Source organism: Acinetobacter lwoffii (genome assembly GCF_024129355.1).
GTDB classification, from domain to species: Bacteria; Pseudomonadota; Gammaproteobacteria; order Pseudomonadales; family Moraxellaceae; genus Acinetobacter; species Acinetobacter lwoffii_I.
Genome location: NZ_JAMXXP010000003.1, coordinates 1 through 115,343, shown reverse-complemented (window position 1 = coordinate 115,343; position 115,343 = coordinate 1). Strand labels below are relative to the sequence as shown.

Sequence of the window (115,343 nt, the reverse complement as noted above, 5' to 3'; positions counted from 1 at the left end):
CAAAGTTCTGCTCGATTGCAGAAGCTACTACACGCGTTACACCAATACCATAACACCCCATTGTTACAGTGAATGGTTTGCCATCTTCACCCAAGACTTTACAACCTAAAGCTTCAGAGTATTTTTGACCCAACTGGAAGATATGCCCCACTTCGATACCACGTTTGATTTGAAGCGTACCTTTACCATCTGGAGATGGATCGCCTTCAACCACGTTACGTAGGTCATAAACTTCAGTGAACTGCGCATCACGTTCCCAGTTTACACCTGTTGCGTGTTGATCTGCTGCATTTGCACCCGCAACAAAATCAGACAATACCGATGCTGCACGATCAACAATGACGGTGATACCTTTTTCGACCAGACCTTGAGGACCGACAAAGCCAGCAGTTAAGCCAAGGGCTTGAAGTTGTTCTTCAGTAGCAAATGTCAAAGGTGCAGCAATTAAAGGATGTTTTTCAGCTTTAATTTCATTTAGTTCATGATCACCACGAAGGAATAATGCAACGACTGGTGCTTCTTGACCTTCTTCCGCTACAACACCTTGAACCAATAACGCTTTCACTGAATGGGCAGGATTGGTGCCCAAGAATGCTGATACATCCGCAATGGTTTTTTGATTTGGCGTGTCTATCAGTTTAAGTTCTTGTGTTGGTGCCGCACGTTCACCGACAAGCACCGCCTCAGCCATTTCAATATTGGCTGCATAGTCAGATTCAGTGGAGAAAGCGATATCATCTTCACCGCTTGAAGCCAAAACGTGGAATTCATGAGAACCTGAACCACCAATTGAGCCGGTATCTGCTTGAACCGGACGGAAATCTAAACCAAGACGGGTGAAGATTTTGCAGTAGGCTGCATACATGTCGTCGTAGGTTTGTTGCAGTGATTCCTGGTTGGCATGGAAAGAGTAGGCATCTTTCATGATGAATTCACGTGAACGCATTACGCCAAAACGTGGCCGAATTTCGTCACGGAATTTGGTTTGTACTTGGTAAAAGTTTGCAGGCAATTGCTTGTAGCTTTTTAATTCGTTACGTGCAAGGTCAGTGATCACTTCTTCATGCGTCGGACCGAGAACAAATGGGTTGCCATGGCGGTCGTTGAAGCGTAAAAGCTCAGGACCGTATTGTACATAACGACCTGATTCTTCCCATAAAGATGCAGGTTGAGTCACCGGCATATAGACTTGAAGTGAACCGACCTTGTCCATTTCTTCGCGAACGATCGCTTCAACTTTATTTAATACGCGAACGCCCATCGGCAACCAGGTGTATAGACCTGAAGCCAACTTACGAATCATACCGGCACGAAGCATGAGCTGATGTGAAATAACCTCAGCATCGTTCGGGGTTTCTCTTAACGTTGCAAATAAAAAGCGACTCGCGCGCATGGAAACTGTCCTAAAAAATTAAGCGTTAAAGCAGGGATTATACAATAAAAAATGAGGTGAGCTTTTGGGAATGTCACCTCATTGTGTTGCATTAAATTATGCCATGATTTTACGTGCCTGACGCAGCATAAAATTCTTAAAGTCATCCAGGTAAGTAAAGATCACCGGCACCACCACCAGGGTCAGCAGGGTAGAGGTAATTACCCCACCAATCACCGCATGCGCCATCGGTGCACTTTGTTCACCACCTTCACCTAGCCCTAGGGAAAGTGGCACCATGCCCATGACCATCGCGCTGGTAGTCATCAGAATAGGACGCAAACGGGTTTTACCAGCGGCAATAATCGCATCATAACGGTCTTCGCCGCGGTCCATGGCCTTCTTGATGAAGTCGATCAGCAGAATCGCATTCTTGGTCACCAGTCCCATCAGCATGATAATGCCGATAATCGAGAACAGGTTCATGGTTGAGTTAAACAGGAACAAGGCTAGAAATACGCCAATCAGCGACAATGGTAGTGAGGCCATAATTGCCGCAGGATGGATAAAACTGTTGAACTGCGAACCGAGCACAATATAGATAAAGACAATCGACAGGATAATCGCAGTCAGGGCATAACCTGCGGATTCTGCCATGTCGGCATTGGAGCCTTGAGTATCGAAACTATAACCCGGTGGCATATCAAAATTTTCTTGCAAGCGGCTGATATCCGTACCAATGTCGCCTGCAGGACGTCCTGAGGTATTGGCCTCGACTAGCACTTCACGTGCCAGATCACGTCGATTAATCTGCGAGGCACCGAGTTTTTCTTCAAATTTGGCCACGCTCGAAAGCGGAACCAGAATTGGTTGATTATTGGCATCGGTTTTATTTGAGGTGATATACATATTCTGTAAATCGCTAGGCAAGCTGCGCTGGTCTTCGGTCAGGCGCAGATTCACATCATAGGTTTCACCTTTTTCATCCTGCCAGGTCGTGACATCATCACCGGCAATCAGCGGACGCACTACATTGGCAATCTGATTGACCGATAAACCTAAATCACTGGCCAAGACGCGATTGATCTGTACATCAAGAGTCGGCTTGGGTTCTTTTAATGAAGTTTCCAGATCGACAATGCCATTAATCTTCGCCATTTCCGTCATAAAGCGATCGGAAATTTTTTGCAGTTCATCTAGATCCGGACCTTTAATCGAAATCATGATCGGCTTCTGGCCACCTGAAACGGTTTCATCGGCGGATGCCACCGAGGTAATGCTGATTCCTGCAACCGATTGTAGACGCTGGCGGAATTCATTATTCAGGTCATTCAGGGTCTTTTCACGTTCGGTACGCGGCGTTACAGTCACCCGTAAACTGACATGGTTTTTACCGCGGTCAGTTGCGCCATTAATCACCCCATAAGTGGCTTTGACATCCGGATGCTGACGAATAATCTGATCCACCTGCTGCAGTTTGGCTTGTGAATATTCAAGCGATGAATCGACCGGTGTTTCAAACTTGATCCGGATTTCGCCTTTATCCGGGACCGGTACAAATTCGGTGCCGATCAGTTTGGATAAACCCAAAGCACCAAATAATGAAGCGACCGCAATCAGCAGGGTAATAAGTCTAAAACGTAAGGCCAGTTTTAATAATTTTTCATAGACATGGCTTAAGTTATCCAGCTTGCCGGAGATCCAGCTAAAGAAACGTTTCACCCGACCTGGTTTTTTGTTTGGATCTTTTTTCTTTTCTGCCCAGTGTGCAGAGAGCATAGGATCCAGGGTAAAGCTGACAAACATCGAGATCAGAACGGCCATACTTACCGTGACCCCGAACTGGTAGAAGAAACGGCCAATAATTCCGCCCATAAAGGCCACAGGCAGGAATACGGCAACAATGGTCAGTGTCGTGGCCAGCACGGCTAAGCCAATTTCTTTTGTGCCATCGAGCGCGGCAGTGACATGGTCTTTGCCCATGTCGGCATGCCGGACAATGTTTTCACGTACTACAATTGCATCATCGATCAGCAGACCAATACTCAAGGACAGTGCCAGCAAAGTCATCATGTTGATGCTAAAACCAAAGGCCCAGATAAAGGTCAGCGTACCCAAAAGTGCAATAGGTAGGGTTAAGCCAGTAATCACCGTTGAACGGAAAGAACCTAAAAATAATAGGACAATCAGCACAGCCAGTACCGCCCCTTCAATAATGGTACGGGCTACATCGCGAATGGTGCCGCGGATACTTTTCGAGGAATCTACCACTACTTGTAAAGTAGTACCTTGGGGAAGCTGCGCCTCAATACTTTCTAAAGTTGCGTAGCTCTTGTCGACTACTTCGATGACGTTTGCATCTGAACTACGCAAAATATCAATCGCAACTGCAGTTTTGCCATTCAGAAAAGCTGCGGATTCCAGCTCTGCCTGACTGTCTTGAATATTGGCAACTTGTCTGAGGAAAATCGGTACGCCGTTTTTATTGGCAATGACCAGATCGCCGAAGGCGAGGGGATGCAGCACTTTGGAATTGATTTCAATGACCAGTTCCGAATTACCCGATTTAAGCGTCCCCCCCGGGACTTCAATATTCTCGGCCTTTAAGGTGTTAATCACACTGTCCACACCGATGCCAAAAGCTTGTAGTTTTTGCGGTTCCACCTGAATCCGGATCTGGCGCTGCGCATCACCCAGCAGGTTGACCGTTCCGACTCCCGGGACTGTGCGCAATTGTGGCACAATCCGCTGGTCCAGATAGGAACTGAGCGCTTTCACATCCATATTGTCGGATTCAAATACGATCGACATTACCGCATTCGCCGTCGGGTCATAACGTTCAACAATCGGCTCCTGAATTTCATCCCGGAATTCAGCAGTCACAGAGGCGATTTTATCCCGCACGTCCTGAGCTGCTGTAGTAGAGGTCACATCCAGATTAAATTCGGTGGTGATGATGGACAGGCCTTCACTAGACTGGGAAATTACCTGTTTCAAACCGGAAATGGTATTGATCTGATCTTCGAGTTTCTTGGTGATTTCCGATTCAACCGTTTCCGGAGAAGCGCCTGGATAATTGGTATAGATCACCACAAATGGGAAATCGACATCAGGAAATTCTTCAACGCCCATCCGCTGCCATGAAGCCAGCCCCAGCACCATCAGGCAGAACATCATCATGATGGTAAAAACCGGATACTTCACACTAATTCGGGTAAACCACATATCAATGATCCTGTATGAATGGTTTTAGTTGGCGCGAAGGGTGACAGTTTTTTGCAGATCGGCTTCGCTAAACTTAACCCGGCTGACCTGATCACTATTTTCCAGTCCTTGAACCACGGCAATGTTGTCGCTATAACGCTGTTCTAGTACCTGAACATTGACCTTGATAATTTTATTCTGGCGAATCACCCAGACATAGGGTTTGTTCTGGATATCCTGAATGGTATCCAATGGAATCATCTGTCCGGAAATCTGTTGTGAACTCAGAATGTTGCCTTCAATGAAGGAGCCGATACTTAGCGAGGGAATGGTTTCATTTGGCGTGGCAAAGAATTCGATCTGGCGACTGGCCTGATCTGCGATCGGGGAAATCCGGCTAATTACGGCAGTGAGCCGGTTTGGATTGCCTTGAATAGTGTATTCGATTTTACTGCCCAGTCTTAAACCTGATTGCAGATCACTGGGTACGCGTGCCTGAATTTCCAGCCGTTTCGGATCGACGATTTCAAACAGGGTTTGTCCAATTGCCACGGTTTGGCCGGGTTCGACCTGGCGCTGGGTAATCACGCCACTGATCGGGCTAGTCATGGTGCCATCACGATCTGCTTTCTGGGCAATATCGACATTGGCTTGCTGGGCGCGGACATTTTCAAGCTGGGCCTGATAATCGACCTGACTTTGTTCATATTCTACTTTTGAAATAAAACCCTGATCGAGCAGGCGCTTTTTCCGCTGCATCATGTTGCGAGCCTGATTGGCTTGTGCTTGAGTGGAGGCCAGATTCGCACGTGCCTGTGCCAAACGGGCTGCATTGTCCTGATTATTTAGACGTACCAGCACTTGTCCCTTGGAAACTGATTGACCTACCTGTGCGTTTACGCTGGTGGCAGTAGCAGAAACCTGTGCCTGTATGCTGCTTTGATTGACTGCACGAATGGTGCCGGTGAATGAAGTTTTTTGAACTGAATTGCCAGATTGAACTGCAACTAGATCTTGAGGAATGACTTCAATGGATTTGGGTGTTTCTGCTTGCTGTACGGGTTCATTTTTATCACAAGCCACTAAAAATATATTTAAGCAAAGTGCACTCATGATCAGGATAGAGCGCGGGGAAGGCATATTTAAATCATGAGAATGCGGTGCAGTTTGCATATGAGTCCTTTTAGCGTGCTATGGATCAAAACCTCAACACGCTATTTGTATTTATTCAAGTGCTTTTAAACGGGCGATAATTTTGTCGTATTCTGCTTCCAGATTTCGATAGCGACTTTGTAAAGATTGAATATTTTCTTTTTGGGAAATGAGATTTTTCTGGTTATTGTCTAATGTTGTTTTCAGGTGTGCCGGTGGTGTTTTACCTTTACGTAAATATTCACGTTCCTGACGTACAAACATGACCCGATCTTTTTGCAGTTGCTTCATTTGCTCTTGCTGGAAATCAATCTGTTTTTTTAACTGGATCAAGCTGTCATTCTTTTTCTGTAAAGCGGTCTGGCTATTGTTATAAGCACGCTTGAGTCTGTGATCTTCGGCAATTCGCTGCGCCTGTTGGGCACGTTGTGGCGCTTGCCTGATATCCGCTTCGGCATTATAAGGACGGGCACGCTTAATCACCTGCATATTCTGGTCAAGTGCTTCATAGCCATAACGGATATGATTTGGCGTGACATTAGTACTGATATTGGCCACACCCTTGCTGTCATAATAACGATACCAGGTGGCTTTTTGCGGGACTTGGTTACTACTCGCACACGTTAAGCTCACCTGTAACAGTAGCAGCACAACAACAATGAATTGACCAGTCATTTTATTTTTATCAATGACAGCAAGTTTTCTTAAAAACTGACTCATCATTGGCTCCCCGAATTTAAAGTTGACTAAATTACTTATTTTAAAGTAATAATCTTGTTATATTAGACTTAAATTTATCAATAAAAAACTACCGTTAGTCAAAAAAAAACCAATAACGATAAGAAAATGTGAAGCTGTTATTAAAAATAAATGATTTTGTCTACTTGTGTAGAAAATGTTCATTGATAATACAAGTGACTTTATGTTAAAAATGTTTATCGATCGTAATAAAATAATCCTATGAGCCTTATGGCATATAGTTTCTAAAATGGGAAGGGTTAAACAAATGGACGATAAATTCCAAAATCTAAAAATTATGGTTATTGATGACTCAAAGACCATTCGTCGTACTGCGGAAACTCTTCTTCAACGCGAAGGTTATGAGGTCATTACTGCAGTAGACGGTTTTGAGGCTTTGTCAAAAATTGCCGAAGCAAATCCAGATATCGTTTTTGTAGATATTATGATGCCGCGCCTAGATGGTTACCAAACCTGCGCCTTAATCAAAAACTCTCAGAATTACCAGAATATTCCTGTGATTATGCTATCAAGTAAAGATGGCTTATTTGATCAGGCCAAAGGTCGTGTCGTGGGTTCAGATGAATACCTGACCAAACCTTTTAGTAAAGATGAATTGCTCAATGCAATCCGTAACCATATTAGTGCTTAATATTTGATTTTTTTGGGGAATTGGCATGGCACGTATCCTAATTGTGGATGACTCACCGACAGAAACTTTTCGCTTTAGAGAGATTCTTTCTAAACACGGCTTTGAGGTGATTGAAGCAGCCAATGGCGCAGATGGCGTCACCATGGCACAGGCAGAATTGCCGGACCTAGTCCTGATGGATGTGGTTATGCCGGGCGTGAATGGTTTTCAGGCGACCCGCCAGATTGCACGTGGTGCAACGACCAAACATATTCCAATCGTGATTGTGAGTACTAAGGATCAGGCCACTGACCGTGTATGGGGCAAGCGTCAAGGCGCAGCGGATTATCTAACAAAACCAGTCGATGAAAAACAATTAATAGATGTAATTAAGCAGCACCTCAATGCAGGATAAGCTCTATGGCAGCAAATGGATTTATCGAATTGCTTCGCATTGCGAAACGGGGGAATAAAAACTACGTTTCCAATGGCAATGAAGTTAACCGATGGTCGGGCATTGCTTTTGAGATGATGGGGCAATATTTTGTTGCCCCGCTGGGGGAAGTATCAGAAGTGATTTATCCCCCAGAATATACGCCGGTACCCAAGACACAAGCATGGGTGTTGGGTCTGGCGAATATCCGGGGAAGACTGTTATCGGTTTCTGATCTGACGCAGTATGTATCAGGGCAGAGCAGTCAATTTTCACCGACTCAAAAAGTATTATGCATCAACCATAATGACCAGTATGTGGGTTTGGTCGTAGATCAAGTTTTGGGTATACAACATTTCAATAAGAAAAGTTTCTTTTCGAAGAAATCTGAATTGGATAAAAACTTACAAGAATATTGTCAGGGGTTTTTCCATCAGCACAACCAGCAGTGGCATGTGTTTTTATTCAGTCGTCTGTTGCAAAATCCAAAATTTATGAACGCATCTATAAAATTTATAAATTAAATGTCGCGCTCGAAACTAAGCAAGGCGTCAACCGGGGAGAGGCTGCATGGGCTTTAAACTTAAAAAGAAAAATACAGGTGAGAGCACTGGCCGCAAAGGCGGTAATGCTTTTTTAGCTAAGATTCAAACGCAAGTAGATCAGTTATCACGTGTCTTCGGTGATAGTGAGAAATCAAAACCGCTGATCTATGGAGCAGCAGGCTGTCTTTTAGCCGCACTGATCACTTTATTGTATCTTTTTTATAGTGTTCCACGTACCAATGAACTCACTCAAAGTCTGGGTGATTTGCGTCTCCTCTCGCAAACGATTTCGCGCCAAGCGACTGAAGCGACAGCTTCGGGTACGCCTGAGGCCATGAAGAACCTGACTGATTCGCAAAAAGCTTTTGCTGAAAACCTTGAGACAGTTAAAAGTATTCACTCTAACAATGATGCGTTGCAAGCTGTTGATAAACAGTGGACAGAAGTATCCAGCAGTATTGATCTGATTACCTCGCAACAAAAAATTATTAACCAGTTATACGACACCAACATCGCGATTGGTGAAGCGATTCCAGGGATTCAGGCGGAATATAACTTGATGGTCGACCAGATGGCACGTCAAGATATGCCATCGAACCAGGTGGTTATTGCCAAAAACCAGGTATTCATTGCAGAACGTATCTTACGTTCAATCAGTTTGGTACTGACAGGTAATGATGGTTCACGTGAATCTGCGGATGACTTCAGTGCCGATACCGAAACTTTTGGTTCTTATCTGAATGCACAGTTAAATGGTTCTGCTGAACTGGGTGTACAGCGTATTGATGATCCAACTCTGCGTGAATCTCTGGAAGGTATCAAGGCTGAATATGATGACGTACTCGAGTCTGCATCAGCGATTATTCTGAAAAACTCTACACAGATCGTAAAAGTTCGTCAGGCAGCCGCATCTATTTTTTCTCAATCTGATGTGCTTTTGGATAACCTGAATAAATTATCGGGTAACTCAGGTCTTAAAACGGTTGTTCCGGCAGTCCTGCTAATCGCATTATTAGTCGGTTTCTTGCTGTGTGTATTCAAGTTGCTTTCTCTGCGTGGTTTGTCGGATAAGCAGCGTGTAGGCCGTTTACAAGAAGAATATGACCGTAACCAGAATGCGATTTTACGTTTACTGGATGAGATCGCCGATCTTGCAGATGGTGACTTGCGTTCATATGCAACAGTATCTGAAGACTTTACCGGTGCGATTGCCGACTCGATTAACTTTGCGATTGACCAGTTACGTGACCTGGTATCGCGTATTACTGAAACTTCACAAGAAGTTGCGCAATATACTGCAACTACACAAAGCATTACCAACCAGTTAGCTGAAGCATCTGAGCATCAGGCACAAGAAATTGCTGGTGCTTCTGCAGCGATTAACGAAATGGCACTGTCGATTGACCAGGTATCTGCCAACGCCGATGAATCAGCGGTGGTAGCAGAGCGTTCAGTACAAATTGCTGCAAACGGTGCGGATGTCGTACATCGCTCGATTGAGGGTATGGACACGATTCGTGAACAGATTCAGGAAACTTCAAAACGTATTAAACGTTTGGGTGAATCTTCTCAGGAAATTGGTAACATCGTAGCCTTGATTAACGATATTGCTGACCAGACGAACATCCTGGCATTAAACGCAGCAATTCAGGCATCGATGGCCGGTGAAGCAGGTCGTGGTTTCGCGGTCGTAGCCGATGAAGTACAGCGTCTTGCGGAACGTTCAGCTTCTGCAACCAAGCAGATTGAAGGCCTGGTAAAAACCATTCAAACGGATACGAACGAAGCCGTTATTTCGATGGAACAAACTACATCGGAAGTTGTACGTGGTGCGAACTTGTCTAAAGATGCCGGTGTAGCACTAGATGAGATTCAAACAGTATCGAACAACCTTGCGAAACTGATTGCGAACATTTCTGATGCTGCGAAACTGCAGTCAGCATCTGCAGGTCATATTGCGACCACGATGAATGTCGTACAGGAAATTACCTCGCAAACCACCAGTGCAACCTTCGATACAGCACGTTCAGTATCTGAACTGGCAAACATGGCCGATGCATTACGTGAATCTGTATCTGACTTTAAACTACCAGAATAAAGTCAGACATGATGGGGAAATGTGTCTTGACCGCGGTTGAGACACATTCAGAAATACAGATAAAGCCTCGACAAGATGTACTTAACTTCATACGTTAGGTATCGCGTGACGGTCACAATTAAGTTTGAGCGCCCTTCTTGGCGGCATAACGTAAGAAGCATGAGCTATGAAAGAAATATTAAAAAATTTAGTTGAAACGACAACGCTTCCTGAAGATAGTTATCTTGACCAAGATGCAGAAATTCTTGAAATTTTTGTTGAGGAAATCGAAGAGATCTTCGTTGAGTTAAATGCTTTATTTCCAGAATGGTTGACTAATCCAGATCATCAAGAAAATCTGAAAACCATTCGCCGCCATTTTCATACCCTGAAAGGTTCAGGCCGCATGGTCGGGGCAAAATCGGCCGGGGAAATGGCCTGGGCGGTTGAAGATACCTTAAACCGGGTCTTGTCTGGTTCGATTCAGTTGACACCGACGGTACAGAAATTTGCCCAAGCAGTACTGAATGTCTATCAATATGCTTTATATCCAAAATTCAAACATGTACAGCAATTAGATCTCGATCTGCGTCCAATGGTGCACTTGGGACAACAATTACAACAACAAATTTCGCCTGAACCTGCATTGGAAGAATTACTGGCATTGGCAGATCATTTGACCGCTGAAGGTCAGATGACAGGTCTTGAGCTTACAGAGAATGAGCCAAGTGAAGTTGAGCTAACAATAGCGCCAGTAGAAGTACCGGTTCGCAGTGATATCGAAGAAACTGTGGCGATCTTTATTGAAGAAGCAGAAGAGCATCTGGAAACGATTGCCACCTTCCTTCGCACTGAAGATGAAAAATCACAAGATTATAATGCGCTGATTCGTGCGATTCATACTTTGCGCGGCAGTTCATCCATGGCGCAGATTGACCAGATTTTTGAGGCCAGCTCTAAAGTGGAGCATCTGTTCAAAACCTTGCTACAAGATGAAATTGTCTCAACCTCAAAAGAAACCGCTTTACTGATTCAGTATGCTGAGTTTGTCAGTGACTATCTGCATTTGCTACGTCAGGGCAATACTGCAAAACTGGATGCGGTATATGCCACCTTTGAGCGTGTCTGGAATAATTATGGCTTTGCAGTTATTGAAACCAATAGCATTCAGACGCAAGGCTTGGTGTCCAAACTGGTTGAGTTGGATATTGATCTGTTATTGGATGCCGAGTTTGAATTTGATAAACGTGCCCAAGTCGATTATCCGGAATATATTCAGGCACTCAGCCAGCAGGCTGCAGAATTGCTGGCACATACAGAAAGCCGGGCAGCCCAAGGAATTCATGAATTCACTGCCGATCTGAAATCGGCTTATGATGCGCTACTTGAAAAGCCAGTGCTGCTAAACAGTGATTATGCTTATGAGCTGTTCGCACAGGCACACCAGGAATTTATTCATTTATTTGATACCCTGGCCGCAGGACAGCGCGTCATTCTGAATGATGAGATTCAAAAAATACTCAGTGAACTGTCTGCATTTGTGCAGCAGGATCTCGAGATATTTGCTGAAGATACTAGTAATCAGAATATTGAGCTAAGCTCAGAGGCCACACAAGTGGCTGAAACTGTCGCGCCTGGCAGTGTCGATTTTGCTGGTTTGAGTCAACGCATCGCTGCAGATCGTCAGCAGCAGCAAAGTACTGAAACCAACCGTGATTTTGATGAAGAATTATTAAGTATCTTCCTGGAAGAAGCGGATGAATTGCTCGCAGGCATTGATGAAGATCTGAATACCTGGAGCAAAAAACAGGATGATACGACCTCACTGAACAATCTGATGCGTCATTTGCATACCTTAAAAGGTGGTGCAAACATGATCGCAGCATCGCATATCGGTTTGATTGCGCATGAACTAGAAAGTATTTATGAGCGGGTGATCCGTCAGCAAATTGCCGTAACACCTGCTTTAATCCAGATTATTCGTCTGGTTCAGGATAACGTTTCCGATCGTATTCAATCCATTCGGGAAGACGGTATTGATTATCCTGCACCAGAAGCGATTGCGATTCTGCAAAATATTCAGGCATTGGTTTCTGGACAAGCTGTTGCTGCTGTGGAGAGCGCGAACACTGGAGTTAAAGTTGCAGAGGTCGAAGCGACATCAATTCCTGAACCGCAACTTGAAGAGTCAGCAACGACTGAACAGCCTGCAACTGATCTGGCTGAAGCTGAAGAATTACTGGAAATCTCTGAGTCTTCTGAGGCTATTGAAGACACACCAGTAGAACGTTCTGAAGAAGACGAACTGAAATCCATTGTTGAAGAGTCTTTCCTGGAAGAATCCGAAGAGATTCTGGCGAATGCCGAGAAGCTCCTCAATCAATGGTTTGATCAGCGTAGTGACCGTAGTTTATTGCTGCAATTACAGCGTGCCGCCCATAGTATCAAGGGTGGCGCACGTATGATTGATGTTGAAGAAGTGGCCAGTATTGCCTATGAGCTGGAAACGACTTTCGAACAGTTTGCGGTCTATCAATTTAACTCGAATGCCTATGACGGCTTATTGCAGAAAACGCTGGTCTGGTTAAGACAGGCGATTTTCCAGCGCGACTATAGCGGCTTTGAGCCGCTTCACAGCAGTCTGAAAAAGATTGCTTATGTGGACGTTACTGCGCAATTGCCTGAGCGTCTGGCGAAAACAGATAATCTTGTAGTCAGCACCGACTTCGGCTTTGTTGAAGGTGATGGTACTGAACCGCCACAGATGATGGGTGAATGGGCGAATAGCGGTACCAGCGATAGTAATAACGAGATGATCCGTATCTCTGCTGATCTGGTCGAGAAGATGATTGACCTGTCCGGTGAGAACTCGATTAACCGTTCGCGTATCGAGATGGACCTGGGTCAGCTAGGCAATACCCTGAACGAGATGGAATTGGCGATCAAACGTCTTGCTGATCAGTTACGTCGAATGGAAGGCGAGCTGGAATCACAGATTATTGCCAAACATGGTTCAGAGAACTCGCGCTATGCCGACTTTGACCCGCTGGAAATGGACCAGTATTCGTCGCTCAACCAGCTGTCTAAATCACTGGCAGAATCTGCATCAGATTTGGTCGACTTCAAGAGTACACTGGCCGACAAGATTCGCGAAACTGAAGGTCTGTTATTGCAACAATCCCGTATTCAGGCCGAGATTCAGGAAAGCCTGATGCGTACCCGTCTGGTTCCGTTTGACCGGATGTTGCCGCGTTTACAGCGTATTGTGCGTCAAACCTCGACCACCTTGAACCGTCCTGCAGAACTGATCGTACAGAATACCGAAGGTGAACTGGATCGTAATATTCTCGAGCGTCTGGTCACCCCATTTGAGCATATGCTGCGTAATGCGATTGACCATGGCCTGGAAGATACGGCAGATCGTATCGCACTGAACAAGCCGGAAGTGGGTTCGATTGTCTTGAACATCAGCCGCCAGGGAACCGATGTAATTGTATCCTTTAGTGATGATGGTAAGGGGATTGATGCAGAGAAGATTCGTGAAAAAGCGCTGAGTCTGGATCTAATCAAAGCGGATCAAGTCATTGATCAGGAAGAAATCCTGCAATTTATCTTCCATCCTGGTTTCAGTACCGCGAAAGCAGTGACCCAGATTTCTGGTCGTGGTGTCGGTCTGGATGTGGTACAAAGCGAGATCAAATCACTGGGCGGCCATGTGTCAGTGAGCTCGGAACTGGGCAAGGGTACGGTCTTTACGATTCGCGTACCGACGACCGTAGCGGTCAGCGATGCCTTGATGGTGAAAGTGGGCGATCAGCAATATGCGATTTCTCTGGCGCAGATTGACAGAATCGTACGTATTGCACCGACCACATTGGAAAGCTATTTCAACAGTAAAGATGACTATTTCAAGATCGATGGCGCAAACTATAAGCTGCGTTATCTGTCTGAGTTTGTGGGCAACCAGCCGATTCCACGTCTGAATAATGTTGGTCATTCATTGCCGGTGCTGTTGATTAAAGGTAATAGTGGTCAAACCATTGCCTTGCTGGTCGATCAGCTGGTCGGTTCACGAGCGCAAATTGTGGTGAAACCGATTGGACAGCAGTTTGCCAATGTCGGAGTGGTGGCCGGTGCTACGATTCTAGGTGATGGTCAGGTCTGTCTGATTCTCGATGGACAGAATGTTGCCCGCCAGATTCAGGCGACACAGCGTATCAAACAACTGAATGATCAGCGTGATGGTTCGCGTAATTCCAATGCACGTCGTCTGGTGATGATTGTCGATGACTCGGTGACTGTACGTAAAGTGACGTCGCGTCTGCTGGAACGTCAAGGCTATGATATTGTCACTGCCAAAGATGGTGTGGATGCGATCGAGCAGCTTGAAAACGTCAGACCGGATCTGATGTTGCTGGATATCGAAATGCCACGTATGGACGGTTTCGAAGTGACCAATCTGGTTCGTCACCATGATATTCACCGTGACTTGCCGATTATCATGATTACCTCACGTACCGGTGAGAAGCATCGTGAACGTGCATTCAGCCTAGGTGTAACACATTATATGGGTAAACCGTTCCAGGAAGCGGAACTGTTGGCCAATATCCAACAACTGATTGCTGAAAAACAGGGGTAATATATGAGTCAGACCAATTCAAGCAATAAAATGGCTGATCAGATTAGCCAGCAGGAACTTCAGCATCTGATTACGGTATCGACCGGATTTATTGATGCCTATATTATTGATTGTCATGGCAAAGATCCGATGTTATTGCCACAAAACATTGTCCTGTCAGCACTGGATAGTAATACCCAGGTTAAGATAGTGGAGTGGCATGAAGCCCAATTGCCGGTCTATGCAGTGAATGATCCTTCACGTCAAAATGGGGTGGCATTGGTGATTGAGGGTGATGAAATCACTCAGCGCTTTGCCTTGATGTGCAATGAAATGCCGAAAACCATCCGGATCCGTATTTCTGAAGTGGTCGATGTCGATCAGCCGGTGAATGATCCTGCCATCTTTCAATATGTGCGCATGAACGAACAGCTGTTCCATATTCCGAATATGACGAATATTCAGGCTGCAATCGGGCCGTAATTCAAACTATAAAATATAAAAAAGGAACTTCATGGAGTTCCTTTTTTATTACGTCATCTATTTATTTAATTCCCAAGTAAGTTGACCAAGATCTGCTCATAAATTTCAGCCAGTGGCTCTAGGTCTGCAATATCGACATGTTCATTGATCTGATGAATCGTGGCATTTAATACGCCAAGTTCCAGAACTTGTGCACCTGTAGGCGCAATAAAGCGGCCATCTGAGGTGCCACCCGAAGTCGAGAGTTCGGTTTCAGTCCCTGTCACATTCAGAATGGCGGTTTTAGCTGCATTTACCAGGTCACCGACCGGGGTCAGGAAAGGCAGGCCAGATAAAGTCCAGGAAACATCATAGTCCACACCATGACGATCCAGAATTTCCAGTGTACGGGATTTAAGTTCTTCGGCAGTCACTTCAGTTGAATAACGCCAGTTGCACAATAGGTTCATGGTGCCGGGAACAACATTGGTTGCGCCTGTACCTGCATTGATATTGGAAATCTGGAAGGTCGTCGCCGGGAAATATTCGTTGCCATGATCCCAGACTGTGTCGCACAGTTCAGCAATCGCTTTAGAGGCGGTATGAATCGGATTCACGGCCAGATGCGGATAAGCCACATGACCCTGTTTGCCTTTGACTGTGAGATTGGCATTCAAAGACCCACGACGGCCATTTTTAACAATATCACCTAGTTTGTTAGTGCTTGAAGGTTCACCAACCAGACACCAAGTGATTTTCTCATTACGTGCTTCCAGTGTTTCAATCACTTTCACCGTGCCATTAATCGACGGGCCTTCTTCATCTGAAGTAATAAGATAGGCAATTGAACCTTTATGATTCGGATATTTTTCAACAAAACGTTCTGTTGCGACTACCATGGCTGCCAAAGCCGTCTTCATATCGGCACTGCCACGACCATAAAGTTTGCCTTCACGGATTTCAGGTAAGAAAGGATCTGAGTTCCAGGCATCCAGATTCCCCGTTGGCACGACATCGGTATGGCCAGCAAAACAGAAGACCGGACCTTCTGTGCCTTTGCGTGCCCAGATATTATCTACATCTTCAAAGCGCATGGATTCAATATTGAAGCCAATCTTCTTTAAACGTTCAGCCATGATGTTCTGGCAGTCATGATCAATCGGTGTGACAGAAGGCTGACGTAATAGTTGCAGGCTTAAATCGAGGGTAGCGGAAGAGCTCATACGGTATTCAACAGTCGATAGTTTTTTCGGTTCTATAATAGGCGAATATAGGCTTGAATGTGAACGACTGATATAAAAAAACCCTATCTGAGATAGGGTTCTGTGAGCATTTAGGAAAAAACTAGTTTTGACGGATTTCGTCAGAAGTTTTTTCAGCAGTATTGGTTACCGCATCGCCAGCCTTAGACACATCTTTGCCCATGCCTTTTACAGTGTTACAGCCAGTCAATACAAAAGCCATCATTAATGAAGCAGCAAGAATTTTTTTCATCATCATCTCCGTATAATCAATAATAAAATTATTATGATGTGGGACTTAGAGTAGAAAATATACGCGCTAAAAAATATGTGGTTTTCATAGTGCTTCGGTTAATAAATGTAATGCATTATAGGGGTTTATGCGATGGATGCTGGATCAGCACCGGATTGCGATACATATAAAAGTCATTGCTATCGACCATCTTATAGAGGCCATCTGTCCACCAGATCGCAGCTGAACTGCTCGGCCGGGCTTGCGGATAAATCCATTCATGCCGTTGCAGACGATAGAAACCGTGCTGTGCAGCAGGAATATGCTGTCCCCATACGCCCAGACGACGCTCGGTATTGATCCATGAGGGAATTGGCTGATCGGCATGATGTGTAGGCAAATATAGCTGTCCCTTGAGGACGCAATACCGTTTTTGAATGGGATGCTGCAAAGCCTCATCAAACTGGAATTGTTTTTGTGTGAAATGTTTCATTTTTCTGATTAAAGTATCGGTGCGGTTCAGGCCATACCAATGCGGCAGACTAAAATCGGCTTCGGCCAGATAATACTTCAATGCCACTTCCCAATGTTCAATTTGTCCTGTAGCAGTATTCAATAGCAGAAAATCCAGCTCACCCAAGGTCTTGGCACCCTCAATTTTTTGCAGACTATGGCCAAGCAGTCGATAGGGGTGATAAGCATCATCGAGTAACCAGAACCAGACCAGCATTTCAAAACGCAGCCCTAAACGCGTGCTTTTTAGTTGCTGCACAAATTCGATTAATTCTTTTGGATGCTGATCAAGAAATTCCAAGCGTGGATGGTAACGGCTCAGATAGTGCTGCCAGGTCTGGCTGTCATGCAGTTCAAAGTGATGTATAAGCTCAAGTTCATCCGGAATGCCGGACAGGATATTCGGACTGCCGACAGCGAATGCCAGTTGACGCACCAGAGGATGTTGATAACGTTGCCATGCCTCTACAAGATTTTGGTTTAAACTGGAAAAGGGCATAGTACAACCTGTGAAAAGTGCAGAAATACAACGGACAGTATCGGAAAACGCTTTATACTACCTGAATTCTGCGGTTAGGGTTGATGTATGAAAGTGTTGTTTTGGCGAAGTCTGGTGGTGCTGTTTGTGATCCTGGGCTTTATCGGTGCAATCCTGCCGGGTATGCCAACAACGGTCTTTTTGATTCTGGCCGCCTGGGCCTCATCCAAAGGCTGGCCACAAATGGATGACTGGTTATTGAATCATCCCAAATATGGTCCGACCTTAAGAGATTGGCGTGCCCACGGTACTGTACCGCGTAAGGCCAAATGGCTGGCCAGTATCATGATGCTGATCAGCGGGATCATCATGCTGTTTACTACTGCACCCTTGGCCGTAAAAGCCTTTACCAATATTACGATGCTGATCGTCGCGATCTGGTTATGGCGACGCCCTGAACCGAATCAGATCATTATTCAGCAAAATACAGTTGACCCAGAAAAGACAGATCTACCAACAGCGCCATCTGAAGATAATCAGTTAAACCCTATAAAGCCAAATAAAATAGAGTCTGAGAATAACAAGTCATGAATACCTTGCATCTGGATCAAGCCGATATCCTGATTGATCTTGCCCAACAAAAACTGTATCTGCCCCGTCTAAACAAGCAATATCTGATTTCCAGTGGCAAAAATGGCATTGGTGAAACTGAAAATAGTGGCAAGACTCCTCGTGGCTGGCACAAGATTGCTGAAAAGTTTGGTCAGAATGCTCCCTTAAATAGTGTATTTGTCGCACGTCAGGCGACGGGTGAAATTTATAATCCCCAATTGGCGGCAGAATTCCCGCAGCGGGACTGGATCCTGACGCGCATTTTATGGCTGAGTGGCCTTGAAGCGGGTTTTAATCAAGGCGAGGGCTGCGATACCTATCAGCGTTATATCTATATTCATGGCACCCCAGAAACCGAAAAGATGGGAGAGCCGCTGTCGCACGGCTGTATCCGTATGCGTAATCCGGAGGTCGCTGAATTATTTGACCTGATCAGTGAAGATGCACTGGTCTATATTTCAGAACAGGCATTAGATCTGGGCAGGCTGAATGTTTCGAAAAGCGAATAAAAGTTAGATTTTAAGATTATGTGAAAATGGTTTTGTTTTTATGGACTGAATCTGCTTGGTGGAGACAGCAGAAAAGATTGATTAATCTGATCCAGATGGTATTTTTATCGCATGGAATGGGTTAAATGATTATTTGAAGTTTAGATTTACTGGCATTTTCTGAATAAAAATAAATGACAGTTGAAAGATTACATGAACACAACGTCGAGTATTTTAAAGCTTTGTATAATCCTTAATCAGAATTGGAATATGTCGTGTGGTTAGACTGAAACTTCGCAGGGTAAAACACAAAATTTCGCTTCAATTTTCATTTTGAAAATTAAAAAATTTCGGTAGAGACTTAAAAAATAAACAAAAAGTGTTGTTTTTTTTAACAAACAACCTATTTTTTAATCACTCACACCTAAAAAGTGGAAAACATTCCGAAAAGCGTTTGACAGGCTGTGCAGATTCTCTATAATGCACCCATCAAACGATGATAGACGTTTAGAAAGGGCGCTTAGCTCAGTTGGTAGAGCGTCTGCCTTACAAGCAGAATGTCGGCGGTTCGATCCCGTCAGCGCCCACCAAGCTCTTTCATGTTGAGACCTTATAGTTGCAGCGGTAGTTCAGTTGGTTAGAATACCGGCCTGTCACGCCGGGGGTCGCGGGTTCGAGCCCCGTCCGCTGCGCCACTTTAAGATCTTGATTTTCGTTTGCCACAATAGCGACATTGTGTAAATGCAGCGGTAGTTCAGTTGGTTAGAATATCGGCCTGTCACGCCGAGGGTCGCGGGTTCGAGCCCCGTCCGCTGCGCCATTTATACGATAGACCTTTTGAGGGCGCTTAGCTCAGTTGGTAGAGCGTCTGCCTTACAAGCAGAATGTCGGCGGTTCGATCCCGTCAGCGCCCACCAGATTCTTTTGCGATGCAGCGGTAGTTCAGTTGGTTAGAATACCGGCCTGTCACGCCGGGGGTCGCGGGTTCGAGCCCCGTCCGCTGCGCCATTTCAAAAGAAATTAAATTGAGGTCCCTGACCTGAATTTAATAAACTAAAGATTGACACTCTTTATCAGGGCGCTTAGCTCAGTTGGTAGAGCGTCTGCCTTACAAGCAGAATGTCGGCGGTTCGATCCCGTCAGCGCCCACCAGATTCTTACGATGCAGCGGTAGTTCAGTTGGTTAGAATACCGGCCTGTCACGCCGGGGGTCGCGGGTTCGAGCCCCGTCCGCTGCGCCATCTTAAGATGAAAAGCTTGGATTCCTGAGATCTGAGTTTTCAAGATACCAAGACTACATTCCTTGTTGGTCTTGCGTCATTTAAAACAACGTTGTTGTTTTCTCAGGGCGCTTAGCTCAGTTGGTAGAGCGTCTGCCTTACAAGCAGAATGTCGGCGGTTCGATCCCGTCAGCGCCCACCATATCTTCTTGCTTCAACTCTATTTATTCCTTAGAATCTGATTGTATTATAATAATATTAAGATTTCACGACCATGAGAAATCCCTATCAGCGCAAAGCCGCGACCAAATCCCAAAAAACTGCTTTCGATCCTCAACAGCTTTATAAGCAATATATTGAAGCCATTGTTGCTAATGCTGGCATTTTTGCACTCTATCAGGATGGGTGGGCCTTATGTGCCACGCCGACCGGACAACGCGCATTTGCCTGTTGGCAAAGTAAAGGTCTGGCTCGACTGTTGATTAAAGACAATTGGGAAAATTACGAGATTCAGGAAATTGGTCTCAAGGATTTTGTAGAGAAAGTCATTCCCTTTTTACGTCAGGAAAGTACCATTGTTTCGCTTGACCTGACCCCGGAAGGGCAGAATATTCTGGTGGCACCGGAAAAATTATTACTTGATATTAAAAATTATCTGTATCAGATCTATGTACAAAAGCCGGAACTGTTTAAAAATCCGGATATGCCTTTGCCTAGGCAGATCCGTTTAAATTAAATTTATTGTTTTTAAAACAGCTTGTTTATTGGAACAATGAATATTCATTCAGTAGCCAGCCACTTATCAAAGCAAAATATTCGCGTAACCAGGAATTATAGCGAACATTCTGGGGTGTGCTGGCACTCAGGCTGATGACTTGTTGATAACCCTGATGTCTGGCAATGGCACGGGCACGAGGGCTATGAAAATCGCTAGTGACAATCGCAATGGGCTCATTTCGATCAATATGTTGCTGTTTTAGGATTGCCTGAGAATATTGCAGGTTCTGTTGGGTACTTCTGCTTTGATCTTCTAAGCTAATGGGGTTTTTGAGCTGCGGATAGTTCGTGTAGATATAACTTTGCATGACTTCAGCTTCGCTCTGTCTCTCCCGGAAATTTCGTCCACCGGTCATAATGATTAAAGTATTTGGATATCGTTCTGCATATTTTGCTGCGGTATCCAGACGATTTTTTAAGATGGGTGAGGGCTGACCCTGATTAATGCCACTGCCTAATACTAAAATCGCTGCAGCAGGTCGTGCCGGAATATTCGGGTTGATTGACATCTGGATATAAACAAAGAAAGCCGCGACACTGATTATCCAGAATAAAAATCCGCCCCAGAGACTGTTCCAGAACAAGGTTCTGAATCGGGAATTCTGTTTCCAGCGCTGAATAGATGAAAAAAATAAGGCGTACAGGATGAGTGCCACCCCAATGAAGATCGACAGGGCAATAGCAAAATGCCTCTGACCTTGGCTCAGTAACCAGACGCTATTGATACATAGGATCAAGCCAGAGATCAGGCTAAGACTTCGTTTAAGTTGATTGAGCATCCAGGGTTCCTTTTTTCTTATTCATATTCTTATTATTGCTTTTGCATCTTCAATAAAAACCGGGCCATTGAGCCCGGTTTTTAGCATATCAGGTTATCTTAATATACATCACGGCGATAACGTCCATCCAGACGTAATTGATCTAACATCGTTTCACCGAGAATCTCAATCAGGGCCTGATCCACATCGCTGGCCATGCCATTGATGCTACCACAGACATAAATCACTGCACCTTGAGCAATCCAAGCTTTTAGTTCTTCAGCCTGTTCACGCAGTTTATGGTGTACATAAACTTTTTCCTGCTGGTCGCGCGAGAATGCAAGATCGAGAAGTTTCAGGGTTCCCATTTGCAGCCAGGCCTGAATGGTTTCTTCAAAGAAGAAGTCGTGTTCACGCTGACGTTCACCGAAGATCAGCCAGTTCTGGCTATAGTCCTGACGGTTACGCGCACTGAGCAGACTTAATAGTCCGGCAATGCCGGTACCATTACCAATACAGATAATCGGGCGGTTGTCATCAATCAGGTGGAAAGATTCATTGCTGCGAATACGCAGTGCAATGGGCGCATTGAGAGCCGCATGCTGGGTCAGCCAGCCTGAACCCAATCCCAGATTACCACTAGCATCGGTTTGCTGACGTACCACCAGACGTAAAACCTGCTGGCTTGGAATACTGGCAATGGAGTATTCACGTGTTGCCAAAACCGGTAATTGCGTGAGGAGCTGATCCAGAGAATCAAAAGGTTCAGCCTGAGTCAGATCACGATCCCAGAGTGCCTGTTCAATATTCTGTTGCATAGAAGGTACTTGTGTACCCGCTGCTATCTGGTGCTTTTGCATAAATGCATGAATACGTTCTGGGCTATTTCCTGGCTGAATCTCGGCAATATCACCTGCTTGCCAGACGGCTTCATGCTCAGGGGTCAGTTCGATATTGAAGGCAGGCGCACCCAGACTACCCGGATTGAGGACTTCACGTTTACTCAAACTCCAGTGATCAAAGGTCTTATCGATACTCATCGCTTGTAGCTCAAGTCGAGTGACTTGTGCCAGTGCAGTATTCCATTGCTGGATATGCTCGTTATTGGCATTGTCGACTTCAATTGTATTGAATAGCTGCTGGGCACCATTCTGTTTTAACCACTGATCAATACGGTGACCAAAACTGCAATAGCTGTCTGGATATTCCTGAGAACCTAAGGCCAATACAGCATAACTTAAATGACTGAGATCAGCTTGAGCAGACAGGATTTTTTTCTCAAAAGAAGAAGCCAGATCCGGTGCTTCGCCCGTGCCATAGGTACTGGCAACAAATAATACCTGTTCAGTTTGCTGTAAATCGGCAAGCGTCAGCTGTTGTACCGGCTTGACGGTTACCGGTTGACGCGCTTCCTGCAGGGCAGTTGCTGTACGCCAAGCCAGCTGCTCAGAAACCCCTGTTTGTGACGCATACGCGATGAGCCACGGTTTGGAATTTTCATCTAGGTTTACTAAAGTCGCACCCTGACGTGCTGCCAGCGTTAAGCGTTTCTGTTTGCGACGTTTCAGATAGAGCATCCAGCCGGTCACAAAGAACAACGGCATCAACAAGGCTGCGACCATGGCAAAGAACTGGTAGATCGGGCCGAAGAAGCTGCCACGATGCACCGGTAACATGCTGCTCATGATCTTTTCATTGAGCTTTTTATCTTCATACAGCTCAACTTTGGTAAATTCAGCTGTCTGGTAATTATAAGTGGCACTGTTTCGTGCACGTTCATGCTGAACGATTGGATCGACAAAGCTCAGTTGCATTTCACCATCCGGTTTTTTCGGAAGGTTAAACGTTACAGTAGAATACTTATCTGAAAATTCAGTGTTAAAGCCAATCCAGCTATGGTCCAATGCACGGACAGTGGCTTCAGGGCTGAGACCTTCGCGGCCTTCACCACGAGCACCGCGTTCGCCACCTTGGCGGCCTTCGCCTCGTGCTTCACCTTCGGCACGTAGACCTCGTTCACCGCTTGGACGTCCTTCACCACGGTTATTGCCGGCATTGGCCTGCATTTCCGGTTGCGGACGCTCTACACCCAGCACCTTAAACATGCCGTTGCGCCACCAGTCATAAGACCAGTACAGACCGGTACAGGCCAGAATCAGGTAGAAAATCACCACCCAGGTTCCCACAACAGCGTGCAGATCCCAGATAAAATTACGGCCTTTCAGTTGAGGTTTTACAAAGAACCATTGCTTGATCGAATGACGTTTTGGCCAGCGCAGGTACAGACCTGACAAGACAAAAAAGATCAGCATCAGGGTACAGGCACCGGTAATCTGCTTACCCACCGGACCAACCGTCAAATTACGATGCAGTTGCTGAACAAACTGGAAAAATTCCCGACCCTTAATCTCTGGCAAGACTTCCGCAGTATACGGGTTGATCATGATGTTCTGACCACGCCGTGCGCCTTCTTTGGCAACATTCACAGTACTCGAAGCACTCGGATCTTGTGCCACGGTAATACTGTTGATCTTCATGTCAGGCGCAGTACGGTTAAAGTGCTGATACAACTCGGCAGGCGTGAGTTTGTCACGTTGCTGAACCTGAACCGTATAACTGTCGCTATTCATCCATTTTAATATTTGTTGTTCATAGGAATAGATTGCGCCAGTGACCCCCATTATCGAGAGGATTAAACCTGCTGTAATCCCCAGAAACCAGTGGATTTGGAAAAATGTCTTTTTAAACATGGTCGTCAGATTAAGGGTGAGATCTATAAAAGTGGCAAAATTATAACTGAAGTTTGAGCCCGAATTATAGGTGTTGAGGATAATATTTATTCTCATTATCATTTATTATTTTGAGATTAAAAAAACCTCCATGCCGGGGCAGGAGGTTTTTCACTGAAGAAAGAACAGTTTAGATTTGTTTTGCTGCGCCGACTTCTGCTTCCAGATGCTTGCGAATCGTAGCGAAAGAGAAGTTTTTGCTGTCCAGACGTTTCGGCAGGATATAGGCGCCTTGCTGGCCTTTTACTTTGAAATTGACCAACATGAATTCTGGTGTGTTGTACCATTCATAGATGTCTTTCCAGCTAATCGCGCCAACACCTTCCTGCATGCCCATTTTCTGGCGCATCACGATACCATGCGGTTGCACGCCCAGGCGAACACCTTTGATTTCCTGTACCGGAAATTCATTCATCTTGCGTTTAACATACCATTCCAGACCAAAGGTACGGATCAGGTAATACAACACCACACAGACAATGGCCACCCAGCAGAACACGGTAGAATAGTTCTTCAGGAGCAGAATGCCCAGAATAGAAAGTGCAACAACAGCACCCATGATCAGCCATGCTTTCATGCCAATTTTATTGGTACTACGCCAGATCACCAGCTGAGCATGACGCTGCTCGGCTTCTGAAATTTCATAGTTCACAGGCTGTAGGGTATAAGCGTATAAATTTTTCGCGGTCATAATGAAATTAGCAGATTTTAAACTGTAAAAAGTTTAGCACTAATTGTACCAATTCAGTGAGTATATTGTTCCAAAATCAGCCAAATTATAATGAACCTAATTCAGTTGCCTGTTCATCACGCTCATGACTCAAACTTTGTTTCAGTTGGCTCAACTGCTTTAAAATGCTGAACATTAAAGACAGTTGCTGCAAAATGATCAGGGATTTCTGATCTTGCTCCTGATCTTGAGCCAGGCGCTGTCGAATATGAGCAATCATATTTTGCGCACTTAAATCGGGCATTTCATCTCTTAGCAATGCACCACGAATGTTCTCGAGTGCTTTGTCCAGTAAATTCAGAATGTCCTGATCTTCAATTTTTTCCCGGTGTGCACCCAGTGCGGCAATATAACTGATAAAAGTATGGTTCAGACAAAGGAACTCAAAGGCTAGTGATTTTTGTACCGGATCAATATCCGGTTCAGTGGCCAGTGTCGAAATCAGTGAAGCCACCTCGGCATCGGTATTATGGGCAGCACGGCGCACAATCCGATATTTCAGGCCATTATTACGTCCTGATTTATACTGCTCGATCACTTCACTCAAATAATCTGCTTCTGCCTGCAAGCTGCGTTTGATACTGCGCGGCAAACGTCGGAACTTCCAGTCTGGAAAAATAAAGCTGACACCGAACCAGGCAATGGCACAGCCAATCAAGGTGTCAATCATACGCGGGATGGCCGCAGCATAGCCCATACCGTCCAGATTGAAGTTGATCAAGGCTAAAATCGTGATAAAGGCGGTGGCCTGTGCATACTGTTTACTGCGCAATTCAAAGAACAGAATTCCGCTGAATACCAGAAGCAATAATTGTCCTTCGATGGAAGGCACAAAATACAAAATGGCATAACCTAGAATAATACCGACCAACGTACCGACAATACGCAGACGTAAACGGCGTTTGGTGGCGTTAAAGTTGGGCTGGCTGACAAAGAGTGCCGTTAATAAAATCCAGTAACCATATTCAATATTGCTGACCTGTACGAAGATATAGCTGATCAGCAGCACAATCGACAGGCGAATGGCATGCCGGAACAGTACCGACTCGGGTGTCAAATGCTGCTTAATCCGAATCTTGATATCATCCCAGCCTTTCAGGTCATCATCTCTGAGCTGGTTTTCGATATGTTTGAAACGCTCGGATTTGATACTTTGCTCGGTTTCCAGGTTGCGTAACTGGGCATCAATCGATTTCAGGTTTTGAAACAGCGCAAACAGGGCACTGATCCAGACCTGATCATACTGCTGCTCCTGACGTAACTTATCCAGAGACTGTCTCAGGTTATCAAAGGCATGCTTGAAGCGCTGGTTATGTACATAAGGTTTGCGCATCAGCAAACTTTCACTCAGGTCCTTACAGGCTTTGCCCTGAATTGACATGATGCGCTGGAAGCGGAACAGGATATCGCTATGCTGGAAAATCTTGGCCAGTTTCTGATAATCAATATGCGCTGAATCGGCACGTTCATGAATATCCTGCGCGACAAAATAATATTGCAGGCTGCGACGGGTGTCTTTTTGCCCCCGGTCACCTTTCAGGCGAGTCAAAAGGGCAGTTTTCATCTCATTAAAAATCGCAATCAGTTTCCCATTTTCAAGCGAGAGTTCAATCATGCTTTGCTGATAGCTTTTCGGGGTCATGTCCACATCAAACAGATTGGACTTGGCATATAAAAAGTCACCGAGAGCAGAATAGGAAATGGCAAGCTTGTCTTGCGCCAGTCGGGCAGGGAAAATCAGGAAACTGATGGTCGACAGCAGACCGTACCACATCGCGCCGATGACCAATAAACCAGCCTGTTTATACCATTCATCAAACAGCTCCACCCCGAGCATGGAATAAACGGAAATCACCAGACAGCCGTAGGAAATCGTGGCATAGCGTCGCCCTAGTGAACCCAGCAAAATCAGGGCAATACAGGACACAATTAAGGCCAAGGCAAACAGCAAGGGATAAGGAAAAAGCAGATATACGCCTACTGCCGTAATAAAGAAGCCAATGTAGGTGTAGAGCAGATTTAAAATCCGCACCGAAAAGCGGTCATCAATATCGCTTAAACCAGCTGCGACCACCCCTAAAGTCAATGGGATCGTCATCAATTGTTGTCCCATAAAATAGGGAACAAAGGCGGTACCTGCAAATGCCGTCATCATGCGCAGGTTATACATCAAGGTCGTGTTATAGGTGGTTTGCTTGAGACGAGTGAGCCAAGATTTCAAAGGTCGTCCTTTATACTGCAGTCTTAGAGCTGAATCTGAATAGGCTAATGAAAATAGTATATTTATAAATCTTCATTTCAGGCTAAATCATACTATGCACTGTGTTAATTTGTCTGCATATTAGCGCTTTAAATCTTCATGCTTATGACATCGAATAAAATAGTACAACAACCTTATGCCATGTCCTGGATTGTTTTGCTGGCGACCTTAAGTGCACTCGGGCCTTTATCCATTGATATGTATCTTTCGGCCTTACCGGCTATGGCAGCAGATTTTGGTGTCAGTACCCAAATGGTTTCCAATAGCTTGCCGGCTTATTTCTTCGGTCTGGCGATTGGGCAACTGATTTATGGTCCGATCAGTGACCGGATTGGACGTAAACCGCCACTGTATTTTGGGCTGTGTTTATACATTGTGGCAAGTTTGCTGTGTGTCTTTGCGCAGGATGAATGGAGCCTGATCGCTGCACGAATTCTGCAAGCTCTCGGTGGCTGTGTCGGGGTGGTCATGGCACGCGCTGCAATTCGCGATCGTCTGGATATGCATTCAGCAGCTCAGGCCTTTGCCAGCATGATGATTGTGACTGCGATTGCGCCAATCATCGCCCCGAGTCTGGGGGCCTGGGTGTTGATGTTTTATGAATGGAACATGATCTTTTTGGTGCTGATGGGCTGTGGTCTGTTGAGTCTGGCCTGTGTACATTTTCTATTTAAAGAAACCCTGGAGCCAGAACGCCGTCTCAAGCTGAACTTTCAACAGGTTATAAGTTTGTACCGGTGCATTTTTCAAGATCCCAGCTTTCGACGCCCGCTCTATGCCGGCTGTTTTTCCGGTGCGGTGATGTTCTGTTATATCAGTGCTTCTTCGACTATTCTGATGGATCGTTATCAACTGACCGAGCAGCAGTTTGCTTATGCCTTTGGTGCCAATGCTTTCGGCATCATGCTGTTTTCGACCTTGAATAAACGTCTGGCTGGACGATTCTCGATATTGCAGCGCCTGAAAATCGGCACCTGCCTGCAGTTTGCCGGTGTATTAGGGTTAATCTTGCTGGGCTGTCTGGACGTCGATTCTGTGCTCTGGGTGTTGTTAGGCATGTTTATTGTGGTGGCATCTATCGGGTTTACTGGTCCGAATGCCATGGCTTTGGCAATGGCTGAACAGGGCGAGCGGGCAGGAACTGCCAGTGCGATTATGGGCAGTATGCAATTTGTCTGTGATTTATTGGGCGGTGTATTACTGAATTTTCTGATCTGGCATGCTTTGTTGAATATGGCCTTGATCATGCTGGTTTTTGTCGGTATTTCCGCTTGGGTGATTTTTAAAATAAAGATGCCAATCTTGCAAAATGCATAGATGCTGGGCGTTCTCTAATATATTAAAAATGCTGGATTGAGCAGAGGGCTAAGCAAGTTGGCTTAGCCCTGCTTGCATCACTCATCGATAAACACGGCAAATTCCTCTACGGGAACACGCGGGGTAATAAAGCTGTTAATAATTTGCTCTGGGTCGGCATAACCCAGTGCCATACCGCAGACCAGCTCTTCATCATCGGGTGCGCCGACCAGATCAAGCACGATCGGGTGAAAGTGATTCCAGGCTGCCTGCGGGCAAGTGTCCAGACCGCGGGCTTTTGCTGCCAGCATAACATTCTGGATCATCATGGAAACATCCATTTTGGACCCAATCGCCAAAGACCGATGTACAGTAAAAAATAAGCCGACAGGGGCATCAAATAATTCAAAATTACGCAGCTGCTGACGCGCCATTTTTTCCTTTTCGCCTTTTTGAATATTCAGCAAGCCATATAAACCCCAGCCATTTTCACGACGACGTTCAATAAATGGCGAGATCCATTGTTCAGGATAGTAGGCGAAAGTTTCCTGATACTGCTGTGACAATGCAGGATTTGCATAGATTTGCATTTGTGCCTGACAGACACGTTGCACGAGTTCATCGCGCTTTTTGCCTGTTACCACATACACCTTCCAGGGTTGGGTATTGGTTCCTGAGGGCGCGCGGCTGGCCACCGTCAAAATCTCTTTTAAGGTGTCTGTACTAACGGGGGTATTTAAAAAAGCACGCACTGAATGGCGAGAGGTGATAGTGTGATCTACAGCATGAACAAGATTTTGATCCATTATGAGGTCCAGTCAAATATCCTTATTGAGTTTGCAATGACTATAAACTAAACAAACAGAACGGGGGATAGGAAAATTTCATTCTCCGCCAGCTGAAAAAAACAATTTGTCAGTAAAATGACTTGAGTAATGAAATTTCGCATGCTTTTAGCTGGGCTTAAATCGCCTCAGTGATAGCAATCGATTTACCCATAATGTTGGTCTTTGATTTAAAAAATGGCTTAAAACCCAAGTGCTTGAACCATTCAACAATAACAATTTCAAACAGAGAACTGGTTTATTTTGACTGAAAATCAAGATAATTTAATTTCAAGATCCCTGTTTCATTCCGTGTCGAGTAAAAGATTAATATTTTTTTTGAATTAAAATATAGATTAATCTTCATATAAAAATGAGAATTTATAATTATTTTTTATAGGTAAATTAACTATTGCTAATAAAAAGAAATAAAACTTGATACAAAGAAACAGCATAATGTACGACTTTTCATCTTAATTCATGCATTTTGTGATTAAGATCTGTTTTAAATAACGCGATTCCAGATGGCTTGAATGAAGTCTTTAGGTTGAAAGCACTCATCAAGCACTGAATGTTTTTTTGAGCTTAAAACACAGTTTTTTTACCAGCATGCGCGTCTGTTAGAAAAATGTCTGCAATTTTCCAACAGACTGAGTATCTGAATAGAAAAGGTGTTGCTTTTATAAATCTCTCATTTGTTGAATATGATCGTGATGATGATATTCATAAGTTTAAAAGAGATGATAAATCGGTTTGTTTTTCTAAAGGTAATAGATCAAATCAGGATATTTCCAGATGAACATCTAATGAGCGAGCTAGGGATCTAGCGCACTCCATGACTTTTAGAAAAATAAAAAATTCAAAATCATCTTGGGCAAAAAATTATGGATTTTACTTTTAACGCATTTTATACCTTGATTGCCGCAGTCATTGTTTTGTTACTCGGCCGATTCCTGGTTAATAAAATCGATTTTTTAAAGCGCTACAATATTCCTGAGCCGGTTGCAGGCGGTTTGGTTGCTGCGATTATCTCATTACTGGTGCATTCACTGTGGGGATACAGCATCACCACCAGTTCAGAGCTACAAACCAGTTTTATGCTGATCTTCTTTGCCTCGATCGGTCTGAGTGCCAACTTTTCCAAGTTGCGTGAAGGCGGTGTCGGTCTGGTAATTTTCCTGTTTGCTATATCGATTTTTATTGTTTTGCAAAATGCAGTCGGTATGAGTCTGGCAACACTGCTTGGTATTGACCCACTGATTGGCCTGATTGCAGGTTCAGTTACCTTAACCGGCGGTCATGGTACTGCGGGTGCATGGGGGGAAATTTTTGAAGTTGAACATGGTATTCAAGGTGCTTTGGCACTAGGTATGGCCAGTGCGACTTTTGGATTGATTATCGGCGGTATTATTGGCGGACCTTTAGCCAAGTTGCTGATCAACCGTTATAACCTGGCGACTGCGCGTACCGATCAGCAAATTGAAACGCGTGACAATACGCCAATGGACAGCACCACCAGCGAATATGTACCGTTTGAATATCCGCATCAGGTGCGTTTAATTACCGCTGATAATGCAATCACGACCTTGGGTCTATTTGCAGGCTGTTTGGCTTTTGCAGAGTTTATGACGGGTTTCAGTAAAGGTACTGCATTTGAACTGCCAACATTTGTCTGGGCATTGGCGGGTGGTGTCATCCTGCGTAATGTACTGGAAGGTGTTTTCAAAGTTCAGATTTTCGATCGCGCGATTGATGTGTTCGGTAATGCTTCATTGTCGCTGTACTTGGCGATGGCACTGTTATCATTGAAATTATGGCAATTGGCTGACCTTGCAGGACCACTGATGGTAATTCTGGGTGCACAGACCATCACCATGGCTTTGTATGCCGGTTTTGTAACTTTCCGCATCATGGGTAAAAACTACGATGCTGCGGTACTTGCAGCAGGGCATTGTGGTTTCGGTATGGGCGCAACGCCAACAGCGGTTGCCAATATGCAGGCGATTACCAATATGTATGGTGCGTCGCATAAGGCCTTCCTGATTGTTCCATTATGTGGTGCGTTCTTCGTTGACTTAATCAATGCTACTGTTATTCAGATGATTTTGAAGTTTTTTGCATAATTTTTATGCCTGATACGATGAGTCATAGGCTCATAAGGATGTGACATGAATGATCAGTTAAATGAAACCTTACTCGGCTGGATTAATGCCCTGAATGGCCCTTTATGGGATTTTCTGGTGGTGTTTCTGGTCGCAGTCGGTATTTTCTACACGATCATGACGGGTGCAGTACAAATTCGTTTGTTCTGGCACAGCATGAAAGTCATGAAAAATAGCCGTGGCAAGGTTCAGGATACGCACGGCATTACCCCGTTTCAGGCCTTTGTCACTGGACTGGCAAGCCGGGTCGGTGTGGGCAATGTCGCGGGTGTCGCCATTGCGATTGCGATTGGTGGCCCCGGTGCCGTGTTCTGGATGTGGTTTACTGCCTTTTTGGGCATGAGTTCTGCTTTTGTTGAATCCTCTTTGGCACAGTTGTTTAAGGTGCGAGATAACAAAAACCAGCAATTCCGTGGTGGTCCAGCTTATTACATTACTCAAGGCCTGAAACAGAAATGGCTCGGGATTGTCTTTGCGATTGCATTGATCACGACTTATGGTTTTGTCTTCAATGCAGTTCAGGCCAATGCCATTACCGGAGCAACCTCTCATGCCTGGGGCTGGGATCAGGCGAACCTGATTCTGCCATTAGGCGGCCTGAATCTGGAAATTTCCTGGGTCGGATTGTTTCTGGTCTTGATGACTGCGGTGATCATTTTTGGCGGGATTAAACGGATTGCGAAAGTTGCGGAAAGCTTTGTGCCGTTTATGGCTGTGCTTTATCTGGCTGTGGCTTTGTATATTGCGGTCATCAATTACGATCTGCTCCCATCCATCTTCCAGCTCATTTTCAGTAAAGCCTTTGAATTTGAAGCCGCCGCTGGTGGATTCTTTGGCGCCATGGTATCTATGGCGATGATGATGGGCATCAAGCGTGGTCTGTTCTCTAACGAGGCAGGGATGGGTTCGGCACCGAATGCTGCTGCAGCTTCCGATGTCAAACATCCGGTCAACCAGGGTCTGGTACAGATGCTCGGAGTATTTGTAGATACCTTTGTGGTGTGTTCATGTACCGCGATTATTATTCTGGTTTCGGGTCTGTATGAAAATGCAGGCTTTGAAGGCGTGACCTTGACCCAGATGGCGCTTGAAAGCCAGATTGGTGCTTGGGGTGATGACTTCCTGGCTTTGATTCTGTTCCTGTTTGCCTATTCTTCGATTATTGGTAACTATGCTTATGCCGAAGGAAACGTCCAGTTCATCAATAACAATAGCCGGGTGATGTTGATTTTCCGCTTATTTGTATTGGTCATGGTGTATTTCGGTTCTATCGCCAGTGTGCCATTGATCTGGAATATGGCAGATCTGTTCATGGGCGTGATGGCAAGTATCAACTTGATTGCGATCCTGTTGCTGATGCCATTCCTGCTGATGCTACTCAAAGACTATACCGGTCAGTTGAAGCGTGGTGTGAAAGAGCCTGAATTTAAACTGGATAACCATCCTAAATTTAAAGACAAGGTCAAATCAGATATCTGGTAAGACTTGAAGTAAAAAGCCCCGATCATTCGGGGCTTTTTTGTGCCAAAGTTTTATTTAGAAGAAGTTTAAATAACTTTGATAAAGTACAAAACCCAAAATCAGGCTGAACCAGACCGGTAATTTTGAACGTAACAGGGCAATCATCACCGCGACAAAGACCAAGTCGGAGCCATAACTAAAATAGCGTTGTGAAAGATCCAGCAATAAATACAATAACAAACCCACCACCGCAGCATTGATGCCCATCACCGCCTGATGAATATGGCGCTGCTGCATCAACCACGACCAGTAAGGCAAGGTGGCAAAGATCAGAAAAAATGAAGGTAAAAAGATTGCACAGGTCGCTAAAACTGCATTCAGCCAGACATAAGGCGTCCAAGGCAGCAAAGCACCGATATAACTGGCAAAACTGAATAAAGGCCCCGGCATCAGCTGGGCAAATGCATAGCCAAGATCAAAAGATTGTGCACTGACTAAACCGGTTGTGACAAAGTCCTGATATAGCAAAGGCAGAATCACATGACCACCACCAAATACCAATGAACCGGTTTGATAGAAATTGGCAAAAAATTGCAGCTCCGATTCACCCCATAATTTGCCTGCTAAGGGAAGTAGAATAAACGGCAAGATAAATGCCAGTAACCAATAGGGCGCAGCGGCAGATCGAATATAAGGCGAGCTGATTGCCGTTTTGTTAATTTCTTTGGGTTTCGAATCTGATTGGGAAAAATGTCCAGCCATGAGTCCACAGATTGCGCCCAGCATAATCACCAGAATCTGGTTAAAACTCACTGAAACCACCATCAACAATATGACAGAGAGGATTAAGACAGCGTATTGCCAAGCCGATTTACAGAAGCTTCTCAGCATTTGCCAGAATGCCCAGGCGATGACAGAAAATACAATTAACTGGATGGTATGAAAGCTGTTTGAGTTTAAAATATGAAAATAGCTTTGACCCAAGAGTGCTACCAAGGTCATCAGAATCATTGAGGGCAGGGTAAAACCCAGCCATGCGATCACGGCACCAGTATAGCCCCGTTGCAGATAACCGATCGACAGCCCCACCTGACTGCTGCTCGGCCCGGGTAAAAGTTGCGCCAAAGCGACCAGTTGACTGTACTGGGTGTCATTCAACCATTGCAGTTGGGTTACAAATTTTCGGTGAAAAAATACCAAATGTGCTGCCGGACCGCCAAATGAAATGCAGCCCAGTTGCAGGAAAATCAGGAAAATCCGATACAGTGAGATTGAAGGCATACAGTTATGGGAAAAATGAAGATAAAGTAGCTGAACTGTATGACAGTTTTACGAAATTCTACAGACTATTTATGCATGTGTTTATACACTATGCTGCTTTAGATTAATGAGGACATTCTCTGCATGCAGAAATATGTGTTGAGTATGGTGATACTGGGTACATTTGGCCTGAGTGCTTGCCAAACGACCCCCATGACAGCCCAAGCGGCGACCAGTCATCTGCAACCTGCTGCACAACGCGGAGAAGCTCAGGCGCGTCCAAATCAAATTGATTTTCAAAAGATCAAGCAAACTCAACAGCGTCCGGTAGTTGCTTTAGTCCTAGGCAGTGGCGGTGCGCGTGGTTATGCGCATATTGGTGCGCTGGAAGTACTGGAACAAGCGGGTATTCAACCAGATTTTATTGTTGGAACCAGTGCGGGCAGTATCGTGGGATCCATTTATGCAAGTGGTAAACCGGCGATTGAACTGCGCAATATTGCTCTCAGCATGCGACCGAATGATGTCCGTGATATCAAATTGGCCAGAAAAGGCTTTTTTGATGGCAAAAAAGTTGAGGACTATGTCAATTTACAGGTCGATCAAACTCCGCTTGAAGCCATGAAAATCCCGATGTTTGTGGTAGCAACTGCGCTGAAAGAAGGCAAGAAAGTCGTCTTTAACTATGGCAATACCGGACAGGCGGTACGTGCTTCAGTCTCGATTCCGAGTATGTTTATTCCGACTATTATTCAAGGTAAAGAATATGTAGATGGTGGTCTAGTCAGTCCGGTGCCGGTCGATGTGGCACGTGAGTTGGGAGCCGACATTGTGATTGCGGTGGATATTCTGGCACAGCCCATTCACACGGAAACCACCAATGTCTGGGGACTGTTTAATCAGAACATTAATATTATGCAGCAACATCTGGCACATGAAGAATTAAAGCATGCAGATGTGGTGATTCAGCCGGACTTACGCGAAAAAGGCCATATCTTTGATGTACGTGGCAGGGAACTCACCATGCAGGCTGGTGCCGAGGCGACCCAGTTAAAGTTGATGGAAATTTCACAAGCCTACCAAAAACATGATTATGCTCAAGGACATCGCATTCCACAGTTTGTGGTACATGAACATCAAGCTCAATAAATCTTTTTTTTGAAATTTCTGTTTATCCCTATATCGCAGTATAGGGATATTCAATCAAAAGGATAACGGATCATCGGCTGTAACGCTTAACTGATTGTTATAAAAGATAAGATGATTGCCTATGTGTATCAGTCAGTCGGAATTATCGCAAAAGATAAAATTAATTTTAAATATAACAAATTGAATTATAATTATATTGTTTTAAATAATAAGCCTTATTCATCTTAAATTAAAATTTTAATATTCTTATACTTAAGTTGATCAAATATTCAAAAGCATCGATGTTCATGCCAGAATGCAGTTTGAAAAGATCACTACACAGATGTAGACATCATGATGCATATTAAAATTGGACAGCAGGTCAAACTGGCACAATTCGAACACTATATTTTTACAGTGACCGCGACCCATCAGGATGGTTCTTTTACCGTTGAAACGACCTTGGATGGTCAACAAATTTTAAGTTATCAGAACGTGGCGCAGGAAATGCTCAGGCCAGTGATGCTTTAAATCACACAGAGCCTTTTTATTTTCCTGAATTATTTTTGTTCAGAGCTTAAAACAGTGAAAAATTCTCAGTTGCTGTGTGATCAACCCCAGATAAATAAGTGTTGATTTATTGGCACTTAACTTTCTAACTGAGATTTTAAGCAATTAAATATATTTTTTTCTGTATGAATACATTTTCTATATCAATAATTGTGATGCTTCATTTGCCGAATTGAACATTTTATTCATGCTAAAAACGCTATAATAATAAACGATAACCTTGTCATTCAAAGAGTTCAAAGAAAACGATGGCCCCTTTAGATCAAATTGCAGCAGTGTCGGATGACCAGTCAGAGTTAACGATGTCAGTTCTCATGACGCCAGATATGGCAAATTTTTCAGGAAATGTTCATGGTGGAACCATTCTGAAATTATTGGATCAGGTGGCGTATGCGTGTGCAAGTCGCTATTCGGGTAGTTATGTCGTGACCTTATCTGTAGACAAGGTGAATTTTAAAGAGCCGATTCACGTCGGTGAACTGGTTACATTTCTGGCCAGTGTGAACCATGTTGGCCGTACCTCGATGGAAATCGGGATTCGGGTAGAAGCCCAGAATATTCAAAAGAGAACGGTACGTCATACCAATAGCTGTTATTTCACCATGGTCGCGGTGGATGAAAATGGTAAACCAAAACAGATTCCAGCTTTGAACCTAGACAATGACTGGAAACGTTGCCGTTTTGAAGCAGCAGAACAGCGTAAAGTCGCGCGTTTGCAAGAAAATCATCATCCTTCATGCAGCATTTATAAAAAGACTGCACAGAGTTAAGTTAAATCGTGATTGAGAAAAGACCTTCATATGAAGGTCTTTTTTTTGCATCAATTTCAGTTTTTCACTGGAGCTTTGTTATTTTTTACCCTAATATAAAACGATACGTATCGTTTCGATTTTTAGATCTTAAAAGTTAAGTAGAAAAATATGAGCAGTGACGAAAAAAGTTCCCGACGACAGCAGTGCATTTTACAGGCGGTCGCAGATGCGCTGGCAGAATGTGAATATCATCAGCTGACGATTGAAGATGTAGCGGCACGTGCCGGTGTTGGCAAGTCCACGATTTATCGATGGTGGAAACATAAATCGGAACTGGTGCTGTACACTTTCAAACAGCATACAGCTTCGGTATTTGAGCTGGATACCTCTAAAAGCCTGAAAAGCAATCTCATTCAACAACTCGGTTCTTTATCTCAAGCGCTGAATCATCCGGTCGGTCGGGCTTTGCTGGTAGTGATTGCCAATCACCGCGAACTGGCAGGTGAGTTCTTTCAGCAATATCTCTTGCCACGTCGGCAACAGACCCATCAACTGATTCAGCAAGCGATTGAACGGGGAGAAATTCGCTCGGATTATCCTTTTGATTTAATGCTGGATACCTTATACGGCCCGATTCATTACCAGATCATTTTTTTCAACCGGATTCCAGATGAACACTATATCCAGAATCTGGTCGAGTTGGCCTTGCATCCGGTCACTGTTCAAGCCTGAGTTTGTGCTATTTCCCTACAAATTTTAAGAGTTGGTGATTATGTCAGTTAGCGCTGAGCGGTTATGGAATCGCTCATTTATCTTGTGCTTATTCAATAATTTTTTCCTGTTCGTTTATTATTTTGCCTTACTGACCATCTTGCCGATTTACATCATGAAAGATCTGGGCGGTTCGGTAAAAGAAGCGGGTCTGGCGCTGACACTATTTTTGGCCTCTTCGATTGCGGTTCGGCCATTTTCCGGCATGATCATCGAAAAGCTCGGCAAGAAAATCTCGATGCGCGGTGCAGGCGTGATTTTTGCCTTATTTTCCTTTAGTTATTTGCTGGTAGATAGCATGTGGTCGCTGTTGCTGTTGCGTTTTTTACATGGTATCTGGTTCAGTATTCTGACCACGGTGGCAGTACCCGTCGCTAATGAATTTATTCCTGAACAGCGCAAAGGTGAGGGCATGGGCTATTTCGTCATGTCGACCAATCTGGGTGTGGTTTTTGGGCCCTTGCTGGCATTGACCGTGATTCAGTTCACCAGCTTCAAAGTCTTATTTGGCATTCTTGCCGTTATCATTTCTTTGGGGCTCATTTTCTGTTGGATGCTCAAAATCACAGAGTTACCAAAACCTGAAGCTATAAGCACAGAAAAAACCAGCTTGAGCTTGCAGTATATTCTGGAAGTCAAAGTTCTGGCGGTAAGTTTTGTGGCTTTACTAACCGCTTTTGCCTACTCGGGCATCATGAGTTTTATTACTGCATTTAGTGAAACCAAGCAGCTTTTGGGCTATACCAGCGTATTCTTTATTGTATTTGCAGCATCCATGTTGCTGGTCAGACCTTGGGTTGGAAAGATTTATGACCGTAAGGGACCCAGTGCGGTGATTTATCCTTCATTTATTTTCTTTGCCATTGGTCTGGTGATTGTCAGTCTGATTTCCAATCAATGGATATTATGGTTGTCGGCAGTGTTTATTGGCATCGGTTATGGTTCACTATTCCCATGTTTGCAGACCTTGGCCATTCAGTCGGTCGACAAACAGCGTATGGGACATGCGATTTCAACCTTCTTTACCCTGTTTGATCTGGGTTTAGCGATCGGTTCCGTGGCAATGGGAGTATTGATTGCCTATTGGGGCTTTGAAACTACTTATGTTTTGAGTGCCGCACTCGTCATTGTGACGATATTGGTTTATCGTCAGTATGTTGCCAAAAAGCAAAATAAGCGCCCGGCAAGTTTAGAGTTATAAAATGGAATTAAGACATTTACGTTATTTCGTTACGGTGGCGCAGGAACTGAACTTTACCCGTGCCGCGGAAAAATTAAATACGGTACAGCCTTCATTGAGTCAGCAAATCAAGGATCTGGAACGTGAGGTTGGCGTACAGTTGCTAGAGCGGAATAACCGTAAGGTCGGGCTAACTGAAGCTGGACAGGCGTTTTTAAAAGAAGCTTTACTGAGTCTTGAGCATGCAGAGCGCGCCATTCAGACTGCCAGACAGATCGCGAATGCACAGCAGGATCAGCTGAATATCGGATTCGTGCCGGTCGCGGAAATGAAAGTCTTTCCTTATATCATGCCGAATATCCGCGCGCATTTTCCTGAACTGAAAGCACAGTTTCATAGTCTGACCGATGCAGAGCAGTTTAGTGCCTGAAGAAATGGACAGATCGACATTGCCTTTACCCGTTATCCGGGGCAGTTAAGTGAGTTTGATTCGATCCGCATTTTTGATGAGCCTTTAACCTTGATTGTGCCCAAAGATTCCCCGGCTGCGGCCTTGCCCTATGTCAGTATCAAGAGTTTTGAAAGTCAGGACTTTGTAATTAGTGATGAGCAGTCCTCACCGCAACTGCATAAGCTGATTCAGGATTTTTTTAAACAGTCTAAATTAAAAGTGAATGTGGTGCAGTATTCCACCAATATCCTGCTCAATGTCAATCTGGTAGGGATGGGGTGGGCTGGAGTCTGGTGCCGACCTATGTGATTCCATTGCTCGGCGATAATATTGTGGTGAAAAAGACGCTGGAACCGTTGCCGATGATTGGGCTCTATGCCAATTATCGCAAGGATCAAAAACATGTGGTGATTGATCTGATTTTAAAAGTATTAAAAGAAAAGTTTTGTGTGGATCTTTTCTAATATCTGCATCGTTGATCAGCCCATCGAAAAAGCAGTGCGACAGAAATGATCTGTAGCACATCCTTTTAAATCGGAACTGCAAATCGCTTTATACTGAACCTCTAACAATAAAAAAACCGGTTGAAGCAGGATGATGAAGCTCTATAACAATCCGCAATCACGTGGCCTGACCTTGTTGCCTTTGCTGAAAGAATTACAAATTGAAGATCAGATTGAGCAGGTGGAGATTGCCTATGAGGATATGCATCAGCAGGCATATACACAGATGAATCCGATGGGAAAAGTTCCCTGTCTGGTAGATCAGGAGATCGTCATTTCAGAAATGGCCGCCATTTTTATCTATCTGGCAGATAAGTATTCTGACAAAGGATTGGCACCTGCTTTGGATGATCCGAAGCGTGGGGCGTATTTGAAATGGATGTTTTTCTGTCATGGACCCTTTACCGAATATATCGATATAAAAAATTTACAGGTGTCGCCAGAAAATATTGAAAAGAACCGGAGAAGTTTAAGTTTTGGGAATGAAGCAGCCGTATTTGATTTTATGAAACAGGGCATCGAGCAGGCCAATCCTTATCTGTTGGGTGAAAAAGTCTCGGCTGCGGACCTATATGTGGCTTACTGTTTGATCTTCACGATCTCTGCGAAAATTTTACCGCCATTTGATGAGTTCAGGCCCTTCCTGCAGCAGATGGCCTCTCGTGATTCCCTGAAAGATATCCCCTGGTTTCAGGAATACCGAGTCTAATTCCTCGGTCTATATATTGTCCGAGATATCTAAAAACAATAAAAAAACCACGCCGAAGCGTGGTGAAAAGTGACTCTAATATTATTTCAGGTAAAGCTTTTTAAACAGTTGCTGGCTGGTGCTTTCCATCGATTGAGGAATGGCCAGCGCAGCCACGAAACGGTCAGGACGCAAGATCACGACGGATTCAGACGTGTTACCAAACCACGAGCGGATATCTGTGCCGATATCACCAATGGTGATGACATCTTCATACTCTTTGCGCTGGCTATTTTGCAATTGCACCGCAGGAATTACCTGAATGAATTTCACGCCGAGCGTTTTCCACTGTTGCAACGTCTCAGGACTCAGACCCCATTTCGGATCGACACCCCAGGCAATAATCGCAAAATCATTGCCGATCATTTCATCCAGTAATACAGTTTCACCTGAAGCCAGCTGAACCTGAGGCTGGATAAACATCTTGCCAACCGGAGAGTTCTTGGCTCCCTTGCTCAAAAGTGCGCCGTCATGATATTTCGGCATTGGTTTGAAGCGCATTTCCAGCAGATACTGCTTGATCGGTTTGATATAGTTCAGGGCATAGGCAATGCCGTCACGAACAAAACCTTGCCATTTTTTCGGTGGTGCCAATACGTGACCTGCCATCACCGACAGGTCAATCATCGCCTTGGCATGGTCTTTACGTTCGATCTGATAAGAATCTAAAAGTGCTGGGCCAGCTTTGCCTTGAACAACCAGCGCCATTTTCCAAGCCAGATTAAAGGCATCACGCATACCGCTGTTATAACCCTGACCTTGCCATACCGGCATAATGTGCGCTGCATCACCGGCAAGTAAAATACGGTCGACACGGAACTTGTTGGCAATACGAGCATTATGGGTATAGACACGCTGACGGATCACTTCGATACCATCTGTGCTTGGTAAAACCTTAGAAAGAAGTTTGGCAATATTTTCCGGTTTGCTCAGTTCTTCCTGCGTTTCACCCGGCATAACCATAAATTCAAACCGGCGAATACCATGTGGCAATGCGGCTGATACATAAGGACGAACCGGATCACAACATAAGTAAATATGTGGTGTAGCAAGCGGATCATTCTCAAGGTCAATCACGATCCATTGATTCGGTGCGGTTTTACCTTCAAAGGCAATGCCCAGGTTGCGGCGCACATAAGAATTACCGCCATCACAGGCAATCAGATATTGAGCGCGGATGGTTTCTGCATCGCCCTCTTTATTTTGCAGATTGAGTGTTACGCCGTCAGCATCTTGACTAAACTGGGTCAATTGACGAGAAAATAGCACTTGGGTGTTTTTATATTGCTTTAAGCCTTGCAGTAGGACGTTATCGACTTGTGGCTGAATAAAGGCATTACGGCGCGAGAAACCAAACTCACGTGTTAAAGGCTGAATATCTGCAAAACAGCGACCTTTAGGCGTCAAGAAGCGCATCGCATGATTCGGAGTGGTATGCGGTAAGACTTGATCGACTAAACCCAAAGATTGAATGGTACGTAAGGATTCATCATCGATTCCAATCGCACGTGGGTAATCAATCAAACTATCCAGTTGCTCGACAATCGTGACAGCTACGCCTTGCTTGCTCAGATAGTTGGCAATGGTTAAGCCTACAGGGCCGGCGCCAAGGATTGCCACTTCAGTAGTGTAATTAGTATTGCTCATAGCGAATGTCCACTCAATCGACTTGCATTTGATGCTATTAAGGGACAGTTAGATAGAAGCCAGAAACAAGTTAGGCAATAGTAGCTTAAGTATATGGATAATATTGGATTGAAATAGGTGGTTTTTAAATAAATAATTGATTTTAATTATAAAAATAATAAAAATTTGATAGCCTGTATTAATTCTATGATCAGTTTTGACTATGGTGATAAATAGATTTTATGCAATAAAAATGCTGAACCAGCATCAAGCATGATTCAGCATCGAATAATATCGGGGGCAGTATAGGACAAAGCCTACTGGAGAATTACTGTCCCTGATATCTTCATTGAAGGATTAAACGAGTTGTTCAATCACTTAACGTGCAGCAGGTTTTGCAGGTGTCGTAGTTTCCGCAGCAGCTTCAGAGGCAGCAGGCTGCTCTGCAGATGCGCCTGCAACAGGAGCATTCGATTCAGGTAATTCCTGGGTAGTCACAATCACTTTTTCTTCTGCAGTGGTGGTTTTCGCATCTGTAGTTTTACTATCAGCAAAACTGGTGGCTGCAGCAGCAGTAAGCGTAGTGGCAAGTAAGATTTGTGCATATTTCATTTTTGGCATCCTTTTATTCATGTCATGTAATCTGCCGAGCTGACCATCACATCAATTCGACAGATGCCCATCCTAAGCACTGAAATTTTACTGAGCAAATCAATTAACAAAAGCGACACGCAGGGAATAACCCAGCAGATACAAAACTGAGAAAGTTGTTTTATTTCTGTTAATTATGCGGAGTTTTATTTAATGAAAGTGTGTGTGAATATTTCAAGAATCCAATTTGAAATAAAAGTTAACATAGAAAATTGGTAATTTGGGATCATTCTATTAATTTTTATCTCTGTGATTTTCACGCCGTGTTTGCGAAGAACACGCATTATAAAGTCACACTGTGCTTTATAATGCAGAGTATTACTATTTCTATTCAATCTCTTGAGAGTCGATTTTGAAAATTCTGTCAGCGTCGCAGGCTATTCCTGTCCATATCATTTCCGGATTTTTGGGTGCAGGTAAAACCACACTACTCAAACATTTATTACAGCAAAAACCGGAACAGGAAATCTGGGCTGTGCTAATGAATGAATTCGGCCAGATTGGGGTAGACCAGCAGTTATTGCCGCAAGATCAGGGTTATGCGGTCAAAGAGCTGTTGGGTGGTTGTCTATGTTGCAGTAGCCAATTGCCGATGCAGATTGCCTTGTCACGCCTGCTGTCAGAAGTGAAACCGGATCGTCTGTTTATCGAACCTACCGGACTGGGGCATCCTGGCCAATTACTGGAACAGCTGACCGAACCGCACTGGCAGAGTCATTTAAACATGCAGGCATTGGTCACAGTGGTAGATGGTTCACGTTTGCATGATCGAGACTGGACTCAGCAAAACCTGTACGCAGACCAACTCAAGGCAGCGCATATTGTGGTGATTTCACATACTGACTTGATGACAACCGCAGACCACGCAGCACTCACGCAACTTCAGACAGAATATCAACCTTATGCCCAACAGTGGTTGTTCACCGAGCATGGACAACTCGATATCGAACTGATCAAGCAGGACTATCGGGGTTCCGCCCGTCAGATTCAGCCTTTGTTAAAACAGCAACAGATCACCCGTTCAGCAGATACGCCCTTAGTGATTCAGCAAATGCCTTATCATTATGTAGAAAGCGCGCAGGGTTATCAGGTTGCGGGCTGGAAATTGCCAAAACGCTGGCAATTCAATTTTTATGATCTGCTGGATCTGCTCTGTGAACAAAAAGACTGGCTCAGAATCAAGGGAATTTTTAATACGGATCAAGGCTGGAAAAGCTTTAATTTTAATCCTGAGCAGTTTAATTATCAGTCGGCAGATGAAGGCATTGATAACCGGGTAGAAGTGATTTATCAACAGTCACGGGATTGGCTGGCCTTTGAAACTGCCCTGATGCAATGTCGTATGGATCCAGAGAAATAATGGTACTGTTTCTAGTGCGCTGAATGAATTACTGGCCTAAATCTGTTCAGCAAAATAGCGCTAAATCTTATATGCTAGGCGCCAAATTTGAGGATTATGTGATGGCGTTAAAAGCGACGATTTATAAGGTTGATTTGAATATTGCGGACATGGATACGCATCGTTATGCAGACTATCAGCTGACGATGGCGCTGCATCCTTCAGAAACCATTGAACGCTTGATGGTGCGTATTTTGGCCTATGCACGCTATGCCGATGAAGCGCTGGAATTTACCAAGGATCTTTTTGAAACCGATGAACCGGCACTCTGGGAAAAAGATCTGACCGGTCAACTGGTCAAATGGATTGAAGTCGGTAGCCCGGATGAAGATAAAGTCAAAAAGGCCAGTGCGCGTTGCAAGCAGGTCGCAGTTGTCACCTATGGTTCTGCGGTGGATGAATGGTATAAGCGCAGCAGCAAATTAAAAACCTTAAAAAATGTGGAAGTGTGGAAGTTATCTACCGCAACCACCGACGCATTGCCACAATTATGCGAACGCACCATGCAGTTACAGCTCAATGTGATGGATGGTGAATGGACCTTGATCGGTGATCAGGGCCAGGTGCTGGTGGAGTGGGAACAGTTACAATAAGGCCAAATAAGGATGCAAGTCTGGACTTGTATCCTGTAGCTCAAATTGCGTATATCTGAGGGATAAGAATACGCAGGGCTGCACCATGTACCATGAACTTTATGATTTACTGCTGGCTGTCGCGATCGGCGCAATTATTGGTGCAGAGCGTGAGTATCATAGTAAATCTGCCGGACTGCGTACCATGATTATGGTCAGTCTGAGTTCCTGTTTATTTACCATTATCTCCCTGAAAATAGGCGTGGCCAATCCTGACCGGCTGGCCGCCAATGTCTTGACTGGACTGGGTTTTCTAGGTGCTGGTGTTATCCTGAAAGATGATAACCGTATTTCCGGGATTACCACCGCGACCACCATCTGGATGACAGCTGCACTCGGCATGGCAGTCGGTGCTGGCTATGAACTCTTAAGTATTTGGGCTACTTTTATTGTCATGGCGGTGCTGGTTCTATTAATGTATGTTCAGCGTGGCATTGAATCTCTGAATCAGGAACGCAGCTATGAAATCGTCTGCCCATTCGATCAGAATGATTCCGATCACTACGAAATGTTATTTAAACGTTATCAGTTAAAAGTGGTGCATTCCTCACAAAAAAAAATTGATCAACAGATTGTCGGACGCTGGATTCTGATGGGATCGGCCAAGAATCATCAAGAATTAACCCAGTATTTACTCAATGATAAGAATATTCAGGAACTCAGCTTTTAACCCATCAATGGCCCAGACTTAAAAATATAGAGCATTCCAGTTTATACTGAGCTTTGAATTTTATGCTCCTCTCAGGTAAATAACCATGATCAACGAACTTGAAATTATTGATTTAAAAGTAGGCGAAGGTAAAGAAGCGGTGAAAGGTGCCTTAATTACCACGCACTATACTGGCTGGCTGGAAGATGGAACCAAGTTTGACTCTTCTATTGACCGCGGTAATTATTTTGAAACTGTTATTGGTACCGGTCGTGTGATCAAAGGTTGGGATCAGGGTATTCTGGGAATGAAAGTTGGCGGTAAGCGTAAACTGATGGTGCCTGCACATTTGGCCTATGGCGAACGCAAAATGGGTAAAGTCATTCCGGCCAATTCCAACCTGATTTTTGAAATTGAATTGTTTGACGTAAAAACACGTGATTAAAATGATTTAACTGGCTGAATATAAAATATATTTTTTATTCAAAAATGTATGATGGTTCTGGTACAGTCGCTTCAAAATAGACTGTGCCGGAGACGCTACAAAAAACATCTAAAAAGATTTGAAATCAAAAATATTCCTTGTAGATTATAAGAATAATAAAGAATTATTTTGAGATATAACGTATTTGCATAACTTGATAAGGAATGTCTGTTTTTTCGTATTTGTCTGTGCCTTGAGCTGGATGACTTGCATCATAAGTTCAGCAATCGCTCAGGATGAACTCCCTTCGCCGTCATTTCAGCAGCAATCTCACGACCATATTACTGAAGTTCATTTTACCGAACATAGTACGAGTCCTTTGCAGGGAAAATGGCTGTTTTATCCGAGTCAGTTTATTGTTCAGCCCAGCCCCGTACTCCAGTCAAAAACAGTTGAATTGCCAGCCTCTTTTAAAACTCTAGCGGGTTCAAACTCTGGCTACGGTACCTTTATTGGTTATTTTAAAATTCCGAAAGAATTTCTCGGGCGACGCATCGCGATTCGGATTCCAACCCAATACGGCGCCTATCGGGTATATGTCAATGGACAGTTTATTGTCCGGCTTGGGCAAATCAGTAAAACACCTGAACAGCAGATCACTGAAAAAGCCCCCCGGATTGGCTATTTCGTTGCAGACAGTGAATACATTACCTTAAGCATTCAGGCCTCGAATTACACTCATTTGCATGGAGGGCTGGAACGCCCAATGCAGATTGGGGTCGCAGGTACAGTCAATCGTCAATTCCAGCAGTTGATGATGAGTATTGCCATGGCCTGTGGCGCAGTACTCGGGGTGGGTGTTTTCAATATCCTGTTTTCAATATTTCGAGGATCGAAAGAGCGTAATAGCAAAAGCATTTTTGTGTTTGGCTGTTTTATTATCTTTCTGGCCCTGCATAACCTGTTTTCAGCGCCCTATGCCTATTCGGTATTTACCAATATCGACTGGTTATGGGGAACACGTTTAGAGTATCTGTTTACGTTTCTGGCGGTATTATTTTTCCTCAGTTATATGCATCTGTTTAATCAGCGCTATTTAAAACCGCTGATTTATTATATTGCGATCGTCTTATTGATTTTGAATATCAGTGTGACGCTATTTTCTACCCCCGAGTTATTTGAACGTCTTGCGCTCTATAGTGCGATTTATGGTCTGGTGATTATTGGGAATTTTATGTACGGGTTTTATCAGACCCTACGTGATAAGCAACCGTATTCACGCCTGAATCTGTTTGCCATTATTTTCTTGTGTCTGACATTTTTAAATGACTATCTCTTGCTGATTAATGTTATTCAAACCACACATTTGTCTTTCATTTCCACCAGTTTATATGCCTTGTTGATTATGTTTCAGCAGTCCAGACATTATGCACATCAAACTTATGAGACTGAACAGCTAAACCTGAACCTGATCGCGCTCAATAATTCGCTTGATCAAAAAGTCAAAGAACGCACTCAGCAGCTGCGTGAAGTGAATGCCAAACTGGAACAGCAGATGAATATTGATGCATTGACCGGGGCTTTTAACCGGCGTGCCTTAAATCATGAAATCCAGCAGCAGTTTTTACAAACCCAACAACAGCCGCAACATACCTTGATTTTTGCCATGCTCGATGTCGATTTTTTTAAAAACTATAATGACTACTATGGTCACTTAAAAGGCGATGAAATCCTGAAAAATCTGGTCAGGATTATTCAAGGCACTTTGCCACCGTCTGGCTATCTGGCACGTTATGGTGGTGAAGAGTTTGCGATTCTGCTCACTGGAATGCCGGTTCAAACTGCCCTTAAAAATCTGGAAAATGTGTTAAACCAGATTCGGGAACAGCGTATGCAACATCTGAATCGGCCAGATGAAAAAGATTATGTTACGGTTAGTATGGGCGCGGCCTGGGTTGAACAAAAACATGGCTATGCAGATATTCATGAATTGATGAAAGCGGCAGATGTGCAGCTCTACGCCGCCAAACAGGCAGGACGTGATCAGTTGAAAATTGAAAAAGAGGCCGATTAAAAAACATATTTATACAGATAACGCGATTCATCTTCTGACTCGGCAGAATGGGGATGAAAGCCGCAGTGTTGATAATAACTTAAGGCAGTTTGAGTAGACTGTATTTCAATCTGATGAATTTTTTTCTTTAATAAAGCGCGATGCATTTGATGAAATAACTCGGTGCCAAACCCCAGCCTTTGGCAGTGTTGGGCCACATAATGCATCCGGATTTCTCCAGCATCACTGACCAATAAGAACCCGACGACCTTGTCATAGATGAGATAAACCCAGCAATCGTTATACAGCATATCGACAATCAGGCTGGCATGATCAAATTTTTCTAGCCAGGTTTGAATTTTGCTTTCTTCACGCTGATGATCCAGTACACAGGACTGAATGCTGTCATGAATGACCTGAATAATTTGAGGTATATCTTCGACCCTCCCTTCACGAATCATAATATTATTCATTTTCTCGAACATTTATAGGGAAGGTTTATTTGATAAAAAAGAAGAGGGTAAAAAACAGAACAATATTGTAGTTTTTTGAGAATCTTTGCTGTGATTTATTAATGTGAAGATTGGTTCTGTTGATGATTTGTCCTGTTTGTTTATCTCAAGTTCTTGAATCTCATTACCGAGTTAAAAATAAAAAATCAAAGTAAATCAATTTTTGAATAAATCGAAGTTCGAATCTAGGCACAAATGAGCAAGCAGAGGAGATAAATAGTAAAAATATGCCTCAAGTTTGCACTGTATAAAAAATAGACGTATGCTGAGTCAAAAGGGACTATTCAAATGAATCTTGATCCTATAACCATAAAAATAAAATTAGTCACATGAGATCATCAACCATGCTGAAATTACTGCTGTTGTTATGTGTTTTATTCATGTTGAATGCTGCCTGGATCGTAGGCAGAAAGATCTATAAAGCTCAGCGCCATCTGGCGCGTCAGCGACCAGAAAAACCGGCACAGATTTCCAGCATGACAGAGCAAGAGATCATCGAACAAGAGCAGCAAGTACATCTGGTGGATGCTTATGAACTGGAACTGTTTGATGATGTGGCACAGCGATTCTTTCAACGGCAGGTGCATATTGAGAATCGGGCACAGGCCGAACAGTTACAGCAAGAACTATTACAAAAAATGCCAATGCATAGTGGCACCCAGATTCGTCAGATGGATTTAGGCGAATGGTCTATTTTCTGGAATTTTTATGATCAGTCACTGGAATATTATGTCGGTCGCTATGGCGTATTCTATGCACATGTCGACCGTTTTGGAGAAGAGCACCGGCATGAAATTCGCAGGGAACTTTTGCATTCTGACTGTGCTTAGAACACCACTTTCAGTCATTCTGTACGATTGAAGATCTCAGACTACGTACTTAAGCCATTGCAATTCAGAAAAGGTATCTCATGCCTTAGCTCAGATTTTTTCTGCCGCTTGGCGGAAATAGCCCATATAATTTATCTCCTTTAAGCCATAATCTTGTGCTAGAAAAACATCAAAACTCGAGAGTCGTATCCTTGAAATAGTCATTTAAAATGTACGAAGTCTGGCGAGCAATGATCCGGACTAAAAAGGCAGGAGCGCTATGATCATTGATTTTCATCAAGCAAAATTACAGAAGTTTATTGCTCTGGCGATGAAGATCGAAGCTGAGCCTGAACTGTATTTGCAGTTTGATTCGGTCTCGGATTTTTATAAGGTTGACTGGTTGCAGGATTTTCCGGTTGGTACAGAATACTATATTTCCGGTCTAGATGATGGTGCCGATGAGTTTCATGCCGTGATTTATTATGGCGAAGCGCAGCTACAGATCAGCTGTGGACAGGCACAGCTTTCAGTAAAACTATGTTGCAAACATTGACCGGGCTGCCGGAATTTCCCGATAAAAGAATAATGACATCCGCTATAAAGTTGATATAAATTGCAGAGTCATCTCTGTATTTGATTTTTATTCGCATTGGTCGGGAGTGGCATAGGCGAATATCGTAATAAAAATAAGGAAAAATTAGCATGGCACATCAGTTCACCGTGAAAGCAATTATCAATGGCGTGTCTATTGATGAATTTAAGCGTTTGGCCAATGATATTCGTTTGCATGAGGCAGTTTGCCATCGAATTCCTGCGCAAAACTTGGAAATTCTGGTTTCGGAAAAGCAGGGGCATATGTATACCCTGAAACGCGCTTATAATCTGGATGTTAATATTCCGGATATCGCAAAAAAATTACTCAAAGATGCATTCCGTTTGCAGCGTACCGATGTCAGCGATCTGAATGAAATGACTTCGACGGTACAACTCGGTGCGAACTTGCCGATCGAGGCCATCTGTCAGCGTGCAGTCACTGGAGATGAAGACCAGATCCAGTTTCAGTTAAACTGGACAGTCAAAGTCAAAGTGCCTTTGCTCGGTGGCATGCTAGAAAAGCATGCGGAAGGTGAGATTCGTAAATTTAGTGAAATTGAACTCAGCATCGTCGAAGATGAATTGCGTAAAGGTCTCACCGCTTGAAGCAATCAAATAGTGTGATCGACCTAATTTAAAAACTGATTAGGTAGACGCTGGGTAGTGGTAGCTAATTGGGCGGTAGATCTCTATTTTCAGGGCACTGCCACTATCCAAAAAACTTTTTTAAGTACTGATAAAGTTTGCCGTCACGTTAATACTGATGGCCAGAATGGTGGTATTGAATCCGTAAGCCAAAAGCAAATGTAGGGTATTCAAGACTCGCATGGATTGGCAAGTAATGGATACATCTGCAGTTTGCGCAGAAGTCCCGATAATATAACTAAAATATAGAAAGTCCGGATAAGTCGGTCTGGTGGTATTGGGGAAATCCAGTCCACCTTGTTGCTGTTTGTCGAGCGCCAAATAAAAGTCATGTGCATAATGAATTGCAAAAATCGTATGCATCAAGAACCAGGCTGAAATAATGGTCAGAACTGACAAGATTAAATGACCGGTTCGGATGGTGGTATCTTTGGGTAAGTGATTAATTTCAATAATAATCGCTATAAAACACATGATCAGGGTGATGATCACCAGAAACAGAATGATCCATTTGCTGGCATCCTGTTGCATGGCGCGTTGCAGAATATGAGCATGATCAATACGCCAGAGTTTTTTTATGGTCAATAATAAATAAGCGTAAATCGCGATATTCCAGCTGATCAAGAGGCAGCTTGACCAGCTCAAAGGGGTGACTGTCTGTAAAACCAGATAAAATCCAATGATGGCTGGGAAAATAATAAAGAAATACAGACGGGATTGAAGTGCCGTTTTTATAGATTGAAGAAGCTGCATCATGCCATTTATATTTGTTTTGCTGACTTCTCAAGATCCTAACACAGAACCGTTTGCAATAAAGAAGATTGCAACGGCCTGAGTAGCAGCCTTAGTTATTTCCTCTACGACATTTCATCCTAAAGGTGTCGAACTGATTCGAGTTGAGTAATTTGACTGCGCGGATCACGCAGCAGGCGTGATCATCTCAATAAATTTTTTTCTGAACCGAGGTTTAGATCGATTGAGCAGGTTGTTAGATTGCAGTGCCATAAGCAAAGACTTCTACCATGCCACCTTGCATACCGAGTTCTGTGGTGCTGAGCCGAATGCCCATAATCTGAGTCGCACCGATTTTTTCGGCCTCGAGTTTTAATCGCACAATTGCTTCACGTCGTGCGCGTTCTACTACACTTTCATAGCTGGTCAGACGGCCACCGAGCATATTCTGCACATTGGCAATCGCATATTTAAAATAATCATGAGAAATGACCACATTGCTGCTGATCATCTGTCCGGAATATTCAGACACAGCGAAGCGGCTATTGTTCATCCGGATATATGCCAGGCGTTGTTCCTGTTCATCCAGATAACGAAAATGTTTACGTTCGTTATAACGACCAAAGCCGAAACCGACACTAAACAGAATGGCAAAAATGATGATCTGGAGAATTAAACCATCCATGTTTTAATCTGCCTGCGGAAAAGGGTCGGGCAATTTTGGCATGATCGGATCAACCACTACGGCTGTCCCATAAACAAAGAGTTCAGAAGCACCTTGGGCAATATTAGAGGTCGAGAAACGTATGCCGACAATTGCATTGGCACCCATGCTGCGGGCTTTTTCAATCATGCGGTTCATGGCTTCCTGACGGGATTCTTCCAGCAGTTCAGTATAGGCGGTAAGCTCACCACCGACAATATTTTTCAGGCCGGCCAGTAAGTCACGTCCGACATGTTTGCTGCGTACGGTACTGCCATACACCACATCAATTTGCTGGCGAATGGTATGTCCCGGTACAGATTCCAGATTGCTAAGTAACATGTGCATGTTTTCTAAATAAATCGCTAGTCTATGACAATAGGAAAACTCCCTTGAAAATGCAATAAAAAAAGCCCACTGAAGTGAGCTTTTCTTGATCTATCTGGAATTTATTGCGCTGGTTGTTCTGCCGCACGGCGCTGTTCAGACACAGACGGTGTGTTCAGCAAGATATCCGTCGTGTTGACTTTCAAGCCGCCACCCAGGGTTTTGTAGACTTCAACCTGATTGTTCAGATTGGCCTGTTCAAGCAATAACAAACCTTGTTCTGCTGCATAAGACGCACGCTGTGCATCCAGTACAGTCAGATAGCTGTCAATCCCGGCGCGGAAACGTGCCTGCGACAAGCGATAGGTGGTGTTGGTTGCTTCGACCAGACGGCGCTGAGCTGCAAGACGATCACCAATATTCTGACGTACCGCCAAAGCATCATTCACTTCACGGAAAGCAGTCTGAATCGACTTTTCGTAATCTGACAAGGCAATTTGCTGATCGGTTTCAGAAATACGGATATTGGCCTGACGGGTGCCCCAATCAAAAATTGGAATATCCAGACTCGGACCAAATGACCAAGCAAAACTGCCCGACTTAAACAGGTCGCCTAAATCAGTAGAGGCATAACCTGCTGAACCAGTCAGACTAATTGTCGGGAACAGACGCGCACGTGCTGCCGCAATATTGGCACCTGCCGCAGATAGACGGTATTCAGCGGCACGGACATCTGGACGGTTAATTAATAGATCACTTGGCAAGCCTGAACCCAATGCAGTATTGGAAGTGATGCGGGTCACGCGTTGTGCTGGTAATAAATTCGCAGGCACTTGCTGACCGACCAGCAGGTTTAACAGGTTTTGTGCCTGTGCCACCTGAGTCCGGTAATTCGCAACATCATTACGTGCTGTTTCAACCGAAATTTGCGCCTGACGCACTGGAAGCTCGCTGTCGATCCCGACATCAAAACGTTTTTTGTTCAGATTAAAAGATTCAAGCTGAGCTTTCAGCGTTTGCTCAGCCAAAGCCAGATTGGCATTGGCAAACGAGTAGCTGAGCCAAGCCTGAGACACCTGACCAATTAAGGCAATTTGCGTCGCATCTCGAGCACTTTGGGTCGCCAGGAAACTATCCAGTGCATTGTCACGCAAGCTGCGGACACGTCCCCAAAAATCTAGTTCATACGCAGTTACACCCAGTCCGACATTATAAGTCGTCACTGCACCACGATTCTGGGAATTCATGGTGTCCTGGCGCAATACGCTACCACTGGCACCAATCGTCGGTAACTGGTTGTTTTCAGTAATCTGATACTGTTGCTGAGCTCGTTGAATATTGAGGGCAGCAATACGCAAATCACGGTTATTGTTTAATGCCAGATCCAACACCTGTAACAGGCGCTGATCGGCAAAAAAGTTTTTATAACCCTGTTCTGCTACAGAAGTACCAGACGCATTGGTATAGCTGCTCGGGATATCTGCCTGCGCAACCGGCTCTGGACTGCGCATGCTTTGACAGGCCGTCAAAGCAAGCGCAAGGGCAGATACCGCAATGCTACGACCTGTAATAGACCATACATTTTGCATTACGACTTATACTCCTGATTTTGTTGTTTTGGTTTGTATTTAAAGACACTTCGAATCCACACGTAGAATACCGGGATAAAGAAGATACCTAACAAGGTCGAGCTGATCACGCCGCCAAGTACACCATAACCGACTGAGTGCTGGCTACCTGCACCCGCACCTGAAGCCAGAGCAAGCGGTAATACACCAAAACCAAAGGCCAATGTGGTCATGATAATTGGACGTAAACGCATTTTTGCCGCATGCAAGGTCGCTTCAAATAACTCTTCACCTTGTTCCTGCAATTCTTTCGCAAACTCGACAATCAAGATCGCGTTTTTCGCAGAAAGACCAATTACGGCAATAATCGCCACCTGGAAGTAAATGTTATTCGACAGGTTCGGGTTTTGCAGCAGCACCATTCCACCAAAGGTGAGTAATAATGCACCCACAATACCCAATGGCACCACCAGTAGAACCGAGAACGGAATCGACCAGCTTTCATACAGGGCTGCCAGACACAGGAACACGATCAACAGTGAAAGCGCGTACAAGAATGGTGCTTGTGCGCCAGACTCACGTTCTTCCAGAGACAGACCAGTCCATTCATAGTCGAAACCTTGCAAGCCCATTTCTGGTAATTTCGCCACGATTTCTTCCATGGCCACCATTGCATCGCCCGAGCTGATACCCGGAGCAGGTGTACCCTGAATGTTCATGGACGATACGCCGTTATAACGCTCAAGACGTGGTGAACCGTAGGTCCATTCGCCTGTGGCAAACGCCGAGAATGGCACCATTTCACCGCGGTTATTACGCACATACCATTGGTCCAGATCTTCCGGCATCATCCGCGAGCCAGCTTCACCCTGAACATAGACTTTCTTGACACGACCGCGATCAATGAAGTCATTGATATACGAACCGCCCCAAGCAATACCCATGGTGCTGTTAATTTCAGCAACACTCACGCCCAATGCACCGGCTTGTGCATGATCGACAATGACACGGTACTGTGGAGTATCTTCCTGACCATTCGGACGCACACCAGCCAGACGCGAGTCTTGTGCTGCTAGACCGAGAATCGTATTACGTGCTGCCAGGAGCTGATCATGACTTTGACCACTTGCAGCTTTGAGCTGTAAGTTAAAGCCAGCCGACACACCCAGTTCAGGCATTGCAGGTAATTGCAGTGGCATGATGTAAGACGCATCTTTGACAATCATGTTCAGCGCCATACCACGTTGAATAATGGCACCGATTTGAGATTCCGGACTGTGACGCTCTGACCAGTCTTTCAGTTTAATAAATGCCAGACCTGCGTTTTGTCCCACACCCGTGAAGGAGAAACCTGCCACACTAAAGACGGATTCGACATGCTCTTTCTCGTTTTCCAAGAAATAGTTGGTCATGGTGCTGACCACTTTGTCGGTACGTTCCAAGGTTGCATTTGGCGGTAACTGAACCAGCGTCATGACCACGCCCTGGTCTTCATCCGGTAGGAACGAAGAAGGCAGTTTCTGGAACAACAGCACAATAATACCCAGTACCACGGCATACACCACACCTGAGAAAATCTTGCTGTGGGTCATGCGGTTGACGCCGCCCTGATATTTCACAGAGACCTTGTCAAAACTGCTATTAAACCAGCGGAAGAAACGCGCAAAAATACCATTACTTTCCGGCTTGTTCGGATCATGCTGTTTCAGCAGAGTCGCACACAGGGCAGGGGTAAAGGTTAAGGCAACCACCAGTGACAAGACCATCGCTGTGACCAGCGTAATCGAGAACTGGCGATAAATGACCCCGGTGGTTCCACCGAAGAAAGCCATTGGAACGAATACTGCCGACAGCACCGAGGTAATACCAATCAATGCGCCAGAAATCTGTTTCATCGATTTTTCAGTTGCAGCCACCGGATCGAGATGTTCTTCCACCATGACCCGTTCGACGTTCTCGACCACAACAATCGCGTCATCGACCAGAAGACCAATCGCCAATACCATGGCAAACATGGTCAGGGTATTAATCGAGAAGCCAAAGATGTTAATGACGGCAAAAGTACCCAATACGACGACTGGAACCGCCATGGTTGGAATGATGGTGGCACGCCAGTTCTGCAGAAACAGGAACATGACCAGGAACACCAGAATAATCGCTTCGATCAGGGTTTTAACTACACTCTTAATCGACAGTTCAATAAATGGTGTTGTATCAAACGCCAGTTGGTCGACCATGCCTTGCGGATAGTTCGGACGTAACTGTTTTAAGCGTTCTTCAACCGCTTGTGCGGTATCCAGGGCATTGGCGCCAGTCGCAAGCTTGATTGCTACACCACCAGTCGGTTTGCCATTAAATTTAGAATCAAACTGATAGTTATCTGCACCGAGTTCAACTCGTGCAACATCACCTAAGCGAACCTGCGCACCAGAAGTGGCATTTTTCAGGAAGATATTGCTGAACTGTTCCGGCGTTTGTAACAGACTTTGAGCCGTTACCGTCGCATTTAACACTTGTCCTTGAACTGCAGGCGCACCACCCAACTGACCTACGGCAACCTGTGCGTTTTGGGTACGGATTGCAGTGGCAATATCACTTGGCGTTACTTGCAGGCTTGCCATTTTGGCTGGATCCAGCCAGATGCGCATCGCATAAGAACCACCAAAGACCTGAACTTCACCGACCCCGGCCACACGGCTTAAAGGTTCAGCAATATTCGAATTAACATAGTCTTTGATGTCATCTGCAGTCAGGCTGCTATCAGGTGAATAGAATGCCAAAACTTGCAAGAAGCTTGCACCCGATTTGGTCACTCGCACACCCTGACGTTGTACATCTTCAGGCAACAGGGCAGTCGCAGACTGTAATTTGTTTTGAACCTGGACCTGTGCGATATCAGGATCGACACCCTGGTCAAAGTTCAAGGAAATAGACGAAGAACCATTACCCGCACTGTTAGACGAGATATAGCGCAAGCCATCCATACCGTTCATCTGCTGCTCGATGATCTGGGTCACTGTATTTTCAACAGTTTCAGCAGATGCACCCGGATAAGTCGCAGAAATGGTTACGGTTGGTGGTGCGATGGTTGGATATTGTGCAATCGGCATTTTACTGATGGTTAAAATACCCGCCAGCATAATCACCAATGCAATCACCCAAGCGAAAATCGGGCGATGAATAAAGAATTGAGCCATGAACCATTACTCCTTATGCATTTGCAGCAGGTTTTTGTTCAGGTTTCTCTTTAGCATCATCTGCCTTTTTCTCGCTGGCTGCAGGCTGTTGCGGTGCAGCAGCTTGAGGTTGATAAGGTTTTGGTACAACTTGCTGTTCAGGTTTTACTTTCGCAATACCATCTACAATCACTTTATCGCCTGGATTCAGACCTTCAGTCACAATCCAGTTGCTGCCTTGGGAACCAACGGTGGTCACTGGACGTGGCGTCACTTTATTGTCAGCACCGACCAGCATCGCCATTGCCTGACCTGTTGGGGTGCGGGTCAAAGCTGCTTGCGGAATCAGGAAAGCATTCGGTACTTCACCTTGTACGATTTGCGCAGTGGCAAACATACCTGGTAGAAGCAGGTGATTTTTGTTCGGGAATACTGCACGTAAAGTCACAGTACCTGTTTCAGGGTTCACGCTGGCATCGGAAAATGCAAGACGGCCTTCAACCGGGTAGATACTGCCATCTTCAAGCTTCAACTTGACTTTGGTGTTGTTCGAACTGTTCAAGCTGCCTTGATTAAGCTGTTGACGTAAACGTAAAAGCTCAGCACTTGACTGGTTGATATCTACATAGATTGGATCCAGACGCTGAATCGTCACCAATGGCTCTGGCTGATTCGCTGTCACCAAGGCACCCGCCGTCACAGACGAACGGTTGGTCTGGCCCGAAATCGGGGCACGTACAGTCGAATAGCCTAGATTGATTTCTGCATTACGCAAAGTTGCGCGATTGGCATTCAAATCAGCTTCAGCCAGTTTAACCTGTGCCGCGATGTCATCATATTCCTGTTTAGAAATGGCGTTGGTACCGACCAGTTGACGGTAACGGCCTTCCTTCACACGCAATACGCCCAGATTGGCTTCAGCACGGGCAATCGCTGCACGGGCATTATCTACTGTAGTGCGGTTGGTGCTTGAATCGATTTCATACAAGGCCTGACCTTCACGTACATAGCTGCCTTCCGTGAACAAGCGTTTAAGCACCACGCCACTGGCTTGTGGACGTACGTCTGAAATTTCAAATGCTGTTGTACGACCTGAGAGCTCTACAGACTGCTCTACACTTTGCGGTTGTGCTACAAGAACACCGACTTCAGTCGGTGGCATTTGTTGTTGAGCACCAGCTTGCTGGCCCTCTTTAGGATCTTTGCTACAACCAACAAGTGCAAGACTTGTTGCCAATGCGCAAGCAGTCAGGGCAGGTGCCCAAAGCTTTGCAGACATCATTATTCCACCTCTAATTAGATTTATATCTAAATTTTCTTATTTGTGAGCCGCGCAATATCTGATCCAGACCATATACCACAACGAAATCCAAATAAAACTGATACTCCAGCCGGATATGATATCTGAAGGAAAATGTACACCCAGATAAACTCTTGAGATCCCCATCATCAGCATCCATACCACTGCACCTATCACGATGAGGGTATAACGGGAATGTTGCCGATGGATGTAAATTGCCAGACAAGCCAGACAGGCCGCATATAGACTATGGGCACTTGGAAAGGAACTTCCAAAGCTTTCAACCAGATGCAAGGATTCTGGTGGTCGGGGTCGGGCAATTGCAAATTTCAACAGCCAAGCTAGGAGAATTCCTCCGATAATTCCGATACATATAAAAATTGCGTTTGTATACTTTTTATACCACAGCAAGGCAATACACCATAGCGTGGATAAAAATAATACAAATGGCATGCCACCTATTAGGGATAAGGACTGAGTAATTTGATTCCAAAACTCGGTGCGATACAGACTCATCCATTCCACAGCCCGCAAGTCGAGCTTGCTTAAAGCCGGAATATTCAGGATGAACACACTGAAAATTAAAAATAAAATACCGACAAAAAGTAACAAGTAATGCATGCCAAAAATCCTTGTCCTTTTAACCGTTCGCAAATCGGCCAATTGTCTGAAGCAAAGTGTACTTGTCAGTACACTTTTTTTCAAGTGTGCGTATTTTATGCGAATTCCATTTTTTTCGTAAGGAATTTGTTGCTAAATATACTGTAATTATCTCAGTTTTGAGTTTTTGTCGATGTATGATTTTCGTCAATTTCAATGCTTTGCTTGGGTGGCCAGAAGAAATCACTAGGTCGGGTCAGGAAGTGCGTCATGACCAGTTTTGCCAAAGGTTTCCACTGTTCAAAACGCACCCGGCGTGCGCGTAAGGCTACAATAATCGTCAGAGTGAAACTGACAAACAAGTTGGTCAGGCCAATGAGTAACACACCCAGAAAAGACACTACGATCAAGCCGATATCGGGACCATTGATCGTAATTAGACCCTGAATAAAGTTGGCAGAGGCAAAGGCGATATGGCGAATATCCAGTGGCAGACCGAGAATAAAACCAAGGGTACCCATACTGCCGAGCATGATCCCGAAAATAAAATTACCCGCCAGTGCACCCAGATTACGTTCAATATAGTCAGCAAAACGGTAAAGACGCTCTTGCCCCATCAGCTGCGATAAACGCACATGGGCTTTCAGTCGCGGGCCGACTTTGCGATAAACGGCCATATTGTCAAAATAACCGGCCAATAATCCGGACAGGAATAAACATACTCCGGCAATCGCTGCATGTGGAATCGCCAATGAAGTAAACGGATTCAGGTCATGCAGGGTTTTGGCAGCCTTGGCATGATTCATTAAAGGTTCATGCAGCGCAAAATCCCACAGCAGGGTAATCAATGCTGCTACGGGAATTGCAATAGAAATATTGCCCAAAATGGCGACAAACTGGGTGCGGATGATATTTACAATCAGCGCAGCCAGCTCGGCAATTTGAGCCATTTTCGAGCCTTTACGCTGCTGTACGGTAGCAGCCAGTGCAGCGGCAGTCATCGCCGGTTGTTTAGTTGCCACGGTAAAATGCAGCACATGAATCAGCATAAAACCTAGTGAATAGTTCATGCTATAGCTAAAGGCCTGCATCAAAGGGGCCATGGTGAGGCGTGTCATCAGAACTTTTAAGGTGGCCATCGTTGCGATGATGGCACCAGCCCCTGCAGCCGATTTATACATGGCCAGAAAGCCTTGCTTGTCGGTACTCACATAATGTTCACCAGTCTTGCTGGCATTTTCAGTTACCTGTAAAGCTAAAAGTTCACTATTGGTAGCCAGCAGGGCCCGCACACTGCGTTCACTATAAATTGCTTCAGTAATGTCCGCCATAAACAGGCCAATGGATTGATAACGCAGATCATCGTCATCCATAACCATATTCAGCAGAATCTCAACCCGTTCCAGACACTGTTCTAGCAGTGCCAGCATATAGGTCAGGCTGACACTGACGCCAGTCCGCTTGGTAGAACGGCGAATCTTGGCCACGACATCATGACATTGTTCCAGCATCACCAGCGCTTGTGAGGCATCCGGTGGGGTAATCGAATCGACCAGGGTGACTGTGTTATAACGTTTTTTATATTCCTGAATAAACTCGTTAATCTCACGATTCTGCACCAGAAAAGGAGATTCGTATTCCATCAGTTCAGGCTGGGCATTAATAAATTCAGGGTGCAGACCAATACCACTGATCCGGTACGACAAAATGGTCAGTGCCTTGATTAGCTGGTCTTTAATCCGGGTTTTTTCAGGTTGATTGGAATGTCCCTGATTCAGGACTGCAAATAAACGTTGCCAGTCATCTTCATCAAAATAGTCTAGCCAGTATTTATCAGTACGTTGATAAAAAACCTTGCGAAATAATTCCTGAAGTTGTTGATGGTCAGGAATCAGCGGCAAGACATGTGCACCAAGGCGCTGGTTTAGCTGGTTCCAGAATCCATCTAGAGACAAAATGCCGGTATCGGAAAACAGACCGGTCTGTTTATAGCGGTTAATGATCCGCAGGGTAAAGGTTTGAAGCGTGGCAACCGCATTCGGGGTGAGTAATAAAGCCCGGATAAATGCATTGAATTTCGCTTCGATCTCTTCGGTATTTCTGCTGTCTTCAGGTCTGATTCTTTCAACCAGTTCAATCAGAAGATTTTCATCCAGCACCGCCCGAGGTTGTTCAAGCTGGTGTTGCATGTTTTGAAAAAGATCTAGAAAATTAATATGCATAGGCGAGTTTAAAAGTTACTGAATTCGGTGTAGGGCCAGTTTGGCCAGATTAATCAGGGCCTGACGATATTCGGAGTCAGGTAATGCCTGTAAGGCATCAATTGCAATTTCAGTTTCTTCTGTAGCACGTTGACGGCAATAATCCAGCGCACCAGATTCATTGACAATTTGAATGACCTGTTCCAGATGTTCCGTACCGCCAGTCGCAATACTGCGACGGATGATTTCATGTTGCTCACCGGTGGTGTTTTTCAGTGCCGCAATCAATGGCAGGGTCGGTTTACCTTCCATGAGATCATCACCAATATTTTTGCCGAGCGTGTCCGCATCGGAGGTGTAATCTAAAATGTCATCAATAATCTGGAAAGCATTGCCGAAATGTCCGGCAAAGGTTTTTAAAGGCTGACGGAATTCATCTTTATCCGACAAAATGGCAGCACCTTCGGTGGCCAGTTCAAACAGGCGCGAAGTTTTGCCATGAATAATATTCAAATAAGTCGCTTCAGTGGTTTCCGGTTGATGCTGGGATTGTAGTTGCAGCACTTCACCTTCAGCAATTTCACAGGTACCGGTCGAAAAATCTTTGAGCAACACCATGTTGTTCAGATCGACCAGCAAATCAAAAGCACGTGAAATCAGAAAGTCACCGACTAAAACCGCAGTCTGGTTATTCCAGGTCGCATTGGCCGTCGGGCGGCCACGGCGCAGGCCAGACTCATCCACCACATCATCATGCACCAGTGTTGCGGTATGCAGCATCTCAATGATTGCAGCCAGTTTGCGGTGCGGTTCTAAATTTTCAGCACCACACGCCTTGGCGGCCAAAAGGCACATAATCGGGCGCATACGTTTGCCACCCGCTTCTACCACATGTTTGCTGACAGCCATCACTAATGCAACTTTTGAGGTAATTCCTTCATTAATGAATGTGTCCATCGCAGCAAAGTCGTTAGCAACAGGCGCGAGAATGTCTTGCTTAAAGTCGATGGTCATGTGAAAGAAAACCTCTAGTCTGGTAAATCGCTGGGCGTAGTTTAACAATTTATAACATGAGTGAAACCTAAGAAATGCATAAACTCCACTAAAAATCAGCTTTTTATAGATCTTATGTAGATTCGATCCATATTTCGAGCCATAAAAAATCAGGAAAGGTCAGGGCATCGCCCTATTCGTCAGGCTGAGTATATTAATCAAACTGGCCGGATTTCTGCTGTATTATTTTGTTGCTGAATATATCTTGAGTATTTGATTTGATAGAAATTATTTAATAGTTAAATAATTAGCGCATCCTGCTCATTATTATTTCAGTAAAATGGCTTGTTGTTTTTTTGAATATCCCTTAAAATCCTCGCCCTTAGATATCCCCCAGTGGCGTACGTCTTAAGTTCGATATATTCCTTTATCGGCACGACGACACGGGCTTGTTTGGAGTACATTATGTACGCAGTAATCCAAAGCGGTGGTAAACAGCACCGTGTAGTTGAGGGTGAAACCCTTAAAGTAGAATTATTGAAAGCTGAAACTGGCGCGACTATTACGTTTGATGACGTATTGATGCTTGTTAACGGTGAAAGCATTCAAATCGGTGCTCCAGTTGTTGCTGGTGCTACTGTAACTGCTGAAGTAGTTAGCCATGGTCGTCACGACAAAATCCGCATCATCAAAATGCGTCGTCGTAAACACTACCGTAAACAACAAGGTCACCGTCAATGGTTCACTGAGTTGAAAATTACAGCTATTTCAGGCTAATTACGAGGAGTAAATAGACATGGCAACTAAAAAAGCCGGTGGTTCGACTAAGAACGGTCGTGATTCGAATCCTAAGATGTTAGGTGTTAAAGTTTACGGTGGTCAAACTGTAACTGCAGGTAACATCATCGTTCGTCAACGTGGTACTGAATTCCACGCTGGTCAAAACGTTGGTATGGGTCGTGACCATACATTATTTGCTACTGCTGATGGCGTAGTAAAATTCGAAGTGAAAGGTCAATTCGGCCGTCGCTACGTATCTGTTGACGCGTAATTCGCTGAGATAGAAAAAAGCCCACAGTTATTGTGGGTTTTTTTATGCCTGAAAATTAATAGGCAGATTAAGCGACATTCCATAATGTAAAAATTGTCCTGAAATCTTCATAATGATGAACAAAAAAACCGGTTTCGAATTAATAACAATACAAAAGTTCTTATTTTCTATCATTTTAGCTTTTAATTTTCGTTTAAGATGAGCTATCAAATAAATTGCGATCACGCAAAATATAAAGGTGAAATTATGAATATGCTTCGTAAAACCGTCTGTGCTATGGCTCTGGGTGCAGTGACTTTAGCACCGGTGATGAGTACAACCGTGTTTGCTGCACCTGTGGCAGCTTCGGAGCAACAGGCAACAGCCAGTCTGGTCAAGCAACTCAATCATGTGCGTAGCATGACGGCAAATTTCGAGCAAAGCACCAAGGTGACCAATCCGAGAGCGACCCAGAAAAAAGGTTTGACTGCACAACATATGAATCAAACCTTTAAAGGGGTGATGAAAGTCGCGCGTCCAGGTAAATTCTATTGGGAAACGACCGCACCGTCGAAGCAAGTCATTGCAACCACGGGTAAAACCGTATGGATTTATGATCCGGACTTGCAGCAAGCTGTTCGTCAAAGCTTAGATGAGCAGGTTGCCAATACGCCGGCCTTATTGCTGTCAGGAAACACCAGCCAGATTATGCAGTCTTACCGGGTGACTCAGCCAAATAAAGGTAAAACCTATTACACGCTGTATCCTAAAAATACCGATGGTGTGTTTGAAAGCCTGACCATTAGCTTTGGCGCGAACAAAGCACCAAGCTTGATGATCTTGCAGGATTCATTGGGACAAACCACCAATATCAAATTTAGCAATGTAAAAGTAAATAACAGTATTCCAGCCTCTACCTTTAATTTTACCCCACCAAAAGGTACGGACATCATTGATCAATAAGCATCAATATGAACCAACTGAAAAAGCAACCTTTCGAGGTTGCTTTTTTATTGCCAATCATCGGGATTGTTTTGGACAGGCTACAAGGTTCAGCTATATCTAGACAGGAGAGCGTCTTAGAATAAATAAAAGTCGAGTCAATGAAATTGCAAAATTTTGGGAGCTCAGGATGAAGATTAATCTATTTAAAACTGCTGAAATTTACGCTGTTTTATTACTCACTGTAGGTATGTTGGGTTGTCAGCCTCAATCTAGCTCAGTGGCAACGCTGGCGCAAACAGATCGGGTTGTGCAGATTGAAGGCAAGACCGTTCCTGTGAAAGGGGCAGCCAAAGTGGTATGTGAAATAGAAGGTTGTGTACGCTTTGATCTACAAACGGTGGACAGCAATATTGACTGGATTAATCAATATTTTATTGAGCGCATTCAGCATACCGAACCTGTTGCATTCACCAAAGTTACCCAGAAAAATCCTAAAAAAGCCGATGAACCGCATTATCTGGATCAGCGCTTTATCAAAGCGGAATTTGTCGGTCAGCGTGCCCATCTGGCGACTTTTGCTTTAAAAAGTTCCAATCTGGCAAGGAATAAAAATGCTTCTCTGAAACATGTGGAATATATCAATTTTGATCTAAAACAGAACAAACGTTTGGCTTTGTCTCAACTGTTATTAAATGGCGGTGAGCAGAAACTGCTGAATGCGATGTATCGAACCAATACTCAATGGCTGAATACGCAGGGTATTCAACAACAGCAGTTAAAATTGAGTGATAACTATTATTTTGATACAACAGGTCTGGTGATGGTGTATCCGGCAGGCGAACTAGCTCCGGCAGCAGCAGGAATGCCTGAATTAAAAGTGTCATATGCGGATTTAAATGAAGTGATTCGCCCTGAATATTTAGCCATTTTGCAGCAGACAGCTTCCTAAATATTGTGCTAATAGGACGCAGCCGTGGTCTTGGTCACTGTATTTTTTAATGCTAAGAGCTTACACTATAGCCAGTTTTTTTCTTCTGCAAAGATTGATTATGATCGACCCGAAATTACTCAGAAATAATATTGAGGCTGTAAATGTAGCCTTGGCAAAACGTGGTGTTCAACTCAATGTTGAAGAGTGGGCATCCCTAGAAGCACGCCGTAAAGAGATTCAGTCCAAGACAGAAACACTGCAAGCTGAACGTAATGCCGGTGCCAAACAAGTCGGTCAAATTAAAAAAGCAGGTGGCGACGCATCTGAAATCATGACTCGCATGTCTGCGATTGGTGATGAAATCAAAGCGGCTGAAGCAGCACTGGCTGAACTGCAAGCTGAGCTTGAAGAAAAATTATTATCTATTCCAAACTTGCCAGATGAAGCTGTGCCTGAAGGTAAAGACGAAAGCGATAACGTGGAAATCCTGAAATGGGGTACACCGCGTGAATTTGATTTCGAAATCAAAGACCATACGGATCTGGGCGAAATGATGGGCGGTCTTGAATTTGAAACCGCGACCAAATTAACTGGTTCACGCTTCAGTGTATTGAAAGGTCCATTGGCGCGTTTACAACGTGCCATTACCCAGTTCATGCTAAATACGCATACTGATCAAAATGGTTATACCGAAGCCTATGTGCCTTATCTGGTCAATGCAGATTCATTGCGTGGGACTGGTCAGCTGCCTAAATTTGAAGAAGATCTGTTTAAGCTGCAGGGCGAAAAAGAGTTTTATCTGATTCCAACTGCTGAAGTGCCAGTGACGAATTTCGTACGTGATGAAATTATTGATGCAGACCGTCTGCCACTGAAATATGCAGCGCACACGCCATGTTTCCGTAGCGAAGCAGGTTCTTATGGTCGTGATACCCGCGGTTTGATCCGTCAGCACCAATTCGACAAAGTCGAAATGGTTCAAATTGTGAAGCCTGAAACTTCGATGCAAGTGCTTGAAGAATTGACTGGCCATGCTGAAGGCATCTTGCAGGCACTTGGACTTCCATATCGTAAAATTTTACTTTGTGGTGGTGACATGGGCTTTGGTGCGACCAAGACTTATGACTTGGAAGTTTGGGTACCAAGCCAAAATACTTACCGTGAAATTTCATCTTGTTCAAACATGGGTGATTTCCAGGCGCGTCGTATGAAAGCGCGTTACCGTGCTGATCAGAAGAAAACTGAATTTGTACATACCTTGAATGGTTCAGGTCTGGCAGTGGGTCGTACTTTACTTGCAGTGATGGAAAACTATCAGCGCGCCGATGGCTCGATTGAGATTCCTGAAGTATTACGTCCATATATGGGTGGTGCGACTTATGTCGACTAATTGTCGATCTCAGCATCCCTAAATGTGCATGAAAATTGCATAGACAGTCAGATTTATAATTTTGAGGTAGTTCGTGGATATTTTTCCAATCTCGTTAAAGTTGCAACAGCAACCTTGTCTGATTGTCGGTGGTGGACATATTGCATACCGTAAAGCACTTTTACTTCAAAAAGCAGGTGCGATCATTCATGTGATTGCGCCTGAAATTGAAGAGAGTCTGTTGAGAATTGTGCAAAATAGCCAAGGACAATATGTGCAGGCGGCTTTTCATCCTGAAGTTGCGTTACGTCCATATCGACTGGTTATTGCAGCGACTGACGATGCAGAGACCAATCGTCAGGTCTTTGAACTGTGTGAAGCGGAAAATGTCCTGGTCAATAGCGTTGATGATCCGCCGCATTGCCGGTTTATGGTGCCTGCGATTATTGACCGTTCGCCCTTGGTCATTTCGGTGGCATCGAATGGCACGTCGCCCGTATTGTCGCGGCAGATCCGTACTCAGTTAGAAGCCGCTATTCCACATGGTATGGGCAAGTTGGCCGAGTTTTCAGGAAAATGGCGCAGTGCGGTTAAGGCTAAAATTGTCAATCCGGATGAACGCCGTATTTTCTGGGAAGATTTATATGCCAGTCCGCTAAAAGAACAGGTGTTCAACGACAATATCGCGGAAGCAGATAGCCTGATCGAGCAGGCCTTACAGGAATGGCAACAGCCGAAAGGTGAAGTCTACTTGGTCGGTGCGGGTCCTGGTGATCCAGAATTGTTGACCTTAAAAGCCTTGCGTTTGATGCAGCAAGCCGATGTGGTGATTTACGACCGACTGGTTTCAGCGCCAATTATGGAGCTGTGCCGACGCGATGCGGAAAAGATCTATGTCGGTAAGGCACGTTCCAATCATGCGGTTCCGCAAGATGGGATTAATGCCTTATTGGTGAAATATGCCAGTGAAGGAAAGCGGGTTTGTCGTCTGAAAGGCGGTGACCCATTTATCTTCGGGCGTGGCGGTGAAGAGATTGAAGAGCTATTTGCTGCTGGGATTACTTTCCAAGTGGTTCCAGGGATTACTGCAGCTTCAGGATGTTCAGCCTATGCTGGTATTCCATTAACCCATCGTGATTATGCGCAAAGTGTGCGTTTTCTGACAGGTCACTTAAAAGAAGGTTCGCCAGAATTGCCTTGGAGTGAGTTAGTCTATGAAAACCAGACCTTGGTGCTTTATATGGGGCTGGTTGGGCTGGAGAAAATCTGTGCAGAATTAATCGCTCATGGTCAGCGAGCCGACATGCCAGTGGCCTTGGTTTCTAAAGGTACGACGCCTGAACAGAAAGTCTTAGTAGGAACGCTTGCAGATATTGCATCCAAAGTGTCCGAACATCAGATTCAGGCACCGACTTTGACCATTATTGGTGAAGTCGTACGCTTACGTGAACAATTGCAATGGCATGAGCGAGGATAAGCAAAGCACTGCTTTGTCCGAGCGCAAGACGAAGGCTGTGCCTGAAGTAAGAGGATAAGCAAAGCGCTGCTTTGTCCGAGCGCAAGACGAAGGCTGTGCCTGAAGTAAGAGGATAAGCAAAGCGCTGCTTTGCCCCGAGCGCAAGACGAAGGCTAGGCCTGAAGTAAGAGGATAAGCAAAGCACTGCTTTGCCCGAGCGCAAGATGAGTGTCGTGTCTGAATTAAATATATTGAGTGAGTAAGCTGTGATCCACGTTGTTTTATATGAGCCTGAAATTCCTGCAAATACAGGCAATATCATTCGTCTGTGTGCCAATACCGGAGCACAGTTGCATCTGGTCAAACCGCTGGGTTTTGAACTGGATGACAAAAAGCTAAAACGTGCCGGTCTGGATTATCACGAATATGCCAATATGCAGATTTGGGAAAATATCGAAGACTGTCTGGCTGATCTGGCAAGTAAAGGCATTGGTCTGGATGCAATCTATCCATTGACCACCAAAGGTTCTGAAACACCGCATACTTCGGATTTAAACCGTCCGGTAGCTTTATTAATGGGTCCGGAAACTCGTGGTCTGCCTGAACATGTTCGTCTGATGTTTCTACAAAAGCACTGGATTCGTTTACCGATGGCAGAAAACTCCCGAAGTTTGAACCTGTCGAATGCCACTGCAGTAATTGTCTATGAAGCTTGGCGTCAGCAAGGTTTTAAAACGCTTTAAGCTGAAATTTGTGATGATTGTAAAAGCTGCCTTTGGGTGGCTTTTTTATTTTGTGTAACAGATAGATAAACTGCTTTTCACTTCATTGTATGCTTGAGTCTATAACTTCATCAAATATAACAAAAGGTACAGCCTTGAAGCCTCTATTAAAACTTGTCATCGCATGTTGCCTTGGAACTATTGCGGCTTCCATCAGTGCGGAAGAGAGCAGTGCTGCCACATCGGCAACAAAGGAAATTCAACCCATTACTCAAGCGGAAATACAGCAGGGCTTGCTCAACATGCAAAAACGCTTAGATACACGTATCGAAAAATGGGGGCAGAGCCTGAATTCAGATGATTTTCAATGGACCTGGCGGGGGCGTAAATTAAAGCCCGCCAAGCGTGAGGAAGTCTGTGATATTTTTCAGGATGTCGTCGATGAAATGTATCAACTGGCTATCAAAAATAGAGCCCGTTTAGGTCCGGAAGAGCAAAAGTTATTGTCTAATCGCAGTCTGTTTATTGAGAAACTGGGTTATGAAAATAATCGGGTCAATACCCAGATGGGTTTTGATTGCTATCTGTATTAGTAAAATCAAAACATGACAGACATAAAAAAGGCGCATGAAGCGCCTTTTTTATTTGAATTGGAACGATATTATTTATCATCAAATTCATTGTGCTGAGGAGCAGGGTGCTTGAAGCCTTTGGTTTTATAGCCCAAGTACAGGATACCGCCAAATGCCCAGATCAGACCATATTTAAGCGAAGCTTCATCGACTTCTAGCCACAATGCAAATACTGAAATGAAGCCAAGTAAAGGAACAACGACAAAGTTCATGATCTCTTTAGCACTCTTGGTGCGACCATCACGTAATGCATAACGTGAAATCACCGACAAGTTGACGAAACTGAATGCAGTCAAGGCACCAAAGCTGATCAACGATACAACAAAATCAAGATCCATAAAGCCAGCAGTTAAAGCCACTGCACCAGCGATTAGGATGTTGTATGAAGGTGTATAGTTTTTCGGGCTAATATGACCGAAGATCTTCTTGTTGATTACGCCATCACGACCCATCACGTACATCAGACGTGATACACCCGCATGCGCTGAAATACCAGAAGCCATAACTGTCACAATCGCGAAGTAAAGTACAACTGTCTTAAACGCCACGCCACCGACAGCTTGTAAAATATCAGGCTGTGTTGCAGCGATATCTTCAAAGTAAGTTTTTGGATCATTCGGGAAGAAGATCTGCATGAAGTAAGTACTGATGATGAAGATGATACCTGCCAATAATGCAGTCAAGAAAATCGCTTTAGGTAAGGTTTTCTCGGTATCTTTGGTTTCTTCAGCAAGAGAACTTAAGGAGTCAAAACCTGTAAATGAGAAGCACAGTAAGGTTGCACCGGTAATCAGGGCAGCAACAGAAGTAAACTCATTCCAGAATGGCTCTAAACTCCACAGTTGATATTTTGCATCGACCAGTGTGCCGTCTGCATTTACGCCACCTTCCAAAAGTTGGTAAACCATCCAGGTGAAGTATGCAATGACGCCCAATTGTACGAATACAATCATACTGTTGAAGTTGGCAACAAATCTCGCACCACGAAGGTTAATCGCAGTCATAAAGGCGGTTAAACCAATGACCCAAACCCAATGGTTCATATCTGGGAAAAGTGCTTCCAGATAAATTACCGCCAGAATGATATTGACCATTGGCGATAACAGGTAATCCAGCAAGGATGACCAACCCACCATGAAACCTACGTTCGGGTGGATGGATTTTTGCGCATAGGTATAGGCCGAACCCGAAGAAGGGTAGCGACGAATCATATGACCATAGCTCAAGGAGGTTAACAAAATTGCAATCAGTGCAAAAATGTAAGAGGTAGGAACGTGGAAGTTACTTTCTTCAGATACCAGACCAAATGTATCAAACAAGGTCATGGGTTGAATATAAGCTAAACCAATAATAATGATGTGCCAGAGTCCCAGCGTTTTTTGCAGTTTAGCTGCCGATTGAGTCCCAGAGATATTAGTCAACGGCGTTATCCTCTTAATCGTTGATCAAGGATCAGTCATATTTATAAGGATCGTTTGAGACGAACGATCCCCCCTACAGTTTTCTATAAAAGTCCGCCAATCTACTTGAAAAGAACGGCTTTTGCTAGCTATTTTTTTGACTTTTGTCCTGCATAAAATGTGCCATTCAAAAAAAGAAATCGAATTTTTTCTTATGCAAGATAAAAGCCTGATGTTTAAAAAAACATCAGGCTAGAATTTCGGCTATATTGGCTTATTTTTCAGTAATTACCAAGCCTTTTTTAAGATAGATTTTAAATCTTCCAGGGTGGCTTCTTTCGGGTTATAAATGATGGAACCATCATTCAGGGCTTTCTCTGCCACTTCATCGAGCTGGGCTTCAGAAATCTTACCGGTTTCACGTAATGTGCGTGGTAATTTGGTCAGACTGTAAATCCGGTCACGCATGGTCAGAATCGTCGCAATGGTTTTGTCAGCACGTAGATGCGCTGGCGTTTGTGCATAAATATCGGCACCCGCCAAAGGCAGGAGCAAATCTGCGATTTTGTCACCATTGACCTCTTTGTTGTATTCCAGCACATAAGGCAGGAATAAGTTCATGCATAAACCATGCGGCAGGTGTAGCACTGCACCCAATGAGTGCCCCAGTGAATGGACAATACCGACCATGGAGTTAGAAAATGCAATTCCCGCCATGGTCGATGCCTGTGCCAGTTCCAGACGGCCTTGTGCATCGGAAGGGTTGTCCAGTACGTTAAATAAGTGGGTACTGATCTTTTTGACTGCTGCAGTCGCATAAGCATCCGAAATCGGATTGGCTGCCATGCAGGTATAAGCTTCGACCGCATGAGTCATAGCATCCATTGCGGTCATGGCGGTTAAATGCGGCGGCAAGGTCTGGGTCATGCGGGGATCCAGAATTGCAGCATGCGGCATCAGATAATAAGAGGCGAACGGCATTTTGACGTTCTTTTCAGTGTCCGACACGACAGCGACCATGGTCACTTCTGAACCTGTACCAGACGTGGTTGGAATCACAAAGAACGGTTTCAGCGGCTTAGGAAGGTTATGTGCACCTGAATATTTCAGCAGGTCATCACCGCCTTCAGAGACCAGAATATTGGTTGCCTTAGAGGTATCAATGACTGAACCACCGCCCACAGCAATGATCGCATCACAATGATTTTCGCGATACAGTTTTGCTGCACTGCGTACTGTACCCAAGCTAGAGTCGGGTGGGACGTCATCAAAAATGGCGACAATTGCCGCATCCGCCATTTCAAATGCAGCTTCAATTGGTGCCAGCAGGTTGTTGGCGCGTACACCTTTGTCGGTAATGATCAGCGGACGTTTGGCCCCCAAAGTCGCAAGTTCAAACGGAATATGTTCTAACGCGGCATGACCGGCAATCACTTTGACCGGACAGAAAAATTCATAATAAGGTTTAGCCATGTTATACACTCCGTTTCAAATAGGATTGAGCGATTTTCAGATAAATACTGCTCGCTTCGCTTAGTTTTTCTTTTAGGCTCAGATTGCTTGGATATTCTTTAACTGCCAGTTGTGCCACCATTTTCGGCAAAATCAGTGCTTCCATTTTATTCAGGCAACGTACCAGACGAATGGCATTGGAAATATCGCCATCAGCAATCATACGGTCATGGGCAAAAGCCTGTGAGGTGCTTTCCTGAAAAGAAAACACCAAAAAGGCATGGTGCAGATGTTTAAAGGTAATGATCAAATCAGGTGCTTTTTCCAGATTTTTGACCAGTTCCAGTTGTTTGTCCTCAGTGACCCGCGCCACAAAGGCCGGGCCATGTGGAAAGACTTTCATGGAAAGAGTAAAATTTTCTGGAAAATGGGCCACTTCCTGTTTGATTTCTTTATCCACCTGACTTGCCATGACCAGACCTCGGCCAATCACATCCATCATGAGTTTGACATAGGCAAGCTGCAAAGCGGGTTTTACGGATTTAGTCGCAATCACGTGATGATCCCTATCTCAATATTATTAGTTTAGAGTAAATACTCTAATTTATTTGGGGTTGAAATGCAAAGGCTTTATCTTTGCTCGACAGTTATTTGCTTAAAGTACCCGCTGTGGCGCAAAGTTTCAATAATTTCAGTGCACAACTGGCTGAATTGAGGCGGTTGTTCGAGCAGGTCAATCATGCGCACCATTTCCAGTCCTGCATAGCCACAAGGGTTAATGGTATTGAATCCGCTCAGATCACAATCTAGATTTAAAGACAGACCATGGTAGCTACGGCCTTTACGAATTTTAAAACCGAGTGAGCCAATTTTTCGCTCAGACACATATACCCCGGGTGCATCCGGTTTGGCATAGGCATCAATGCCATATTTTTTCAGCAAGTCAATCATTAGGTTTTCAGCATAAGACACCAGCGTGCGCACATTCCAGCCCAGACGATTCAGGTCAAACATGAAGTAAGCCACCAATTGACCGGGACCATGCCAGGTCACCTGACCACCACGATCGGTCTGAATCACCGGGATATTGCTCGGTATTAGAATATGTTCCGGTTTTCCTGCCTGACCTTGAGTGAGTACATCCTGATGTTGCAAAATCCACAATTGATCCGGGCTATGTTCATCACGGGTTTCCGTAAATGTTTTCATTTCCAGAAAACGATCTTCATAAGGTGTGAGGTCGTGATATTGACGAATGATCAGCTCGGGCTTTTGCAGCACATCAGTCACAGGGAGTGTCCTTAGTAATTATAAAAACTGATCATAATTATAATGGCTTCGGCATGAAATAGGGGCGAGATCTGCAATATTTAAGCGCTAGCTCAGTCATTGTACAGGCATAAAAAAACACGCCCGGAAGCGTGTCTTTTGTATTTTCGATTACAATGCAGTTTTAATCAGCGGGCAGGCGGCCAAATCTGCATACACTGCATGCACCTGTTCCAGCTCCAGAAAGCGCAGTTGTGCGGTAATGGAGTGATATTTGCCAGTACGTGATGGTGTAATACTTACGCTATCACCTTCAAAATCTGGAAAATGTTTTAGAAAAATGTCGATGACAGCGTGACGCAATTCATCGCCCGCAAGGCCAATCAGTTTAATCGGATAATCCATAGGGAAAACCCAAAGATGTTCTTGAAGTTCACGAGATGGTGTACGGTCTAACATGGTAGTCCCCCTAATTTTAAACGCCTGCAATCATGCAGGCGTTTGGGTCTGTCTTGGCTACTTAAATGGAGACTGATGATCAAATTTCAAGTCTCCACATCAAGTATCAAATCTTAATCATTCTCAAGGAATGAACGTAAGTGTTCTGAACGCGATGGATGGCGAAGTTTACGCAGTGCTTTGGCTTCAATCTGACGAATACGTTCACGTGTTACGTCAAACTGTTTGCCCACTTCTTCCAAAGTATGGTCGGTCGGCATGTCGATACCAAAACGCATTTTCAGGACTTTGGCTTCACGTTCAGTCAGGTTTTCCAGAACTTCACGTGTTGCTTCTTTCAGGCCTTCAGACGTTGCAGCATCAATTGGTGACGTGATGTTGCTGTCTTCAATGAAATCACCCAGATGCGAATCTTCATCATCACCGATCGGTGTTTCCATCGAAATCGGTTCTTTGGCGATTTTCAGTACTTTACGTACTTTAACTTCGTCCATTTCCAGACGTTCGCCCAGTTCTTCAGGCGTCGGTTCACGCCCCATTTCCTGTAGAAGCTGACGAGATACACGGTTGATCTTGTTGATCGTTTCAATCATGTGTACCGGAATACGAATGGTACGTGCCTGATCCGCAATCGAACGTGTGATTGCCTGACGAATCCACCAAGTCGCATAAGTCGAGAATTTATAACCACGACGGTATTCAAACTTGTCTACGGCTTTCATCAGACCGATGTTACCTTCCTGAATCAGATCCAGGAATTGCAAGCCACGGTTGGTATATTTCTTCGCAATCGAAATTACCAGACGCAAGTTCGCTTCAACCATTTCTTTCTTGGCACGACGTGCTTTGGCTTCACCGACGGCCATACGTTTGGCAATGTCTTTAATGCCTTTTACATCAAGGCCAAGCTCTTTCTCGATATCGGCAATTTTTTGCTGGAAGGCCAATACGTCTGGACGTACTTTTTCCAGATAAGCTTTCTGGTCTGCAGGTGTTTTTGCGATCTGCTCATCTAACCAGGCTGGATTCGATTCTTGGCCCGGGAAGCTGGTACGGAACTGGGTGCGATCCATACGGCCACGACGTACTGCATAACGCATCACTTCACGTTCTGCACCACGAATTTGATCATGGGTACCACGAATCATTTCAGAAATGATATCAAATAGACGCGGGGTAAATTTGAACATCATGAATACAGTTGCAAGTGCCTGCAAAGCTTCTTCAGCCTGTTTGCTGTCACGACCATGTTTTTCAATAGTTGCTTTGGTATTCAGCCACGCATTTTCCAGTTCAGTAAAACGCGCTTTAGCAATTTCAGGATCTGGACCAGAATCTGCTTCTGATTCATCATCAGAATCTGCTTCTTCTTCCTCTTCATCATCGTCCAGTTTTACATCTTTGGTCGATTTTTTCGAGTCAGTCTCATCTTCAGCCAGAACAACTTCTTCTAGAACTTCAGGAATTTCTTCATCTGATTCAGGATCTAAATAACCTGATAAAAGGTCAGCAAGACGGCGTTCGCCCGCCTCATAATCTTTGTATTCTTGCAGTACCACTTCTACCGCATTCGGCCAGTAAGCAATCGAGTGCAAAACATCACGAATACCTTCTTCGATGCGTTTTGCGATGCTGATTTCGCCTTCACGAGTCAGAAGTTCTACTGTACCCATTTCACGCATATACATACGTACAGGGTCAGTGGTACGACCTGGCTCGTTTTCTACCGATGCAAGTACGGCTGCAGCTTCTTCTTCTGCAACTTCATCCGCCGCTTCTGCAGTATCTTCGAACATCGTATCATCAGATTCAGGCGCGCGATCATGTACCGGAATACCGACGTCATTCAGCATCTGAATGATATCTTCAATCTGCTCGCTTTCTGTGATGGAGTCCGGCAGATGATCGTTAACCTCAGCGAAGGTTAAATAACCTTGTTCTTTGCCTCGGCTAATCAGAGCCGCTACTTGAGAAGTAGGGGAAGTCATATCGCTCATCTTTTGCTTACTCTTCGTTGAATCTGTGGCAGTAAAAAACCGTACAATGCTGCACGATTTAAGCTCGTTAAATTTAGTGAATAGCCTATATATTTCATCAGAGAATTCAGCATGAAAGCTGTCTGATAAAATATTTAAAATGAAATTCAGTAATTTAAGATGGGGGTGAATTTGTTGTTTTCAAGTTCATCCCATGCGTGTCTGTTTATGACTCAAAAAAGGAGAATCAAAAAACATAAGGACGCAGGGTGGATTATATCATGGCACACAATTGAGACAGAAAAAACCCCTAATTACAAATTAAAAATACGAAAATCCAAATAAAACTTGACTTGTTATTTTAGGCACGATAAATAGCGCTTAAATCCTTTTACATTTTTCACTCATGAGGAAGTTTTAGTGTCTTCTACAGATTTTGAACTAGATGATAACTTCGGTGAAGATGATGTTAATTTCGATGAGGCTTCTAGCAAGCTCAGTGCTAAAGAGTCGTTGGAAAAACGTCGTCTGATCGATGATCTGCTGACCCAACGTCGTTTAGAGCGCGAACTCAAAGATTTTGACTATGACTTCGACGATGACGACGATTTTGACGACGAAGATTAACGAATTCGGATTTAGCATAGCCTGAATAAATGCTATGCTAAACCTTTCGGTTTTCTAAGTTTGGATGTTAGATGAGTGCTTTAGATTTAGACCTGTTGAGTGAATATCTAGATGGTGACCAAAATGAACATGGTCTAGATTTCGCGGCAACCCATGGTTTCTTATGTGCTATTGCAGTAGGCCCAAAATTCGACAAATGGTTAGACGAACTTTTTGATAGTAATCAAAAGAAAGTGCCTGCAGAAATCATCACTCAGGTGCAAGCATGGTTAGAGTCTATTCGTCAAAGCTTAGCCAATGAAGAAGGGATTACGTTCCCGTTTGAAATTGAAGAAGCAGATACTGAATCAAGCTTGGGTGACTGGAGTGTGGGCTTTGTAGATGCCATGTTCCTGAACGAAGACGCTTGGTTTACTGAAGAATTTGAAGAACAACTGGTGGATTTAACCCTGCCAATCATGGTCTTCAGTGGCATCGATGATGAAGATCCACAAATGGAAACTTTCCGTCGCAATGGTCAGTTAATGGACGAGCTTGCAGAAGAAATTCCAGAAAACTTAAATGAATTGTATCTGATGTATCACACTCCAGAATAATTCATAAAAAAAGCACCGCAGGGTGCTTTTTTTAGCTTTGGCCTTTTTGCATCTTTGAGATTTACTCGATCCTATTTTCTTTCCATGCCTGTACGCTTCGCCAGACTGTAGCGCGTATAAGCATTGTAGGCGATATGGAACAGCAAAGCATGTAAGGCAATGCTGGCAGCCACCAGAAATGAATTTGTTCCTCTTCCTGTATAGGTGATGGTTCTATAAATTTCATCTGTCTGCGGGTTCATCCAGATGACCACAACTAAAAAGATAAACCCGAATGTCATGGCAATGATGGTGGAGCCCCAGACCAGTTTGCTTTTCTCTTCCTGAGTCGGCAAACGAAGTTCTTTCTTAACAAAGTATCGGGCACTGAGAAAGGCAGAAGCAATCAGGGCAGGAATCAGCAGAATGGCGCCCAGATTGAATACATAGATGAATATGCCTACCAATAGAACCAAGGTCAGATAAACGGTGGCAAAATATTTAAGATAATGCGACATCGTTTTAATCTCCTTAAGGGATCTTCCTCAGGATGGACGATTTTTACGCTGCTGTCTACGGTAGAAAATCCAGATAATAATTACCGCAACAATGGCAATAATCACATAACTGACTTTACTGAAAATTTGCTGCATCAACTGCTGGTTTTCGCCAAAATAAAATCCGACACAGGCCAAAAATGTAGTCCAGATGATGGTTCCAAGTGCGCTATAGAACATAAATTTCCAGAAGGGCATATGACTCATGCCGGCAGGAATGCTGATCAGCGAGCGGACGGCAGGAATCATGCGGCCAAAAAACACAATCCGGTGACCATAATGCTCAAACCAACTGAGTGATTTTTTCACATCCTCTGATTTAATAAATAAATATTTGCCATAACGATCGACAAATTTAAAAATAGAATCATGGTTAAATTTATAGCCAATCCAGTATAGCAAGGCGGCTGCTAGTAGAGAGCCGATACAGCCGGACATGATGACCCCGAAGAGTATTAACTCGCCCTGAGAGGCGGAATAGCCCGCGGAAGGCATAATAATTTCGGAAGGGATTGGCGGGAAGACATTATCCAGGAACATGAGCAGGGCAATGCCCCAGTAGCCCAGTTGCTCCATGACGGAAATAATCCATTCGGTCAGATTCATATGATTGGCAAAATAAAAAATACTGCCTGTATCCTAAGCAGTATTTTTTGTGCGGTAAAGTCTTGGAATATAAATGATCAGACAGAATCAGCTATGTGTCAGGGTATAAATATAAACTTTACGTAAGAAATAGGCCAAGCAGATCGGCAAAATACTCAACAGGATAAAATGCATGATGCTGGTATTGATATGGTAACCAATGAACAGCGCCAAGATTGCGCCAATAATGGTTCCCAAGATAACTACGAACAGATGTGACTGCTGTTCAAGCTCTTCAGAAATTTGATGAAGTCGTTGCAGCTTTATATTTTCTTTTGGTTGAAATTGAACCAGATTGTCTGAATCTCGAGCAAGTGAGCCTGCCATTTTATATTCCTTTTCAAGTAAAAATTTCAGTTAATAATGAAAGACTTAGCTTGTAAATCACCGTATCACTAGACTAACAATCTTGTTTGGAAAAAAATGAGGTTCTTGGTAAGGAATTGGTAAGAGTTTTATTACTGTTGTGATTTTTATGTAAACAAAAAACCCTCCGAAGAGGGTTTTTATATATTTCATTACAAAAGGCCAAATTAGAGGCGTTTGCGTTTTGCTGCTAAAATTTGTGATTGTCGCATACGGAAACCTTCTTTTTGTTTCTCCGAGGTTTTGTCAATACAGTACACACAAGAGACACCATGTTCATAACTTGGGAGGGCAACTTCTTCTGGAAGTAAAGGCCAGCCACACGCATGACACTTGGTGTTTTGGCCTTCTTCAACACCGTGCGTTACGGCAGTACGACCATCAAACACGAAGCATTCACCTTCCCACATGCTTTCTTCAGCCGGGGTTTCTTCCAGGTATTTTAAAATGCCGCCTTTCAGGTGATACACTTCGGTAAAACCTTCTTGTAGAAGAAGTGAAGTGGATTTTTCACAACGAATACCGCCAGTACAGAACATGGCAATTTTCTTGTCTTTGTGCTGTTCCAGATTATTTTTCACGTATTCAGGGAATTCGCGGAAGCTTTCAGTTTTCGGGTCAATTGCCCCTTTGAAAGTACCGGCTTTATATTCGTAATCGTTACGGGTATCAACCAGAATCACGTCATCACGTGCAATCAGTTCGTTCCATTCTTTTGGATCAAGATAGTGACCGACTAAATCACGCGGTTTCACTTCCACGCCTAAAGTCACGATTTCTTTTTTTAATTTAATTTTCATTTTACGGAATGGTTTTTCAGAACTGTCAGATTCTTTGTATTCCATTTCGTTAAAACCTTCATTCAGAAGGAACTGGTGAATTTGATCAATCGATGCACGGTCGCCTGCAACCGTACCGTTAATGCCTTCACCTGCCACAATTAGAGTACCGCAAAGGTTGATGGATTTTACCAGGTCCAGAAGACGTTGCTGAAGATCGGCAGGATCTTGAACTTCTTTGAATTGATAAAGTGCGGCAACAACCCAACCAGTCGTCGCTTGCTGTTCTACAGGTGCAAGCTGTTCTACAGTAGCGTTCATGGAATACTCCAACGTAGCATGATAATTTGAAAGGCGCATATTTTAGCTTGATTCGAGTGAATAAGCGAGTAAAACGCAAGTCTTTTAACAGGCTTCAATTCATGAGGGAGAGCGTGTATAGTCATGCCCGACCCAGGATTTTGTGCAGTGATGCAGATACTGAAAGTTGCAGTATCTTTGGAGTGTGTTTTGAGTTCAGATCGTCGTATTGCGTCTTTAACCCCATGTGCAGGGCGTTGTTCGACCGTATTTGGTGATGCGGTATGTCGTGGTTGCCGCCGTTTTAATCATGAAGTGATTCACTGGAATACGTATAGTGCCGAGCAGCATCGAGCTGTGTGGCAACGCCTGGATGCACAGCTGGATCAGATTCTGGTGCCGCTGTTACCGCATGCCGATCTTGTCAAAGTGCAGGCCTTTGTGCTGTCGAAACGGGTGCGTTTGCGTGATGATGCTTCCAAAGGGCGCAAGTTGTATCATGCTTTAAAGTTGTGTGAAAAAAATCGGCATTTTACCGACGATAGTGGTTTGGGCATCCATTATAAGCAGGTGCGTCCGTTGTGGGATGAGTTTGAGCGCCGGATCTTGGCCTTGGCTACTGCCAGTTATGATCTGGCTTTTCTGCGGGCAGACGGTATCAGTCAGCATCTGATTCATATACAAGAGGAGGACTAAGTCCTCTTTTTTTATGCATAAAAATAACAATAGCTGAGGGGTGGCATGAATATTAGTGAATATTTTTTATATTGTCTGGCTGTTGTGGTGATGATCGCTACACCTGGCCCAGTGATGTTGCTGGTTGCTAGCGCCGGTTTAAAAGGTGGCTATACGGCAGCTTTAAGAACCATTTTTGGTACCAATTTTGCCTCCCTAGTTTTAATTGCTTTATCTATATTAAGTTTGAAAGGTTTGCTGGTTATCAATGCGCAATGGCTAGATACGATCAAGTTATTGGGCTGTTTATATATTGGCTATCTAGGCTGGCAGATTTTCCGTGAAGTTATTTTTAAGCAGCAGGAGCAAGCTCAGGAGAATCTAGTTCCTGTGCATGGTGGTTTTCGACAAGGTTTTTTGGTTGGTATTTCTAATCCGAAGGACATTATTTTCTTTGCGGCTTTTTTCCCGCAGTTTATCGGGATTACTCCTGATCTTGATTTAAGTTTAATTATTTTGACTTTGAGCTGGATTCTCCTGGATTTTCTGACTTTGTCTGTGGTGTATTTGGGTTTCAACCACTTATCCCATTCTCGACTCTATCCACATTTGCTGGCATTGTGCGGCATGATTCTGCTCATGATTGCAGGGTACGGAATTTATCAAATCCTGATTTAAAAATGTACAGCATACTTGAACTGTTCCTGCCTGGCATATCCTGCAAAAATCATGCTAAGGTGAAATCAAATAAAAATTGAACAGATTAGCATGTCCAGAACAGTACCATCGCCAGATCGTCCATTTTCCCCGCTGTTATTTATTCAACCTGCTGTGATTCAAATTCTTCAAATCATTGGGCTGGCGCTGATCGCTGTCAGTATCGTGTATCTGCTGGCAGCAAACTGGTGGATGTTGCCCAAATTTGTCCAGCTGTTTATTCCTCAAATTTTATTGCTGGGTTCAGCATTGCTGAGTGTGCGTTTCACTGCGCGGGAAAAGTTAAGACAAAGTCTGGATACTGTATCGGGTCTAATGCTGGGCTTAAGTCTGGCCGTGATTGGACAGATTTATCAGACTGGTGCTGACAGTTATCAGTTATTTCTGCTTTGGGCTTTGCTGTTGCTGCCTTGGCTGTATCGGCCGAATATTGGGATCTTTGCATTATTTTGTGTGGTCAGCCAGTTAGCACTCTATTTTTATTTTAAACAAAGCTTTTGGCTGGTGCGTGCTGAAACTCTTTATCTGCTCGGTCTGAATCTGTTGACCGGGCTAAGTATGATCTATGCCTTACGTTATTATCCGGTTTTGCGCTATCTGTTTATCGCTGTCGTGGTGCTTATTTCAGTAGTAAGTATGTTCCGGTTTATCGACTCGGATTCGATCTGGTATTTGGCTTCGGTGCTGGTTCTGCCTATTTTATTCAGTGTTTATTTCTATACCCGAAAGCAACAGCTTGAAACCAGTTTGCTTGTTGCAGGACTGGCCCTGAGTTTTAGTATTCTGATTTTTGATCTCACTGAGCAATATTTACAGGATTCTGCCGCTGGCTTATTGATACTAGCTTTGCTGATATTCAGCTGGTTCGCAGCTATTACAGGTCTGCTGATCAAGCTGTTGCCCAAGAGCCGGTTTTCGGTCATTCCATTGGCTCTGGGCGCGTGGATTGCTGGTGTGATCTTGGCCATGCTGTTGCTGACCTATTGGAAAAGTTTTTCGATTCTGATGGGAATCATTTTTATCGCAGTCGCCTGGTGGTTGATTCGTAGCAAGCCCTCAGTTTTTCTGCGGCAATTGGCTTATTGTTTATGGGTTTGCGGTCAGGCCGCGGTATTGATTCATACTCAATTACTCACAGAGAGTCTATTGCTAATCTGGCTGATACAAGTCGGCATTACGCTGCTGACTATCATGAGTCGTATGCATTGGCTGGTGGTGCTGTTGCAGTTGTTACTTGCACATATACTGGGAATTGCAGTTCTGGTCGACCAACATGCATTTTTTCAGGATCAGCGCCTGCTGACGTGGATCATGCTGCTGAATTACAGCATTCTGACAGGAGCTTTGCTTACTGCGAGATACTGGCTCGCTTCAGCTTATGCCAAAAGCATGAATTTATGGATGATTAGTATTTTGGTGGTGACGGCTATTTTTCAATGTTTACTGCAATTTGGTGTGGCTCAGCAATTGCAGCCACGCGGTATAGATGAAGCCATTATTTTCTATATTTTGCCAGCTTTCTGGCTATTGAGTTTTGTCTGGATTCATCTCAAGCAATTTTCACGAATTCAACTCTGGCTCATTCCTGCTGCGGGAATTCTGCTGATTGCATTGGGTTACTTTGAAATTTTTATCATTTTAGTGTTTATGGCTTGGGCCATGGTGAATCAACAACGATTGATGCAAGCCTTGACCATTTTGCTACTGATCTTCTGGTTATGGCTGCTGTATTACAATCTGGGACTAAGTTTTTTATTTAAAAGTGTCAGTATTTTTGCCTCAGGTGTGCTGGTGTTGCTTTTGGCTTATGTGTTGAGTTCACCGAAGTTCCAGCTGAAAGCAGGAGTGGTCTCATGATGAAAAAGTTTATGGCACTGCATCTTAGTATTTTTAGTATTGCTTTATTCGTAGGTTTAATTGTCCAGCATGAATGGCATCTGGCCAAAAGCGACGGTATCTTTGTCGAGTTGGCACCAGTCGATCCGCGTTCGATCCTGCAAGGGGATTATATGGTACTGAACTATGATCTGCATTTTAGCGCAGTGGCAGCGGGGAATGGTTCCGAACAGCCTGTTTCTGACATAAAGATTGAAGATTTTAAAAATCAATCACATGTAATGAGTTATGTGCAGCTGGATCAGCAGCGCAGAGTTATTAAAACCAGTTTTGATCGAAGTGCACTCAATCAATCGGAACGTGTAGCCCGATTAATGCTGAAAAACCCACGCAATACTTTTGAGGCTTTGTATCCTGCTGCTAACAGTTTCATGTTCCCCGAGGGTCTGGAGCCTTGTTATCGTAACGCCAAATTTGCAGAGCTGAAAGTGAAGGAAAATGGCAAGGCCTTGTTATTTGATTTGCTGGATCAACAATTAAAACCCTTAAACTGTGAAAGCTCTAAAAGCTGGCGAGAGGGCAGTTAAATAGGTCAATATTCCAGTATTAAAAAAGCCCGCAATGTGCGAGCTTTTGGGTATCTGGTCTGATCAGATTATGCGACTTGTACCGGAATACAGTTGGCAGTGTGGCTGACTGTATTGTTTGGGGTAGCATAAACCAAACGAGGCTGATGGGCATTCGCTTCAGCTTCAGTGAAATCGCCAAAGGTTGCAATAATCACGATATCACCTACATCGGCCTGATGCGCAGCACCACCATTCACTGAAATGATGCCTGAATTATCTTCGCCACGAATTGCATAAGTTGCAAAACGTTTACCATTGGTCACGTTCCACACATGAATTTCTTCGTATTCACGAATGCCAGCCAAATCCATCAAAACGCCATCAATTGCACATGAACCTTCATAGTGTAGTTCTGCATGTGTAACGTGAGCGCGGTGAATTTTGCATTTTAATAAACGAGATAGCATGGCTAGCGTCCCCTGAGTTGACCTAAGAGTTTGATCATTTGATTAAATCAATCTTGCTTGCTGTATGGTGAACAATCGAGCAAACGCATTTTGCGCTTAAATAAACTTTCTGGCAAGCGGAATTGTCCAGCAATTTTTGAACGTTTAGTTCGGCTTATATGCGTTGATTTGATTCATGGCTTGCTGTACTTCACCATTCACCAGCATTTTTGTGCGGGCGAGGGCATGAGAAATTGCATCATCCATTAAATTCTGTTCGCTGCTTGGTGCTTTACTGAGTACATGACCGGAAACACGGTCTTTGGCACCAGGATGGCCAATTCCAATACGCAGGCGATGGAAGTTTGAACCAATATGCGGCACGATATCGCGTAGACCATTATGACCACCGTGACCACCGCCAGTTTTCAGGCGAATGACACCAGGATTCATGTCCAGTTCATCATGGGCAATCAGGATCGATTCAGGTGCGATATTGTAGAATTTGGCGAAAGGAACAACACTTTTACCGGAAAGGTTCATAAAGGTTGTCGGTAGAAGAAGACGGACGTCTTGACCTTCGATATTGCCACGACCGCTAAATCCATTGAATTTTGGGTCTTTTTTGAGGGTAATGCCATATTGGTCTGCAAGGCGTTCTACAAACCAGAAGCCTGCATTATGGCGGGTTTGGGCATACTCAGAACCTGGGTTACCCAAACCAACAATCAGTGAAATATTTGACACTAATTACACCATTAACACTTATGCGCGTTTGAAGTCAGCGTGCATTGGTGTGTTTTTAGCTGGGTGACGTTGTAACGCTTGGATTTTCACGCTTTCAACTTTACCGTCTACATCAATTTCGATAACTTCTTCAAAGAATGAATTGTTTTCTAAGAATTTAACAAGCTGACGAAGCTCAACAGTAATTGCTACAGGAGCAGCTTCACCACCGTAGATGATTGCAGGAACTTTAGCTTGAAGACGAAGGCGGCGGCTCGCACCTTTCCCTTGAACTGCTTCTTCACGTGCTGCTGCGTTTAATACGAAGTTTGCCATGATAGACATCCTATTTAAGTTAAATGAACCAGACTTGCGACCAGTCTGGTGAGTAAAAGCCCTACCAAATGGCAGGGCTTTGAAAATTCAGCGCTCTATTATAGATAAGAATCGAACATTGCGCTAATAGATTCTTCGTTGTTAATACGACGAATCGTTTCGGCAACCATGCTGGCTACTGAAACCTGGCGAATCTTGCCCAGTGCTAAAGCTTCATCAGAAAGAGGAATGGTATCAGTCACAACCAGTTCATCAATTACAGAATTCTTTAAGTTTTCAAGCGCTTTACCAGAAAGTACTGGATGCGTTGCATATGCAACAACCTTGCGAGCACCGAAAGTTTTCAATGCATCAGCAGCTTTGCATAGCGTACCAGCAGTATCTACCATGTCATCAACGATGACACAATCACGATCTTTTACATCGCCAATCAAATGCATCACTTGTGATTCATTCGCTTTTTGACGACGCTTATCGATGATTGCAAGATCGATATCGCCCATTTGTTTCGCAACAGCACGTGCACGCACTACACCACCCACGTCAGGTGAAACCACCATCAGGTTGTGATGCGACTGTTGACGCAAGTCAGCAAGTAGCGCTGGTGTACCGTAGATGTTGTCTACAGGGATATCGAAGAAGCCTTGGATCTGGTCAGCGTGCAAGTCGATCATTACAACACGGTCAACGCCTACAGTAGTGAGCATGTCTGCTACAACTTTTGCAGTAATTGGAACACGTGCTGAACGTGGACGACGGTCTTGACGAGCATAACCAAAATAAGGAATCACGGCAGTAATACGACCCGCACTTGCACGACGCAAAGCATCAGCCATCACCAAGATTTCCATCAGGTTATCATTAGTTGGGGCACAAGTAGGTTGTACGATAAATACGTCTTTACCACGAACGTTTTCAGTAATCTCGACAGCAATTTCACCGTCAGAGAACTGACCTACAGAGGCAGCGCCTAGAGGAATATGTAAGTGACTTACGACTTTTTGAGCGAATTGTGGATGCGCAGATCCACTAAAAACGACAAGATTGGGCATGAAGCACCCTTGGCGGTTGGGATATATGGGAATAGATGGCAGGGGTAGCTGGATTCGAACCAACGGATGCCGAGATCAAAACCCGGTGCCTTACCACTTGGCGATACCCCTAATGCGGCAGAACTTTAATATTTTTGCGGTAAAGTGTCAAGGTAAATTAACAGTCTTACAGCAAATGAGTGTTCTGTCTTTTTTCGAGAAAATGGCAGGGGCGGCTGGATTCGAACCAACGGATGCCGAGATCAAAACCCGGTGCCTTACCACTTGGCGACGCCCCTAATTTGATGACTGTAAGATGGCAGGGGTAGCTGGATTCGAACCAACGGATGCCGAGATCAAAACCCGGTGCCTTACCACTTGGCGATACCCCTAATACAGTACATCTACAGGTGAAAAATGGCAGGGGTAGCTGGATTCGAACCAACGGATGCCGAGATCAAAACCCGGTGCCTTACCACTTGGCGATACCCCTATCTACACTTTAAACTGAACTAAAGGTGATTCTTGTAAACTGTTGACCAGGTAAGCTTTACATGGTGCATTTGCAAGAATATCTTCGATATTCAGATTTTCAGTGACTTCAATAAACACACAAGCACCTGTACCTGTAAGCTTTGCTTTTCCGAACTGGTCGAGATATTGCATTGCTTCATCGACTTCGAGATATAAGCTTCTTGCCAGTGGCTCAAAGTTATTTCCAAAATCAGATGGTGTTTCCTGATAGGCGCAAAATTTAGTGCTCTTCGTGTCTCTTGTCAATGCTTTTTGCGAAAAAAGCAGTTGAGTGCTGATAAAACAATCAGGTTTTAACACAATGAATTTTTTTTGATCTAAGTCTATGAATGTTAAGTGTTCACCAATGCCTTCAGCCCAGGCATTTTTACCATGCACAAATATCGGCACATCTGCACCCAGTTTAACCCCGAGATCTGCCAGTTGCTCAACATTTAAACCGCACTGCCAGAGCTGGTTTATCACAATCAGGGTCGTCGCTGCATTGGAAGACCCACCGCCAAGACCTGCACCCATCGGGATATTTTTTTCCAGACGAATTTTTAGTCCGCACGGCGTTTGGGCATAAGGCTTCAACAACTGTATCGCCCGATAGATTAGATTCTGTTGCAGATCGACGGAGGCCAGACCTTCAATCTGAATCGCATCATCGGCGCTTGGTTCAAACTCCAGCCAGTCATACAGGTCAATCAGCTGAAAAATACTTTGCAGCTCATGATAACCATTTTCACGGCGACCGGTGATATGTAAAAACAAATTCAGTTTAGCAGGCGAGGGAACACGAATCATCATGGGCTGGAATCAGGTCAATTAACGGTTTTCAATGATCATTGTAATACGGTTTTCTGCACCATTTCCAAGTGACTGCTTTAAAATCAAACGGTTTGGCATTTTGGCCTGCGCATTATAATTGAGATCGACCGTCCAGCCCTGTTCGATAATCTGGTTAATTCGCTGTGTATCATCTTTTTGTAATTTGGCAGTCGTGGTAGCAGGGCGGGCTTGTACCCAATCGACTAAATAACTGATCGGCGCTTGCCAGCCGGTTGCACGTTGCAGTAATTCTTCGGCACTGGCTGCCTGAATCACACCGGTTTTTGCGCTGTTTAAGGTCACTTGTCCCGGTGTGCCAGAAATCTGGGTTTTACCGACACCTAAGATACCGCTGAGCTCAATATCGAATTCTTCCTGCTGTTGTACCCAGGTAAAGAATGCGCTGCCAGTCTGTTGAGGGGTACGAACGCCAATTTTACCTTGCAGCTGAAATTGATTCTCTGCCTGTACAGACGGGGTGGCAGGCGCTTGAGGCTTGATCATCTGCTGACAGCCAGTTAAAAATAAAGCAGTGGCTGCAAAGGCACAGCAGCCCAATTGGCTCAAATTGCGCATAAATTAATTAACTCGTTTTGGTTTGTGGTGCTAACAATAGCGAATTAAGTTGTTTCAATTCTGGGTCATTTGGATGGTTTTGTTGTAATTGTTGTAACACTTGGTGGAATTGTTGTAGATCACCTTTCATGTACAAGGAACGGGCATAACGCACGCCAATCTTCACATTCGGATTCAACTGATAAGCTTTGTATAACACGTCCGCAGCTGTGGCGAAGTCATTCTGTAAATAACAGATATAACCATAGGTATCCAGAATCGATGCCTGTTCTGGTGCATATTCTAGTGCCTGTTCGACATAGCGGCGTGCTTCTTCGAGGCGACGGTTTTGCATCGCCAGGGTATAGGCATAGGCATTCAGATAGGTCGGACTGTTCGGTTCAATTTTAAGTAAAGTGCTGAGTAGTTCATCCAGCTTGACGCGATCCTGATGGGGATCCAGCAACAGAACTTGCGAATAGACCAGTTCAGGGTCATCCGGCAGGTTTTTGCTGGCTTCTTCCAACAGGCGAATCGCAGCTTTTTTATTCTGCATGCGCGTCAAAATATCCGCCTGAGCTAGATAGAGGAAGCTGGCATGTTGTGGATAATTCACCCTTTCCTGGGTTAAGAAACGCAGCGCATCATGCAGCTTATCCTGCTGGGCGAAAATCGAGATCATGTTGCGACGTGAGACGGTGTAAAGACTGCCATCGACCAGACGATAATAAGCTTTCGCCGTTTCATAATGCTGTTTGCGTTCTGCATTCACCGCCAAGTAATAATAGGCTTCGTTTTGATATTGCGCAGAATAACGCAGTTCGACCAGATATTTTTCGGCTTTCTCGTATTCTTCCAAGTCAATACTGGTCAGTCCGGCAATGAACAGGGCTTCTTCAGCAGTCGGCCATTTTTTTAGAATGTCTTGCAGTTTTTTCAGAGCCAAAGTCGCTTCGTTCAGCTTGACCAGATATTTGACTTCGGCCAGACGTACGTCCAGATTATTACGGTGTTTACGGCTGGATTTTTCATACCATTGCAGTGTCGCCTGAGTATCGCCGAGTGCATTGAGCAGATTGGCCTTCATCAGGATATAGCCGGTCGCATTCGGACGTTTTTTTAAGGCGCGGTTAACTGTATTTAAAGCCTGTTCAAGCTGACCATTTTGTGCTTCCAGACCGGCCACTAGCACCAGAATAGATGGATTGTCCTTGGCTTTAGTGGTGCTTAAGGCCTGAATCAGATAAGTACGATCCTCTGTGCCTTCTGGTGAAATTCCGGCGAGAATTTCTTCCAGATCGGCGCTATCATCAATTTGCAGAATTTTTTCTAAGGTCTCAGCGGCCAGCTCATATTCATGTGCTTTCAGGGCAATATGTGATAAATAAAATAAAGCGGGGACATCTTGCGGCTCTTGTACCACCCAGTGCGTGGAGATATCTAGTGCCGCCTGCAGATCATCATGTTCCAGCGCGACATTCAGCGCACGTTGCTTGACCGAAGTGGAATTGCTCTTGATCGCCAGCACCGTATAGTTGTGCAAAGCGGTCGGAATGTCATGTGCAGCGATGGCAAACTCAGCCATCATACTTTGTTTTATCGCATCATAATTTTGATTTGCATGGTAAACTGCTTCCGCTGCATAGAGATGCGCAGTCGAAGCCATGCTACCCACCAGTAGGAATGTGGTAGAATATTGCTTAATTGTAGGGCCGTTGATACGGCTAATTGTTTGACGCAATTTTTTATTGATCCAAGTAATGCTTTTTATGACACCGATGTTGCACAATAGCATAAATTTAGTGAAATGATGACCTGATATGTCTTTCTTTGCATTGGGTGTCAACCATCAAACTGCCTCTGTAGAACTGCGCGAACAGGTAGCTTTTAACCCTGAAAAGTTAAGTGCCATTCTTGCCGAGCAAAGCCAACACCCTGAACTGAACGACATGGTGGTGGTGTCTACATGTAACCGGACCGAAGTTTACGCCATGTCTGAAAATGCTGACATGGTGCTAAACTGGCTCGCCCAGAAAAATGGGGTGGATGTCAAACAATTGCAACATCATGTCTATCGTTATGAAAATGCCCAGGCAGTGACGCATCTGATGCGCGTCGCCAGTGGACTGGATTCACTGATGCTGGGTGAACCACAAATTCTGGGACAGGTCAAAACTGCACTTTCTCTGGCCAAAGACTCCCATACGGTGTCGCGCGATCTCAACCGGATTTTTGAATATGCTTTTTATGCCGCTAAACGCGTGCGTTCGGAAACGGCTGTCGGCAGTCATGCGGTCTCGATGGGCTATGCGGTGGCGCAACTGGCCTTGCAAGTATTTAGTCATCCGGACAAGCTGACCATTATGGTGGTAGCAGCCGGAGAGATGAACAGTCTGGTGGCCAAACACCTCGCAGAGATGGGGGTGGGCAAGATCATTATCTGTAACCGTACCCGTGAACGTGCGGATATTCTGGCACAGGAAATTGCACATCGGGTTGAGGTCGAAATTATAGATTTTGATCAGCTTGCAGAAAATCTGCATCGTGCCGATGTCATTTCCAGTTGTACCGGCAGTTTGCATCAGGTGATTCATTTTGCCGATGTGAAGGCTGCACTGAAAAAGCGCCGTTACCAGCAGATGCTACTGGTCGATCTGGCAGTACCGCGTGATATTGATGCCAAAGTAGAAAGCCTGGACGGGGTTTATCTATATGGCGTCGATGATCTGCAAAGTGTGATTGAGGAAAATCTGGCACAGCGCCGTCAGGCTGCGGTTGAAGCCGAAATCATGGTCAATCAGCTGGCTACAGAACTGATGACCCAGCAAAAGGTCAAACAGGCCGGGGCGACCATTCATGCTTACCGTGACCATGGTGAAACTTTACGTCAGGAAGAGTTAACGCTGGCAATGCAGCGTATTGCCAAGGGCGAAAAGGCGGAAACGGTACTGGCCGAGTTTTCACATCGTTTAACCCAAAAACTGTTGCATCCAACTTCTATTGTGCTGCGTGAGGCAGCCAAAGCGGAAGATCCTACCTATTTTGAGCTGTTACAGGAAGAACTGGGCAATGTAGTCGCGAAGCGTCGTAAATCCAGGCATTCGTTTTAATCAGCATGATGAGAAGCTTGGTTCTTTGCTGATTTGTACTTCAACATAAAACCCAGCCTGATTATTTGAGAAAATTATAAATAATAATGTGAGCTAGCAGTGACTTCATTGGATTCAAAAGAATCAATAATTTGAAAAATTAATCTTCTAACAGGGTCATTGAGCGTTTGCGGTCAATCTCATAAATCTGCATTTTCAGGTTTTTCATTTCTGCAATACTGTTAAATTTCTTGGATTTAATCTTGTTTTTTAAACACTGATATTGCAGCTTGGTTGAAAAATCAGCCGCGAGCTTATCGGCCTGTTCCGGCGATGAGGTGTAATCGCTGACATTGGCATGCTGCAGAATATGCTGCAGTTCATGATGATGGGCTGCGCAGGCACCGAGCACATAATAGATCGACAGTTCAGGATCATCCGGCAAGTCATCAAAAATCACATTCAGAATATTCAAAATCTTAAACAGCAACTGATCTTCCGCTACTAGCGCGCGCAGTGGTTCAAAATGAATATACAGATAAGGATGATTCATCAAGATCGCAATCACATATTCTTCAGCATCAATTTTGGTACTAAAGCTTAAAGATGCATCTGTATTGACCTTAGGTTGCCATTTACGATTAAAGCCTAGTTTTTCGCGGAAAAATTGCTGCAGCAGATAACGGAAGGAGCCGTGTTTGGGCAGTAATTCGGTCAGATTTTTTAGTTCACCCATAACCTGACTCTTGCCTTCTGGGGTGGTGATATCCTGATTTTGGGTCAGATGGGCAAACACGAAGTCCGACATCAACGGTGCCTGATCCAGCAAGCGTCTGAAGTTTTCTATCCCTTCACGGCGGATCAATGAATCTGGGTCATGGTCAGCGGGCAAAACAAAGAACTTCAGCTCTCGGCCATCATTCAGCAGGGGCAGGGCAATGTCCAAGGTACGGCGCGCTGCTTTTTGACCGGCAGCATCCCCATCAAAGGCAATGGTCAGCCGGTTGCTCTGCTTGAACAGAATATTCAGGTGGTCGGTATTACTCGCTGTGCCTAAAGTCGCCACTGCGCCATGAATGCCATATTGCTGAAGCGCAATCACATCCATATAGCCTTCGACCATCAGCCATTCTTGGGCTTTCTGTTTGCGGCCCTCATAGAGGCCGTACAGCAACTGGTTTTTATGGAAGACTTCAGAATCTGGCGAGTTGATGTATTTCGGCTTGATCTCGTCATTCAGGGCACGGCCGCCAAAGCCGACCACACGGCCCTTGGTATCACGGATCGGGAAAATGACCCGTTCACGCAGCAGGTCAAAGTCACGGCCACTGTCGCTGGTACGAATCAGACCAAGGAGTTTTAGGCCTTCAATATCCTGAGGAAAGGCTTTTTCCAGATGTTGCCAGTCTTCAGGCGCATAGCCTAAGCGCCAATAGGCTATGGTCTCTGCAGTTAGACCACGCTGCTTGAAGTATTGTTGAGCACTTGGGCTATTTGGGAGTTGGCGCTCATAGAACTGCGCGATATTTTCCAGCAGGTCGTAGAGGTTACCGTCTTGCTGAACTTCTGCCATCGGCAGGTGCTCAAAAGAAGCAAAAGGGTCACCATAAAAATCCTGTTCGGATGTCTGAAACTCTGCAAATGGGTCAAAGCTCGTCGTAGATACAGCATTATTATTTTCTGTTGGGGCGTTATTTTGTTGCGGCTGAGTTTGTGGTGCCGCTTGAGCAGGCACAATTTTGGGCTTGGCTGCTTCACGTTTATATTTTAATTTATTGGAATCGGTATTGTCTTTAGGCAGTTCGATGCCGGTCTGACTGGACAGGTCTTTCATCACTTCGACAAAATTACGGCTGCCAATATCCATTAAAAAACGAATGGCATTACCGTTGGCCTGACAGCCAAAACAGTGAAAATACTGTTTGTCACGATAGACGTGAAAAGACGGTGATTTTTCCTGATGAAAAGGGCAGCAGCCTGAATAGGTACGACCCGTTTTTTTTAGTTTTACGAATTGACCAATCACATCGACAATATCGGTGCGATCGAGAATCTGATCAATCGTATGTTGAGGAATGGCCATGGTCTGCTGAGCTTCTCGTGCTGGTATCTAAGGTCTAAATCACTGAAAAAATGAAAATAGTCTGTTTGGACATTGGAATATTTCAAGTTCCTTTGTATACCTTTTGCACGTTTTGTTCAAGCCTTGGCCGGACAACGCAAAAGGGCAAGTATGATACCTTGCCCTTGAGGAAAATGCACCTGTAAAGCGCTGTCTTATTTGCTGATGCTGCTGGCCTTATTTAGCTTTATTCAGCCGTTTTAGGACGATCCAGCAAACCAAATGAAATGCGATTGGTGATGCTGCGCTTTTCAGTTTCTGGCGTATCCGATTGTGCATCGGTGTCGGTTACAGTCTTGGCTTCTTTACCAAAAATACCCAGTGTCGCGCGGTTAAAGAAGCTGCCTTCACTACGCGCTGCACGCAGATTCACCGTACCATCTGATTTCACCAGATTCGGATAATTCAGCTTTAATACATCCACATATTGCTGAGAAGTCGCTTTATCACCTAGCTGAGCATAACCATAAGCAACCGTTGCCAGTGCTTCCGGAATCTGCGGAGTTTGAGGATAATGCTCAATCACCCACAAGCCACGTTCAACTGCTGCCAGATACGCCTTACGCTTGATGTTAAAACGTGCTGCGTTCATTTCATGCTCAGCCAGTTCCTGGCCGATAAACTGCATACGTTGTGCTGCATCGACTGCATAAGTGCTAGATGGATAGCGACGAATGAAATCAACAAAATTCTGGTAAGCCACTTTCAGGTAGCTGACATCACGATGCGACTGTTTCAGTGAGGTATAACGCAGCAGGCCGTTATAGTTCTGTTCCATATTGGCGACACCGCGTACATAGTAAGCATAGTCGACATTTGGATGTTGCGGGTTCAGACGGATAAAACGCTCTGCCAGTGCAACCGCACCTTCATAATCTTTTTGCTGGAATTTCACATACAACAGTTCAAGCTGCGCTTGCGGGGCATACTGACTGGTCGGGAAATAAGTTTCCAGCGCTTCTAACTGTTTTGCTGCATCGGTATATTGATTACGATCTAGCGCTTTCTGTGCTTTTTGGATATAAACCTGTTCGCTAGATTCCGGACCTTTATCCACGACTTCTTTTTTTGGATTACTGCTACAGCCTACCATTGCCGATGCAATGCCTAATGTCACAGCAAGCATTGTCATTTTATAATGTGGTAGCGACATAAAAATTCCTCTGTTAATACGGGCAATGAGCTACAATTGCACTATTAAACCACTTTTGTCTGAATGAGCAAATGAGTCAAGCACAATCTTCCAATTCTAATATCCCTGATACTGATTTCAATTTACTTGAAGATTCTGAGGATGCAGATAACCATACTTCAGAAGCAACTGCAACACGTTTATCGTTGCAATTTCAACTGGATGAAACTTATATCGGACAACGGATCGACCAGATTGCCGCGATGGTCTGGAGCGATTTTTCCCGAGAAAAATTAAAGCAATGGATTAAAGATGGCAATTTATTGGTGAATGGTCAACCGGTTAAGCCTAAATTTAAAAGTGATGGTTTTGAAACCCTGACTTTAAATGTCGAGCTTGAAGCGCAAACGCGCAGCCTGCCGGAAGATATTCCACTGGACATTATCTATGAAGATGATGACATTATAGTCATCAATAAACCTGTAGGCATGGTGGTGCATCCGGGTGCTGGCAATAGTTCTGGCACCTTGGTTAATGCTTTATTACATCACTATCCGAAATCGGCTGAACTGGCGCGTGCAGGTCTGGTACATCGTATCGATAAAGACACCAGTGGTCTGTTGGTCGTCGCGAAAAATCTGGAAGCACAGTTCTCTTTAAGCAAACAGCTTGAGAAAAAATCTGTATATCGCCTGTATGACTTGGTGGTTTACGGCAATATTATTGCTGGCGGTACCATTGATGAACCAATCAAACGTCATCCGGTAGATCGTGTGAAAATGACTGTACTTCCAGGCGGTAAAGACGCGGTGACGCATTACAATGTCAAAGAGCGTTTCCAGCATTTTACCCGTGTTCAAGCGCGTCTGGAAACTGGACGTACCCATCAGATTCGTGTGCATTTTAGCTATATCGGCTTTGGCTTGGTGGGCGATCAGGTGTATATGCCACGTGTCCGTATGCCTGCAGGTGCATCGCAATTATTAGATGATACTTTGCGTGGCTTCAAGCGTCAGGCCTTGCATGCAGCGAAACTTGGTCTGACCCATCCGCGTACCAAAGAGGAAATGACCTTTGAAGCGCCGTGGCCTGAAGACTTTGCCAATCTGGTGGAAGTGCTGCGTACTGAAAACAAAGCTTATTAATTTTAACTGAGTCAATGTCAGCGCAAGGAAACGAGATGCAATTTGTACCAGGACTTCCACAAGGTGTGTATGTGGGCCAGACTCGCGTTCACCATGCGAAAGTACAGCCATCAGCACAGCCTGAGCTTGCAGGTTTTAATCTGGCCTTGCATGTGCAGGATAATGCGCTACGGGTACAACAGCATCGTATGGCTTTATTGCAGGATTTCGCTGCCTTTGGCGTAGATAAGATTACCTGGATGACCCAGACGCATAGCACCATTTGTCATAGCATTAATGAGCAGATGCCATTTACCGCACTGGTCGGAGATGGTCTGGTGACGCAGCGCAAGGCGCATGCCTTGATGATGATGACGGCAGATTGCTTGCCGGTGGTATTAGGTAATGCGGAAGGTACAGAAGTGGCGAATCTGCATGCCGGCTGGCGTGGTCTGGCGGGTGGGATTGTCGAAAATACCCTTGTAGCCATGCAAACTCCGCCGACCTGGGCCTGGCTCGGGGCAGCTATTAGCCAGCCTTGTTTTGAAATTGGCACTGAAGTAAAAGCGGCTTTTTGTAGTAAATATCCTGAACTGGACAGTGCATTTCAGGCCGGTGAGCAGGCAGGTAAATACTATGCCGACCTGTATGCGATTGCGCGTTATATCTTGCAGCAACATGGCATAAATACCGTATTGGGTGGGGAGCAGTGTTCTTATCGTCAAGCAGATGAGTATTTTTCTTATCGCCGTGAACCAAAAACAGGGCGTATGGCGACATTCGTGTTTATGGCATGAAAATGTTAAACTTAACTGAATTTTTTGGCTTTTGAGCGTTATGTCCCTATCTTCCAAATCTGTTGCGATTGTTTATCACAGTCCTTATGGACACACGGCTAAAGTGGCAAATTTTATTGCCGATGGTGCACGGGAAACCGGTGTTCAGGTGCATATGATGAATGTCGAACATATAGACTGGGATGTACTAGACGCCGCCGATGCAATTATCTTTGGTTGTCCGACCTATATGGGTAGCCTGACCTCTGCCATGAAGCTGTTTATGGAGCAATCCTCTAAGCGCTGGCTGGCACGTAGCTGGCAGGGAAAACTGGCAGCGGCTTTTACCAATGGTGGCGGACTTAGTGGTGACAAGCTGGCGGTCCTGCAGCAAATCAACCTGTTTGCCATGCAGCACGGGATGTTATGGAGTGGATTGCCATTAATGCCGACAGGTCGTGCAGTGACGGATCTGAATCGGATGTCGAGCTTCTTGGGGCTTATGACCCAGTCAGATAATGCGCCGGTAGAAGTAACCCCACCGGAAGGGGATTTAAAAACCGCGCTCTGGTTTGGGGAATATATTGCCCTGACTCTGGCAAGACTGGGCGGCAAAGCTTAAAGTTATAAAAAAACCTCCAAATGCGGAGGTTTTTTTATATTCAATTTTTAATCCATTATTTATGGAAAATTCGTGCTTTATCACGTTGCCAGTCACGGTCTTTTTCGGTGGCACGTTTGTCATGGAGCTGCTTACCTTTCACCAAGGCAATTTCCAGCTTGGCATGTGGACCTTTCCAGTAACACGCCAGTGGTACGCAGGAATAACCTTTCTGGTTAATTGCACCCATCAACTTTTCAATTTCACGGCGATTCAGCAATAGCTTGCGGGTACGGGTTGCTTCAGGCACTACATGGGTCGAGGCGCTTAACAAAGGTTGAACCTGAGCACCAAACAGAAAAGCTTCACCATTTTTAAAGGTAATATAACTTTCTACGATGGTCATGCGACCAGCACGCATTGATTTGACTTCCCAGCCTTTTAATGAAAGCCCCGCTTCAAATTTCTCTTCAATAAAATAATCGTGGCGAGCACGTTTATTCAGTGCAATGGTACCGCCATTATTTTTTTTTACTACAATAGATGCTTTCGCCATAATCTGATACTTCCAAACGTGCTGCTATTGTACCGCAACTAGAAATAAGGTGAAGTTTTTTAAATTAATGAGGATTATTCACCAAAAAAACAAGTTTTTGCTAAAATAAGATTCTACATAACAAACAGAGTACAAATGGATGTCTAAAACTCGTGTGATTTATCCGGGGACTTTTGATCCAATTACCAATGGACATATTGATTTGGTAACCCGCGCAGCGCGAATGTTTGATGAAGTTGTGGTAGCGATTGCCATCGGTCATCATAAAAATCCGGTATTTAGTCTGGAAGAGCGTGTCGCATTGGCAAAAGAGTCATTGAGTCATTTGGACAATGTTGAATTTGTAGGTTTTGACGGTTTGCTGGTCAATTTTTTCCGTGAGCAAAAGGCGACTGCTGTATTGCGTGGTTTGCGGGCAGTGTCTGATTTTGAGTACGAATTTCAGCTGGCCAATATGAACCGTCAGCTGGACTCCCACTTTGAAGCGGTATTTTTAACCCCTTCAGAGCAATATTCTTTTATTTCATCCACTTTGGTGCGTGAAATTGCTCGATTAAGAGGTGATGTGACCAAGTTTGTACCACCAAACGTGGTTGCTGCCTTCGAGCGTAAACTTCAACAAGGTTGGTAGCGTGTCTTTATATATCACCGATGAATGTATTAATTGTGATGTCTGTGAACCTGTATGCCCGAATGAGGCCATCTATATGGGTGAACTCATTTATGAGATTCATCCAGACCTATGTACAGAGTGCGTCGGACATCATGATCAACCGCAGTGCCAGTTGTTCTGTCCGGTGGATTGTATTCCACTGGATCCGAATCATGTCGAAACGCAGGAACAGCTGCAAGCCAAGTATGAAAAACTGACTGCTCAAAAAACATCAAGCAATTAGTCTCGATATTTGATACTATGCCGCTCGAAGTGAGCCAGACGATCGCTGCTGTGGAGATCTCCGTGATTGAAGCAGGGGAGGAAAGTCCGGGCTTCATAGGGCAAGGTGCCAGGTAACGCCTGGGCGGTGCAAACCGACGGCAAGTGCAGCAGAGAGAAGACCGCCTTCATTATGTTTTCGAGCAATCGGAATCGGAGGTAAGGGTGAAAGGGTGCGGTAAGAGCGCACCGCATGGCTGGTAACAGTTCATGGCGAGGTAAACCCCACCGGAAGCAAGACCAAATAGGAATCCATTAGGCATGGCCCATGCTGGATTCGGGTAGGTCGCTTGAGCGCATGAGTGATTGTGCGCCTAGAGGAATGATCGTTCACGACAGAACCCGGCTTATCGGCTCACTTCAACAAATTTTGATCAAACAGCACAATATGGGGTTGACGTGATTTACAGAAAATCCCATAATGCGCGCACAGTTTAAGGCTATGTAGCTCAGTTGGTTAGAGCACCGCACTCATAATGCGGGGGTCACAAGTTCAAGTCTCGTCATAGCCACCATATTCAAAAAAACCCACTCCGATTGAGTGGGTTTTTTTTATATCTTCAGAAAATTACAATGATAAGATGATTGGAAAATAAGCAACTCAATTAAAAATAGTTAATAAAATTTTATGAAGTGAAGATTTAAATGATTTTAGAAAAGCGTAAAAAGTTGGCAGAAAATTGGGGCAGTGGTGGAATCTCTCATATTGAAGAATCTATTTGGAGTTCAACGATTCAACAAAAAGATTTGAATAGAATTAGAGAGTTTTTATCTAAGAATAATTTTAAATATGTCGATATTAGTATTGTTAGACCACCGAATAATAAGACTGAGCAAATGAAGTTTAGAACTCATTATGATGAACTTGGTCAGTGCTTTAGTACGAATTATGGTATTTCTATTCCAGCTAATAGTAATAATTTAAAACTAACTGTTGGATTGGAAAGTGAATTAAAAAATCAGGAATGTCAGGATAAAACGCTTTATATAATAAATAGTTTAAGGATTATATTCGGAATACCTATTGCTCGAGAATTAATGTTTACCTCATTGGCTCCAATCGAAAGTTTTCTAGATGCAGGTATAAATTCTGAATTGGGATATGCTTCAAAATTTGATGTTCAGAATCTAAATCTCTATGAAGACGTTGAGTATTCAGAACTACGTGAATTGCCAATAGAGGCACTAATTCTTTTAGATAAAGCATTTCAGCAAAAGTTTCCTCATGAACGCTTTGTATTAATGTGGGTAGCATTTGAAGCAATAATTAATTCTCTACCTATGACAGGAAGTAATGGAAAGAAAAGAAAGAAATATTTTCTAGAGAAATTAACATCTGAGGTTGCTAACGAAGAGGTTAGGCGGTTACACAATTTACGTGGAGAGGTCTTTAAGGAAGCAAAATTTTCTGAGGAGGATGTTGAGGAAATCAATTGGTCGTTATATATGGCAATACAATTAGCGATATTAAGTGATTGCCCCCAACGACAAGCTTTTTTAGGCGGATATGAGCAATATATTCTTAATAGGTCATAAGTTTTTAAAATATTGAACTAATTTATCAATATTATCCGTCTGCAACTGCTCACGCATTTTTAAAAACTGCTTTTCGTCTATGTCATAGATTTTTAAAGAAAGCAGTTTGTGTATATCTTCCTGTGGAAAGCGGTATTTGATAATCTTTGCAGGAACGCCACCCACTACTGCATATGGTGGCACGTTTTTAGTCACTACAGCACCTGTCGCCACTACAGCGCCTTCACCAAGGTTTACACCCTGCATAATCATGGCGCGAGAGCCAATCCAGCAGCCATCACCAATCACTGTATCACCTGCGAGTTCAAAACCCCGCGTATCGAACGGAAATACTGAAATCCAGTCGGTACGGTGCAATTGATTGCTGCCCATCATAATCACGCACTCTGCGCCAAAACAGACGAAATTGCCGATATAAAGTTGATCAATGGGGCGTTCAGATGTCGAAAGCTTATCGTGCAGATAGCGCACTACACAACGCTCAAAACCCTGATCCCAATAAGCCGAATAGTAAGAATAATTCCCTTTGATATGAATATTCGGATTCTTCACTGTTTTTGAGATGAATTCGAACTCGCACCAATGATTTACAGGAGAATTAATTAACTTTTCAGACATGGATTTGGCACGTGGGAATTGGTTAGGGGATTATAACGCAGTTAAGCCTCTCTTTTGCAAAGAGGGGTTTAGGGATAAATAATCAAAAAACCCCTCAATCGAGGGGCTTTAAATTAAATAGCTTTAAATTTTAAAGATATTCAACTTTTATAATTTCGTATTCAACTTCACCGTTTGGTGTATTGATTTTTACATCGTCGCCTTCGTTCTTGCCCAAAAGACCACGTGCAATCGGTGAGTTCACTGAGATCTTGTTGATCTTAAAGTCTGCTTCGTCATCACCTACAATTTTATAGGTTTTCTGTTCTTCAGTATCTAGGTTTTCAATCGTGACAGTCACACCAAAAACTACACAACCATTCTGTTCAAGTTCTTTGACATCAATCACTTGAACTGCACCCAGTTTGCCTTCGATATCCTGAATACGGCCTTCACAGAAACCTTGCTGTTCACGTGCTGCATGGTATTCTGCATTTTCTTTTAAGTCGCCGTGTTCACGCGCTTCTGCAATTGAAGCTGTAATACGTGGGCGATCCACTGTTTTCAGTTGGTGTAATTCTTTCTCTAAGGCAATTTTGCCTTCAGGTGTCATAGGATAACGTTGCATGTTGTCCCTCAAAAGTCAGTTGAAAGATATAAAATCTATAAATAAAAAAAAGCCCGCCACCAAGAAGGTAGCGGGACTTCTTGGAAGCGAATTAACCTTTAGTTAGGTCTTGCAAACGATATACATCCATTGGCAATTTAATTGCTAAAGCTTGGCATACTGCGTCCGCACCATTCAATGTAGTTGTGTTATACACTTTACCTTGAAGTGCTGAACGACGGATCGAGAATGAGTCTTCTTGTGCCTTTTTGCCTTCAGTCGTGTTAATCACAAGGTGGATTTCGCTGTTTTTAATACGGTCCACAATGTTAGGACGACCTTCAGTTACTTTATTGACACGTTCACATTCAAGACCAGCATCGCTAATCACTTTAAATGTACCATCAGTTGCAAGAATCTTGAAGCCTAGGTCAATCAATTGTTTTGCGATACCCGCCGCACGTGGTTTATCTGAGTCACGTACAGAGATAAATGCGTGTTTTACTTCGCCTTCAGTTGGAAGACCTGGTAAACGCTCGTTTGCACCTAAAACAGCTTTATAGAACGCTTCACCAAATGTTTTACCAACGCCCATCACTTCGCCAGTCGATTTCATCTCAGGGCCAAGGATTGGGTCAACACCAGGGAATTTGTTGAACGGGAACACGGCTTCTTTGACAGAGAAGTGCTCAGGAATAATCTCTGATGTAAAGCCTTGAGACTCAAGAGATTGACCCGCCATACAACGTGCAGCAACTTTCGCTAAAGATTCACCGATACACTTAGAAACGAATGGCACAGTACGAGACGCACGTGGGTTCACTTCCAGAATGTAAACGTCTTCACCTTTAACCGCAAACTGAACGTTCATCAAACCGATTACGCCAAGCTCTTTTGCCATTGCAACGGTTTGACGACGCATTTCGTCCTGAATCTCTTTAGAGAGAGAGTAAGGAGGAATCGAACATGCTGAGTCACCTGAGTGAATACCCGCTTGTTCAATGTGCTGCATGATGCCGCCAATCACCACGTCTTTACCGTCAGATACGCAGTCTACGTCAACTTCGATCGCATCATCTAAGAAACGGTCAAGAAGAACAGGCGCTTCGTTTGATGCTTGAACTGCATCACGTAAGTAGCGTTTAAGTTCTTCATCGTTGTACACGATTTCCATCGCACGACCACCAAGGACGTAAGAAGGACGTACGACAAGTGGGTAGCCTACTTTAGACGCTTCAGCCATACCTTCTTCAGCAGATTTTACGATGCTGTTGTTTGGTTGGCGAAGTTGTAGACGTTGAATCATTTGCTGGAAACGTTCACGGTCTTCTGCACGGTCAATTGCGTCAGGCGATGTACCAATGATTGGAGCACCAGCTTCTTCTAAAGCACGAGCCAATTTCAAAGGTGTTTGACCACCGTACTGAACGATAATGCCTTTCGGCTTCTCGATACGCACGATTTCTAAAACGTCTTCTAAAGTGATCGGTTCGAAGTACAAACGATCTGAAGTGTCGTAATCCGTAGAAACAGTTTCAGGGTTACAGTTTACCATAATGGTTTCATAGCCGTCTTCACGCATAGCCAGGGCAGCGTGTACACAGCAGTAATCGAACTCGATACCTTGACCGATACGGTTAGGGCCACCGCCGATCACCATGATCTTGTCTTTGTTCGATGGATTTGCTTCACATTCTTCATCGTAAGTTGAGTACATGTAAGCTGTATCAGATTCGAATTCTGCAGCACATGTATCGACACGTTTGTAAACTGGCGTTACGCCCAGGCTCCAACGATGTTTACGGAATTGCTTTTGTGAAATACCCATCAAGTCTGCAATGCGAAGATCTGATAAACCTTTACGTTTGAATCCACGGATGTTGTCCGCATTCAAGTCGCCAAAACCTAAAGTTTTGATTTGGTTTTCAGTTTTGATGATGTCTTCGATTTGAATCAAGAACCAGCGGTCAATGTTCGTTGCAGCGAATACTTCGTCTAAAGTAAAGCCGTGACGGAATGCATCGCCCACGTACCAGATACGCTCTGGACCTGGCACTTTAAGTTCTTGCAAGATTTTGTCGCGCGCGCCTTCAGCACCCACTTCAATTTTTTCGTCAAAACCAGAAGCACCCACTTCAAGACCACGAAGGGCTTTTTGTACAGATTCCTGGAAGTTACGACCAATCGCCATTACTTCACCGACAGATTTCATCTGAGTTGTAAGCGTTGCGTCAGCTTGTGGGAATTTCTCGAAGTTGAAACGAGGAATCTTAGTAACTACGTAGTCAATTGCAGGTTCAAACGATGCAGGTGTTGTACCGCCAGTGATGTCGTTTTTCAACTCATCAAGCGTGTAACCAACCGCTAATTTCGCAGCGATTTTTGCAATTGGGAAACCAGTTGCTTTAGAGGCAAGGGCAGATGAACGTGATACACGTGGGTTCATCTCGATCACGACCATACGACCCGTATTTGGACAAATACCGAACTGTACGTTAGAACCACCTGTTTCTACGCCAATTTCACGTAGTACAGCTAAAGATGCGTTACGTAGAAGTTGGAATTCTTTGTCTGTCAATGTTTGCGCAGGAGCAACAGTGATTGAGTCACCAGTGTGTACGCCCATTGGGTCAAAGTTTTCAATCGTACATACGATGATACAGTTGTCGTTTTTGTCACGAACAACTTCCATCTCGTACTCTTTCCAACCAATTAAAGATTCATCGATCAATAATTGTTTAGTCGGAGAAAGATCGAAACCGCGTTCACAAATTTCGATGAATTCTTCTTTGTTGTAAGCGATACCGCCACCAGAACCACCCATGGTGAATGATGGACGGATAATCACTGGGAAGCCGAAACGTGCTTGAATTTCTAAAGCATGTTCCATTGACTCAGCAACGTCAGCTTTTGGACATTCAAGACCAATTTTACGCATTGCCTGGTCAAACAGTTTGCGGTCTTCAGCTTTTTCAATCGCTTCTTTGGTTGCACCGATTAATTCAACATTGTATTTTTCTAAAATGCCGTGCTCATCAAGGGCAAGGGCACAGTTCAATGCCGTTTGACCACCCATGGTTGGAAGAACAGCATCTGGACGTTCTTTCTCAATGATCGCTGCAACAGTTTGCCAAGTAATTGGCTCAATGTAAGTTGCATCCGCCATGGTTGGGTCGGTCATGATGGTCGCTGGATTAGAGTTGACCAAAATAACGCGGTAACCTTCTTCACGAAGGGCTTTACATGCTTGAGCACCTGAGTAGTCAAACTCACATGCTTGACCGATGACAATCGGACCAGCACCAATAATCAAGATGCTTTTAATGTCAGTACGTTTAGCCATGATGCTTCCTTAATTACTTCTTAGATGCTTCGATAAGTTCGATGAAATGATCGAACAATGGTGCGCAGTCATGTGGACCCGGGCTTGCTTCAGGGTGACCCTGGAAGCTGAACGCAGGTTTGTCTGTACGATGAATACCTTGGTTGGTGCCATCAAACAGTGAGCGATGCGTTACACGCAACACATCAGGCAGATTGCTTTCATCGACTGCGAAGCCATGGTTTTGAGAAGTAATCATCACTGTACCATTATCTAGATTTTGTACAGGATGGTTCGCACCGTGGTGGCCGTGAGGCATTTTTAAGGTTTTAGCACCACTTGCAAGGGCAAGGATCTGGTGACCCAGACAGATACCAAATACTGGAATTTCAGTGGTTTCTATAATTGTTTTTACAGCTTCAATTGCGTAGTCACATGCAGCCGGATCGCCAGGGCCGTTCGACAGGAACACGCCATCTGGATTCAGGGCAAGTACATCAGCAGCAGGAGTTTGCGCCGGCACAACAGTCAGTTTACAACCGCGGTCTGCGAGCATACGTAAGATGTTGGTTTTGACACCGTAATCGTATGCAACAACATGGAATTTAGCTTCTGGTTGAGAGAAACCTTTGCCTAATGTCCAAGAGCCTTCAGTCCATTCAAAACCTTCAGGGTCGCAACATTCTTTTGCCAGGTCTAAACCGTTTAAACCACCGAATGCACGTGCTTTTTCAAGCGCTTCAGCTTCAGTGATATTTTTGCCAGCAAGGATACAGCCATTTTGCGCACCTTTGTCACGTAAGATACGTGTCAGTTTACGCGTGTCGATATCCGCAATTGCCACAACATTGTGTTGTACCAAATATTCAGCTAATGATTGGGTTGAACGGAAGTTACTGTGCAGTAAAGGCAGGTCACGAATGATCAATCCGTTCGCCCAAACCTTATGAATACGACCTGATTCAGCGTCTTCTTCATTACAGCCTGTGTTACCGATATGTGGGTAAGTCAGTGTCACAAGTTGCTGTGCATAACTCGGGTCAGTCAAAATTTCTTGATAGCCAGTCATGGCAGTGTTGAAAACGACTTCACCAGTCGTACTACCCGATGCGCCAATCGAAGTACCTTTAAAGATAGTTCCGTCGGCAAGGGCTAAAATTGCTGGGGTGCTCAAACCAAAGCTCCTGAAATTTAGGCTGTAAAAAAGCGAGAAGACGAAAAAAAAGGAAGGCTAATTTTTAAACCTACCCTCCTATGTCTGCTCGCTTGAACTTAACACGGCATTATACGCAGAACGACCCTTAAAGTCCAACGGCTTTGCAGCGAAAGTATGAGATAAATGGCTTGCTTTTTGCATGGAAGTCTGTTTTGTAGGCAATGTGAAAAAATGTAAGCAATTAATAATTGTCAGACAAATCAAATCTTAATTTTTATCAAATCTACTAATATAGCTTAGTCGATATAACAATAGGAACAAGACAGATGGCTACAGCACCTAAATCTACTACATCTAAAAAAATCACTCCGAGCGTGGTGACTGAAACTGCCGAGAAGCTTGAAAAAGTAGCAGTCGAGGCTAAAGATCAGGCAATTGAAACCATCGAGGAAAGTAAGGAAAAGCTTGAAGTTGAAGCCAAGCAGTTAAGCGACACTGTGCAGGAACAATTGCGTCAATTTAAGCAGGAGGTGTTACAGCGTATTGATACTTTGAAGGAGCAGATTTTCGGTTCGCAGAAAGAATTAACTGAACTGAAAAGCTTTATTAAGACAGAATTCAACGCTGTCTTCGAAGACTTATCTAATCTGGGTAAAGAGTTGAAAGAGGATGTCAGTCAGATTTCGACCAAGCATAAGGAACATCTGACCGATACTTTTAAACGTTCTAAGGACAGTACCATTGAAGTACTGAAAAAAGTCAAACCCGTGGTGAAAACAGAGAGCTCGGACAAAAGTCCTGAGCTGAAAAGTTAGGCTGCGCTGAAAGGCCGCTATTTAAAAAGGAGAACAATCAAATGTTCTCCTTTGTCTTTATGCAGCAAAACGGACTCACAATAACAATTAAAGGGGGTCACGATGCAACAGCATTTTGTAGGTGTACTTATTTTACTGATATTGATCATGCTACTGAATCTGGAAAGCGGATTGGGGCGCATACTTTATCTAGGTGTAATCGTATTATGTTTGGGAGTGCTGGGACTGGTGTTTGGGACCATTCTTCTGATGATCATTACTTTTGCTTTTATTCTTTATGCTGCTGTGAAATCTATTCAGGAGCAGCATCATCTACATCATTAAAATATGAACGTTGAAAACAATAAAAAATCTAAAATAATTATACAGAGGATCAATCATTGTTGAGCAATAAACAAAAACGTGAGACTTTAAGTCTCACGTTGTATTCGCCTGTTACACTTTAAATAGCTGATGCACAGCGTCAATCTATTTAAAATACATGCAACCAGTCACGTTTATTATGAAAATCTGCCTGAGGACTACTATGCTGCATGGCATAGTATTGATCACCTTGTGAGGTTTTTAAAACAGCAGATAAACCCAGGAACAAGTTTTCCCATTTCAGTTTATGTGTTGCCATAAAATTAGTCAGATCTACACTGACATTAAGACCATAATGCGTACGTTTGAGCTGATTCAGCTCAATATCATCCGCAGCTTGCGGTGGCATATCTTCAGGATAACGGTATTCTTCAAATTGATAAGCCTGCCAGGCCTGAGAAGGGGAAAGATTAATCTCACGATAAAAATCTTCGCCCTGAACCCCAATAAAAATTTCAAAGCAGGTCTGTTCCCACAGGAAATCCTGACGGGGATGTGCCGTCACCATGTCGGGCCACAAGATGTACTGATTGGGATCACGGATCCAGAAGCCCACATTTAAATTGCATGGGCCTTGCTGTTCAATGGCGGCAACCAGAGAGATGGCCTGAAAACGGCGATCAAATGCGCTAAGTTCGTAACTTGCCATAAGTCCTGTACTTAGTTAGACAGATGAGCGAAACGGACAAGGTTGGACAATTTTTGGTTTTGTTTCGCAGCTTTCTTGTAAAGCAGCGCAATTTTACCAATAGTTTGAACTACTTCGGCACCAGTCGCTTCTGAAATTTCAGCAATCAATGCTGCACGCGCTTCACGATCTTCAGCTACGATTTTTACTTTAATCAGTTCGTGATCGTTTAAAGCACGCGCCAATTCTTCGATGACATTTTCAGTCAGGCCTTTGTCACCCAGCATAACGACCGGGTTTAAAGCATGTCCGATTTGACGTAAACGCTTACGTTCCTGAATAGATAAAGACGCCATGAGAGATAACCTGAATTTTAAAACGGCTTAGTATAGCAAAAGCAAAAAACAAACGCTTTAAATTATCAGGAAATAATCATTTCCAATATCTCTTCATAACGAGCAAAACTCCTAGATTTAGATACACATGTATACTGCAAAATATGTCTTTTTCACGTACAATTAATAATTAGACGTTTTTTTATTTAGAGAGTTATGGCTACACGCATTACCAACCAAAAGTTATCTAAAAGTAGTCGTGATTGGATGAGAGAGCATTTAGACGATCCTTATGTGAAAAAGGCACAAAAGGACGGCTATCGTGCGCGTGCAGCATATAAGCTCTTAGAGATGCAAGAAAAGTACAAGATCATCAAACCCGGCATGACCGTAGTCGACTTGGGTGCAGCTCCCGGGAGTTGGTCACAAATCGCAGGTAAGCTAGTCGGTGACAAGGGTTTATTGATTGCATCTGACATTTTACCAATGGATGCATTACCTGATGTGACTTTCTTGCAAGGCGACTTTCGTGAAGAAGAAGTCTTCCAGCAATTGTTAGAAATTTTAGATGGTCGTACTGTAGACGTTGTAATTTCAGATATGGCCCCCAATACATCAGGTAATAAGGCTGTAGATCAACCGCGTCAGATTTACTTGTGTGAACTTGCACTGGATTTTGCCAACAAGGTGCTAGGCCCTAAAGGTCAATTTGTGGTAAAAGTTTTCCAAGGTTCAGGTTTTGACGAATTCCGTAAGCAAGTGGTTGATAGTTTTGATGTTCTGAAAACATCTAAACCTTTGGCATCACGTGCTCGCTCCAAGGAAGTTTTCCTGATCGGGCAGGGACGTAAGAAGGCTTTAAAATAAGTCTACTTGCCAAGTCGTTAAAAATTGTGCATTTTGTACGTTTTCAGATAATTGTAAGTTGATTTACAGCTTAAGTATTAAGGTCACCCTGAACAGGGCATGATCAAATTAGATTGGAATGGGAATAAAGCTTTGAGCGATCTTTTTAAGAATGCCGTATTGTGGCTCGTGATACTGGGTGTGCTGGTGTTAATCTTCAGCAACGTCAGTGACCGCAATCAACCGACTACAATGAACTACTCAGAGTTTGTTGCCGCGGTCAATGCTGGCCAAATTAAACAAGTTGTGATTGACGGCGAAAGAATCCGTGGCGAAAAATCGAACGGTTCAGAGTTTGAAAGTATCCGTCCGGCAGTTCAGGATCCTGAACTGATGCCAAGCCTGATTAAAAATAATGTTGTGGTTGAAGGTGAAGCACCACAACGTCAAGGCTTGCTCATGCAGTTGCTTATTGCAAGTTTCCCTGTACTTTTAATCATTTTGTTATTCATGTTCTTTATGCGCAACATGGGTGGCGGTGCAGGTGGTAAAAACGGCCCAATGAGTTTTGGTAAATCTAAAGCCAAAATGCTGTCTGAAGACCAGATTAAAGTCACTTTCACTGATGTTGCTGGTTGTGACGAAGCCAAGCAAGAAGTCGTTGAAATCGTAGATTTCCTGAAAGATCCAACCAAATTTAAACGTCTGGGTGCGAGTATTCCACGTGGTGTGTTAATGGTGGGTCCTCCAGGTACGGGTAAAACCCTACTTGCCAAAGCCATTGCCGGTGAAGCGAAAGTTCCATTCTTTAGTATTTCAGGTTCTGACTTCGTTGAGATGTTTGTCGGTGTCGGTGCATCCCGTGTTCGTGACATGTTCGAACAGGCGAAACGTCATGCGCCATGTATCATCTTTATTGATGAGATTGATGCAGTCGGTCGTCATCGTGGTTCAGGTACTGGTGGTGGTCACGATGAACGTGAACAGACACTGAACCAGATGCTGGTTGAAATGGACGGCTTTGAGGGCAATGAAGGCATTATCGTGATTGCTGCAACCAACCGTGCAGATGTACTGGATAAAGCACTTCTTCGTCCAGGCCGTTTTGACCGTCAAGTTGTGGTTGGTTTGCCAGACATTAAAGGTCGTGAACAAATCCTGAATGTACATTTGAAAAAATTGCCTTCAGTGACAGGTGTGGATGTTAAAGTTCTTGCACGTGGTACACCGGGCTTCTCGGGTGCGCAATTAGCAAACCTGGTGAATGAAGCTGCTTTATTTGCTGCACGCCGTAACAAAAACACCGTCGATATGCATGACTTTGAAGATGCAAAAGACAAGCTGTATATGGGTCCTGAGCGTAAATCGATGGTACTTCGTGATGAAGAGCGTCGTGCGACGGCTTATCATGAAGCAGGGCATGCGATTGTTGCTGAAAGCTTGCCAGGTACAGATCCTGTGCATAAGGTGACAATCATGCCACGTGGCTGGGCTTTAGGTGTTACCTGGCAGCTGCCTGAATTTGACCAGACCAGCCATTACAAAGACAAAATGTTGAATGAACTTTCGATTTTGTTTGGTGGCCGTATTGCTGAAGAAGTCTTCATTAACCAGATGTCGACCGGCGCTTCAAATGACTTCGAACGTGCAACCAAAATGGCACGTGCGATGGTGACCAAATATGGTATGTCGGACAAACTCGGTGTCATGGTCTATGAAGAAGATGCACAGCAATCTTTCATGGGCAGTATTGGTAGCCGCAGTATTTCGGAAACCACACAACTAGAAGTCGATCGTGAAATTCGTCGAATTCTAGATGAGCAATATAAAATCGCACGCGATATCTTGGAAAGCAAAAAAGATATTGCCCATGCGATGGTGAAAGCCTTGATGGAATGGGAAACCATTGATCGTGATCAAATCCGTGACATCATGGAAGGTCGTGAGCCTCAGCCACCAAAAGTCTATGTTGCAGATAATCCTGTGATTGATGTAACGCCAGATGATGGTCCGCTGACTCCTCCGCCATTGCCAGCGAACTAAGCTCAATAAAAAAAACCACCTTCGGGTGGTTTTTTTATGCTTGTCATTTTTGTCATATCTTTTTGAGTGTTATATTGAGCTATTAAAAATGAATAAGAAAATAAAAATGAATATGCCTGTTCTGGAATCCAGTGCTTACCAGCTTCGTCTTGAACCGTTGAGCTGGGAACATTTTTCTGATTTAGCCAGTGCATGTGCCGAAGAAAATTTAGGCGAGATTTTATATAACTCAGTACCTTATCTGCATAACTTAAAAAAATATTTTTCTCAGGCCTTTGAACAGCAAGTTCAAGGTGAAAGGATGGCTTTTGCCGTAATTGATTTAAACTCCGGCCAAGCAATTGGAACCACCAGTTATCATGATATTAAAGCGGAAATTCCACGTTTTGAAATTGGTTATACCTGGTATGCCAAGCGCTATCACAGAGCTTATGTAAATCGCGTTTGTAAATATCTTTTGTTAAGACATGCTTTTGAAAATTTAAATGCTCAGGTGGTCGGCTTTCGAACTGATCATTTGAATCTTCCCAGCCAAAAAGCGATTGAGGCATTAGGTGCCAAACGAGATGGCATTATCAGGTGTCATATGCTACGTAAAGATGGACAGACTATTCGAGATAGCTATATCTATAGTATTTTAGAAAGTGAATGGGCAGATGTGAAAGCATTATTACAGACTAAACTGATGCAATATTCCCAAAACAATTACTTCGAAATCTAGGTCCTAGCCTTATTCCACTTTGCTTTATTCAGCGATCCATAAGACAATATCGGGGTTATTTTGAGTGAGTATTGAATCATGCAGCTGATGCCTTTGTTACCACATGTATGGACATTTGGTGATTTAAAATTGGACTTATCCCAGCCGCATGTGATGGGGATTCTCAATGTCACCCCAGACTCTTTTAGTGATGGTGGTCGGCATAATCACAAAGAAGATGCAGTCGCACGTGCGCTTGAAATGATCGCTGAAGGCGCGACCGTGATTGATATTGGCGGTGAATCGACCCGTCCAGGTGCCGCAGTGGTAGAAGTGGAAGAAGAAATTCGCCGCGTAGTGCCTGTGGTGGAAGAACTGGCTAAACATAAGGTCATTCTCTCGATTGATACGTCGCAACCTGAAGTCATACGCGCAGCGGTTCGGGCCGGAGCACATATCTGGAATGATGTCCGTGCTTTGACTCGGCCGAATGCATTGCAGACCGCAGCAGAACTCAATATTCCAGTGATCATCATGCATATGCGCGGTGAGCCGACCACCATGAACAATCTGGATCAATATGAGGATGTCACTGTTGATGTGATTCGCGAGTTATCTCAACGTGTTCAGGATGCCTTGGATGTGGGAGTAAAAGCGGAAAATATCATGATCGATCCAGGTTTTGGTTTCGCTAAAAATGCCCAGCAAAATTTAAAGCTGTTGCAAGAGTTTTATAAATTGACAGAAATGGGCTATCCGATTTTGTCTGCTTTATCTCGTAAACGCTTTATCGGAGCAGTTCTAAATGGTGAAGCACCGCAAGAGCGTGCGGTAGGTTCGGCAACAGCACATTTACTAAGTATTCAGCAGGGTGCATGTATGGTACGGGCACATGATGTTAAAGTCACAGCCGATGCGATTAAAGTCTGGCAAGCCATGCAAACGGCTTAGAAATTGAAAGCAGCAAATCAACCACTTGGCAATGTTGTTTGGCTTTTGAGCAACAATATGCTATATAGGCACGCTTAGATTAGATAGTCATCCTTTAGAGTGCCTGTAATGTTTGCAGATTTACTTCTCCCCATGTTCGATGATGAATATTATCCCGATATTCTGGTTGCTGAAATCAAGCAGCACATCGAACGTTTTGCCCAAAAAGTCGCTAAATCAGGTTTGTCAGATCAAGAAATTTACCAGCTTGCCAATCTGACTGTGGCTGATATCAATATCATGAAACCTCAGTTCGAAGATCTGGATTCGTCTCTGGATGATACTGCCGCGGATTATATTGCCGAAGCCATGATGATGGTGGTGCAAGAGCACGGCCTGTTCGAGATTGAAATGGAAGAACTGATTACCAATCGTGAATGGTGATTTAAGAAAACCCTGCAGATGCAGGGTTTTTTATTGTCTGTTCAAATAATCTTTAAAGCTATTAAAGCGAATTGAGCCGAGTAATTGTTGCTCTTCATTCATGCATTGCTGATAAAGGTTTTGGTAATAAGCCTGCAGATTCGATTGACCTTGAATCTGTTGTGGTGTTTTTGATTTGGATTGTTGATAAGCCCAAAAAGCCAGTTGTCGGAGTTTCTGCAACCTGATCTGGTCAATCGCACTACAGGAACTTTTAAATAAAGGTTCCAGGATGACCACCCCAAAGGAAGAAATCGCTAAAATGATCATACTAATGATGACCAGTACATCCGAATGAATCAGATAAAGGTTGAGCAATAAGCTCAGAAAAATTGGAATTTGCAGATAGAGACAGTTTTGCAAACGCTGACTATAGGCTTTGGAGCTGAATTGCGCCTGATATTGTGCATGCCAGATATAGGGATAGAGTAGTGCCATCAGCACAATTAAGGTGACATTAAAGGCAATCGTGGCATTCTTGAAAAAATAATATTCCAGGAATACTGAACTGATGCTGCAGGCTACACAGATCAGAAGAGAGAGTAAATTAATCGCGAGAACAAACTGGATATTTTGCAGGGCATTAAATTTAAAGCGGCTATAACGCAGCTTCAGGAAAAAAGCGTCTGGATGACGTAATTGTAATGTAGCGAGATCGAAGTGTTTTAATTCTGACATGGGGATTTCGCGCTAAAAGAATAAAATGCAGGCACAAAAAAACCAGCCTAATGCTGGATTTTTTATTGCACCATTTTAATAAAGATTAAAATGGTGCCCGAGGCCAGACTCGAACTGGCACGCTTTGTGGGCGGGGGATTTTAAATCCCCTGTGTCTACCGATTTCACCACTCGGGCATGTGCGCAATAATAGAGGACGAAATAAAGCTTGGCAAGCAAATTCAGAAATGATTGCTTTCTTTTCAAGCAATTCCGTGGTTTCTATTCTAAAAACCAGCAAATCAGCGTTTTTAAAAGTTAATATTTGCAGATCTTTAAGACGACCAATGAAAAATGATAGAGGGAACTATGAATTCTCATCCAGATAGCTGTCGACATCTAGATGCTTGATCGTTTTACAATATTGATGCTCATATTTCAGTAGCCGCGTATATAACCCGGCATAGTGATTTAATTGCTGTTTTAGTTCGGCATGCCGAGGATCATGGCTTGAATAAAAACGTAATTTTAGTCGGATCAGACAGGTTTTTTTATAAGCCCAAAAACAGATTTTACGTAATTGTTGTAGCTGATAGTGCTCAATATTTTTACTATTTTCCTTGAATAAATTTTCCCGATAAAAGCGCACAAAACCAAAGCTCACGCCAAAGAAGAATAAGCTCCACATCAGCAAACTACTTTGCATAAAGACCAGATTTAAGGCTTGTAGCAGAATCACAATAACCATCCTGATCGGAATATGCCGTAATAACTGATACAGTGAATAAGAAGAATGCTGAATCTGGTGCAGAATCAAGGTGAGACTCAACATCAGGAACAACAGAATGGCCAAAATGGCATAACTTTGCGCCTGAAATTCGCTGATTTGCACAAAAGATTGCTGTACCAGATCTCCTAACATCAAACTGATGGGAACAAAAATCATGGCGGCCAAGACCCAAGGAATTAAGAGCTTGGCTTTATCCCAGATTCCACGGATTTTAATCTGACTGTAAAACAGGTAATTTCCTTTAAATGCAGTCGGATATTGGCGCTTAAGTTGCTGCAGCAACAAAGTCACTTGCGTAGTGGGCATCATCCAGAGATTAATTTAATATATAGATGAAGCACTATAGTCGATTTTGCGCAAAATCGCAGAAGAAATGCAGTTTCAGGTCGCAGCGCTGTTTTAATCATGAAGATTTTAGTTTTTTAGCCACGAATTATGCGAAAATAGCCGATTCAAGATTTATTTTTTTAAGGACAGTTTATGACTGATCAATCTCCTCAGGCGTTAAGCGACATCGAAATTTTAGACATCCTGCAAAGTATGAAAAAGGATGAGCTAAATACTGAGGCGCAAGCAGCAATTCGTCAGGGTGGTAAAGCTGGTCGTCAGGAAGCGCATAAAGCAGCCTTAGTAGCATTGAATCAGTCATTTGAAGACAAGTTTGTCGAAGCGGTATCTTTGGCTTTGGGGCTGAATGCAGCACAAATCAAAAAAATCCGTTATAAAAAAGACCGAATCCGTATTTTAAAAGCGCGCGGTATCGATTATATGGCGATTGATGGTGCTGAAACTGCACAGGTACTGTCACAAATTGCCCAAGCAATTGTGCGTGAAGATGCCATTGTCACCCATGACCTGCACAATATTTTTCCGTTCTGGAAAGAGGGCTGGCCAATGGTGCAATTCGATAATGCTTATAAAATTTTAGAAGATGATATCCAGATTCACTATCAAGCCGTTCTTGAGGCTTTATTAGCGAAAGTCTAAATTATAAATAGTTTTAAAAAGCACCTTGGGGTGCTTTTTTTAATCGCGATACATCAGTGCAATCAGCCAGCTGATGGGCAAAATAAATAAACGCCACCAGATGATCAAGGGCCAATAAAAATACTCTCCAAACCTCAAGGTCGAGTCGAAACCTTGACGACGACGTTCATGCGAGGAGGGAATAATGAAAACCGTTAAAACCATCAGAATGATGGCTGCCAGTAAAAGCAGGAGATTCTGCTGTTTGGCAAAAAAGAAGTAAAATAAATACAGGGCTGAATAAAAAAACAGACATGCCAATAATGCAGAAATATTCATCACTCACCTTATGATTTTTTTATTAGAATAGGGTCTGTTGACATTTACTGTTCATAATTAACCCTATAAAGGTAGCCATAAAAATATACAGGCTAAAGCAACAGAACTTTGATAATTTCTTTTGAGCTTGTCATA

Annotated in this window: 108 protein-coding genes, 14 tRNA genes, 1 other RNA gene and 3 pseudogenes (1 of these 126 running past the window's edge); 66 read left to right on the top strand and 60 right to left on the bottom strand. The window is 44.1% G+C overall.

All coding sequences use genetic code 11. From position 1 onward, the window contains the following. The 4 genes from NI468_RS03280 to NI468_RS03265 form a co-directional block, all read right to left on the bottom strand. Positions 1-1,393: the 5' portion of a proline--tRNA ligase gene (locus NI468_RS03280; RefSeq protein ID WP_253099896.1), read on the bottom strand. The gene continues 326 nt to the left of window position 1, outside the view; only the first 1,393 of its 1,719 coding nucleotides appear in the window; it begins with the start codon at positions 1,391-1,393; its stop codon lies off the left edge, out of view. A gap of 96 nt (positions 1,394-1,489) precedes the next feature. Continuing rightward, the gene (locus tag NI468_RS03275) at positions 1,490-4,597 is read right to left on the bottom strand and encodes an efflux RND transporter permease subunit (protein WP_253099893.1); all 3,108 of its coding nucleotides are present in this window, start codon (positions 4,595-4,597) and stop codon (positions 1,490-1,492) included. A 24-nt stretch (positions 4,598-4,621) separates the two neighbouring features. Further along, positions 4,622-5,749, bottom strand: coding sequence for an efflux RND transporter periplasmic adaptor subunit (locus NI468_RS03270; protein ID WP_253099890.1), 1,128 nt, complete (start codon positions 5,747-5,749; stop codon positions 4,622-4,624). A gap of 51 nt (positions 5,750-5,800) precedes the next feature. Next, positions 5,801-6,448, bottom strand: a complete 648-nt coding sequence (locus NI468_RS03265) for a hypothetical protein (RefSeq protein ID WP_253099887.1) — start codon at positions 6,446-6,448, stop codon at positions 5,801-5,803. Positions 6,449-6,734: 286 nt separating this feature from the next. On the opposite strand from NI468_RS03265, the gene pilG reads away from it, so the two are divergent. From pilG to NI468_RS03235, 6 genes are all read left to right on the top strand, one after another. Then, the gene (gene pilG / locus NI468_RS03260; RefSeq protein ID WP_004280711.1) at positions 6,735-7,118 is read left to right on the top strand and encodes a twitching motility response regulator PilG; all 384 of its coding nucleotides are present in this window, start codon (positions 6,735-6,737) and stop codon (positions 7,116-7,118) included. 25 nt (positions 7,119-7,143) lie between these two features. Further along, positions 7,144-7,512 (top strand): response regulator, encoded by a 369-nt coding sequence (locus NI468_RS03255; protein WP_004280710.1) that lies wholly within the window; start codon positions 7,144-7,146, stop codon positions 7,510-7,512. 5 nt (positions 7,513-7,517) lie between these two features. Further along, positions 7,518-8,054, top strand: a complete 537-nt coding sequence (locus NI468_RS03250) for a chemotaxis protein CheW (RefSeq protein ID WP_004280709.1) — start codon at positions 7,518-7,520, stop codon at positions 8,052-8,054. A gap of 46 nt (positions 8,055-8,100) precedes the next feature. Continuing rightward, the gene (locus NI468_RS03245) at positions 8,101-10,173 is read left to right on the top strand and encodes a methyl-accepting chemotaxis protein (protein ID WP_004645841.1); all 2,073 of its coding nucleotides are present in this window, start codon (positions 8,101-8,103) and stop codon (positions 10,171-10,173) included. Between the two features lie 166 nt (positions 10,174-10,339). Beyond that, positions 10,340-14,791, top strand: a complete 4,452-nt coding sequence (locus NI468_RS03240; protein WP_253099884.1) for an Hpt domain-containing protein — start codon at positions 10,340-10,342, stop codon at positions 14,789-14,791. A gap of 3 nt (positions 14,792-14,794) precedes the next feature. Continuing rightward, entirely contained in the window at positions 14,795-15,253 is a 459-nt protein-coding gene (locus tag NI468_RS03235) for a hypothetical protein (RefSeq protein ID WP_247143040.1), read from the top strand. Positions 15,254-15,318: 65 nt separating this feature from the next. On the opposite strand, the gene dapE is transcribed toward NI468_RS03235, so the two are convergent. From dapE to NI468_RS03220, 3 genes are all read right to left on the bottom strand, one after another. Then, positions 15,319-16,455, bottom strand: coding sequence for a succinyl-diaminopimelate desuccinylase (gene dapE / locus NI468_RS03230; RefSeq protein WP_005106258.1), 1,137 nt, complete (start codon positions 16,453-16,455; stop codon positions 15,319-15,321). Between the two features lie 121 nt (positions 16,456-16,576). Beyond that, on the bottom strand, positions 16,577-16,729 hold the full coding sequence (locus NI468_RS03225) for an entericidin A/B family lipoprotein (protein ID WP_004280704.1): 153 nt from the start codon (positions 16,727-16,729) through the stop codon (positions 16,577-16,579). A 112-nt stretch (positions 16,730-16,841) separates the two neighbouring features. Beyond that, complete coding sequence (locus NI468_RS03220; RefSeq protein ID WP_253099881.1) at positions 16,842-17,717, bottom strand: DUF1853 family protein; 876 nt, start codon at positions 17,715-17,717, stop codon at positions 16,842-16,844. Positions 17,718-17,804: 87 nt separating this feature from the next. Between NI468_RS03220 and NI468_RS03215 the strand changes: the two are divergent. From NI468_RS03215 to NI468_RS03165, 11 genes and pseudogenes are all read left to right on the top strand, one after another. Beyond that, a pseudogene (locus NI468_RS03215) lies at positions 17,805-18,158 on the top strand (YbaN family protein); the annotation flags it as partial. Between the two features lie 125 nt (positions 18,159-18,283). After that, complete coding sequence (gene elsL / locus NI468_RS03210; RefSeq protein ID WP_004731981.1) at positions 18,284-18,817, top strand: cell wall-recycling L,D-carboxypeptidase ElsL; 534 nt, start codon at positions 18,284-18,286, stop codon at positions 18,815-18,817. A gap of 493 nt (positions 18,818-19,310) precedes the next feature. Further along, a tRNA-Val gene (locus tag NI468_RS03205) sits at positions 19,311-19,386 on the top strand. A 28-nt stretch (positions 19,387-19,414) separates the two neighbouring features. Further along, positions 19,415-19,491, top strand: a tRNA-Asp gene (locus tag NI468_RS03200). A 48-nt stretch (positions 19,492-19,539) separates the two neighbouring features. Further along, positions 19,540-19,616: transfer RNA gene (locus tag NI468_RS03195), tRNA-Asp, on the top strand. A 21-nt stretch (positions 19,617-19,637) separates the two neighbouring features. Continuing rightward, positions 19,638-19,713, top strand: a tRNA-Val gene (locus NI468_RS03190). Between the two features lie 14 nt (positions 19,714-19,727). Beyond that, a tRNA-Asp gene (locus NI468_RS03185) sits at positions 19,728-19,804 on the top strand. A 68-nt stretch (positions 19,805-19,872) separates the two neighbouring features. After that, positions 19,873-19,948, top strand: a tRNA-Val gene (locus NI468_RS03180). Between the two features lie 12 nt (positions 19,949-19,960). Then, positions 19,961-20,037 (top strand) — tRNA-Asp (locus NI468_RS03175). Between the two features lie 105 nt (positions 20,038-20,142). Beyond that, positions 20,143-20,218 (top strand) — tRNA-Val (locus tag NI468_RS03170). 72 nt (positions 20,219-20,290) lie between these two features. After that, positions 20,291-20,752: a DUF2750 domain-containing protein gene (locus NI468_RS03165; protein WP_004645832.1), complete on the top strand. Its 462-nt coding sequence runs from the start codon at positions 20,291-20,293 to the stop codon at positions 20,750-20,752. A gap of 25 nt (positions 20,753-20,777) precedes the next feature. On the opposite strand, the gene NI468_RS03160 is transcribed toward NI468_RS03165, so the two are convergent. The 4 genes from NI468_RS03160 to yccS form a co-directional block, all read right to left on the bottom strand. Beyond that, positions 20,778-21,572, bottom strand: a complete 795-nt coding sequence (locus NI468_RS03160; protein WP_180037071.1) for a YdcF family protein — start codon at positions 21,570-21,572, stop codon at positions 20,778-20,780. Between the two features lie 98 nt (positions 21,573-21,670). Continuing rightward, a complete protein-coding gene (locus NI468_RS03155) occupies positions 21,671-24,301 on the bottom strand; it encodes a PepSY domain-containing protein (protein WP_253099878.1) in 2,631 nt (876 codons plus the stop codon). Between the two features lie 169 nt (positions 24,302-24,470). After that, positions 24,471-25,031 carry a YcxB family protein gene (locus NI468_RS03150; protein ID WP_004280696.1) on the bottom strand — a complete coding sequence of 187 codons (561 nt, stop codon included), beginning with the start codon at positions 25,029-25,031 and terminating at the stop codon, positions 24,471-24,473. An 85-nt stretch (positions 25,032-25,116) separates the two neighbouring features. Then, positions 25,117-27,291, bottom strand: a complete 2,175-nt coding sequence (yccS, locus tag NI468_RS03145) for a YccS family putative transporter (protein WP_253099875.1) — start codon at positions 27,289-27,291, stop codon at positions 25,117-25,119. Positions 27,292-27,429: 138 nt separating this feature from the next. Here yccS and NI468_RS03140 point away from each other — a divergent pair, with 138 nt between their 5' ends. After that, positions 27,430-28,647 (top strand): multidrug effflux MFS transporter, encoded by a 1,218-nt coding sequence (locus NI468_RS03140; RefSeq protein WP_253099872.1) that lies wholly within the window; start codon positions 27,430-27,432, stop codon positions 28,645-28,647. A 77-nt stretch (positions 28,648-28,724) separates the two neighbouring features. Here the strand turns inward: NI468_RS03140 and NI468_RS03135 are convergent, their stop codons facing one another. Next, on the bottom strand, positions 28,725-29,432 hold the full coding sequence (locus NI468_RS03135; RefSeq protein WP_184412400.1) for a nitroreductase: 708 nt from the start codon (positions 29,430-29,432) through the stop codon (positions 28,725-28,727). A 902-nt stretch (positions 29,433-30,334) separates the two neighbouring features. On the opposite strand from NI468_RS03135, the gene gltS reads away from it, so the two are divergent. Continuing rightward, on the top strand, positions 30,335-31,573 hold the full coding sequence (gene gltS, locus NI468_RS03130) for a sodium/glutamate symporter (protein ID WP_253099869.1): 1,239 nt from the start codon (positions 30,335-30,337) through the stop codon (positions 31,571-31,573). Positions 31,574-31,618: 45 nt separating this feature from the next. Next, positions 31,619-33,094 carry an alanine/glycine:cation symporter family protein gene (locus NI468_RS03125; protein ID WP_004731963.1) on the top strand — a complete coding sequence of 492 codons (1,476 nt, stop codon included), beginning with the start codon at positions 31,619-31,621 and terminating at the stop codon, positions 33,092-33,094. A 54-nt stretch (positions 33,095-33,148) separates the two neighbouring features. On the opposite strand, the gene chrA is transcribed toward NI468_RS03125, so the two are convergent. Further along, positions 33,149-34,354 (bottom strand): chromate efflux transporter, encoded by a 1,206-nt coding sequence (gene chrA / locus NI468_RS03120; protein WP_253099866.1) that lies wholly within the window; start codon positions 34,352-34,354, stop codon positions 33,149-33,151. A gap of 123 nt (positions 34,355-34,477) precedes the next feature. Between chrA and NI468_RS03115 the strand changes: the two genes are divergently transcribed. The 7 genes and pseudogenes from NI468_RS03115 to NI468_RS03085 all read left to right on the top strand — a co-directional run bounded on the left by NI468_RS03115 (position 34,478) and on the right by NI468_RS03085 (position 40,397). After that, positions 34,478-35,482, top strand: a complete 1,005-nt coding sequence (locus NI468_RS03115) for a patatin-like phospholipase family protein (protein WP_005106273.1) — start codon at positions 34,478-34,480, stop codon at positions 35,480-35,482. A gap of 333 nt (positions 35,483-35,815) precedes the next feature. After that, positions 35,816-35,992 carry a hypothetical protein gene (locus NI468_RS03110; protein ID WP_004731959.1) on the top strand — a complete coding sequence of 59 codons (177 nt, stop codon included), beginning with the start codon at positions 35,816-35,818 and terminating at the stop codon, positions 35,990-35,992. Between the two features lie 287 nt (positions 35,993-36,279). Then, positions 36,280-36,801, top strand: coding sequence for an acyl-CoA thioesterase (locus tag NI468_RS03105; protein WP_004280680.1), 522 nt, complete (start codon positions 36,280-36,282; stop codon positions 36,799-36,801). A 150-nt stretch (positions 36,802-36,951) separates the two neighbouring features. After that, positions 36,952-37,515, top strand: coding sequence for a TetR/AcrR family transcriptional regulator (locus NI468_RS03100; RefSeq protein WP_005247815.1), 564 nt, complete (start codon positions 36,952-36,954; stop codon positions 37,513-37,515). Between the two features lie 40 nt (positions 37,516-37,555). Further along, complete coding sequence (locus NI468_RS03095) at positions 37,556-38,755, top strand: MFS transporter (protein ID WP_253099863.1); 1,200 nt, start codon at positions 37,556-37,558, stop codon at positions 38,753-38,755. 1 nt (position 38,756) lies between these two features. Further along, positions 38,757-39,649 (top strand): annotated as a pseudogene (locus NI468_RS03090) (LysR substrate-binding domain-containing protein). A gap of 133 nt (positions 39,650-39,782) precedes the next feature. Next, positions 39,783-40,397 carry a glutathione S-transferase family protein gene (locus NI468_RS03085; protein ID WP_253099981.1) on the top strand — a complete coding sequence of 205 codons (615 nt, stop codon included), beginning with the start codon at positions 39,783-39,785 and terminating at the stop codon, positions 40,395-40,397. An 81-nt stretch (positions 40,398-40,478) separates the two neighbouring features. Here NI468_RS03085 and NI468_RS03080 read toward each other — a convergent pair whose 3' ends face one another. Continuing rightward, positions 40,479-42,083 carry a bifunctional 3-(3-hydroxy-phenyl)propionate/3-hydroxycinnamic acid hydroxylase gene (locus tag NI468_RS03080; protein ID WP_253099860.1) on the bottom strand — a complete coding sequence of 535 codons (1,605 nt, stop codon included), beginning with the start codon at positions 42,081-42,083 and terminating at the stop codon, positions 40,479-40,481. Positions 42,084-42,440: 357 nt separating this feature from the next. Beyond that, positions 42,441-42,674: a hypothetical protein gene (locus NI468_RS03075; protein ID WP_004645811.1), complete on the bottom strand. Its 234-nt coding sequence runs from the start codon at positions 42,672-42,674 to the stop codon at positions 42,441-42,443. 391 nt (positions 42,675-43,065) lie between these two features. Between NI468_RS03075 and NI468_RS03070 the strand changes: the two genes are divergently transcribed. The 5 genes from NI468_RS03070 to NI468_RS03050 all read left to right on the top strand — a co-directional run bounded on the left by NI468_RS03070 (position 43,066) and on the right by NI468_RS03050 (position 47,891). Next, on the top strand, positions 43,066-44,073 hold the full coding sequence (locus NI468_RS03070; RefSeq protein ID WP_005265917.1) for a CobW family GTP-binding protein: 1,008 nt from the start codon (positions 43,066-43,068) through the stop codon (positions 44,071-44,073). Positions 44,074-44,174: 101 nt separating this feature from the next. After that, on the top strand, positions 44,175-44,705 hold the full coding sequence (locus tag NI468_RS03065) for a YaeQ family protein (protein ID WP_026056583.1): 531 nt from the start codon (positions 44,175-44,177) through the stop codon (positions 44,703-44,705). An 85-nt stretch (positions 44,706-44,790) separates the two neighbouring features. Beyond that, positions 44,791-45,414, top strand: coding sequence for an MgtC/SapB family protein (locus NI468_RS03060; RefSeq protein WP_224215651.1), 624 nt, complete (start codon positions 44,791-44,793; stop codon positions 45,412-45,414). Between the two features lie 85 nt (positions 45,415-45,499). Beyond that, positions 45,500-45,838 (top strand): FKBP-type peptidyl-prolyl cis-trans isomerase, encoded by a 339-nt coding sequence (locus tag NI468_RS03055; protein ID WP_004280661.1) that lies wholly within the window; start codon positions 45,500-45,502, stop codon positions 45,836-45,838. A gap of 241 nt (positions 45,839-46,079) precedes the next feature. Beyond that, entirely contained in the window at positions 46,080-47,891 is a 1,812-nt protein-coding gene (locus tag NI468_RS03050; RefSeq protein ID WP_253099857.1) for a sensor domain-containing diguanylate cyclase, read from the top strand. Here NI468_RS03050 and NI468_RS03045 read toward each other — a convergent pair. Then, complete coding sequence (locus tag NI468_RS03045) at positions 47,888-48,355, bottom strand: GNAT family N-acetyltransferase (RefSeq protein ID WP_195725697.1); 468 nt, start codon at positions 48,353-48,355, stop codon at positions 47,888-47,890. The genes NI468_RS03050 and NI468_RS03045 overlap by 4 nt on opposite strands. A gap of 371 nt (positions 48,356-48,726) precedes the next feature. Here NI468_RS03045 and NI468_RS03040 point away from each other — a divergent pair, with 371 nt between their 5' ends. From NI468_RS03040 to NI468_RS03030, 3 genes are all read left to right on the top strand, one after another. Then, positions 48,727-49,212 carry a hypothetical protein gene (locus tag NI468_RS03040; RefSeq protein ID WP_253099854.1) on the top strand — a complete coding sequence of 162 codons (486 nt, stop codon included), beginning with the start codon at positions 48,727-48,729 and terminating at the stop codon, positions 49,210-49,212. 259 nt (positions 49,213-49,471) lie between these two features. Next, positions 49,472-49,747 (top strand): hypothetical protein, encoded by a 276-nt coding sequence (locus NI468_RS03035; RefSeq protein ID WP_253099851.1) that lies wholly within the window; start codon positions 49,472-49,474, stop codon positions 49,745-49,747. Between the two features lie 149 nt (positions 49,748-49,896). Further along, positions 49,897-50,394: a DUF2505 family protein gene (locus NI468_RS03030; RefSeq protein WP_004280652.1), complete on the top strand. Its 498-nt coding sequence runs from the start codon at positions 49,897-49,899 to the stop codon at positions 50,392-50,394. 120 nt (positions 50,395-50,514) lie between these two features. Here NI468_RS03030 and NI468_RS03025 read toward each other — a convergent pair whose 3' ends face one another. The 9 genes from NI468_RS03025 to sdsA form a co-directional block, all read right to left on the bottom strand. Beyond that, a complete protein-coding gene (locus NI468_RS03025) occupies positions 50,515-51,189 on the bottom strand; it encodes a DUF1345 domain-containing protein (protein ID WP_138743321.1) in 675 nt (224 codons plus the stop codon). 232 nt (positions 51,190-51,421) lie between these two features. Then, the gene (locus NI468_RS03020; protein WP_253099848.1) at positions 51,422-51,850 is read right to left on the bottom strand and encodes a YbjQ family protein; all 429 of its coding nucleotides are present in this window, start codon (positions 51,848-51,850) and stop codon (positions 51,422-51,424) included. Positions 51,851-51,853: 3 nt separating this feature from the next. Next, on the bottom strand, positions 51,854-52,210 hold the full coding sequence (locus NI468_RS03015; protein ID WP_005104015.1) for a YbjQ family protein: 357 nt from the start codon (positions 52,208-52,210) through the stop codon (positions 51,854-51,856). Between the two features lie 107 nt (positions 52,211-52,317). Then, positions 52,318-53,784: a multidrug efflux RND transporter AdeIJK outer membrane channel subunit AdeK gene (adeK, locus tag NI468_RS03010; protein WP_253099844.1), complete on the bottom strand. Its 1,467-nt coding sequence runs from the start codon at positions 53,782-53,784 to the stop codon at positions 52,318-52,320. After that, the gene (locus tag NI468_RS03005; RefSeq protein WP_253099841.1) at positions 53,784-56,960 is read right to left on the bottom strand and encodes an efflux RND transporter permease subunit; all 3,177 of its coding nucleotides are present in this window, start codon (positions 56,958-56,960) and stop codon (positions 53,784-53,786) included. Before NI468_RS03005 ends, adeK begins: the two co-directional genes overlap by 1 nt. A 13-nt stretch (positions 56,961-56,973) precedes the next feature. After that, entirely contained in the window at positions 56,974-58,221 is a 1,248-nt protein-coding gene (locus tag NI468_RS03000) for an efflux RND transporter periplasmic adaptor subunit (protein ID WP_180037086.1), read from the bottom strand. Positions 58,222-58,257: 36 nt separating this feature from the next. Further along, a complete protein-coding gene (locus NI468_RS02995; RefSeq protein WP_253099838.1) occupies positions 58,258-58,860 on the bottom strand; it encodes a phosphatase PAP2 family protein in 603 nt (200 codons plus the stop codon). 152 nt (positions 58,861-59,012) lie between these two features. Beyond that, complete coding sequence (locus NI468_RS02990; protein WP_253099835.1) at positions 59,013-61,061, bottom strand: site-specific recombinase; 2,049 nt, start codon at positions 61,059-61,061, stop codon at positions 59,013-59,015. A 15-nt stretch (positions 61,062-61,076) separates the two neighbouring features. After that, positions 61,077-62,054 (bottom strand): All-trans-nonaprenyl-diphosphate synthase, encoded by a 978-nt coding sequence (gene sdsA, locus NI468_RS02985; protein WP_004280641.1) that lies wholly within the window; start codon positions 62,052-62,054, stop codon positions 61,077-61,079. Between the two features lie 444 nt (positions 62,055-62,498). On the opposite strand from sdsA, the gene rplU reads away from it, so the two are divergent. The 8 genes from rplU (at position 62,499) to NI468_RS02945 (ending at position 69,079) form a co-directional block, all read left to right on the top strand. Then, positions 62,499-62,810, top strand: coding sequence for a 50S ribosomal protein L21 (rplU, locus tag NI468_RS02980; protein WP_004280640.1), 312 nt, complete (start codon positions 62,499-62,501; stop codon positions 62,808-62,810). A gap of 19 nt (positions 62,811-62,829) precedes the next feature. Continuing rightward, positions 62,830-63,084, top strand: coding sequence for a 50S ribosomal protein L27 (gene rpmA / locus NI468_RS02975; protein ID WP_004280639.1), 255 nt, complete (start codon positions 62,830-62,832; stop codon positions 63,082-63,084). A 246-nt stretch (positions 63,085-63,330) separates the two neighbouring features. Further along, on the top strand, positions 63,331-64,026 hold the full coding sequence (lolA, locus tag NI468_RS02970) for an outer membrane lipoprotein periplasmic chaperone LolA (protein WP_247143053.1): 696 nt from the start codon (positions 63,331-63,333) through the stop codon (positions 64,024-64,026). 169 nt (positions 64,027-64,195) lie between these two features. Beyond that, entirely contained in the window at positions 64,196-64,957 is a 762-nt protein-coding gene (locus NI468_RS02965; RefSeq protein ID WP_004280637.1) for an RsiV family protein, read from the top strand. Positions 64,958-65,057: 100 nt separating this feature from the next. After that, entirely contained in the window at positions 65,058-66,329 is a 1,272-nt protein-coding gene (gene serS, locus NI468_RS02960) for a serine--tRNA ligase (RefSeq protein WP_253099832.1), read from the top strand. A gap of 73 nt (positions 66,330-66,402) precedes the next feature. Next, complete coding sequence (cysG, locus tag NI468_RS02955) at positions 66,403-67,785, top strand: siroheme synthase CysG (RefSeq protein WP_253099808.1); 1,383 nt, start codon at positions 66,403-66,405, stop codon at positions 67,783-67,785. A gap of 245 nt (positions 67,786-68,030) precedes the next feature. After that, the gene (locus NI468_RS02950; protein WP_253099803.1) at positions 68,031-68,507 is read left to right on the top strand and encodes a tRNA (cytidine(34)-2'-O)-methyltransferase; all 477 of its coding nucleotides are present in this window, start codon (positions 68,031-68,033) and stop codon (positions 68,505-68,507) included. Between the two features lie 89 nt (positions 68,508-68,596). Then, positions 68,597-69,079: a hypothetical protein gene (locus tag NI468_RS02945; RefSeq protein ID WP_338149769.1), complete on the top strand. Its 483-nt coding sequence runs from the start codon at positions 68,597-68,599 to the stop codon at positions 69,077-69,079. A 68-nt stretch (positions 69,080-69,147) separates the two neighbouring features. Here NI468_RS02945 and NI468_RS02940 read toward each other — a convergent pair whose 3' ends face one another. The 6 genes from NI468_RS02940 to rpoD form a co-directional block, all read right to left on the bottom strand. After that, complete coding sequence (locus tag NI468_RS02940) at positions 69,148-70,539, bottom strand: APC family permease (protein WP_004280630.1); 1,392 nt, start codon at positions 70,537-70,539, stop codon at positions 69,148-69,150. A gap of 267 nt (positions 70,540-70,806) precedes the next feature. After that, positions 70,807-71,991, bottom strand: a complete 1,185-nt coding sequence (locus NI468_RS02935; RefSeq protein WP_253099796.1) for an iron-containing alcohol dehydrogenase — start codon at positions 71,989-71,991, stop codon at positions 70,807-70,809. Between the two features lies 1 nt (position 71,992). Next, the gene (locus NI468_RS02930) at positions 71,993-72,526 is read right to left on the bottom strand and encodes a hypothetical protein (protein ID WP_004280628.1); all 534 of its coding nucleotides are present in this window, start codon (positions 72,524-72,526) and stop codon (positions 71,993-71,995) included. Between the two features lie 74 nt (positions 72,527-72,600). Further along, the gene (gene lipB / locus NI468_RS02925) at positions 72,601-73,260 is read right to left on the bottom strand and encodes a lipoyl(octanoyl) transferase LipB (protein WP_253099793.1); all 660 of its coding nucleotides are present in this window, start codon (positions 73,258-73,260) and stop codon (positions 72,601-72,603) included. 150 nt (positions 73,261-73,410) lie between these two features. Continuing rightward, on the bottom strand, positions 73,411-73,698 hold the full coding sequence (locus tag NI468_RS02920; RefSeq protein WP_004280625.1) for a YbeD family protein: 288 nt from the start codon (positions 73,696-73,698) through the stop codon (positions 73,411-73,413). A gap of 113 nt (positions 73,699-73,811) precedes the next feature. Then, positions 73,812-75,743, bottom strand: coding sequence for an RNA polymerase sigma factor RpoD (rpoD, locus tag NI468_RS02915; protein ID WP_228128822.1), 1,932 nt, complete (start codon positions 75,741-75,743; stop codon positions 73,812-73,814). Positions 75,744-76,094: 351 nt separating this feature from the next. Between rpoD and NI468_RS02910 the strand changes: the two genes are divergently transcribed. Then, positions 76,095-76,301 carry a PA3496 family putative envelope integrity protein gene (locus NI468_RS02910; RefSeq protein WP_004280622.1) on the top strand — a complete coding sequence of 69 codons (207 nt, stop codon included), beginning with the start codon at positions 76,095-76,097 and terminating at the stop codon, positions 76,299-76,301. 71 nt (positions 76,302-76,372) lie between these two features. Then, the gene (locus tag NI468_RS02905) at positions 76,373-76,897 is read left to right on the top strand and encodes a YecA/YgfB family protein (protein WP_004280621.1); all 525 of its coding nucleotides are present in this window, start codon (positions 76,373-76,375) and stop codon (positions 76,895-76,897) included. A gap of 71 nt (positions 76,898-76,968) precedes the next feature. Here the strand turns inward: NI468_RS02905 and NI468_RS02900 are convergent, their stop codons facing one another. From NI468_RS02900 to trhO, 4 genes are all read right to left on the bottom strand, one after another. Then, positions 76,969-77,394 (bottom strand): ABZJ_00895 family protein, encoded by a 426-nt coding sequence (locus NI468_RS02900; RefSeq protein ID WP_253099790.1) that lies wholly within the window; start codon positions 77,392-77,394, stop codon positions 76,969-76,971. 27 nt (positions 77,395-77,421) lie between these two features. Then, complete coding sequence (locus NI468_RS02895; RefSeq protein ID WP_005103990.1) at positions 77,422-78,039, bottom strand: DedA family protein; 618 nt, start codon at positions 78,037-78,039, stop codon at positions 77,422-77,424. 87 nt (positions 78,040-78,126) lie between these two features. Beyond that, a complete protein-coding gene (locus NI468_RS02890; protein WP_005103989.1) occupies positions 78,127-78,405 on the bottom strand; it encodes a hypothetical protein in 279 nt (92 codons plus the stop codon). 206 nt (positions 78,406-78,611) lie between these two features. After that, positions 78,612-79,544, bottom strand: a complete 933-nt coding sequence (gene trhO, locus NI468_RS02885) for an oxygen-dependent tRNA uridine(34) hydroxylase TrhO (RefSeq protein WP_004645789.1) — start codon at positions 79,542-79,544, stop codon at positions 78,612-78,614. Between the two features lie 189 nt (positions 79,545-79,733). Between trhO and NI468_RS02880 the strand changes: the two genes are divergently transcribed. The 4 genes from NI468_RS02880 (at position 79,734) to NI468_RS02865 (ending at position 83,338) form a co-directional block, all read left to right on the top strand. Next, positions 79,734-80,219, top strand: a complete 486-nt coding sequence (locus tag NI468_RS02880) for a DUF1289 domain-containing protein (RefSeq protein ID WP_005252584.1) — start codon at positions 79,734-79,736, stop codon at positions 80,217-80,219. 45 nt (positions 80,220-80,264) lie between these two features. Continuing rightward, positions 80,265-80,876 (top strand): LysE family translocator, encoded by a 612-nt coding sequence (locus tag NI468_RS02875; protein WP_153566833.1) that lies wholly within the window; start codon positions 80,265-80,267, stop codon positions 80,874-80,876. Positions 80,877-80,966: 90 nt separating this feature from the next. After that, positions 80,967-82,772 (top strand): DUF2157 domain-containing protein, encoded by a 1,806-nt coding sequence (locus NI468_RS02870; protein WP_253099786.1) that lies wholly within the window; start codon positions 80,967-80,969, stop codon positions 82,770-82,772. Next, complete coding sequence (locus tag NI468_RS02865; protein ID WP_243474440.1) at positions 82,772-83,338, top strand: GDYXXLXY domain-containing protein; 567 nt, start codon at positions 82,772-82,774, stop codon at positions 83,336-83,338. Before NI468_RS02870 ends, NI468_RS02865 begins: the two co-directional genes overlap by 1 nt. A 68-nt stretch (positions 83,339-83,406) precedes the next feature. On the opposite strand, the gene panD is transcribed toward NI468_RS02865, so the two are convergent. The 11 genes from panD to NI468_RS02810 form a co-directional block, all read right to left on the bottom strand. Further along, complete coding sequence (gene panD / locus NI468_RS02860) at positions 83,407-83,787, bottom strand: aspartate 1-decarboxylase (protein WP_005265888.1); 381 nt, start codon at positions 83,785-83,787, stop codon at positions 83,407-83,409. A 144-nt stretch (positions 83,788-83,931) separates the two neighbouring features. After that, positions 83,932-84,513 carry an aminoacyl-tRNA hydrolase gene (gene pth / locus NI468_RS02855; RefSeq protein ID WP_004645783.1) on the bottom strand — a complete coding sequence of 194 codons (582 nt, stop codon included), beginning with the start codon at positions 84,511-84,513 and terminating at the stop codon, positions 83,932-83,934. Positions 84,514-84,531: 18 nt separating this feature from the next. Continuing rightward, entirely contained in the window at positions 84,532-84,828 is a 297-nt protein-coding gene (rplY, locus tag NI468_RS02850) for a 50S ribosomal protein L25 (RefSeq protein WP_004645781.1), read from the bottom strand. A gap of 98 nt (positions 84,829-84,926) precedes the next feature. Next, entirely contained in the window at positions 84,927-85,880 is a 954-nt protein-coding gene (locus NI468_RS02845) for a ribose-phosphate pyrophosphokinase (RefSeq protein ID WP_005103975.1), read from the bottom strand. A 36-nt stretch (positions 85,881-85,916) separates the two neighbouring features. Further along, positions 85,917-85,991: transfer RNA gene (locus tag NI468_RS02840), tRNA-Gln, on the bottom strand. Between the two features lie 92 nt (positions 85,992-86,083). Beyond that, positions 86,084-86,158 (bottom strand) — tRNA-Gln (locus tag NI468_RS02835). 18 nt (positions 86,159-86,176) lie between these two features. Next, positions 86,177-86,251: transfer RNA gene (locus NI468_RS02830), tRNA-Gln, on the bottom strand. A 26-nt stretch (positions 86,252-86,277) separates the two neighbouring features. Beyond that, positions 86,278-86,352, bottom strand: a tRNA-Gln gene (locus NI468_RS02825). A 2-nt stretch (positions 86,353-86,354) separates the two neighbouring features. Then, complete coding sequence (ispE, locus tag NI468_RS02820; RefSeq protein WP_086044936.1) at positions 86,355-87,182, bottom strand: 4-(cytidine 5'-diphospho)-2-C-methyl-D-erythritol kinase; 828 nt, start codon at positions 87,180-87,182, stop codon at positions 86,355-86,357. A gap of 21 nt (positions 87,183-87,203) precedes the next feature. Continuing rightward, the gene (gene lolB, locus NI468_RS02815) at positions 87,204-87,782 is read right to left on the bottom strand and encodes a lipoprotein insertase outer membrane protein LolB (protein ID WP_004645779.1); all 579 of its coding nucleotides are present in this window, start codon (positions 87,780-87,782) and stop codon (positions 87,204-87,206) included. Between the two features lie 7 nt (positions 87,783-87,789). Then, entirely contained in the window at positions 87,790-89,502 is a 1,713-nt protein-coding gene (locus NI468_RS02810) for a tetratricopeptide repeat protein (protein ID WP_253099784.1), read from the bottom strand. 79 nt (positions 89,503-89,581) lie between these two features. Between NI468_RS02810 and hemA the strand changes: the two genes are divergently transcribed. Continuing rightward, positions 89,582-90,871, top strand: a complete 1,290-nt coding sequence (gene hemA, locus NI468_RS02805) for a glutamyl-tRNA reductase (protein ID WP_253099781.1) — start codon at positions 89,582-89,584, stop codon at positions 90,869-90,871. A 139-nt stretch (positions 90,872-91,010) separates the two neighbouring features. On the opposite strand, the gene NI468_RS02800 is transcribed toward hemA, so the two are convergent. Both NI468_RS02800 and NI468_RS02795 read right to left on the bottom strand, forming a co-directional pair. After that, complete coding sequence (locus tag NI468_RS02800; protein WP_253099777.1) at positions 91,011-92,933, bottom strand: DNA primase; 1,923 nt, start codon at positions 92,931-92,933, stop codon at positions 91,011-91,013. A 226-nt stretch (positions 92,934-93,159) separates the two neighbouring features. Next, positions 93,160-94,125 (bottom strand): outer membrane protein assembly factor BamD, encoded by a 966-nt coding sequence (locus tag NI468_RS02795; RefSeq protein ID WP_153566840.1) that lies wholly within the window; start codon positions 94,123-94,125, stop codon positions 93,160-93,162. Between the two features lie 71 nt (positions 94,126-94,196). Here NI468_RS02795 and rluD point away from each other — a divergent pair, with 71 nt between their 5' ends. The 3 genes from rluD to NI468_RS02780 are packed head-to-tail and all read left to right on the top strand — an operon-like array spanning position 94,197 to position 96,626. Next, entirely contained in the window at positions 94,197-95,249 is a 1,053-nt protein-coding gene (rluD, locus tag NI468_RS02790) for a 23S rRNA pseudouridine(1911/1915/1917) synthase RluD (RefSeq protein WP_253099761.1), read from the top strand. 35 nt (positions 95,250-95,284) lie between these two features. Beyond that, positions 95,285-96,025: a peptidoglycan editing factor PgeF gene (pgeF, locus tag NI468_RS02785; RefSeq protein WP_253099757.1), complete on the top strand. Its 741-nt coding sequence runs from the start codon at positions 95,285-95,287 to the stop codon at positions 96,023-96,025. 40 nt (positions 96,026-96,065) lie between these two features. Then, complete coding sequence (locus tag NI468_RS02780) at positions 96,066-96,626, top strand: flavodoxin family protein (RefSeq protein WP_253099754.1); 561 nt, start codon at positions 96,066-96,068, stop codon at positions 96,624-96,626. 55 nt (positions 96,627-96,681) lie between these two features. Here NI468_RS02780 and smpB read toward each other — a convergent pair whose 3' ends face one another. Continuing rightward, complete coding sequence (gene smpB / locus NI468_RS02775; protein ID WP_004280586.1) at positions 96,682-97,161, bottom strand: SsrA-binding protein SmpB; 480 nt, start codon at positions 97,159-97,161, stop codon at positions 96,682-96,684. A gap of 139 nt (positions 97,162-97,300) precedes the next feature. Here smpB and coaD point away from each other — a divergent pair, with 139 nt between their 5' ends. From coaD to NI468_RS02750, 5 genes are all read left to right on the top strand, one after another. Continuing rightward, entirely contained in the window at positions 97,301-97,792 is a 492-nt protein-coding gene (gene coaD / locus NI468_RS02770) for a pantetheine-phosphate adenylyltransferase (RefSeq protein ID WP_004280585.1), read from the top strand. Position 97,793: 1 nt separating this feature from the next. Then, entirely contained in the window at positions 97,794-98,057 is a 264-nt protein-coding gene (locus NI468_RS02765; protein WP_004280584.1) for a YfhL family 4Fe-4S dicluster ferredoxin, read from the top strand. A 26-nt stretch (positions 98,058-98,083) separates the two neighbouring features. Beyond that, positions 98,084-98,461: RNase P RNA component class A (rnpB, locus tag NI468_RS02760), an RNA gene on the top strand. 72 nt (positions 98,462-98,533) lie between these two features. Next, positions 98,534-98,610 (top strand) — tRNA-Met (locus tag NI468_RS02755). Between the two features lie 130 nt (positions 98,611-98,740). Further along, the gene (locus NI468_RS02750) at positions 98,741-99,631 is read left to right on the top strand and encodes a hypothetical protein (protein ID WP_253099751.1); all 891 of its coding nucleotides are present in this window, start codon (positions 98,741-98,743) and stop codon (positions 99,629-99,631) included. Here NI468_RS02750 and NI468_RS02745 read toward each other — a convergent pair. From NI468_RS02745 to carA, 4 genes are all read right to left on the bottom strand, one after another. Next, a complete protein-coding gene (locus NI468_RS02745; RefSeq protein WP_253099746.1) occupies positions 99,626-100,249 on the bottom strand; it encodes a CatB-related O-acetyltransferase in 624 nt (207 codons plus the stop codon). The two genes, NI468_RS02750 and NI468_RS02745, sit on opposite strands and share 6 nt — an antisense overlap. Before the next feature lie 130 nt (positions 100,250-100,379). Then, on the bottom strand, positions 100,380-100,856 hold the full coding sequence (gene greA, locus NI468_RS02740) for a transcription elongation factor GreA (RefSeq protein ID WP_253099743.1): 477 nt from the start codon (positions 100,854-100,856) through the stop codon (positions 100,380-100,382). A gap of 91 nt (positions 100,857-100,947) precedes the next feature. Beyond that, positions 100,948-104,178 carry a carbamoyl-phosphate synthase large subunit gene (gene carB, locus NI468_RS02735; RefSeq protein ID WP_253099740.1) on the bottom strand — a complete coding sequence of 1,077 codons (3,231 nt, stop codon included), beginning with the start codon at positions 104,176-104,178 and terminating at the stop codon, positions 100,948-100,950. Between the two features lie 13 nt (positions 104,179-104,191). Further along, on the bottom strand, positions 104,192-105,331 hold the full coding sequence (carA, locus tag NI468_RS02730) for a glutamine-hydrolyzing carbamoyl-phosphate synthase small subunit (protein ID WP_253099737.1): 1,140 nt from the start codon (positions 105,329-105,331) through the stop codon (positions 104,192-104,194). A 308-nt stretch (positions 105,332-105,639) separates the two neighbouring features. On the opposite strand from carA, the gene NI468_RS02725 reads away from it, so the two are divergent. Then, positions 105,640-106,128 (top strand): hypothetical protein, encoded by a 489-nt coding sequence (locus NI468_RS02725; protein WP_253099734.1) that lies wholly within the window; start codon positions 105,640-105,642, stop codon positions 106,126-106,128. 102 nt (positions 106,129-106,230) lie between these two features. After that, a complete protein-coding gene (locus tag NI468_RS02720) occupies positions 106,231-106,452 on the top strand; it encodes a hypothetical protein (protein WP_004280572.1) in 222 nt (73 codons plus the stop codon). A gap of 148 nt (positions 106,453-106,600) precedes the next feature. Here the strand turns inward: NI468_RS02720 and NI468_RS02715 are convergent, their stop codons facing one another. Next, a complete protein-coding gene (locus NI468_RS02715; protein ID WP_253099732.1) occupies positions 106,601-107,140 on the bottom strand; it encodes a DOMON-like domain-containing protein in 540 nt (179 codons plus the stop codon). Positions 107,141-107,151: 11 nt separating this feature from the next. After that, positions 107,152-107,475: a ribosome assembly RNA-binding protein YhbY gene (gene yhbY, locus NI468_RS02710; RefSeq protein ID WP_004280569.1), complete on the bottom strand. Its 324-nt coding sequence runs from the start codon at positions 107,473-107,475 to the stop codon at positions 107,152-107,154. A gap of 195 nt (positions 107,476-107,670) precedes the next feature. On the opposite strand from yhbY, the gene rlmE reads away from it, so the two are divergent. From rlmE to NI468_RS02685, 5 genes are all read left to right on the top strand, one after another. Beyond that, entirely contained in the window at positions 107,671-108,321 is a 651-nt protein-coding gene (rlmE, locus tag NI468_RS02705; RefSeq protein WP_004645756.1) for a 23S rRNA (uridine(2552)-2'-O)-methyltransferase RlmE, read from the top strand. A 132-nt stretch (positions 108,322-108,453) separates the two neighbouring features. Then, the gene (gene ftsH, locus NI468_RS02700) at positions 108,454-110,343 is read left to right on the top strand and encodes an ATP-dependent zinc metalloprotease FtsH (RefSeq protein ID WP_004280565.1); all 1,890 of its coding nucleotides are present in this window, start codon (positions 108,454-108,456) and stop codon (positions 110,341-110,343) included. Between the two features lie 106 nt (positions 110,344-110,449). Then, entirely contained in the window at positions 110,450-111,064 is a 615-nt protein-coding gene (locus tag NI468_RS02695) for a GNAT family N-acetyltransferase (RefSeq protein WP_253099730.1), read from the top strand. 78 nt (positions 111,065-111,142) lie between these two features. Then, positions 111,143-111,994, top strand: a complete 852-nt coding sequence (folP, locus tag NI468_RS02690; protein ID WP_253099727.1) for a dihydropteroate synthase — start codon at positions 111,143-111,145, stop codon at positions 111,992-111,994. Between the two features lie 108 nt (positions 111,995-112,102). Then, positions 112,103-112,417 carry a DUF5713 family protein gene (locus NI468_RS02685; protein WP_004280560.1) on the top strand — a complete coding sequence of 105 codons (315 nt, stop codon included), beginning with the start codon at positions 112,103-112,105 and terminating at the stop codon, positions 112,415-112,417. A 30-nt stretch (positions 112,418-112,447) separates the two neighbouring features. Here the strand turns inward: NI468_RS02685 and NI468_RS02680 are convergent, their stop codons facing one another. The 3 genes from NI468_RS02680 to NI468_RS02670 all read right to left on the bottom strand — a co-directional run bounded on the left by NI468_RS02680 (position 112,448) and on the right by NI468_RS02670 (position 114,209). After that, the gene (locus NI468_RS02680) at positions 112,448-113,134 is read right to left on the bottom strand and encodes a hypothetical protein (protein WP_253099725.1); all 687 of its coding nucleotides are present in this window, start codon (positions 113,132-113,134) and stop codon (positions 112,448-112,450) included. 91 nt (positions 113,135-113,225) lie between these two features. Continuing rightward, a tRNA-Leu gene (locus NI468_RS02675) sits at positions 113,226-113,311 on the bottom strand. A 169-nt stretch (positions 113,312-113,480) separates the two neighbouring features. Next, the gene (locus NI468_RS02670; RefSeq protein ID WP_253099978.1) at positions 113,481-114,209 is read right to left on the bottom strand and encodes a hypothetical protein; all 729 of its coding nucleotides are present in this window, start codon (positions 114,207-114,209) and stop codon (positions 113,481-113,483) included. A gap of 174 nt (positions 114,210-114,383) precedes the next feature. Between NI468_RS02670 and NI468_RS02665 the strand changes: the two genes are divergently transcribed. Continuing rightward, complete coding sequence (locus NI468_RS02665) at positions 114,384-114,890, top strand: hypothetical protein (protein ID WP_005265860.1); 507 nt, start codon at positions 114,384-114,386, stop codon at positions 114,888-114,890. A 39-nt stretch (positions 114,891-114,929) separates the two neighbouring features. Here NI468_RS02665 and NI468_RS02660 read toward each other — a convergent pair whose 3' ends face one another. Together NI468_RS02660 and NI468_RS02655 are read right to left on the bottom strand one after the other, a co-directional pair. Next, positions 114,930-115,208 (bottom strand): hypothetical protein, encoded by a 279-nt coding sequence (locus NI468_RS02660; RefSeq protein ID WP_005265859.1) that lies wholly within the window; start codon positions 115,206-115,208, stop codon positions 114,930-114,932. Between the two features lie 44 nt (positions 115,209-115,252). After that, a pseudogene (locus NI468_RS02655) lies at positions 115,253-115,343 on the bottom strand (IS5/IS1182 family transposase); the annotation flags it as partial.

What these genes read in the sequence shown, in the direction of transcription:
- NI468_RS03275 (WP_253099893.1), bottom strand. Translation starts at nt 4,597, where the DNA reads ATGTGGTTTACCCGAATTAGTGTGAAGTATCCGGTTTTTACCATCATG.
- NI468_RS03270 (WP_253099890.1), bottom strand. Translation starts at nt 5,749, where the DNA reads ATGCAAACTGCACCGCATTCTCATGATTTAAATATGCCTTCCCCGCGC.
- NI468_RS03265 (WP_253099887.1), bottom strand. Translation starts at nt 6,448, where the DNA reads ATGAGTCAGTTTTTAAGAAAACTTGCTGTCATTGATAAAAATAAAATG.
- pilG (WP_004280711.1), top strand. Translation starts at nt 6,735, where the DNA reads ATGGACGATAAATTCCAAAATCTAAAAATTATGGTTATTGATGACTCA.
- NI468_RS03255 (WP_004280710.1), top strand. Translation starts at nt 7,144, where the DNA reads ATGGCACGTATCCTAATTGTGGATGACTCACCGACAGAAACTTTTCGC.
- NI468_RS03250 (WP_004280709.1), top strand. Translation starts at nt 7,518, where the DNA reads ATGGCAGCAAATGGATTTATCGAATTGCTTCGCATTGCGAAACGGGGG.
- NI468_RS03245 (WP_004645841.1), top strand. Translation starts at nt 8,101, where the DNA reads ATGGGCTTTAAACTTAAAAAGAAAAATACAGGTGAGAGCACTGGCCGC.
- NI468_RS03240 (WP_253099884.1), top strand. Translation starts at nt 10,340, where the DNA reads ATGAAAGAAATATTAAAAAATTTAGTTGAAACGACAACGCTTCCTGAA.
- NI468_RS03235 (WP_247143040.1), top strand. Translation starts at nt 14,795, where the DNA reads ATGAGTCAGACCAATTCAAGCAATAAAATGGCTGATCAGATTAGCCAG.
- dapE (WP_005106258.1), bottom strand. Translation starts at nt 16,455, where the DNA reads ATGAGCTCTTCCGCTACCCTCGATTTAAGCCTGCAACTATTACGTCAG.
- NI468_RS03225 (WP_004280704.1), bottom strand. Translation starts at nt 16,729, where the DNA reads ATGATGAAAAAAATTCTTGCTGCTTCATTAATGATGGCTTTTGTATTG.
- NI468_RS03220 (WP_253099881.1), bottom strand. Translation starts at nt 17,717, where the DNA reads ATGCCCTTTTCCAGTTTAAACCAAAATCTTGTAGAGGCATGGCAACGT.
- elsL (WP_004731981.1), top strand. Translation starts at nt 18,284, where the DNA reads ATGAATACCTTGCATCTGGATCAAGCCGATATCCTGATTGATCTTGCC.
- NI468_RS03165 (WP_004645832.1), top strand. Translation starts at nt 20,291, where the DNA reads ATGAGAAATCCCTATCAGCGCAAAGCCGCGACCAAATCCCAAAAAACT.
- NI468_RS03160 (WP_180037071.1), bottom strand. Translation starts at nt 21,572, where the DNA reads ATGCTCAATCAACTTAAACGAAGTCTTAGCCTGATCTCTGGCTTGATC.
- NI468_RS03155 (WP_253099878.1), bottom strand. Translation starts at nt 24,301, where the DNA reads ATGTTTAAAAAGACATTTTTCCAAATCCACTGGTTTCTGGGGATTACA.
- NI468_RS03150 (WP_004280696.1), bottom strand. Translation starts at nt 25,031, where the DNA reads ATGACCGCGAAAAATTTATACGCTTATACCCTACAGCCTGTGAACTAT.
- NI468_RS03140 (WP_253099872.1), top strand. Translation starts at nt 27,430, where the DNA reads ATGCTTATGACATCGAATAAAATAGTACAACAACCTTATGCCATGTCC.
- NI468_RS03135 (WP_184412400.1), bottom strand. Translation starts at nt 29,432, where the DNA reads ATGGATCAAAATCTTGTTCATGCTGTAGATCACACTATCACCTCTCGC.
- gltS (WP_253099869.1), top strand. Translation starts at nt 30,335, where the DNA reads ATGGATTTTACTTTTAACGCATTTTATACCTTGATTGCCGCAGTCATT.
- NI468_RS03125 (WP_004731963.1), top strand. Translation starts at nt 31,619, where the DNA reads ATGAATGATCAGTTAAATGAAACCTTACTCGGCTGGATTAATGCCCTG.
- chrA (WP_253099866.1), bottom strand. Translation starts at nt 34,354, where the DNA reads ATGCCTTCAATCTCACTGTATCGGATTTTCCTGATTTTCCTGCAACTG.
- NI468_RS03115 (WP_005106273.1), top strand. Translation starts at nt 34,478, where the DNA reads ATGCAGAAATATGTGTTGAGTATGGTGATACTGGGTACATTTGGCCTG.
- NI468_RS03110 (WP_004731959.1), top strand. Translation starts at nt 35,816, where the DNA reads ATGATGCATATTAAAATTGGACAGCAGGTCAAACTGGCACAATTCGAA.
- NI468_RS03105 (WP_004280680.1), top strand. Translation starts at nt 36,280, where the DNA reads ATGGCCCCTTTAGATCAAATTGCAGCAGTGTCGGATGACCAGTCAGAG.
- NI468_RS03100 (WP_005247815.1), top strand. Translation starts at nt 36,952, where the DNA reads ATGAGCAGTGACGAAAAAAGTTCCCGACGACAGCAGTGCATTTTACAG.
- NI468_RS03095 (WP_253099863.1), top strand. Translation starts at nt 37,556, where the DNA reads ATGTCAGTTAGCGCTGAGCGGTTATGGAATCGCTCATTTATCTTGTGC.
- NI468_RS03085 (WP_253099981.1), top strand. Translation starts at nt 39,783, where the DNA reads ATGAAGCTCTATAACAATCCGCAATCACGTGGCCTGACCTTGTTGCCT.
- NI468_RS03080 (WP_253099860.1), bottom strand. Translation starts at nt 42,083, where the DNA reads ATGAGCAATACTAATTACACTACTGAAGTGGCAATCCTTGGCGCCGGC.
- NI468_RS03075 (WP_004645811.1), bottom strand. Translation starts at nt 42,674, where the DNA reads ATGAAATATGCACAAATCTTACTTGCCACTACGCTTACTGCTGCTGCA.
- NI468_RS03065 (WP_026056583.1), top strand. Translation starts at nt 44,175, where the DNA reads ATGGCGTTAAAAGCGACGATTTATAAGGTTGATTTGAATATTGCGGAC.
- NI468_RS03060 (WP_224215651.1), top strand. Translation starts at nt 44,791, where the DNA reads ATGTACCATGAACTTTATGATTTACTGCTGGCTGTCGCGATCGGCGCA.
- NI468_RS03055 (WP_004280661.1), top strand. Translation starts at nt 45,500, where the DNA reads ATGATCAACGAACTTGAAATTATTGATTTAAAAGTAGGCGAAGGTAAA.
- NI468_RS03050 (WP_253099857.1), top strand. Translation starts at nt 46,080, where the DNA reads ATGACTTGCATCATAAGTTCAGCAATCGCTCAGGATGAACTCCCTTCG.
- NI468_RS03045 (WP_195725697.1), bottom strand. Translation starts at nt 48,355, where the DNA reads ATGTTCGAGAAAATGAATAATATTATGATTCGTGAAGGGAGGGTCGAA.
- NI468_RS03040 (WP_253099854.1), top strand. Translation starts at nt 48,727, where the DNA reads ATGCTGAAATTACTGCTGTTGTTATGTGTTTTATTCATGTTGAATGCT.
- NI468_RS03035 (WP_253099851.1), top strand. Translation starts at nt 49,472, where the DNA reads ATGATCATTGATTTTCATCAAGCAAAATTACAGAAGTTTATTGCTCTG.
- NI468_RS03030 (WP_004280652.1), top strand. Translation starts at nt 49,897, where the DNA reads ATGGCACATCAGTTCACCGTGAAAGCAATTATCAATGGCGTGTCTATT.
- NI468_RS03025 (WP_138743321.1), bottom strand. Translation starts at nt 51,189, where the DNA reads ATGATGCAGCTTCTTCAATCTATAAAAACGGCACTTCAATCCCGTCTG.
- NI468_RS03020 (WP_253099848.1), bottom strand. Translation starts at nt 51,850, where the DNA reads ATGGATGGTTTAATTCTCCAGATCATCATTTTTGCCATTCTGTTTAGT.
- NI468_RS03015 (WP_005104015.1), bottom strand. Translation starts at nt 52,210, where the DNA reads ATGTTACTTAGCAATCTGGAATCTGTACCGGGACATACCATTCGCCAG.
- adeK (WP_253099844.1), bottom strand. Translation starts at nt 53,784, where the DNA reads ATGCAAAATGTATGGTCTATTACAGGTCGTAGCATTGCGGTATCTGCC.
- NI468_RS03005 (WP_253099841.1), bottom strand. Translation starts at nt 56,960, where the DNA reads ATGGCTCAATTCTTTATTCATCGCCCGATTTTCGCTTGGGTGATTGCA.
- NI468_RS03000 (WP_180037086.1), bottom strand. Translation starts at nt 58,221, where the DNA reads ATGATGTCTGCAAAGCTTTGGGCACCTGCCCTGACTGCTTGCGCATTG.
- NI468_RS02995 (WP_253099838.1), bottom strand. Translation starts at nt 58,860, where the DNA reads ATGCATTACTTGTTACTTTTTGTCGGTATTTTATTTTTAATTTTCAGT.
- NI468_RS02990 (WP_253099835.1), bottom strand. Translation starts at nt 61,061, where the DNA reads ATGCATATTAATTTTCTAGATCTTTTTCAAAACATGCAACACCAGCTT.
- sdsA (WP_004280641.1), bottom strand. Translation starts at nt 62,054, where the DNA reads ATGACCATCGACTTTAAGCAAGACATTCTCGCGCCTGTTGCTAACGAC.
- rplU (WP_004280640.1), top strand. Translation starts at nt 62,499, where the DNA reads ATGTACGCAGTAATCCAAAGCGGTGGTAAACAGCACCGTGTAGTTGAG.
- rpmA (WP_004280639.1), top strand. Translation starts at nt 62,830, where the DNA reads ATGGCAACTAAAAAAGCCGGTGGTTCGACTAAGAACGGTCGTGATTCG.
- lolA (WP_247143053.1), top strand. Translation starts at nt 63,331, where the DNA reads ATGAATATGCTTCGTAAAACCGTCTGTGCTATGGCTCTGGGTGCAGTG.
- NI468_RS02965 (WP_004280637.1), top strand. Translation starts at nt 64,196, where the DNA reads ATGAAGATTAATCTATTTAAAACTGCTGAAATTTACGCTGTTTTATTA.
- serS (WP_253099832.1), top strand. Translation starts at nt 65,058, where the DNA reads ATGATCGACCCGAAATTACTCAGAAATAATATTGAGGCTGTAAATGTA.
- NI468_RS02945 (WP_338149769.1), top strand. Translation starts at nt 68,597, where the DNA reads ATGCTTGAGTCTATAACTTCATCAAATATAACAAAAGGTACAGCCTTG.
- NI468_RS02935 (WP_253099796.1), bottom strand. Translation starts at nt 71,991, where the DNA reads ATGGCTAAACCTTATTATGAATTTTTCTGTCCGGTCAAAGTGATTGCC.
- NI468_RS02920 (WP_004280625.1), bottom strand. Translation starts at nt 73,698, where the DNA reads ATGTTAGACCGTACACCATCTCGTGAACTTCAAGAACATCTTTGGGTT.
- NI468_RS02905 (WP_004280621.1), top strand. Translation starts at nt 76,373, where the DNA reads ATGAGTGCTTTAGATTTAGACCTGTTGAGTGAATATCTAGATGGTGAC.
- NI468_RS02900 (WP_253099790.1), bottom strand. Translation starts at nt 77,394, where the DNA reads ATGTCGCATTATCTTAAATATTTTGCCACCGTTTATCTGACCTTGGTT.
- NI468_RS02895 (WP_005103990.1), bottom strand. Translation starts at nt 78,039, where the DNA reads ATGAATCTGACCGAATGGATTATTTCCGTCATGGAGCAACTGGGCTAC.
- NI468_RS02890 (WP_005103989.1), bottom strand. Translation starts at nt 78,405, where the DNA reads ATGGCAGGCTCACTTGCTCGAGATTCAGACAATCTGGTTCAATTTCAA.
- trhO (WP_004645789.1), bottom strand. Translation starts at nt 79,544, where the DNA reads ATGAACGCTACTGTAGAACAGCTTGCACCTGTAGAACAGCAAGCGACG.
- NI468_RS02875 (WP_153566833.1), top strand. Translation starts at nt 80,265, where the DNA reads ATGAATATTAGTGAATATTTTTTATATTGTCTGGCTGTTGTGGTGATG.
- NI468_RS02870 (WP_253099786.1), top strand. Translation starts at nt 80,967, where the DNA reads ATGTCCAGAACAGTACCATCGCCAGATCGTCCATTTTCCCCGCTGTTA.
- NI468_RS02865 (WP_243474440.1), top strand. Translation starts at nt 82,772, where the DNA reads ATGAAAAAGTTTATGGCACTGCATCTTAGTATTTTTAGTATTGCTTTA.
- panD (WP_005265888.1), bottom strand. Translation starts at nt 83,787, where the DNA reads ATGCTATCTCGTTTATTAAAATGCAAAATTCACCGCGCTCACGTTACA.
- rplY (WP_004645781.1), bottom strand. Translation starts at nt 84,828, where the DNA reads ATGGCAAACTTCGTATTAAACGCAGCAGCACGTGAAGAAGCAGTTCAA.
- NI468_RS02845 (WP_005103975.1), bottom strand. Translation starts at nt 85,880, where the DNA reads ATGCCCAATCTTGTCGTTTTTAGTGGATCTGCGCATCCACAATTCGCT.
- ispE (WP_086044936.1), bottom strand. Translation starts at nt 87,182, where the DNA reads ATGATTCGTGTTCCCTCGCCTGCTAAACTGAATTTGTTTTTACATATC.
- lolB (WP_004645779.1), bottom strand. Translation starts at nt 87,782, where the DNA reads ATGCGCAATTTGAGCCAATTGGGCTGCTGTGCCTTTGCAGCCACTGCT.
- hemA (WP_253099781.1), top strand. Translation starts at nt 89,582, where the DNA reads ATGTCTTTCTTTGCATTGGGTGTCAACCATCAAACTGCCTCTGTAGAA.
- NI468_RS02800 (WP_253099777.1), bottom strand. Translation starts at nt 92,933, where the DNA reads ATGGCCATTCCTCAACATACGATTGATCAGATTCTCGATCGCACCGAT.
- NI468_RS02795 (WP_153566840.1), bottom strand. Translation starts at nt 94,125, where the DNA reads ATGTCGCTACCACATTATAAAATGACAATGCTTGCTGTGACATTAGGC.
- rluD (WP_253099761.1), top strand. Translation starts at nt 94,197, where the DNA reads ATGAGTCAAGCACAATCTTCCAATTCTAATATCCCTGATACTGATTTC.
- pgeF (WP_253099757.1), top strand. Translation starts at nt 95,285, where the DNA reads ATGCAATTTGTACCAGGACTTCCACAAGGTGTGTATGTGGGCCAGACT.
- NI468_RS02780 (WP_253099754.1), top strand. Translation starts at nt 96,066, where the DNA reads ATGTCCCTATCTTCCAAATCTGTTGCGATTGTTTATCACAGTCCTTAT.
- smpB (WP_004280586.1), bottom strand. Translation starts at nt 97,161, where the DNA reads ATGGCGAAAGCATCTATTGTAGTAAAAAAAAATAATGGCGGTACCATT.
- coaD (WP_004280585.1), top strand. Translation starts at nt 97,301, where the DNA reads ATGTCTAAAACTCGTGTGATTTATCCGGGGACTTTTGATCCAATTACC.
- NI468_RS02750 (WP_253099751.1), top strand. Translation starts at nt 98,741, where the DNA reads ATGATTTTAGAAAAGCGTAAAAAGTTGGCAGAAAATTGGGGCAGTGGT.
- NI468_RS02745 (WP_253099746.1), bottom strand. Translation starts at nt 100,249, where the DNA reads ATGTCTGAAAAGTTAATTAATTCTCCTGTAAATCATTGGTGCGAGTTC.
- greA (WP_253099743.1), bottom strand. Translation starts at nt 100,856, where the DNA reads ATGCAACGTTATCCTATGACACCTGAAGGCAAAATTGCCTTAGAGAAA.
- carB (WP_253099740.1), bottom strand. Translation starts at nt 104,178, where the DNA reads ATGGCTAAACGTACTGACATTAAAAGCATCTTGATTATTGGTGCTGGT.
- NI468_RS02725 (WP_253099734.1), top strand. Translation starts at nt 105,640, where the DNA reads ATGGCTACAGCACCTAAATCTACTACATCTAAAAAAATCACTCCGAGC.
- NI468_RS02720 (WP_004280572.1), top strand. Translation starts at nt 106,231, where the DNA reads ATGCAACAGCATTTTGTAGGTGTACTTATTTTACTGATATTGATCATG.
- NI468_RS02715 (WP_253099732.1), bottom strand. Translation starts at nt 107,140, where the DNA reads ATGGCAAGTTACGAACTTAGCGCATTTGATCGCCGTTTTCAGGCCATC.
- yhbY (WP_004280569.1), bottom strand. Translation starts at nt 107,475, where the DNA reads ATGGCGTCTTTATCTATTCAGGAACGTAAGCGTTTACGTCAAATCGGA.
- rlmE (WP_004645756.1), top strand. Translation starts at nt 107,671, where the DNA reads ATGGCTACACGCATTACCAACCAAAAGTTATCTAAAAGTAGTCGTGAT.
- NI468_RS02695 (WP_253099730.1), top strand. Translation starts at nt 110,450, where the DNA reads ATGAATATGCCTGTTCTGGAATCCAGTGCTTACCAGCTTCGTCTTGAA.
- folP (WP_253099727.1), top strand. Translation starts at nt 111,143, where the DNA reads ATGCAGCTGATGCCTTTGTTACCACATGTATGGACATTTGGTGATTTA.
- NI468_RS02685 (WP_004280560.1), top strand. Translation starts at nt 112,103, where the DNA reads ATGTTTGCAGATTTACTTCTCCCCATGTTCGATGATGAATATTATCCC.
- NI468_RS02680 (WP_253099725.1), bottom strand. Translation starts at nt 113,134, where the DNA reads ATGTCAGAATTAAAACACTTCGATCTCGCTACATTACAATTACGTCAT.
- NI468_RS02670 (WP_253099978.1), bottom strand. Translation starts at nt 114,209, where the DNA reads ATGCCCACTACGCAAGTGACTTTGTTGCTGCAGCAACTTAAGCGCCAA.
- NI468_RS02665 (WP_005265860.1), top strand. Translation starts at nt 114,384, where the DNA reads ATGACTGATCAATCTCCTCAGGCGTTAAGCGACATCGAAATTTTAGAC.
- NI468_RS02660 (WP_005265859.1), bottom strand. Translation starts at nt 115,208, where the DNA reads ATGAATATTTCTGCATTATTGGCATGTCTGTTTTTTTATTCAGCCCTG.